Genomic DNA, 115,343 nt, shown 5'->3' with positions numbered 1-115,343 from the left:
TTACATCTAACTGGGCAACCTGATCATACGTGTATTCCACATCATCTACAATGATCAATGGCTTTTGGGCGGCACTGTTCAGGCTATTAACACCGCGGATATAAAAATCGGCGCCTGACTGGCCGGGTTGGCCGGAGCGCTGCTGTGAAATAAACCCGGGTACACGGCCGGCCAGTGTATTCTGAACGTTAGGCGTTGGTGTAGTGCGGATCTCTGCTGCAGAGATAGAGCTTGTAGCCCCGGTATTGGTAATTTTTTTGGTCGTTCCATAGCCTACTACCACTACCTCATCCAACCCTTTGGCATCGGTTTTCAGGTTTACGGTAATAACGGTTTTCCCGGTTACGTTAACCTCCTGGGTAATATAACCAATGCTGGATATCACCAGCGTGTGCGAGCTTCCTTTCAACTGCAGCTGAAATTCGCCACGCTCGTTGGTCACGGTGCCGTTCCCTTTCATTCCTTTCTCTATGATGCTGACTCCCGGCAGAGCGCCCTGCTCATCTTTAACGGTACCACGAATGCTGTTCTGCGCATATATAACATACGGCAGCATACTATATATCAGGATAAACTGTATTATTTTCTTCATAACATCTGTGATTTAATGGTTAACTGTTTCTGCCAATCATTATTCATATCCGGGATTTTGTGTCAGGTTAGGATTCTTGATGATCTCACTGTATGGTATAGCATACCGGTACATACGCGGGGCAATAAACTGAAACGGGATATTCAGGGTTTCTACACGATAATCCAGAAGAGGGCCTGTTTTAGTGATGCGTATACCATGCAAGGGTTTGTTGTATACGTTTTCAGCGATCTTCCAGCGCCGCAGATCCCAGAAGCGTTGCTCTTCAAAAGCCATCTCAATGCGCCGCTCATTGCGTATCAGGTTGCGCATATCGGCTTTAGACAGCAGCGTGCTGCCCAGGCCGTACATTTCATCGTCACCGGCATTGATACCGGCACGTTTACGAATGGCTTTGAGATACGTATAAATAGAATCGCTTACCGATACCGGGCCATCGACCTCATTTTTAGCTTCGGCAAAGCTTAACAGCACATCTGCATACCTGAAGATGATGAAATTGTGATTCTGGGCCGAATAAGCTGTGTTGTTAGCAAAATCGCCCAAAAACTTACGCATATAATACCCGGTTTTGGTTTGTATTGCCGAACCGCCCGGACGGTCACGTCCTCCGTCAAACGTTTCTACGGGACGGCTTAACCAGTTCATCCCGTTATAGAATACGGTCAGCGATAAACGCGGATCGCGGTTTGCGTAAGGGTTTGAGGCATCGTAACCGGTTGGATTTACCGGCGATTTAATGTCGGTTGTAATGGGAAGCCCTTTAATGGTAGGGAAAGCGTCTACCAGTTCCTGCGTAGGGCTGGTACGCCCCTGGCTGGTGGTGCTACCACTAATATAACCTACGGGTGCATTGTTGTTTTCCAGGTCTGTTGAGGTTGAGCGCTGGTAAGCCAGGATAACCTCGCTGTTTGAACGGGAGGTGAATACATTGGCAAATGACGGCTCTAAAGAGAACACATTAAGCCTGATCACATCCGCGGCAGCATTTTTAGCCCGGATCCAACGGTTTATATCATTTGAGGGATTGTTTAACGGACTGGCGGCAAGTAACAATACCTTAGCTTTTAAGGTCAGAGCTACGGCTTGTGTAATTCTGCCATAATCGCCTACTGTTGCCGGGTCGGGCCGTAAGCTGTCTTTAACAGCATCGCATTCAGAAGCGATATAGCTCACACACTCGTCGAATGTATTTCGCGGCAGCTTCAGGTCATCATCTAATGTCAGCACCTTATCGCCTATAATAGGCACACCACCGTAACGCTTTACCAGCTCATAATAAAATATAGCACGCAAGGCACGGGCTTCGGCTTTCCAGTACTGCCCTTCCAGGCGTAATGATTGTTTGAGATGTACTTTATAGAAGTTTTGCAAAAACATATTCGACATCCGGATGGCAGCGTAGTTTTTGCTCCATACGTTATCAGCGCCGGTTAATGCGTTATACCCGCCGTTGGTAAAAGTGGATATGGTTGATCCGTCTTCGCTGGCCACGGCATCATCGGTAGCGGCATCCAGCACATTGCCGCCAATACGGTTAAAGCCGGTGGGCAGGTTAGAATAAATATTATTCAGGAAATAGCTGGCATTGGTACCGGCCGAGTCTTTTGAATCCCACAAATAATCTTCTGTAATAAGCTCCAGCGGCCTGTCTTCCAGGCTTTTAACACAGCTTGCCAGTAAAAGCGCACCGAAGAGGCCATATAAAATTGAATAACGATAATTCATCATGTTAGGATTTTATAGTTAAACTATAGTTTGATATTGATACCTGCGTTAAAGGTTCGCCGGAGGGGATACACTGAATTATAATTTTCAGGGTCTTTATCATCATCCAGTGAATCAAAAGAATACAGGTTAAATCCGTTAACAAATACACGGATACCATTCAGCTTAAGCCTGCGGGTAACCGATAGTGGCAGTGTATACCCGATATCTACATTTTGCAGCCGCAGATAATCGCTGTGACGTATCCAGAAAGTTGAATTGTGCTGGTTGTTTGGATTACCACCTATACTGAGCCGCGGATATAAGGCATTTTCTGTATTGGTTGGTGTCCAGCGGTACAGATGCTGCCGGAATACGTTTCCGGTATTATCCTGGAATTCATATTCCTGGCTGGCCGCTATGGATTGTGCCGACATCAGCACATCGTAATTAGCTACTCCCTGCAAAGAAATGCTCAGATCAAAACCTTTCACCGTAAAGCCTGCGGTAAGGCCGTAGTAGATCATAGGTTTTTGTGTTCCTATGGCCGTTTCGTCAAACTGGTTGATCACGCCGTCATCGTTCAGATCGCGGTATTTCAGATCGCCGGGGCGGGAAGCCTTACCTTCAATTACAGGGCTGTTGTTTATTTCCTGCTGCGACTGGAAAAAACCGTCGGCGATATAGCCAAAGGCCTGTCCTACCGGCAGTCCGGTATGACGCTGATAAGCATATTGCCGGTACACCTCATCCTGGTACAACACTTTTGTTTTCAGCACAGAAGCATTACCGGAAACAAAATAATTGAAGTTACCTGCGTAACTGTTCCAGGTGATACTGTTTTCAACACCCGAATAACGGTTTTTGCCGATATTTTCTGTCGGATACGCCTGCCCGATAAGGGATGAGGAAGTTCCCCGGGTTTGCATCAGGTCAAAATAGGTATCGTTAAAGTATTCAGAGGTTACTTTCAGCCGGTTGTTTAATATGGCCAGATCCAGCCCAATGTTCAGCTTATCGGCTTTTTCCCAGGTTGCATTTGGGTTAGCCAAAGCCAGCTCCTCGTAACCTTTTGCAGCAGTTCCGGAACCATTGCTACCGAAATAATAAACTGTACCGGTAGCATCGTAATACTGATCATAGATGTAATAACCTACATTGGCATTCCCGGTACGGCCATACGTTATACGGGGCTTTAATGTATTCAGCCATTTAGCTTGCGCCAGGAAATCCTCCTTAGCCAGGTTCCACCCCAAACCTCCGGCATAAAACATCCCGAAACGATGGCCCGGCCGGTAACGGTTAAAGCCACCATAGCTGGCAGCGCCTTCGGCAAAATATTTTTCTTTGTAATTGTACGTTACGTTGGCGGCATAATTGGTATAGATAGCCGGTAGCGCAATATCTATTGTAGTAGACTGCCTGTCGGCCAGTACTACCGCGTTCAGGTTATTATCACCAAAATGTTTATTATATCCCAGAGATAATTTACCGTAAGTATAGGTTCTGCGGGTATTTAAGGCAAACGAGGTGCCTTGCGTTGAATTAGAACCTATTATCTGGTAATTTGCCGAACCGGCCGGATTATTATAGAATACCGCGGTCGATTTTGAACGATTAACCGTCTGGTCTACCGTATTGTTGTATGAGATATTACCTTTAATATATAAGCCCGGCAGGAAATTAAGCTTTTGAGTGATCTCCATATCGGTAGCAAGATCTCTTGTTGTTCCTAATGTATAACCGCTGCTATTTACCAAGCCGTATATATTTTTACTATAAGTTGGATTACCGCCTAACGAGCCATCGGGGTTAAAGATGGGATATGCATTAGCCGGCGTTGTTGCTATAGCGGTATATATGCCGGAAGCTCCTCCACCCGGCTGATTGGTATTCTGAATGCGTCCGAAAATATTTAATCCCACATTCAGGCTCTTATTGATATCCACGCTTACGTTAGAGCGCACAATGTAACGGTCTACGCTGCTGTTGGTGTTATAGGTATTGATACCTGCCGTTTTAAAGAAACCGCCTTCATTTTCATAATCCAGCGCTACATAGAAACGGGCCATTTGGTTACCGCTTTGGATGTTCAGGTTGTAGCGGTCAAGATTGGTAGTTTTATTCAGAAACTCTTTCTGCCAGTTGTTATTAGGATGTCCGTAAGGGTCAGAACCATCGCGGTATGCCGCAATATCCGCTGCCGTATAAGCGGCCGGCATACCGTCGTTTTCGCGGGCTTCATTGTATAATATGGCATAATCTGCCGCCGATAAAGGTTTCGGCATGTTTAACATGCTCTGCACGCCATGCTGTACCGTGGCTGATAGTTTAAACGGACTAACAACGGGACGCCTGGTGGTTACCAGTATCATATTATCAGATGAACGCTGCCCGTACATCACGGTAGAAAGCGCATCCTTCAGCACGGTTATAGATTCTATAGATTCGGGCTCTATGGATGAGAAATCGCGGGGAACGCCATCAACCAATATCAATGGGTTTTGTCCCCTGATCCTGAAATCCATTACCGATACCGGATCATCGCTATCCTGTACGCCACTGCGCTGCCGGGTATACAAACCGGATAACCTTCCGGGCAGAGCCTGTAAAAATGAGGGCGCCGGAGTTGTGGTTAATTGTGGCGTGGTAACGGTAGCTGTGGCCTGCAGCAATTCTGAGGCGGGCTGCTTTTTATCCAATAAGGTAATTACTTCCGGCTGCTGTAAATAGTTCGGGGTGAGCTGAACAGTTATGCTCTTGCCCGACTGAACCTGCACCTCGGATATGCCGAAACCGGCATGGCTAATGATCAGTTTGTCATTTGCTGAAGCCTGTATGGTGAAGGTGCCTGTATCATCTGTCTGGCTGTTTACAGCACTGCCTTTTACCCTGACACTGACCCCGGGCAAGGGGTTGCCATAATCATCTTTAATGATGCCCTTTACTGTAATGGCAGTTTGTGCAAAACCGATGTCGCTAAACGCCGACAGGAACAGGAAGATATAAAACAATCGTACTATTTTTCCCTTCAGGTAATAGTTATGCATAATAAAATTTTAAATAGTTTAACGGTTCATTCATTACCTATTATGCTTTATTATCAAAACATAATATTGCTGGAAGAAATTCACTATCCATAACACCAATAGCAGCGCAATGAATCGGATAACTGGTTTGTGAGCATCATGATATAGACTAAAATTTGGTTACTGTTGATTAGTTCTGTAAGCCGGAAAAATTTCACACTGTTAGTTTTTCCGAAATCACATGGACAATATTAGTTAAAGCTCCAGGCAAGCGCACCTGTCAAATCGTTCAGATGTACATGACTTACGATAAACGACAGGCAAAACATTAGTTTCTGCTATTTCAGGGCGCTTTTTTCATATCAAAACCTATTTGAAAGCAGATATGCGGGATTTTTTTGAAGAATGTCCTTCAACTCAAAGTTACCGCTCGTACCATTTTCTCTGTGAAGCATCTAAAAGGCATAATTGCAGCAAATGTCTGGTATCACGCCTTTTTGACAGCACTATATTAGCTATTGATTTACAGCCGGTTAAACAACACCTCCGGTTGCAGATCCTGATCGGTCAGATGTAACAAACGTTTGCATTGGAAACATCCGGGGCAAACACAGTATAAACCTAAAAAATAATGTAACATGAAAAAACTTCTACTTTCTGCATGCTTTGTTTCATGCAGCTATTTTGCGTTTTCGCAAAGCGCATTTACACCGGGAAATTTATTAGTTGTTCGTGTGGGTGATGGCACAAGTACGTTATCCGCAGCCGGCAGTCCGGTATTTCTTGATGAATATAAAAGGGATGGAACTTTAATTCAATCTATACCTATGCCTACTACTGCAGACGGCAGTAATGCTCGCTTTGTTATTAGCGGTACAGGCTCAACCGAAGGATTCGGATCACTATCTCCAGACAGAAAATATTTAGTAATTGCCGGTTATGACGTGGCAGTAGGAACCGGCTCCTTATCTACAGCTAACCCTCCAGGACCTTATCCACGTGTTACAGCTATTATCAGCAACGATGAAGTAACCGGACTTCCTCATATTAATACATCAACTTCAGTAACGGTAAGTTCGGGCAATGCCAGAGGGGCCGCCACTAATAATGGGACCGATATATGGTTTGGAGGAGGATCTGGCGGTATATATTATACAACCAATGGAAATACTACTTACTCAAACATTTCATCTGTTCCTGGTAATTTCAGGTATATGGCAGTTTTTAACGGCCAGCTTTATGTTGCCACCACAAGTTCAGGCTACAGAATGTGCCAAATCGGTACAGGTCTTCCTACCAGTTCCGCAACTATTACTAATTTGCCAGGCATTCCTACCAGCACTATTACTCCTAATGGTTTTGTTATGTTCGATACTAATAATGACGAGATTCCGGACTTACTATATTTTGCAGATGATGCGGTGGGTTCCTTAGTAAAATATTATTTTAATGGATCTACATGGACTGCAGCTGGGTCTGCTTCGCAAACCGGAGTAACTGATGGCTTGAAAGGTTTAACAGGCGCAATGATTGGAGGACATCCTACACTTTATGCCACCTCTTCAGCTTCCAATGCAACAAGTCCATCAAACATCATAGAATTTGTTGACCAAGCAGGTACAACCGAAACTATAAATGCAACTATTACACCATTGGTTCAACAAACAGGGAGCACTAAAATGTTCAGGAATATTTCATTTACTCCCGGAACAACAGACGAATCGTTGCCCGTAAAACTCACCTCATTTACCGGCAAACAACAAAACAAAACCGTTAAACTGAGCTGGGCTACAGCTTCCGAGCAAAATAACTCACACTTTGATGTATTACGTTCGGCCAGCCGGGAAGATTTTAAATCAATCGGACAGGTTACCGGTCACGGAACAACCAGCAGCCCGGTAAATTATTCTTTTATTGATGAGCATCCTTTATCCGGAACCAGCTATTACCAGCTTAACCAGGTTGATTTTGACGGCAGATCAGAAAAATCACCGGTTGTTGCTGTAAAAACCGATTTAAACCAGCCGGTATTTACCGCTTCCTTAACTGATAATGATCAACTGGATCTGCAAATATATGCTACCAACAAGACACTGGCTCATGTTATCGTATCGGATATTTCCGGCAGAAAGCTTGCCGATACCCGGCTTAACCTGGAACAGGGTTATACGAAATCCAGCATCAGCTTAAGCGGTATTCAGCCTGGTATTTATGTAGCCAGCGTTGCTATTGGCAAGCAGGTACAAAGCCTGAAGTTCACCAAGTAAGGACTTTAGATTCACAGAAAGAGTTAAACAGTACATCTTATATATGAAATTATTTATTAAGCGGCCGGCATTCCCGGCCGCAACAGTGCAGGCAGTTGCCTGCCAATATATTAAACGAACTGCCTTTATAATGGCCTTCCTGGCGTTGGGCGGTCAGGTTTTTGCGCAGAGCCAGACTTTTGTACCTGTTGCCGATGCCCAGGTATATCAGGGCAGCGGCGGTAGTAACAATTATGGCACTACCGGCACATTACAGATCAAAAAAACGCCGGGCAGCAATAATACCCGTATTACATATTTGAAATTTGATCTGTCTGCTTTCAGCCTGGCACAAGCGGGAAAAGCTGTATTGCGTATTTACCTGCAAGATAATAACAATATGGCCGTTCCTTCTATCATCGAAGCACTGGCCGTTGCCGATAACTCCTGGCAGGAAACTACCCTTAACTGGAATAATAGACCGGCATTACTGGCTACAAGTCTGGCCACTACCATACTCTCGGCAAAAAACACTTATTACGAGTGGGATGTTACTGATTATGTCCGCTCATTAAATCCATCACCGGCTAACCCGGTTACACTTTCCGTAGCGTTGAAAGATGCAGCCGAATCTGATGCACTGTTAACATTCAGTTCCAGAGAAGCCTTGTCAAACCAGCCTCAACTGGTTATTACCGAAGCCGGAAACAGCAATTCGCTAAGCGGTAATTTTTACATAGATGCTGCTAACGGTAACGATAACAACGATGGCACATCTCCTGCCACAGCCTGGAAAACAGTGAATGCGCCCAGCAGCAAACGTTTTATGCCGGGCAGCCACATCAGCTTTAAATCGGGACAGACATTTCCGGGAACGCTGATCATTACCGGCAGCGGAACGGATGCCAACCCCGTAATTTATGATACCTATGGCGGCGATGAAAAGGCTATTATCGATGGCGGTGGCGTAAAAACAGCAGTTTACGCCTATAACCGTTCGTATCTTGAACTACGAAATCTGGCTATAACCAACTATCGCAATTCAACCATCACTGTTACCGATCTGTTTCATGCACTGTTAGTTATTAATGAGGACGCTGGTACATTGAATCATATTTACCTGGATGGATTAAAAGTATACCATGTAAACAGTTCGGATGACGAAGATGCAGCCGGAACAAAGAATCACGGCGGTGTATTTTTTACCGTTTTGGGCAGCACCGTTCAAAGTAAGTGGAACAACCTGCTGATACAAAACTGTAATTTTGAGGACTTGAGCCGTACAGGTGTTAACTTTGAATCTGACTGGGAGCTGCGCAACTCAAACACCATTTTTGGCAATAACCTGGGCGATGGTCGTACCGATAACTGGATTCCCAGCACTGACATCATTATTCGCGACAATACGTTTAAAAACATTGCCGGAAATGGCCTGGTCGTTCGCGTAGCGGTTAACCCACTCATTGAAAGTAACCTGTTTGATTACTGCGGCACTACCATCTCGGGAAATGCGGCCTTTAATTTCAATACCGACGGCGCTGTTTTCCAGTTTAACGAAGCCATGCATACCGTTTACAATACCGGTGATACGGATGCACGTGGTATTGACAGCGATTTCAGGACAAAAAATACGTATATCCAATACAATTACCTGCACGATAACGGGTTTGGAGGCGTAGTGGCAACCGGCGGGAACCAGGAAAGTGGCAGTATTCCCGAACGCTTTAATATCAATACTGTTATCCGGTATAATCTCATTGAAAATAACGACCAGCAGGCTATTGCCTTTTCGGGAGCTATGAAAAGCGCCGAAGTGTATAATAATACAGTGTATGCTGATGAAACACATAATTCAGTTTCTATTGTACGGTTGGCGCAGTGGTCGGCTAAGCCTCAGAACATCAATTTCAAGAACAATATTTTTTACCTGAAAGGTACCGGTAACAACTATGATTTCGTATCGGGATCAAGCTATTCATTCAACAATAACCTGTTTTACGGCACGGCTACCTCAGAACCTGCTGATGCAAATAAGATCAAGGCTGATCCCTTATTCCTTTCGCCCGGTAATGGCGTGAACGGCTATAAGCTGAAGCCCGGCTCCCCTGCCCTGAATGCCGGTGTAGTAATCAGCAATAACGGCTTACGCGATTACTACAATAATCCCGTATCGACTACAGATCGACCTAACATCGGGGCATATAATGGCCCTGGTACAACATCGCTTCCCATTCAATTGGTTAGCTTTAACGGTCGGAAAACAACTTCAGGCAATTACCTGAGCTGGCAAACGCTGAGCGAGATCAATAATGATCATTTCGAGGTGGAACGTTCTCCGGACGGGCAAACCTTTATTCCATTGACTACCATTAAAGGAGCCGGCAACTCGAATCAGCTGATCAGCTATAATTACACCGATCTATATCCTTTACAAGGCACTAACTATTACCGGTTGAAACAGGTAGATACCGACGGAAGGTACACGTTGAGTGGTATTGTCAGCATTAATGCAGGCCTGAAAAATGCTGCAGAGGCTCTTACGGTCTATCCTAATCCGGCTAATGATATTGTTCATATCAGCTACGGTCGCAGCGAACCACTGGCTTTCCGTATTTATAATATTCAGGGTAAGCTCATATCAACAGGTACTGCTTCCGGCACAGACCGGCAGGTAGATATCAGCCATCTAAACCGCGGTATTTATACGTTAGAAGTGCAAAACCAACAGGATGAGCACGCGGTGAAAGCCAAATTTCTAAAATTATAGTTTGTATAATAAGCTTAGCTCCCATTTTCGCCCCTCCATCAGGTTCAGAGCAGCGAAATGGGGGCTTTTTTTTGCCGCTACTCCTGACCTAAGCGTTCTACACTAAATTCTGAGGGTGCCTTTCCAAATTGCTTCCGGAACTCTTTACTGAAATACTTCCTGTCATTAAAGCCAACGGCATAGGCAACTTCCGATATATTCAATTTATGCTGTGATAATAACTGTGCCGCCTGCTTTAACCGCACCGATTTGATAAAATCGGTAATTGGCAAGCCGGTAAGCGCTTTAATTTTACGATACAATACGGTTTGGCTCATCCCTATCTTCGATACCAGCGCCGCCACATTAAATTCCGGATCGGCCATGTGGGTTTCGATGATATTCATCAGCTTCTCCAGGAACTTCTCGTCCGGCGATTCAAGCACAATATTTTTAGGCTGCAAGGTAACCTGCTGGCTGAATTTATCCCGCATGATCTCACGGTAGCGAATAAGATTACGGATATTCAGCTCCAGCAATTTAATGCTGAACGGCTTGGTGATGTACACATCGGCACCGGTTTCCAGGCCGCTCACCTGGTGCGTATGAGCGGCTTTCGCAGTCAGCAGAATAATGGGGATATGACTGGTTCGCTCATCCGTTTTCAGCTTAGATGATAACGCAATACCGTCCATTTCGGGCATCATTACATCGCTGATGATCAGATCCGGGATCAGCTCAACAGCGGTTTGCCAGCCTTGCAACCCGTTTACACACTCGTGAATAATATAGTTCTCCGATAAAGATTCGCGAATAAATTGCCGTACTTCTTCGTTATCCTCTACCAGCAAAATATGATGCGTTGCTACAGCAGGGTCTGTTGCTGTTAGTTGCTGACTTGCCGGATACGCTTCATCGACGGTATTTGTTACCGGGAATCCATCATCAGAATAATCATCGCGGATATTTATTTCCTGTAAAGGTAAACAAACGGTAAAACAGGTTCTACCGGGCGAATGCGGCTGCGCTGGGATGCTTTCAAAGGTGATAGTACCTTCATGCAGCTGCACAATGGTGCGGGTTAGCGCCAAACCGATACCGGTACCGATAGTCATATTCTGATTACCGGCTTGGTAATAGCTCGTAAATATCTTATCCTGGTCGGCATAAGGGATCCCCCGGCCATTATCGCTTACTTTAAGCTCCACCTGGTTATTATTTACCCGTATCAAACAGGTGATATGCTCGTTATCCGGCGTAAATTTAAAGGCGTTTGACAACAGGTTAAATACCACCTTTTCCATTTGCAGCCTGTCTATGGCAACATCGATCCTATCGGTATCGCATACAAATTCATACCGGATGTTCCGGCTTTGTGCCATAGGCTCGAAGGAAACAAAAATATCCCTTGAAAAGGCGATCAGGTTGGTCGGACTTTTGCTCAATTTAAGGTTCCCGGTATCTGCTTTTCTGAAATCCAGCAATTCGTTGATCAGGCGCATCAGCCGGTCGGCATTGTTTTTAACCAGCTTAACCTGGGTGTACAGGCTCAGATGATTTACGGTATCGGATAGCAGCTTTTCCAGCGGGCCTAAGATCAGCGTAAGCGGCGTTCTGATCTCATGCGAAATATTGGTAAAAAAGTCCAGCTTCATCTGGTGCATTTCTTTCTGACGCACATTTTCCAAATGCTCATAATACAATTCGCGTTCAAGCCGGGCCTGCCCTCTCAAAAAGCGGATCACGAAATACAAAATTGTTCCAATGGTCATGGCATATAATACATACGCCCACCAGGTTTTCCAGGGAGCGGGCAATACTTCTATGGCTATACTGTTGTACCGACCATTATCAAGCCCGTTGGTGCTGTTTTTTATTTTAAACTGGTAACGGCCGGCAGGTAAATTGGTATACGTAACCTCGGGATTGGTGGTATAATTCCAGTCTTTATCAAACCCTTCGAGCTTATAGGCGTACTGGTTCTTGGCCGACCGGATGTAATTTAATGTGGCAAAGTTTAAGGTAAATACATTCTGGTTATGCGTAAACGTTAATTTTTGAGTGTATGAAATATCCTGCCTGAGCAAATTGCTGTTATCGCCGATAGTTACCGGCCTGTTAAACAGCTTAAGCCCTGTAAATACCAATGGCGACGACAGGTTATATTCTTTGATCTGAGCCGGTATAAATGACACCAACCCGTTATAATTGCCCAGATATAACCGGCCTGAACTGGTTTTCAGGGCCGCATTATAGTGAAATTCCATACCGGGCAGGCCGTCGCGAACGTTATAGGTTCTTACCGTTTTCTTTACCGGATCAAACCGCGATAAACCTTTATCGGTACCTATCCACAGCAAACCGGCGTCATCTTCAACAATTCCGAGAATGTTATCACTCGGTAATCCATTCTGAGGTGTAAACGTAGTAAAATCACGCTGCCGCGGATGATACAGGCTCAATCCACCGCGATAGGTTCCAATCCAGATACGTCCTTTTGAGTCTTCGGTAATACAATTAATATAATCGGCATACAATTGTGTTGCTGCTTTTGCATCTGCCATATATTGCACAAACCCGTTAGCACCGGCGGGCAATAAGTTCAGGCCTGAACTGGTTCCCAGCCAGATATTATGCTTTGAATCTTCAAAAATCACCCGCGTATAATCATCGCTGATGCGATCGGCTTTTTCAGGCGCATTAGCCGAAAAATGCCGGATAACCTGCATGGTGTTACGATCTACAAGATATAAGCCTTCTGTTCCTGTTCCTATCCAAAGCTGTCCCTGATGATCTTCCAGGATGCAATAAATATTCTGGCTGATCTTATCAGCGCCGGCCGATGACAGTACGACCCTGCTAAACGCATTTGCTGGTTTATTGTAGCGAAACAATCCGCCCTCGTGCAAACCTACCCAGACATCCCCCCTCCTGTCCATATACACCGTTTTTACCAAACCCGAGCCCAGTCCCAGGGCATCCTGGTTATAGCTGAAATGGGTAAACTTACCGGTTTTGATGTTGTAATAATTCAGGCCGTCGCCCTCTGTACCTATCCACAGATTATGCTGATCATCTTCTATGATACAGCTAATGACATTGCCACTGATGCTATTCTTGTAGGTGCTGTGCTGAAAGTACTCAAATGGCGTAGCATCCGGGTAAGCAATATCAACGCCGGCATACATGGTTCCGATCCAAAGCACCCCGTTTTTATCCTGGTAAATATCGTGGATAGAATTATTGCTCAGGCTGTTGGGATTTTCGGAATCGTTTTTATAACATACCACCGATTTATTCACCGGATCGAGGTAGTTTAAGCCGTTGATAGTGGCAACCCACAGATGCCCGGTATTTTTATCAACCACTATTTTCCGGATAACATCGCTCGAAAGGCTTTTGGTATTGCCGGGCTGATACTTAACATGAAGAAAATTGCCGGTTTTACGGTCAAAAATGTTCAGGCCGGCATTTTTAGTCCCTACCCAGAGGTTTCCCTGCCGGTCTTCGGCAATGGTAGTGATCTCGTTACCGCTTATGCTGCCCGGATCAGCAGCCGAATGTAAAAACGACCGGAATGAATAACCTTTCGGGGTTCTTTCCAGTATTTTTAATCCTTTGGATGTACCGATCCATAAAACGCCGCTTTTATCCTGGTATATGGTATTAATAAAATTTTCGGGAGCGGCTATTTTGCCTCCTCCTGCCGGATAATATTCTTCCAGCTTATTGTTTGCCGTTAAACGGTTTAAACCGTTTCCCGTACCTACCCAAATGTTTTTATCGCTATCCTCATAGATACAGGTAATTTTATCCTTGGGGTTGTGCGTATTCACCGAATCTTTAAGGATAGGCTCAAAGGAATCGCTTTCGGGGATATAGCGGTTCAACCCGTGATTGGTACCGATCCATAAACGCTTGCGGCTATCTTCCAGCAACGCAATAATGTAATAGCTTGAGCTGATGGAAGCTTTATCGCCAGGTTTATTGCGATAAACCCTGAACTCCCGGGTATCATACCGGTTCAAGCCGTCGCGGGTGCCAAACCAGATAAAGCCCCGGCTATCCTGCGTAATGGCAAGCACGGTACTTTGCGACAGTCCGTTTTCTACATTGAGATGCGAAAACGTTAAGAACTGCGCATAAAGCGCTGCCGGAGCTATCATAAAACATAGCATCAGTACAGTTATCCGGATGTATCTTAAAAAGAATATCATTATACGATGAGGCGGCTTTACGCGAAAAATTAAAAGTTAAATATAATCATTGTCAAACCAAAAGGGGAAAGCTGACGGTCAAAAAATCCGAGTCTTTGCAAGCGGTTTCGGGTCTCGTCCGATAAACAAAAACGAAGAATTCTTCTGTATTTGCCTTCCAACTTTATACTTTTGACTTTTAACTTTATACTTAAACAATGCCCTTTAATACCCCTCCCATCACAGCATCAACTCCGGCCACCGCTTTTGAGCGCCTGCTTACCATTATGAATACCCTGCGTGAACAATGTCCCTGGGATAAAAAACAAACGCTGGAAAGCCTGCGCCATTTAACCATTGAGGAAACTTACGAGTTATCTGACGCTATTTTGGATGGCGACATCCAGGAAATAAAAAAAGAACTGGGCGATATCATGCTTCACCTGGTGTTTTATGCCCGCATTGCTTCAGAAACCGGCAGCTTTACCATTACAGATGTGCTCAACGGCATTTGCGACAAGCTGATAAACCGGCATCCGCATATTTATGGCGATACGGAAGTTGCCGACGAACAAGACGTGAAACGCAACTGGGAGCAAATCAAGTTAAAAGAGGGCAACCGCTCGGTGCTGGCCGGCGTTCCGGCTTCGCTTCCGGCACTGGTTAAGGCGTCACGCATACAGGAAAAAGCCCGCGGCGTAGGTTTCGATTGGGAAGAAAAAGGACAGGTTTGGGAAAAGGTTGAGGAAGAAATGCGGGAGTTTAAGCAGGAATTTAATGTGAGCGACAATACCGTAATTGACACCGCTAAAGCCGAAGATGAATTTGGCGACCTGCTGTTCTCGCTGATCAATTACGCCCGTTTCATTAACATCAATCCCGAGGACGCCCTGGAAAAAACCAACCGTAAATTCATTAAGCGTTTTCAATACCTGGAACAAAAAGCCCTTGAGCTCGGCAAAAACCTCAAAGACATGACCCTGGCAGAAATGGATATTTTCTGGAATGAGGCGAAGAGGTTATAAGTTGTACGTGCTTATGGCTTATGGCTTATAGTTCATAGTTCATAGTTCATAGCTTATAGTCGGGAAGTTAGTAAAGTCAGAAAAGACCGGAAGCAATCTTTGATAATTGACAGTTGATAATTGACAGTTGATAATTGATAATTGACAGTTGACAATACCTGTATGGTTCATCAGATAACGATATAGCAATTCAGCAATTAAACAATTTCAACGATCCCCACCATTGCACTACGCAATATCCGCTATCCGATACCGCTTCAAAATCCGTATGTTTGTGGTCATGTTGCCGCTTATACAGCAAACGCTAAAACAAACCTTCAGCAGCCTGATCTGGAAACTGGAAATTGATGAGCAGCATCAGCATATCGCTATTGAAACCCGCGATACCGGAATACATACTGCACAGTTTTCATTGCTCAATTACAGCACGGGCAAGGTATTGTTTAAAGACCTTGCTTTAGAAAACAACTGGTGGTTAGGGCTTGATAAAGCTCATCACGGATTGGTTTTCCTGCATGGCTATATCAGCCAGGATAGTCCGCAGCACAGGGGTATTATCTGTTTAAACGCTCAGGGACAGATACAATGGCAGCAATTCAATATCGCTTTATACGATGTTTACGATAAAGGTCTGTTAGTTTATGATACGGCGATACAACCCCGAAAGCTCTATACCATTTCTGCCGACGCGGGTCAGCGGAACCAGGATACCGCACCTGCCGCTACACCAACAGGGCTGGTATTTCCGCAAATTCATCAGGGCGAATTGCCCGGCTATATCCCGGGAACGGTCAGCGGGCCTGTATTAACTGCCATGTATAATGAAAAAAGCATCTGGGCATATCATACCCGGCAGAACGGCCGTTTAAGCCAGGAATTGATCATATACGGCGATGGAAAAATTTTACTTCATGATAAATTAGGTTCTGATATACAGAAACCAAATCCGGAAGCGTTCTTTTTACAAAAAAATCATTTATTCTGTATCCGCAACAAAAATGAAATTGTGTCGTATTTAGTATAATTGCAAACCGTAAACAGAAATTCTGATTCATGCACATTAAAACTCTGATAACCGTTTTCTGCCTTTTTTATTCATTTAACAGCTTTGCCGCCAACTATATCGACTCTATCGGCGTAGAAAACAATAACGGGAAAAAAGTAATTATCCATAAAATAGAGCCCAAAGAAACGTATTATTCGTTGGGCAGAAAATACAACGTACCGCCAAAAACAATCATTGAATTTAATGATAATAAGCCCCTGCAGATCGGCACGATCATCAAAGTGCCTACCAGCAACGATTTCAGTCAGCCAGCCAGGGTTGTTGCACGGCCCGAAAGCCCGGTCAATACTCAGCCCGGCGGCGATATCCTGGATTATAAGGTAGGGCCTAAAGAGACCTTATTTTCTATTGCCCGGCGGTTTAACACCACGGTAGACGACATTAAAGCGCTAAACAATCTTAAATCTAACGAGCTACGCATAGGCCAGGTAATTAAAGTACGCCAGAATGCAAATCCCCAGCCCGAACCGAACCATGTAACCATTAAGCCCTCGCCTGCAATTGTACAGCCCCCGGCAGATACCAACAGCTTAGACAGCAATTTACGTGAGATACCGGCTAACCGGTATGGCCTGCATGAGCAAAGCGAACGCGGCGTTGCCGTATGGATTGATGAACCCGGATTAGATGCAGCCAAAATGTATGCCCTGCACCGCACCGCTCCCGTTGGCACGGTAGTAAAAATCACCAATCCAATGAACGGCAAAAGTACCTTTGCCAAGGTTGTTGGAAAATTTACTGAAAACGAAACCACAAAAGATGCTATTATTGTGGTTACTAAAGCTACAGCCGATGTACTGGGCGCTTTAGATAAACGTTTCCAGGTAAACATTAACTTTTAAAGTCTGCATGAATGCTAAGCCATACGTTGTTGGCATAACCGGAAGCAGCGGTTCAGGTAAAACCTTTTTTCTGAACAGCTTCCTGAACCATTTCCAGCAGCATGAGGTTTCATTATTATCGCAGGATGATTATTATATCCCGGTAGGCGATTTAACGCCCGAAGAAAACAAGCTGTACAACTTTGATGTTCCCTCAACCATAGATCATGAGTTGTTTACCACTCACATTGATGCTCTATTAACCGGTCAAACCGTTTATAAACAAGAATACACGTTTAACAATCCCAACATCAGGCCTAAAATACTGGAGATAAAACCGGCCCCCATCCTGGTTATTGAAGGCCTGTTTATCCTGCACTTTAAGGCTATAGCCGATGTTATTAACCTTAAATTATTTATTGATGCGGATGAGCATGTGGCATTGAAGCGCCGTTTAAAACGCGATAACGATGAACGGGGTTATTCTGAGGATGATGTGATGTACAAATGGCATAACCATGTTGTGCCCGCCTACCAGCAATACCTGCTGCCTTACAAAAACTCATGCCATCAGATCATTGCCAATAATCAGCATGCTGCCGAAGAACTGATCGCCATTGCCGGCAACATCTCTGCCGAATTGAGAAAACTGATCTTATGCAAATAATCGATATCACTCTCCTATCGCTTACTATTTTTAATTTAAACTTTAACCTAAAGAACTTATTTTAATTAATATATTTACGCCATAAATTAACCTCAATAACTTATACAACATGAAAACAACCATTAAAACTGTTGCTGTAATGCTCGTATTTGCAGCATTCACACAGTACTCTTACGCCCAGTCTGCTGCAAAAGCTGATTCAGTGAAATCCAAACAGAACCTGGTTAAAATGAATGTGCTGGCGCTGCCTCTGAAAACATTTTCTGTACAGTATGAGCGCCTGCTTACCCGCAAGATCTCTGTAGGCTTAGGGTTCAGCACCATGCCCAAGAGCGGTATCCCGTTTAAAGGTACTTTCAAGAGCCTGATAGATGATGAAGACACCAAAGAGCAGATCGAGAACCTGAAAACCAGCAATCTCACCATTACTCCCGAAGTACGGTTCTATTTAGGCAAGGGAAATTACCAGGGATTTTATATTGCACCTTACGCCCGGTACACCCATTTTACAGCTGCTGTGCCTTATAATTATGATGATGAAAATGGCGACAAACAAACTATTAACCTGGATGGTAAAATAAATGCCTTCTCCGGCGGTATTTTATTTGGCGCACAATGGAAACTTTCAAAAATAGTTTATTTAGATTGGTGGATACTTGGAGGCGCTTATGGTACTTCAAAAGGAGACCTGGTTGGTAATAAATCATTAACCCCACAAGAACAACAATATCTGAAAGAATCATTAGATGACATTGATCTCCCTTTGGTAAAAACCAGTTACGAGGTTAACGACAATGGTGCAAAGCTGCATATAGACGGCCCCTGGGCCAACCTGCGTGCCGGATTATCGGTGGGTATCCGGTTTTAAGCTTATGGGCATTCAGAGGCCTGCTCTAATGGCAAGCCTCTGAATTTATCCTGGTATCTGCCAATTATAAAATAAGAATCAATACCAGGATAATGATAATAATGGCTCCTACAGATAAATAAACACCGCCCGAACCTAACGCTCTGGCTTCTTTATCCATCGAGCGTAATTCTTTACGTAACGCTTTACGCTGAGTGGTTGTCAGTTCAGATCTATCCATAGCCTTTATCTCTTCCACACGTTGTTTAATCTGCTGAATACGGACTTCTTTTTGCTCGGTTGTCATATCGGCAACAGAAACAGGTTTTTCGCTGGCAAATGCAGTTAGAGAAGATAATCCCATAACGCATAAAATACATAGTAAGCCAATTTTCTTTTTCATAACAGTGTGCTTTATTTTAATTTATCAATTACAAAACAATAAATGTTTTTTCAGGCAATATTGTTTTAATTTTTGCATACCGGCTCAGAACAAATGCATCATAGTTAAATCACACCACTGATGAAGAACCTGATCTGTTCCAAAACTTCGGGATGAAAGCGGCGCCTTATGCCACTATGCAGACTATTCCTGATTCCCCGGGTACCGGGGACGGAATGACAGCAGGGAACATGAAGAGCCTGTTTAAATTTCATATAAAGATTTCACAGGCTTTAATTAATGGACGGTGGGGACACCGCCCCCGGCTTCCTGCTGGGGCTGGTGTCCCCACCAGTTCCCTCCGTATATCTTAAATTTTCATTTTTAAACAGGCGCTAAATGTGCCTGCCCCTGATATTAATAATTTGTTTTTTACGTTTATAAAGTGAAATCTTTATTTTCGCAAATCAATCTGAGCAAGCATGGAAGAATTTGAGCTAAGCACATCGTCCAAAAAGACCAAAACGGTATACATTTCAACCGTTATCAGCATCGCCCTGGTGTTATTAATGGTTGGATTACTGGGACTGATACTGGTTCATGCCCGTAATCTTTCTAACTATGTAAAGGAAAACATCGTGCTAAACATCATTGTGAACGATGGCGCCAAAGAGGTAGATGTGCTTGCCCTGCAAAAGCAGATCGATGCTAACCCTTACGTGCTTAAAACGCAATACGTTAGTAAAGAGCTGGCAGCCCGAAACCTTACCAAAGACCTCGGTGAAGACTTTGTGGAGTTCCTGGGCTATAACCCGCTGCTGTCGTCCATTGATGTTTATCTCAAAGCCGACTATGCCAACAATACCAGCATAGAAACACTAAGCCGGCAGCTCTCTAAAAACCCTATGGTTAAGGAAGTGATTTACCAGAAATCGCTGATTGACATGGTTAACCAGAACATAAAAATTATCGGACTGGTTATTCTGGCCTTTGCCGCCATCCTGCTTATTATTGCCATTGCCCTCATAAATAATACCATCCGTCTGGCTATCTACTCGCAACGCTTTTTAATAAAAAGTATGCAGCTGGTGGGCGCCACCAAAGCATTTATCCGTAAGCCCTTTATCGGTTACGGCATTTTACATGGCTTACTGGGCGGCCTGATCGCTATCATCCTGCTGCTGCTAACCCTGTATTTTGCCCAGCAACAAGTACCCGAATTGCTCATTCTGCGCAACTGGTATGAGTTTATCCTGGTGTTTATTGTAGTTATTGGCATTGGCATATTAATTTCGGGATTAAGTACTTACTTTGCAGTGAGCAAATACCTGCGTTTAAAAATTTACGATCTATACAGATAACATGGCACAAAAAAAATATACTTCGCCAAGCGAAACTAAAGAAGTCCAGTTTATTTTTGGCAAAGCCAATTACCGGCTGATGCTTACTTGCATCGGCGTTGTTTTGCTGGGTTTTATTCTTATGATCGGCGAAACCGACATTTACAGCTTCCGCAAAATTGTACTGGCCCCGCTGGTTGTTCTTATTGGTTTTGCCATTGGATTCTTTGCCATTCTCAAAAAAGATACTGAGAAAAAATAAGCATGAATCTTATTGAAGCTATTGTTCTGGCCATTATTGAGGGCCTGACAGAATTTTTACCGGTATCATCTACCGGGCACATGATCATTGCCTCATCGCTGATGGGCATACAAAGCAATGAATTTGTAAAGCTGTTTACCGTGGCTATCCAGTTAGGCGCTATTCTATCGGTTATTGTACTGTATTTTAAGCGGTTCTTTCAATCGATTGATTTTTATATCAAGCTGCTCATTGCCTTTATACCCGCCGTTATATTCGGCCTGCTTTTCAGTAAAAAAATCGACGCCCTGCTCGAAAGTCCGCTGGGCGTTGCCCTGGCCCTGGTTATCGGCGGTATTGTATTATTGTTCGTAGATAAATGGTTTAACAAACCCGTATCCGATTCTACCAGCCAGATCAGCCACCGGCAGGCTTTCATCATCGGATTATTCCAGTGCCTGTCCATGATTCCCGGCACGTCCCGTTCGGCCGCCACTATTGTAGGCGGTATGGCGCAAAAGCTATCGCGTAAAGCTGCAGCCGAATTCTCGTTTTTTTTAGCCGTACCCACCATGTTTGGCGCTACCGTAAAAAAACTCTACGACTTTTATAAAGACGGCTATACCATCAACAGCCAGGATATGCATCTGCTGATCATCGGTAACCTGGTAGCTTTTATTGTAGCCCTTATCGCCATACGCTCATTCATCACCTTTTTACAAAACCGCGGATTCAGGTTATTCGGCTGGTATCGCATTATAATCGGTGGTATAATCCTGGTATTTTTGCTGTCGGGATATAATTTGCAGGTGATTTAGAGGCAGAAGGCTAAAGGTAGAAGGTTTAAGGCATAAGGTGATAGCCAAAAGCAGAAAGCATAAGGCTAAACCAATGAAATAGCAACAACAAAAAGAGGAATTATGTAGTTGGATTATGGGAACTGTACTATTGTACTCACAATCTATGATCATTTAGAAATTCATCGCAATACGCAATGCTCATTACCCAATACCAGATTGAGAGAGGTGGGCTTAACTAAAAACTAACATTGAAACTACCGGAAAGAAGCTTCCATTTTGCCGAGGGCGAATTATTACTGGTGAACAAACCCTATCGCTGGACCAGCTTTGATGTGGTGGGTAAAATACGCAACTCGTTTAAGCCGCTTAAGCTGAAAGTTGGTCATGCCGGTACCTTAGATCCGCTGGCAACCGGGCTGCTGGTTATCTGTACCGGGAAATTTACCAAAAAAATTGACGAGTACCAGGCGCAGGAAAAAGAATATACCGGCACGATGATTCTGGGCGCCACTACCCCATCGTACGACATGGAGACCGAAATAGATGCCCGTTTTGACCTTTCTCCACTTAGCGAAGAAGCCATACGGCAAAATACAGCCAACTTCATCGGTGAATTAGAACAATACCCACCGGCACATTCGGCAGTAAAAATAGATGGCGAACGCCTGTACGAAAAAGCACGCCGTGGTGAGACTGTGGAGTTGAAAACCCGGCCGGTTACTGTAACTATATTCGAGCTTACCCGCATTGAGCTGCCGGAAGTCGATTTCCGCGTGGTATGCAGCAAAGGCACTTACATCCGCTCATTGGTGCACGATTTCGGCAAAGCCCTGCACAATGGCGCTTACCTTGCTAAATTACGTCGCACCCGCAGCGGCGATTTTCATATTGACGATGCCTTCGAGGTGATGGAGCTGGTTAATCATATCCGCCAGTTGAAAGAAAACGGACAATTACATTAATTTTGCAGCCGCAAAGCGATGAGGATCTATAACGATATCAGTGAGTTTGGCCCGGTTAAAAATGCAGTGGTCACCATCGGGACATTTGACGGCGTACACATCGGGCACCAGAAAATTATTTCACGGTTACAGGAAGTAGCCCGTCAGACCGGCGGCGAAAGCGTCATACTCACTTTTTTCCCACATCCCCGGATGATCATCGACCCGCAAAATGCCGATCTGAAAATGCTGACAACCATCGCTGAAAAATCAGAATTACTGGAGCAGGCCGGTATCGATCATCTCATTGTTACACCTTTTACCCGCGATTTCTCCAATATGCTGCCGGGAGAATATGTAAAAAATATCCTGATAGATAAAATTGGCGTCAAACACCTGGTTATCGGCTACGATCATCGTTTCGGCAAAGATCGCAAAGGCAGCATTACCGACTTGCTGGAATACGGAAAAACGTATGGTTTTGACGTAGAGCAGATCCCTGAACAGGATATTCACGACATTGCCGTAAGCTCTACCAAAATACGCAACGCCCTGCTCAACGCCGATGTAAAAACGGCCGCCGAATTTCTGGGATATCCTTATCATCTAACCGGAAAAGTGATCAAAGGCGACCAGATTGGCCGTAAGCTGGGCTTCCCTACAGCCAACCTGCATGTTCCCGAAACCTATAAGCTCATACCCGCCGATGGCATTTATGCCGTTACTGTAAAGATCAAGGCCCCTGGTGCTGCCGGCTTTGACAATGAGGATATTAAAGGCATGGGTTATATCGGTCACCGGCCAACCATTAACGGCATGACCCGCAACATCGAGGTAAACCTGTTTGAATTTAACCGCGATATTTATGGCCATGATATCCGTATTTATTTTCACCAGTTTATCCGCAGCGACATGCGTTTCAACAACCTGGATGAATTGCGGGAACAATTGAAACGCGATATGGATGTTTCGCTCAAGCTGCTGGCTCACGTATAATTCATAATTATTAAGAAATTTAGAAAACCTCACCCGGCAGGTTAGTTGGTCTGTCAGGGGCTCACCGGGAATAAAATTGCTAAAAAAGCAATAAGTTCAGCTCACAACACCAAACGCTATGCGTATATTTGTGTAAATACACGCATACATGAAAACAACCATCAATCTCAGGTTTGATAAAAATACCATTGAGGCCGCCAAAGCCTATGCTTCAAAAAAGCAGACAAGCGTGTCTGCAATTATAGAAGCCTATTTAAAAAAACTTATCGCACAAGATAGAAAAGAAGATTTTGCTTCAGACAATCTTATCGGCATTCTTAAACAATATAAAGACTTGTCGGATGAAGAACTAAAAGCAATATACCTGAAAGATAAGCACAATGCGTAAAATATACCTGGACACCAATGTTATTTTAGAGCATGCCATGCAGCGCAGCAATTATCGACAGGTTGTTGAGCTATTTCATCTTGCAGAATCCGGGGCTATTGAGTGTTACACATCTGCAGCTACGTTCTTCACCCTTGCCTTTTTCCTCAGGAAAGATAAAAACAGTAAACAGATCTTTAAGATATACCTCTCCTTTATCAAAACATTAACAACCCGCGATGAAGACTTGCATGCTGCTGTTAACTCCTCTTTTACCGATATTGAAGACGGATTTCAATATTATTCTGCCCTGGGAAAATGCGATGCCTTTATCACCTTCAATAAAAAGGATTTCATCAGGCATCAAAACAAGCGTCTGCCTTGTCTTACACCATCCGAGTTTTTAAACGATTTAATATAAACACACTACCAGGTGGAAGTGATAATCGGTAATGATTCACCCTACTTTTTGCTTTCTTTCTGCTAAAAACCTATTTTCACCATAAACACAAACCGGTGAAAAAACTTAATCTGGATAAACAGGAAGCTGAATTTTTAGCAAAAACCATTGACCATTGGCTGGAACAAGGGCAAATAACCAAAGAAACAGCCGAAACCCTGCAAAACAGTTACGAGGTCAAAGGCTTCGACTGGCGGCGTTTAGCACAATATTCCTTCTGGATAGCATTAGTTTGCGGTGTTATTGCCATTGCCTCATTAATTATCGACGATGCTGTTATCCGGTGGCTCAAAAAGCTGTATAATACTCCCGATATTGTCATCAGCATTATTTCCGGTCTGCTGGCGGCCTGGCTATTTTACCGCGGGCAGCACCTGAAAAAGCACCATCCGCAAAAAATATTCAGCAATGAGGCCGTTATATTCCTGGGCGTATTATTTACAGCCAGTTGTATTGCCTACCTCGGCAAAGCGCTGGATAACGGTTCCGGGCATTTCTCGATACTGTTTTTGCTATCAGTTTTTGTTTACGGCTTTCTGGCCATACAATTCAATTCCAAACTGATATGGGCGTTTGCGCTCATCTCGTTGGGTAGCTGGTTTGGCACAGAAACCGGTTATCAGACAGATTGGAGCCATTATTTCCTTGGCATGAATTACCCGCTGCGCTTTACCTGTTTTGGCGCACTGCTGGTAGTATCCAGTTTTCTTATCCGTAAAGTAAACCGTTTAGAGCCCTTTAAAACACTCACCTACGTTATGGGCATGCTCTACCTGCTTCTTTCACTATGGCTGCTGTCCATCTTCGGAAACTTTGGCAGCATTGAAGACTGGCTCAAGATCAAACAATCACATTTGTTTTACTGGGGCATCTTATCGGCGCTTATTGCCATAGCCTGTACGTTGTACGGACTGAAATATAAAGATACCATAGCCCGCGAATTTGGCATTACCTTTTTACTCATTAACCTGTACACTCGTTATTTTGAATATTTCTGGGATAACACCAACAAAACGCTCTTCTTTGCCATATTAGCTATATCATTCTGGCTTATAGGCCGCAAAGCTGAAAAGATCTGGAGCCTGGATTCGCTGAAAAAATTATAAGATCCAAGCGTCGAATACTTATTTTTGAGCTTTCGCTTATCAATGAATCAGCCGCCTGAAGGTACATCGCCCAAAACACTGATAGTCATCGCCGGCCCCACAGCGATCGGCAAAACCGAGCTTGCCATTAAAGTAGCGCAGCACTTCCGTACCGAGATCATATCGGCAGATTCCAGGCAGTTTTACCGCGAAATGTCCATCGGCACGGCCAAACCATCGCCCGAAGAATTAAAGCAGGTAAAGCATCATTTCATTAACTCACACAGCATTTACCATGCGTTTACCGCCGGCGATTTTGAACAGCAGGCACTTGAAACATTGGCAAACCTGTTCATCAGCAATAACACGGTAGTTTTGGCCGGAGGCTCCGGCTTGTTCATTGATGCTGTATGTTACGGCTTTGATGCGTTACCCAAAGCTCCCGAAGCTATCCGCAAAGAACTTAACAGCATTTACACCCAGCATGGCTTAACCCCCTTACAGGAAGAGCTAAAAACAAACGATCCGGAATACTACGCCCAGGTCGATCTGAACAATCCGCAACGCATTATCCGGGCGCTTGAAGTTTACCGCACCAGCGGACGGCCTTTCTCATCGTACAGAAACAAACAAACCTCAAAACGCCCTTTTAACACCATTAAGATCGCATTAAACACCGACCGGCATTTACTTTATGAACGCATCAACCAACGCGTAGACCTCATGATGCAGCACGGACTGCTGAACGAAGTAAAAAACCTGCTTCCCAATCAATCGCTCAATGCCCTGCAAACGGTAGGATACACCGAGTTGTTCCGCTTCCTGAATAACGAAATATCCTTAGATACCGCCATCAGCCAGATCAAGCAAAATACCCGCCGTTACGCCAAGCGCCAGCTTACCTGGTTCAAACGCGATCCGTCATACCACTGGTTTGCACCCGGCGAAACAGAACACATTATCACCTTCATTGAAAGTAGATTATAACTTTTTGAAAAGCACTTGCAGCATTGCATCGGGTAACCATAGCCCCGTCATCCGCTGTAGCCCTCATTGCAATCGGGGCTGCCGCTGCTGCCGGGTTTATTTTGGTTAAGGCAATGCTGCTATCACCTGTTGGGAACGTTGACAACTTTTAAAAAGTTGTCAACGTTAAAGCTATTGAAAGTTGTCAACATTATTAACGGAGGAAAAAAACAGCTATTCCCGAATGGTCGGGACAAGTGTATCGCCTGAATTACGCCTGCGCTGTCGGGCCACCGAAATTCATCGGAAAAGGAGGCTCCTCATGCGTATTGATATGCCCGTTAGCCGCTTCAAACTTGGCAATATTATCCTCCAAAGCCCCTAACAATCTTTTGGCATGTTCGGGGGTTAATACAATCCGCGATTTCACTTTTGCTTTTGGAACACCCGGCATTACACGAATAAAATCCAATACAAACTCCGTATTAGAATGTGTAATAATGGCCAGGTTAGAATAAATACCTTCAGCAGTTTGCTCGTCTAACTCTATATTTAACTGGTTATTGTTTTGCTCTTCCATAAAACAAAAATAGAAAATTATCATTGTTGTCCGGCAAAATCTGCATATATATAACCTATATTTAGAATTAGCTAACATATTAAACTACATGAACCGGCTCAACTTTTTAACTGGACTTTTACTCTTATTAACATTAAACACTTTTGGACAAACAAATCCATACTCTGAAAATGTTAAGCAAGCCGAACAATATTATCAAAATAAAGAGTACTTAAAAGCAGCTGAATCTTATTCAAAGGCCTTTGCTTCAAACAAAAACCTGGGGCGCATCGACCATCGCTATAGTGCTGCCCGTTGCTGGGCCATGGCGAACAAACCAGATTCTGCATATTATAACCTTGAAAGGATTGCAAAAAGTGGTTATTATATCAACTATTATGTAACTACCCAGGATACCGCGTTAAAAATACTACACGCTGATAAGAGATGGAAAAAACTCCTCAAGTTAATAAAAGCCAACAAGGAGAAAACAGCACCAAGCTTAAATGAAGTTTTAACCGCAACACTTGATACTGTATATTATAGAGACCAAGCCTATAGAAAACAGATTGACGAAATAGCACAGAAATATGGCTGGGAGTCAAAAGAAATGAAAGCCCACTGGCAATTGATTACTCACAATGACTCCATAAATTTGATAAAAGTGAAGGCTATTCTGGACAAATATGGCTGGCTTGGTAAAGATAGAGTGGGAACAGAAGGCAACAATACGTTGTTTCTTGTCATTCAGCACTCGAATCAGGCAACACAAGAGAAATATCTGCCTATGATGAGAGATGCCGTAAAAAACGGAAGAGCACATGCCTCAAGCTTAGCATTACTTGAAGATAGGGTTGCACTGAGGCAAGGTAAGAAGCAAATTTACGGAAGCCAAATTGGGCAAAACCCAAAAACCAGAGCTTATTATGTACGTCCTTTGGAAGACCCGGCAAATGTAGACAAGCGACGTGCCGAAGTTAACTTACCTCCTCTGAAAGAGTACGTTAAGCATTGGGGCATTAATTGGAGTATTCAACAATACCTACAGGATCTGGCAGAAAATGGAGAACGAAGTGTAGAATAACACACTATCTCACACCGTTATTGTTTATAACGATAATGATTGAGAACCGAATAATTGAAGCTCCTGTTACCGAACTTACGTTCACCTGATTTGCATCTAACCAAAATTGTACATATTTTTGTACAAAAATACATTATGCTGATTACATCCGCCTCAGATTTTAGGAAAGATATTAAATCCTATTTCGACAAAGTAGTCTCAAATTTTGAGACCCTGATTATTAACCGGGGCAAAGATTCAGGTGTAGTGATCATGTCGTTAGAAGAATACAATTCCCTTATGGCCACTAATCATGAGTTATCCTCCCGGAAAAATGAACTTAGATTAGATGCAGCCATTGAAAAACTCAAAAGCAAAGAATCCTTCACAAAGGAACTTTCAGAAAACTGATGAAGTATGTATTTGTAGATGAATCGTGGGAAGATTATCTGTACTGGCAGCAGGCTGATAAAAAGAAGCTTAAAAAAATCAATGATCTGCTAAAGGATATTGCCCGTAATCCATTTGATGATATTGGGAAACCGGAACCATTAAAACATAAATATTCAGGATTCTGGTCCAGAAGGATAGATGACGAGCATCGTTTAATCTACCGGGTTTTAGATGATGAAATACAAATTGCCAAATGCAGATACCATTATGACTGATAGCAGTAGTTATAATGAAATTAAATAAAAAGTGATATTTATCCAAGTCTTTACGGAGCAAACATACCTCTCATTGCACAAACTCAATAAACAGCGAAAGTTGGAAAAAACTCTCGTTTGTTGAACAACAACTCGCTTAACACGAGCGCAGCTGCTAATTGATTCTGCATATTTATATGGCTAAAACAATTCAGAAATGTTTCAACAATATTACCAGCGATATCAGAATATTATAGCGATTATATTTATATGCTACAGCATAATAATGCATATTAGTGCCAACCACATTACTTAATCTTAACAATAGATTTAGTTTAGCTTTTACATTTTAACAGGCGCTTAGCTTATATTGTATTCTGGCTTCCAGTACTGAATGGTATCTGTATAGGAAGATTGATTGATCATATCCACACAAAAGGCGGTTTTTGCACCTGTGATTACATTAGAGTCCGGTAATTTGTTTTCAATTACACTACGATGAAAATTCTTTAAAGCGTACCATGTGCCGTCTTTAGTGCGTTCATTGAGTATCGGAATTCCTCCATCTTTGTTCCATGTAATTTTCGTCGCTCCTGTAACTCCATCAACGGTTTGTAAAGCTTCCATGGTGTCTTTTTCAGGATAAAAAATGCCTTCATTAACAAGCAGGGATATCGTTCCTTTAGAGCCTTTTATCTTAAAGAGATAACCGTCCTTTTTATTGGCACAAGTGGCTCCGAAGGTTCCAATCATTTCGGCGTCTTTATAGCGTAGAACTGCCTGAAGATTATCAAAAGTTTCCCTGCCGTCTTTATAAAAGTCTATCCCCCCGGTTGCAAATATTTCCTGCGGATTGGTATTGAAAGCCCAGTTGATATAGTCTATTTGATGAGAAAGCAGCTCTGCGGCCAAGCCTCCGGAGTACTCTTTATACATTCGCCAATTCACTTTTCTTTCCAGGGATTTATCCGGAACTGCTCTTCTCCAGTTCCAGTTTCTATCCCAACGACAATCTACGTGCGTTACTTTTCCGATATAGCCACTTTCAATCATCTCCTTTACCTTGTAATATAAAGGAGAGTACCTGTATTGATGTCCTATTTGAAGTATTTGTTTAGCATGCTTTTTGGACAATTCTACCAGGTCTAAGGCCTGCCGGGCAGAGTAAGTCATTGTTTTTTCCAGATAAACATGCTTACCTGCAAGCAACGCATCCTTGGCTATATGATAATGTTCACTTAAAGGTGTCGCTATAACAATCACATCTATGTTCCTATCATCCAAAAGCTTTCTGTAATCATGTGCTTTATAAGTATAAGGTTTTAACTTTTTGGCATTGTCCAATCTAAACTGTAATATATCGCAAACCGCCACCACATCAAACATTTCCGGAAGGCTGTCCATTACCGATTTTATCCCGGTTCCCCTGTCGCCATACCCTATAATACCAACCTTTAATACTTTTTCTATGGATTGATATGGTACAGCAAAAGCCGTATTGTGTAATAAAAGACCACCTGCTAAAAGCCCGGACTGAGTCAAAAATTTCCGTCTACTCATATTATAAAAGATACTAAATATAAAAAAATGGGCCAGCAAATATAGGGTGCATTTCAAATTGTCGTGTTCCGTTGCTTTTTGGTCAGCTCCGGTGGATTACCCCGGTTGGTGTCTTCACCTGCCGGTGACAATTTCAAACGCACCCGCAAACACGCTATACTACCATTTAAAAACCTTTCCGCCAACCATTACTTCCTGGGTCTTGCTGTCAAATGTAGCTTTAGAGCCGGACCTGGAAGCTGCCGTAGTCATGATATTGGCTACAGAATGATTATACCCTGCCTCTACCGGTGCATTAGGCTGCTTTCTGCTTCTGACACATTCCATCCAATTTCTCACATGAGCAGAGGTTAACGCATCGGCGCCCGTATTGGCTGACGCGGCTACTCTTTCTACCTTTTCTGTCAGATTGACTTCCGGCAGCAGATTCGCTTTCATGCCCATTGCTGCTGCCGCTTTTTCGGTAAGGCCTCCTTTCGGAGAAACCTTATTGGTAATCAGGTTGAGTTCTCCACCATTGGAATAATAGATTTCCGATGGTTTTTCATCTCCGTTATGCATCCGGGAATTGAACGTTACCTGGAAACCTGTGCTCATATCGTTTTCCGGGCCATAATCAAAAACAGCGGTCATTGTGTCCCAATTACGCCGGCCATCCTTCCACTGGTAAACACCTCCGTTTGCTACCACACTTCTCGGGTGCTTCAAATCTGTAAACCAGTGTACTGTATCTATCTGGTGCGACATCCATTGCCCGGGCAAACCCGAAGAATATGGCCAGAACAATCTGTATTCCAGGTATTTTCTTGGATCCCACGCCTCGAAAGGCCTGTTCAGCAAAAAGCGTTTCCAATCCGTATCTTCTTCCCTGCATTTAGCTACCAGCTCCGGTCTTCTCCATCTTCCCGGCTGATTGACATTCCAGGTCAGCTCTACCATGGTGATATTCCCGAACCTGCCTTCTTTGATGAATCGTTCCGCAGCCTTGTAATTTAATCCGCTTCTTCTCTGCGAGCCAATTTGCACAATCCGGTCTGTAGCTCTAACAGCTTTTAAGGCTGCCCTGTTATCCTCCATAGTTTCTGCAAAAGGCTTTTCCACGTAGGCGTCACACCCCGCCTTAACAGCTTCTATGGTAAGTAGCGCATGCTGAAAATCAGCTGTACTGATGAATACGCCATTGAGATCTTTCATGGTGTACAGTTCGTCGTTGTTTCTAAATGCCTGAACTTTATTACCCAGTTTTTGCTCCAAAAAACCCTGACCTTGTTCCCTTCTCAGCTTCCATAGATCAGAAACGGCTACTATTTCGAAATTCAGTTCTTTATGATGATTGAGAAACGACGGGAACAACGAGTTTCTGAACCTGTCTGAAAAACCGACTACGCCGATTCTTACCCTATCGTTTGCCCCGATAATTTTGCTATAGCTTTTTGCACTCATACCCATTGTTCCTAAATAAACTCCGGCAGAGGCAATAGCAGATTGTTTGATGAATTTCCTTCTTGAATTATCCATGATATAAATTTAGCGGTTTACAATTCTCTTATTTTTATGCTTCTGAACGATACGTTGTCGCCATGATCCTGCAACAGGATTCTTCCTTTAGGAGCCATTCCATAATTCTCCCATCTTTTATGCTTGCTCATAGCTACTAAATCGTTGAATTCTTTAGATCCTCTTACATATTCCAGCACTTTAACGCCATTCAGCCAGTATTCTACTTTATTATCTGGAGAAACTTTGATGATTCCCTGGTTCCATTCTCCTATTTTCCGGATAAATCGGGGTTGTTTATGAGATGTTTTCAGATCGTACAATGAGGCCAACGTACGGTTTCCATCCCGGCCCAGTTTCGCATCAGGGTGTCTTTCATCATCCAGTATCTGATACTCCAGGCCAATTGCAGAGCCTTTATTGCCTTCTTTTTCTGTAACGAAGTATTTTACGCCACTGTTGGCTCCTTCGGTCAGCTTAAAGTCGAACTTTAACTCAAACGCACTAAATTCTTTTTCGGTAACGATATCTCCTCCATTGACAGATTCTCCCCCATTAGATTTCAATACGCTTAACACACCGTTTTCAATCTTCCAGCCTTTAACAGGGAATGCAGATTTGTAAGCACCTCTCCATCCTTTGGTAGAAACTCCGTCCCAAAGCATATAGAAACCTTCTTTCTTTTCCTGTGCAGACAGGTTATTAGGGATGAGGTTGACCACATAAATATCATCTAAAGGAGATGGCTTCAGGTTCGTTGTTTTGATACGGATATTTCTCCAGCGGATTTGTTTTCCGGCGACCTTGCCCTTTGATATTGCATGCACTTGGAAGGCGATGAAACCCTCTGCCGTCATATCATCTACCAGGTTCGCGGTGGGTATCCCGTTCACCCAGGTCCTGATGGTGTTACCGATACACTCAATCCGATATTTGTTCCATTGATTGTTCTTAAAGGCCGTTTTGCCTTTTGGGTTGACATCCATCGTATATAGCCATCCTCTTCTGGCCTCATCGTATATTTCCCCGCTCCATGCCCTTTCTGATGGGTCGATCTCTACCTGATAGCCATGTACGCGTCCGTTTTGATATCCGGGAGTGCTTAAGCTCCTGATCTGGATGCCTGAATTCATGGACGGGTCAACGAAAACTTCCGCTTCCAGGATAAAGTCTTTGTACGTTTTCTCTGTCGCAAGAAATGAGTTGGGCTCGTTGCTGACGGTAGTGCCCACTATTTCTCCGTTCTTGACCTCGTATTTGGCCTTGCCATTCAGCTGCTTAAATCCCTGTAAATCTTTTCCGTTAAAAAGGTTCTGCCACCCATCTTTGTTTGATTGTGCAACCACGGTTGCCGCACTCATCATTAAAATGCTAAAAATTGATCTGACTTTCATATATTTATTATTATTGATTTGTTTTTTCTAATCTTGTCAAAACTCCTTACAACAGGATTGACCATTCAGGTACTGTCTAAATTTATTACATGGGTATAGATTGCTTCGTCGTACCTCCTCGCAATGACGAAAATAGGAGCGTCACTGCAATCTGCCAGTTGGCGGAGAAGCAGTCTTACTATACTATATTTCAATATTTTCATTTTTTTAGACAACTTCTTAGGTAACTGGTAATTTTATTTTCAAAACTTGCTAACCACATATATGTAATAATGTCAACTCTTTCCCTATCCGAAAATCATCAGAATACCCCAGATAAACGTTTGAGTAACAAGGCCCATCAACAACGTTGCTACTGAATATACTTTTAAAGTTGCCGCTGTGCCTAAATTGGAGAAACGGTTTATCACCCAGAAATAGGCGTCGTTGGTATGGCTTACACACATACTTCCTGCGCCAAGACTTAATATAGCCAGAGACAATTCTAATGGTGTATTTAAGCCTAAATCTTTTAACAGCGGCGTAATCAAAGAAGCTGCCGTTATTACCGCTACGGTAGATGATCCCTGGGCTGTTTTCAGGAATGCTGTGATCAGGAAAGGAAAGAAAATACCCAAAGACGCCCCGGTTAACAGGTTTCCTAAATCGCTCCCTATACCAGAGCGTTGAAGTATCTCACCAAACATACCTCCTGCTCCTATAATCGCAAGAATTCCCCCGGCCTTTTCTACGCCATCTGTTATCCAATGTGACAGATGGGGTTTATCGGCTCTTTTCAACAGGAACAAAGAAACTATGATGCCAATTCCCAACGCGATGATGGGGTCTCCCAAAAACAAAATAATACGACCTGTAAAACCGGAGCTCCCTGTAAGTTCAGAAAATAGTTTTACAAAGGCTCCTGAGCCAATTAATAAAACAGGTAATATAACCGGTAAAAAAGATAGTCCGACAGGAGGTAATTTTCGTTCTGTTGCTGCTGCTTCGGTATCTTCTGCCGGAGTGTAATCGTCTGCTACTCTTTTACCTCTCCATAACGCATACAATAATCCTACAGTTGCTGCCGGAATAGCCAGCAATGCACCCATCAGGATAATTAAGCCGAAATTCCCACCTGCTGTTTCAATAGCAACTGTAATTCCGGGGTGTGGAGGAACCAGGCAATGCACTGCATATAAGGAAGTTCCCAAAGATGTTGCCATGATTATCATTTTCCAATGAGTTCTTTTGACTATGGAATGGTTAAGCCCATTCAATACAATAAAGCCACTGTCACAAAATATGGGAAAGCCTATGATATATCCTGTTATGGCAATACCTAAAGGCGCATTTTTTTCGGATACTTTTTTCAGGATGTATGTTGCCATACTAACCGTTGCGCCTGTTTTCTCCAGCAGCATACCTAAAGTGGTTCCGAATATAATGAGTACGCCTACTTTTTCCATCGTGTGCCCAAAGCCGGCTTTCATTTGCCCGGCAACATCTTCGGGAGAGATACCACTTAGCAGTCCAACTCCTAACGCGGCTATGGATAAAGCAAAAAACGGGTTCAGATAAATATCAAAACCACCTGGTTAATCACAGTCCTCAACATTCTGAAACCATAGATAATTGGTTACTCCACAAAGAGCTTAGTCAATTAGTAGCTTCAAGTATAAATCAGTTGCCAGAACGCTGCAAGATGGTTTTTATGCTTAAAAGAGAAGAAAATCTTAGCAATAAAGAAATCTCGGAAAGGCTGAATATTTCTGCCAATACCGTAGAACAACATATGCGAAAAGCATTAAGCAGGTTAAAAACGTCACTTGCCCATTACCTTTCGTTGATAGTTGCATGTATGTTTTTAAATTGTAATTGCGGATTTGATGAAGGTTCACCCGCTTGCACAAATTATTTATCTCGAATAAGGCTTTAAATGAAATAAAGCTAATAAGCCTCTCACCTATTGGATTTCTGATTTCACTCATCAATATAATTTAACGTGAGTTTGGGTCTTAAATTAACGTGAATTCGATTAATAATCCTGCTCAAAACAGGTTTAACAGAGATTATTCATTGTTTTTTTTATGTTTTTAGTGGTATTCATGAGCTCACTTCGTTCGGTTGCTTTCCCGAGGCCTCGGGATCCTCGTCCCGAGACTTCGCATAGGCGTCAAGTTAATTTTAGGTTTTGCTATCAATTTGTTGATTATTAGATAGTTATTGACAAAAAAAATGGCAAGTGAAGTGGGAGCACAGACAGAGCTAAAAAGCCCGGAACCCCGTCACCCTGAACCTGATTCATCCCGAGACATCGGGAGTAAAGCGGCGCTTATGCTGCTATTTAGGAGATTCCGGATCCCCCGAGTACTCGGGGCGGAATGACGGCAGGGGCTTTTAGCTCTTATCTTGACGCCTATACGAGACTTCGGGAACGAAAACAGGTGCATCATTGTCCTGTTTGCGCTCGTTTGCAAAACGAGCGCATAAATCTCCGGCGTTTGTAACGCCGATAATAGCTGCCTTTGATTGTCTTAAGCAACAGTGCGGCGTTGCAAACGCCGTTTTATGGCATCCCGATTGCAAATCGGGACGAGCCTGCGCCTTAACCCGAACTCACGTTAATTTAGCTGCACTGTCTCGCGTAAGCTAAAAACTCCTTAGATTCCTTCTTTCACCACTGCCCTACTCTTCTTTAGCACGTGTAATGTACACGCTATTGACGAGGCCTGTTGTTGCCAGCGCCTTATCTGGAAATCGCTGTTAGTGCCGTCAACAAACAACTCGTCAAAACTAACCTGTTTTTTCAGTTCCGGCAGGTTAACCCGTGCTTTTGCCCGCAACAATACCGCGTTTACCTGTAAATGCTTGTTAAAGCGGATTTTATTGAAGGTGCTATCCCACAGCAGAAGTTTATAATCTCTAAACTGCACCACGTGCAAAGCACTGTAAAAGTCCGGTTTGCGCAGGTTATCACCAGGCCTGATCAGCTTCATTTGCTTAATGCCACAGGAATCCAGCGCCGGTTGCATAGAGAACCGGAAGGTTTTGTCAGCGCTATCCAGATCAGTTAACAGATACGCATTTTTGCCGGACATAAACGCGATACCGGTATTTTTTCGCAGGCTGTAAAAAATGATCCGGTTATTGTGGCGATGATAAAATCCTGTAAAGGATGTATGGAGAACCAATAATGCAACCAGCACAACACTGGTGTAGGCCATCCGCTTTTTGTGATACAGCAGCATCGCCGTCAGCGTTCCCATCAACACATACAACAGCACATACGTCCAGGTGCTTATCCAGATGGCGCTGACACTGGCAAAAGGCAGATCGCGGATATATACCAGGCCGTTATTTACAAAAACAATGCATTGCTCAAAAAACCATCCCAGGTATTTGAGCACTATCTCGGGGCCGGGAATCAGTAAAAAGGCGATGCCTGCGTACATGATCACCGCAACCGGCAGCACAATAAAGAGGTTGCTGATGAGAAAATAAACCGGGAACTGGTGAAAATAATACATGCTTAACGGAAAGGTTGCCGCCTGCGCAGCCAGCGACAGGCTGATATATCCCCAGATTTTATCGCCAAGCCAGTTTTTAATGTACCATGAACCGTAAATTTTTGGATATAAGTACACCAATCCCGATACAGCCAGGTATGATAACTGGAAACCCACATCCGCCAGGAAATACAGGTTATACACCAGCAGCCAGGCGGCAGATAATGCCAGCATATTGTAGGTATTGGTTCGCCGGTTAAGGGCCTTCCCTAATACAAAACAGCTTAACATCAGAGCGGCCCGGCACACGGCCGGCGAAAATCCGGTAAGCAGCGAATAAAGCCAGATCAGGCTGATGATAATCAGGGCCCGTAATATCCTGAGCAGCCGGTTCCGGTTCATAAAACCAAATACAAATTGCAATACAATAAATACAATCCCCACATGCATACCCGATACCGAAAGCACATGAGTGGTTCCTGTTTTGGCGTAAGCGCTTAAAATTTCCTTGCTTAAATCGGCCCGGTAGCCTAAAATCAGGGTAGATGCCACGGCAAGCGCATCGTTATTATGAATATAGCGGGCATATTTTGCTACCAGCTGCTTACGTAAATTGAGAGCATATTCAATTACCGGGTTAGCTGCGTGATGCTGTAACAGCTTCACCTGGTTTGTGTTAATAAAGGCCTGGTCATAAAGCTGGTGATTAGCCAGGTATTGCTTAAAATTAAATTCGGCGGGATTATATGGCGGTTCTACTTCGTTGTAGATAGCGGGAATAAGTAATTTATCACCATAATTATACGATACGTTTTGCGTAGTATCGAGCTTAAGCGCCAGCAATAATTTCCCGGTTGTTGGGTAAAAACGCTTTTTGGCGAAACCCTGCTTTACGTCACACTCAAACCGCAGGATATCATTATTTTGCTGCGGCTCTGATACAATGGTAACTATAAATGCTTCAAAAGTGGCCCGACGAAAATGGTGCTTGTTCAGCAACAAACTGTTATTAACCGTAATGCAGTAAGCCGCAATGATTGTGATGATATAAAACAGCAATCCGGCAAACCAGCGCTTCTTGTAAATGGCCAACTGCCTGTAAAGCAGCACAACAAACAGAAATACCGTTATCAATCCACAAAGAGCATACAAAATCAGGGTGAACACCACTTCGGAAGGTAGGTATACGAACGCAAGCACAATTCCGCATACCAGTGCTGCAAGTATACGGACAAAAGGTATTTCGCCAAGTATAACCGGAGCATTCATTAAAAATGTTTTTTAAACCTTATATGAGATTTAGAATAACGCTTCTAAAACTGATACCGTAACTGCAGCTTAATATCAGACCGGGTATTACCGTTAATCACATCCAGTCCCGAACCAATATCATCCCGGTTAGTATATTGCGTTACGGCATATTTAACCCAGAAATCCAGTCCGCGGCGAACACGGTAACGTCCGTTGATATAAAAACGCACTCCCCTGTCCTGCAACCCCGGAACCGAAAAGCCATACAGCACATCGTTCTCGTAAGTATATATCCGCGAATTATATCCCTGGGTATCAAACACCGCGAAACGCAGGTTACCTGAAAATTTAGAGAACATTGGATTGTAGCTCAAATCCTGGTAAGCTACGTAACCCCATTCGGCGGCATGGTCTTCCTTATGATAGCGCATCAGCTCTACACGATTGCCTAACTGGAATGCCTTGCTGATGCTATACCGCAAATCAAACCGGTAATTTTGCCGCTGCACCTGCTGCAAAAAGTTTATCGCATTGGCAATATCATCGTTTTCCTGTTTATTTTCCAGCTTGTAACGCAGATAAGCTTTCACCTGCTTATTGGGCATATAGGTAAATTGGGTCAACACTTCATAACCCGATGACGGCGCATCAACCTTATATTTAAGCCAGGGGAACCTGAAAAAATCCACATAACCGGTAAACTCATATTTGGAACCGGGCGAAATGATAAATCCCGAATAAAATCCGCGTTCATTGTAAGCTACCGACGATTCGGCAAGCGCCTGGTTAAAAAACGACTGGTAATTTTTCTGGTAGTCGCGATACATCAATACCAGCGATACCTGGGGCGACAAGCTGGCCAAAACGCCCTGCAACCAGGCAGAACCATAATCGACGCTTTTAGCGACCTCACCATAAAAATACAGGTTGCGCCAGCTGTAATTATAATACAATCCGGCATTTGACAGGGATTTTCCCGTAAAGTCATATTGATTGTACAGGTATTTCCCGGGGGCAAAATCACGATTATAATCGGTATGATATACAACCGAGCCCACGTTCAGACGACCAATAGTGTACCCGGCATTGATACCGTACACTAACTGCGAAGTGTTATTCCGGTTATCTGCCTCGGTTGGTGTACGGTGTAAACCCATCTGGTTTAACGAACCCGTTTGCCCGTCAGGGTTAATGGTATCGCGATTCACGGTAGACGCGTCTAATTTTCGGTACGACACAAACGGCGTCACGCTCAAAGCTTTCAGGTTCAGCGTAACGGCCGCACCACGTAAAAATAGCATTTCGTTGGTTGATGTGTAAGGCTTTAAGCCGATATCCTGCTTAGGGACCGTAGCAACGGATGCGCCCTTTCCGAAACTCAAGCCCGACCACATGGTTAATCCCTGCCCGAATTGCAGCGAATAATCGCCCAAAACAGCTTTACCAATAACACCATCGCCACGATAAGCCACATTGCCCGAATAAAAATCAAAGCCCGAGGATTGCACCCCGGCAAAAAACTGTTCACCGGCATCCTTTTCCATATTCAGCGATGCAGAAAAATGCTCTCCGTAATGGTACCTGTATCGCACCAGGTAACGCTCCGGCGAACCGAGATAACGCGACTTATTGGTATCGGTTATGGTATATCCTTTTTGCTTTTGCAGCACCTGGCCATATAAAAATGTCAGCTCATTACTCGACTTATGTAGCGCATCGGCAACAGACAGCCCGTTTAGCGATGTTTTGTTCACCGTAACAAAGGGCAGCAACATACGCACCGTTTCCAAATCAAGCCCGTCAACACTTTGCAGCTCCAGCGCACTTAGGTAAGGGCCGGTTTTTCGCCTGCGGTCTATAATAGCGCTGATTTGCAATGGCGACAAAAATACCAGTTCCCTGAACTGCTGCTCGCTGGCCTTATTCAGATTAATAGGGTTACGAAAGTAAAAATTCAGGCGTTCGGTAAGCTCCGAATAGTCAAAATCTTCACCCGCATTTTCGGCCACAGATTCAATAATAGGTTCTATAACGGCATTGGCATCGTCCACCTGGGCCATCAGCCTGGTAGTACCGACGCAAAAAAACAGGATACACAATAAACAATAACGGTTAAAACTCATAGCTGAGAGATACCTGTGGTGAATAGCCCAGATCCGGATGTGATGACGCCGCCGCATCAATCCTGAACTTATTATAATTTACGCCAAATCCTGCATATTGACGGAACGGGTTAACCGAAACTCCCCCACGCAACGATAGCCAATTCACAACACCGTATTCCAGGCCGGCCTTGACATCGGTATTAGCATTCAGCGTTTTGGTAACTTCACCGGCCATTACCAGGTTTTCATTGAAATGGTACGAAGCGCCAAAATCAATATGCACTGGTATGATAGTGCCTACGTCTACAAACTTTGCCTGTCCCGGGTTACCAACATGCGCTCCCAGCAGCACCTTTTCGCCCACCCAGTACTGCAATCCCGCATCAACCGAAAAAGCGCTGGTACTGCCATATTGCGGTATTTTAACCTGGTGATAGTTGAAGCTCAACGCCGCGTTCAGCTTATTGCCAAACGTACGGGCGTAAGTCAGGCCGGCCCGCTGTTCGCTGTAAGCAGAAAAGCCATAATTCTGGAAGCTCAGCCCGAAAGCATTGTCCTTGTACGGCAGTACAAACACAGCCGATTGTGTGCTCAGGTCGGTATTGGTGTACTGGCCCTGATAAGCGGCAGATAACGCCGCGTGTTTCAGTCCTGCGACACCCGCAGCATTGGCCTGTAAGCTCCACACATCCTGTAAAGCCACCGCAGCACCGCCCATACCCGTTAAACGCGGCCCTGTATTAACCTGCGCCTTAACCAACTGAAAAAGAAAAAAGAAGGATAGTAAAAGTTTAAATCTCATTCATTATCAATTACTTAAAAACTAAATTTCCCGTTAACCATAACAAATCGCATCTTCAACCGTCTATACAGATATAAAAGTATAAATATTATCAGCATGAGAAAAATTGTTTTAAGTTTAATTTATACCTGCTTCGCCTGTGGCACCTTTGCGCAAACCGCTCTTAACGAGGGCCTTATTACCTACCAGGTTGAATGGCAGCTGCCCACGCAGATGCAGCAAATGGCCGGCATGTTTCCAACCGAAATGCAGGTATATTTTAAAGGCGATTCTGCCAGCACCGTTGCAAAATCACAAATGTCGTCGTCTGTTACCCTAATGAATGCCAAAACCGGCTATCAGCATTTATTATTGGATATACCCATGATGAGTAAAAAATATTCAGTAAATATTACTCCCGCAGACCGTGAACAGATGCAGGATAAATGGCCTGAGATGAATGTTAAGCCAACCACCGAAACCCAGACTATTGCCGGATACAAAGCGCAGAAATACCAGGTAACTGAGAAAAAATCCGGGCAAACGTTCGATGCCTGGTTCACCAAGGACATCAGTACGCCGCAAAATTCACTCACACAGTTTTTTGATGCTTCGCTCGGCGTACCGTTAAAATTCAACTCCTTTCAGAATGGGTTGGGCATTCAGGCCACAGTAAAGGAAATCAAAAGCCAGAAAGTACCGGCAGGTACATTCTCTGTACCGGGCGGCTACGAAGACATGAGCCTGGAACAATTACGTGGCCTTATGGGACGCCATTAATTTATTTTTTGAAAAGCAGGGCCTGCAAATTATTGGTTCCGGTAGCCCGGCTGTACGCTCATACGCCTGCAAGCATTACGCACAAGGCCGGTATCCGCTCCCATCCCGGTTTAGATAGGTCGGGCCAATGCTATAACTATAACGCAGACAGCGTTCAGAACGCTGTCTGCGTTTGTAAATACGCCCATGCAGCACTGACGACGATGTCTTGTTTAGCTATGCGGAGTAGCACTGCTATTTATGGTTTCTTTTATCCGTGAATAAACCTCGCTCGACGGGATTTATAATCACATGTGTTCGAAACCTTATACAGAAAGCATTATTCATCTAACAAAAGCCAATGAAAAGCCGTCTGTTTCGAGCATTTTTGCAGATAAGCTCGCCTTACTTTTAGTGATTTTTAAGGTTTCGAACACTCCTAATTTATAATCCCGTCGCTAATAACCAGGAATTTGCAATTCCTCGTTACCCCCATTCCCCCACTCGCTTAAGTTTAAGCCTGAACCTTTACCCAAAAGATTTTTAGAAAAATTTGCGAAACCAAATAGTTGCACATATATTTGCAACCAATTGGTTTCTTTTTAACATGAGAAGAGATATTTTTCAGGCTATAGCCGACCCGACAAGGCGGGCAATCATTACACTTATTGCCATGCAGGCGATGACACCCAACGCCATTGCCGAACACTTTGACACAACGCGGCAGGCGGTTTCAAAGCATCTTCGCATTTTAACAGAATGCGAATTAATTGCCCCAAAACAACAAGGCAGGGAAATTTACTACCAGCTTCAAGTCCGGAAAATGAAAGAGATTGACCAATGGCTGGAGCAATTCCGGAAAATCTGGGAAGACCGCTTTGATAACCTGGACAAATATTTAGCGAAAATTCAAAACAATAAATAAAATAACATGAGCGAAACAGAAAACAGGGAAATGCGAATCACCAAAACCGTTAAAGCTCCGGTAGCTTTGGTTTGGGATGTCTGGACCCGGCCTGAATATATTATACATTGGTGGGGACCAAAAGGCTTTACCTCTACCATTCATACCCTGGATTTTAAAGAAGGAGGAGAATGGAAATTAACCCTACACGGGCCGGATGGCACAGACTATCCCAACCGCAGTATTTTCAAGGAAATTATCCCGTTTAAGAAAATCGTGTTTGAGCACTTCAACCCGCATTTCATTACCGCGGTTCTTTTTGAAGCTGTGGGCGAAGAAACCCAGATAGACTGGACCATGTTATTTGATACCGCGGAAATGCGTGAAATTATAATTAAAACGCACAAAGCGGACGAAGGTCAAAAACAAAACATTGAAAGGCTTGAGGAATATTTATTGCAAAAAAAGCAACATGGGCCAATTGTTATAGAAAGAACGTTCGATGCGCCTTTACAAACCGTTTGGGAAGCGCTCACCAATGCAGAGGCTTTGCGTGAATGGTCTTTTGATATCAAAAATTTTGAAGCAAAAGTCGGCTTCGAATTTGAGTTTTGGGGCAAGGGAAAAGAAGGCGAAGATTACCTTCATAAATGTGTGGTCACCGAAGTACAGGAACCTGTCAAATTAGCATATAGCTGGCGATACGAAGGTTTTGAAGGAATTTCATACGTAACGTACAAGCTACAAGCCGATGGCGATAAAACGCATATCAAGCTCATGCATGCCGGTTTGGAAACATTCCCTGCGGTAAGCGCTTTTGCCAAAGAAAGTTTTATGGAAGGCTGGACAGCGCTTATCGGTACCTTGTTGCGGGATTATGTTGAAAAGAATTGAGCTAAATTATTGATCACTAAGAAATTAAATGAAAATGAATCCGAATCTTAAATTTGATTTTTCTGTAAACCAGGAAAACAACACCATTAACGCAACGCGTGAATTTGCAGCTAATCTTACATTGGTCTGGGATGCCTGGACAAAGCCCGAAATCCTTGACCAATGGTGGGCGCCAAAACCCTATCGCACCGAAACCAAATCGATGGATTTCCGCGTAGGCGGCACGTGGCTATACGCCATGATTAGTCCTGAAAATGAAAAACATTGGTGTAAAGCCGATTATAAAAAGATTGAACCCCAAAAACAGTTATCCTGGCTGGATGCATTTTGCGATGAAAACGGGAACGAAAACACGGGAAAACCACGCTCTTTCTGGACAAACATCTTTACCGAAGATAACGGCATTACAACTGTAAACGTCACGTTACAGCACGACAGTTTCGAGGACATTGAACTGATAATAAAAATGGGCTTTAAGGAAGGTTTCACCATGGCTTTGGGAAACCTGGACGAGTTACTGTTATCATTGAAATAAATAAGGCGGCTAACAACCCGCAAAATCATTAAAGTTGTTTAAACTTCGCTCGGCGGGATTTGTAATCCCGCCGCTAATAACCAGGGATTTGCAATCCCTGATTAACCATTAAGCTTTTCCATAATCTTACGGCTCCGGCTTTGAATGGCCGGACCGCCATCGCGTTGTAAGAATAGCAGTTGCTGATGTAATTCTTCGGTAATCCAGTCGGCAGTATGCCTTAAATTGTATAACACCTCCATACAATTGGCTTTAACTGCAATGGCTGTATCAACAGCTATCAGCCAGTTAAACGTGGTTTCTACAATAGGCAGCATATCATACCCGGTAAGCCGGATACCTTTCTTTTCAGCCCGGTTGCCCGTCAGGAAAATTAGGATATTGGTAAAATGTCGCTGGCAGCTTGGGTTTTGCTGCTTCGGATACCGGCTCAGAAAATCAGCAAGATAAGGTACAAAACGTTCCGGGTAATGCGTTGTAACATGTTCCAGTATCCAGGCTGCCCTGAACGCAATTTCAGTGCGGTGATAAAAGCACATATCCAGCAATTCCGGCAAACTCAGGCTATCATTACCCGCTATAGCAGCCAGTTTGACCATTTTGCTTTTTGTTAAGGTATGTTCAAGTTGTTGCAGAAGCACGATGGACGAGTTAAAAGTTGAAAGTCAAAAGTAGAAAGTTAGAAGTAGAAAGCAGAAATACAGTACATATAAGTTGAGTCCACCTGCTATGGCAATGGCTTTTGCGTGAGGGATGGAAGCGGCTACCCCACAGCGACGAAGGAGCGAGGAGTAATAGCGGACAGCCCGGCCCGCTTGCATTTTGTGGGATGGGAAAAGAGGGAGACGCAAAAATGCAAAGGGACACGCCCATCGCTAAATTCAAAAGTTAAAAGTTAAAAGTTGAGCGAAGCGAAATCCCGATTATTCGGGATCAAAATAAGCTACCACAACTCATGTCTCTATAAAAGCGTATCTTTGCGGGATATGATTACGGTATCGAATCTCTCATTACGCTACGGCAAACGGACACTTTTTGAAGAAGTTAACCTGAAATTTACGCAGGGCAACTGTTATGGTATTATTGGCGCTAACGGTGCCGGGAAATCTACGTTCCTGAAAATCCTTTCGGGAGAGGTTGACCCGACAACCGGCTCGGTAAGCTTTACGCCGGGCGAGCGCATGGCTGTTTTAAAGCAGAATCACTACGAATTTGACGAATCTCCGGTTATTGAAGCCGTTTTGATCGGGCATAAGGAGTTGTATGATGTGATGAAAGAAAAAGATGCGCTGTATGCCAAAGCCGACTTTACTGAAAAGGATGGTGAGCGGGCCGGCGAACTGGAAACCATTTTTGCCGAAATGGACGGCTGGAATGCCGAAAGCGATGCGGCGACCCTATTGAGTAACCTGGGCATTAAAGAGGATGCGCATTACAAGCTGCTGAAAGAGCTGGATGGAAATGAAAAGGTGCGGGTTTTACTGGCTCAGGCATTATTTGGCAAACCTGACATCCTGCTGCTGGATGAGCCAACCAATGACCTGGATATTCATACCATCGCCTGGCTGGAAGATTTTCTGGCAGGATACGAGGGAATTATCCTGGTGGTATCGCACGACAGGCACTTTTTAGACACGGTCTGTACGCATGTGGTGGATATTGACTTTGGCAAGATGACTATTTACACCGGTAACTATACGTTCTGGTACGAGTCGAGCCAGCTTGCACTGCGGCAACGTGCTGACCAGAATAAAAAGCTGGAAGATAAGGTGAAAGAGCTACAGGAATTTATCAGGCGGTTTAGCGCCAATGCCTCCAAATCGCGACAGGCAACCAGTCGTAAAAAGGCTTTGGATAAAATCAACCTGGAGGAGATTAAACCTTCTAACCGCAAATACCCGGCTATTTTATTTAACAACCAGGGTCGTGAGGCCGGCGACCAGATATTGCAGATAGAAAACCTGCGTAAAGAGGTTAACGGTGAGCTGTTGTTCTCTGATATCAGCCTGATGGTGAACAAAGGTGATAAGATTGCCGTACTTTCTGAAAACAGCTTAGCCACATCGGCATTTTACGATATTTTAACCGGCAGAGATAAGGATTATTCAGGCGAGTTTAAATGGGGCGTCACTATCAATATCGCTGATATTCCAAATGATACTTCATCTTATTTTGAAGGTAAAAACGATAACCTGATTGACTGGCTGCGTGAGTATTCGGCTGCTGAAAAGGATGAACAATTTATCCGTGGCTTCCTGGGCCGCATGCTGTTCTCTGGTGAAGAGGTATTGAAAAAATGCTCGGTTTTATCCGGAGGTGAAAAAATGCGCTGCATGTTTTCGCGGATGATGCTGCAACAGGCCAATGTGCTTTTGTTTGATGAACCTACCAACCACCTCGACCTGGAATCTATTACGGCATTGAATAACGGCATGAACGATTTCCGCGGAACTATTCTGTTTACCTCACGTGACCACGAGCTTACCCAAACGGTTGCCAATCGTATTATTGAGCTTACACCGGGTGGCATTATAGATAAGCTAATGAGCTACGATGAATACATCGATAGCGAAGTGGTGCAAAAACAACGCGAAGAACTTTACGCATTATCATAATGAAAACTATTGTATTGTATTTGCTGTTATTTACAGCATCCTTACCGGTATTCGCCCAGAAAACATATACCAATCCATTGCCTGTAAAATTCGGCGATCCTTATATTTTACATGATAAAAACAGCGGAATTTATTACATGTATGGAACCGGCGGTGGCGCTGTCGACGGATTTTCTGCCTACTCGTCTACCGATATGGTGACCTGGGAATACAAAGGACAGGTATATAATGGCAAAAACGGCTGGGGCGTTCATTCGTTCTGGGCCCCTGAAGTGTACCAGGTTAAAAACAAATACTATTTATTTTTCAGCGCACAATGGAAGGTAAATCCCACACAGGAAGAAGAGAACTTTAAAATTGGCGTGGCTGTAGCCGATAGTCCTACAGGGCCGTTTAAGGATATTTCGGATAAACCGCTTTTTGATCCCGGTTATCCCGTAATTGACGCCAATGTTTTTTTCGATACCAATGGCAAAATGTACCTGTACTATTCCCGCTGCTGCTACAAGCACCCGGTTAAAAGTGAAGTTGCCGATTGGGCCAAGAAAAAAGGCTGGTATGATGAGATTGAGGAAAGCTGGGTTTATGGCGTTGAGCTTAAAGCTGATTTCAGCGGCATTATTGGCGAGCCGGTATTGCTATTGCGTCCGCCGGTTAGCATGAATGATAAACAAGCTGAATGGGAAAGCCGCTCAGTTACTTCGCACGAAGTAAACCGCCGCTGGACAGAAGGATCAGTGACGTTTAAGCACGATAACACCTATTATATCATGTATTCCGCCAACCATTTTGGCGGCGAAAATTATGCTGTGGGCTACGCCACATCGAAAAACCCGTTAGGGCCTTTTACCAAAGCCGCCAACAACCCGGTTTTACAGAAAAATACAAACAATGGCGGCACAGTTAGCGGAACCGGCCATAACAGCATTACCTTCTCGCCCGATGGCAAAGAAATGTTCTGCGTATATCATGGTCGCACTACACAAACCGGTAACAAGCGTGTGGTTTTCATAGATCGCATGTATATTGATAAAAATGGTGTGCTTACCGTTAACGGCCCAACCACTACACCGCAACCGTTACCATCAGGCGTAAAACCATAACTCTTTGTAAATAAAAAACACTTACAATCTGGCGTTGTAAGTGTTTGATTTTTTGTGACCCCGGAGAGGCTCGAACTCTCGACCCACTGATTAAGAGTCAGTTGCTCTACCAACTGAGCTACGGAGTCATTTTTTAGCTGCACAAAGAAACAAAATTCTTTGAAATTGCAGCTTGTTTAATTTAAAAACCTTTATAATCGATTACGATTTTATTCTTTTATCAAACGTAAAAGGTTCTGTGTTGATGAGTTTTATTGAAGCAAAATCCTGATGATTAGGATTGATAAGATAATTTGCTTCCTCTTCAATAATGGATGAAGGAACCTTTAACACAGCCGTTTTGCCCGCTCTGATCCATTTTTCACCGAGTTGCTGCGTTAAAGACATGTGATAAAATTCTCTCCAATCTTTGGGCAGATCAGTTAAACTAATGGTTTCCTGCTTCAGCTTATCATTAATTTCAATAGTCATGACGCTAAACAATTGGTTTAATCCGAGCTGAGTACGATGCACCACATTCTCCAGACAGGCCAATGACCGGGATGAGGCTGCGTAAATCATCTCTATATCGTTGGGATTCCAACGGGCTGCCCTTCCCGAGGCTTTTAGGCTACCCGAAAATTTTTCCAGTACAATACGGTATACAAACATACTTACTTATGCCAGATCACCGTGCTCAATGCGGATCAATTCTTCTTCTATCAATGTTAAACCTGTAACGGTATCCATTAAATGATAAGGAATTTGATTGCCCAAACCGTAAGCTGGTACATTTAACCAATGATAGAACGTTTGTGCAGCCCCAAACACTTCTATACCTTTTGCGAATAAGGCGAAAGATTTTAGGAGCTTCTCACTTAAAGCGGCATCAAGCTTTAAATCCTGAACTACATAATTTTGAATGGTTTTTACTGTAGTTTTAAACGTTTCCTGGAATTCTTCGGGCGAAAACCCGGATAAATGAAGAAAATCAAGAGCTGCTTTTGCCTTGAGGCCCTCTTTTGAGCGGGTTAACATTTCTATTGGATTAGATGACAGCCCCTGGTAGGCTTCTAAATTAATGTGGGCAATTTTGAGCTTTGCCCTGGCAGACGATGGAAATGCGTTATAAGCCACAGCGCTTTCTGCTACCATGGGGAGCTTTGGATTTGCATCTGCATCGATGTATTTGCGGCCTGTTTTACGAGTATGACTTATTTTCTTTCCCATACCCAAATATAGAAATTTTTCTTTAAATTCAGCGAAAAATTTCTATATTTTTTATTTCAACCGCCTGAATCATGCATCAACAAGCTTCTCTAATATTGTAGACATTAATCTGTTGGATTGCTCGAAATTGTCAGAAGCATCGGCGATAGTCGCAGGAGACTGAATGTACATTCCGCTTTTCGATAATTCGCCAGCGCAATGAGTTAGCATAGCCTGCATGGTTTGTGGAGTAACTTCCAGGTGAAACTGGATTCCGGCAATATTTTCGCCAATAGTGAACAACTGGTTTTTGCATACCACTGATGAGATATGATTCACTGCTCCGTCCGGCAGGTCAAAAGTATCACCATGCCAATGGAAAACCTTATCCGGTAACAGGATATCTTTACCTAACCAAGCAGAGAATGTTGAGCTGGTGTTAACCGGCCACCACCCTATCTCTTTTTCAGGATTTGGGTATACCGGTGCCCCTAAAGCCGCCGCTATGAGTTGAGCGCCCAAACATATCCCTAAAACTTTTTTATTGCTATTTATGGCATCACGTATAAACTGTTTTTCAGGTTTCAGCCAGGAGTACAGGTTTTCTTCATACACTCCCATAGGGCCGCCCATTATAATTAAAACGTCAACATCATCCAGCGATGGAAAAGAAAAACGCTCTTCCCATAATGGGGTTACTGAAACCTTATGCCAATGGGCATTCAGCCATCCGGTAATGTAACCTAAACCTTCAAATGGAACATGCTGAAGTACATGTACATGCATAACTTTTTATTTAAGAAGACTTTCTAAAGCCAGACGATAGCCATCCAGACCAAAACCTGTTAACACGCCTTTACAGTTTTTTCCTGTAAGAGATATATGCCGGTATTCTTCACGGGCATAAATATTTGAAATATGCACTTCAACTACCGGAGTTTTAATAGCGGCAATGGCATCTGCAATAGCCACCGAGGTATGTGTATAGCCACCGGCATTAATAATAATACCATCAAAGCTGAATCCTGTTTCATGCAGCTTATTAATAATTTCGCCCTCTACATTGCTTTGAAAGTAGGCAAAATTAACCTGCGGATATTGTTCCTGTAACTGTGCATAATAGCTTTCAAAATCGCCGTCGCCATATATGGATTTTTCGCGGATGCCGAGAAGATTTAAGTTAGGCCCGTTAATTATTTGTATTTTCATTTCAGTAATTTATTGCAACCAAACTTACTAATGTTAAGCCAAAAGGAAAAAAGCAAAATCAGCAAATTTCAATAGTGTATATTCGCATTATGAGTTTTAGCAAGTTTAAAAGTGAATTCAGGGTGCGTCCTGACGATATTGACATGTTTCAGCACGTACATAACAGCAAATATTTTGATTACGTATTAGCTGCCCGTTATGAACAGATGGAGCGCTTTTACGGTATGCCCATGGAAGAGTTTATGAAACAGGGCTATGGCTGGGTTGTAAAAACCGCGTATGTTGATTACAAACGACCGCTAACTATGGGCGACGAGTTTATTGTGGAAACAGGTGTTGAAACCCTGAATGAAAAAGGATGCCGGGTAAAATTCAGCATAACTATCAAGAAAACGGGTAAAACTGCCTGCGATGGCTGGTTTGATTATGCTTTAATCAGCCTTGAAACCGGAAGAAGCATGCTTGTTACTGCTGAAATGATTGCAAAATATTCTATTTAATCATCGCTAAAATAAAAAACGCACAGACCGTAATCTGTGCGTCCGAAAGAAAATTTGATAATTATTAATGCCCGCCGTGGCCATCAATACCGTGAGCATGTCCATGAGAAAGCTCATCGGCAGTGGCTTCACGCACATTTAATATCTCTCCTTTAAAGTGCAAATCCTGACCAGCCATCGGATGATTGAGGTCAACCACTACTACGTTGCTATCAACTGATACAACACGGGCTCTGAACTGGTTTCCCTGGTTATCCTGTAAAGGTAAAATAGAATCAACAGCAGGAAGCTCTGTTCCTTTGAACATATCTACGGGAAGCTCTGCAATAGCATTTTCGTCCTTCTCGCCATAAGCATCGGCGGCAGCAAGTTCAAAATCATAGGTATCGCCCGATGTTAAACCGCTTAAATTTTCTTCAAACCGGGGCAGCATCATACCTACACCGTATAAAAACACCAACGGATTTTCTTTGGTAGCCTGTTCAACAAACACTTTTTCGCCATCTTTTGTGGTGTACAAATCGTACGTAAGCGCCACTACGCTTTGAGGTTTAATTGTCATTATATAGTTGGATTATAAGGATAATGCACTTATCCTTCGTTCAAAATTTGTTTTATCGCATCCTCTGTATTAGTAACGGGCAATTTACAGGTTCTGTTTTTACAGATATATATTTTAGATTCAGAACCGGATTTATCACTTAACAAAGGTAATGTTCCTGCGTTACCTCCCAATAAAATTTTGTTAGGAATAAAGTTTTTTTCTATTTCCTTGTGAAATTGCGACCATTGTTCTCCTGTGATAGCTATTTCATACACTCCAAAAACTTCATACAACAATAAAGTTGCCCAGTTAGAGTAAGATGAGCCATAACTTTTTATCTGGGGTTTCACGTTAGCCAGCATTTGACGGGCCATAGACAAATAGGACTCATCGTCATAAAAATGACCCAGCTTATATAAATTGATGGCCATTACCGAATTAGACGAGGGAATTACATTGTCGAGGATTTCATATTTACGTGCAACAAGAGCCTCATCGGTTGAAGCCGTATAAAAGAACATGCCGCTTCCAGCATCAAAGAAAAGTTCTTTAGCTCTAATGGTATATTTTTGGGCCTGTTCCAGCCAGCATTCGTCAAATGTGGCTTCGTACAGACCTATTAGTGCATCAATTACAAAGGCATAATCATCCAGAAAAGCTATAGGCGAACCGGATTGCAGGAGCTTAAATGTACGCTGTAAAGTGTAATTATCATACGTAAGTTTTTGAGTGATAAAACGGGCATTTGTCAAAGCCATATCCAGAAAATCCGGCTCGCCAAATACACGGTAAGCATCTGTAAAAGCTTTAAGCATCATTCCGTTCCACGATGCCAGTATTTTATTATCCAATCCGGGGTGTACCCGCCTATCGCGATAAGCGAAAACCTGCTTTTTAGACTGGCCTATTTTTTCCTGTAATTCGGGCAGGGATATTCCCAACTTCTCCGATAATTCCTCATCGGTAAAGCTGCGATAAAGCACATTAGTATGTTCTTCAGGCCAGTTTCCTTTCTCGGTTATGTGGTAATAAATACAGAACAGTTCGGAATCGTCTTTTAAAATAGCTGCTATCTCAGCCTTAGTAAATGTATAAAACTTACCTTCAACACCTTCGCTATCAGCATCAAGAGCCGAATAAAAACCACCTTCGGGCGATAGCATTTCACGTTTTACCCAATCCAGGGTTTGATATACTATCTGCTTATACTCATCCTCTTTATAAAGCTGCCAGCCTTCGGTGTATAAGCTGACCAATTGGGCATTATCGTACAGCATTTTTTCGAAATGCGGCACATGCCAGCGATCATCTACCGAATAGCGGGCGAAGCCACCTCCAATATGATCGTAGATGCCTCCATAAGCCATTTTGTTGAGTGTAATGCGTGTAACAGTGGCTGCTGATTCATCTTTGAGCAGATGAGCATAACGCAGCATAAATTGCCAGTTATTAGGCAATGGGAATTTAGGAGCCCGGTTATAACCTCCTTCAATCGGGTCAAAATGCCGTTTCCAAGGCTCATAAATCGCTGTTAAATCATTTATCGAATATTTTTCCTGCTGCTGAATAAATGAGATAACTTCACTCTTATTGATGCCTTCTGTTAATCTTTCGGCATATTCTCTGGCCTCGTCCGGACGTTCACGCCAAAATGCCGCCAGACTTAGCAGGAGATTTTGCCAGTCTTCTGTCCGGAAATATGTTCCGCCATAAACCGGCCGCTGGTCTGGCAAACAAAAACAGTTTAACGGCCAACCGCCACTACCCGTCATTAGCTGAACGGCATTCATGTAGATCTGATCAATATCCGGCCGCTCTTCCCTATCCACCTTGATACAAATAAAATGCTCATTCATGATGCGGGCAACCTGCTCATTTTCGAAGCTCTCTCGCTCCATCACATGGCACCAATGGCAAGCCGAATATCCTATGCTTACCAGGATCAACTTATTTGCGTCCTTTGCTTTTGTCAAGGCTTCATTACCCCAGGGATACCAATTTACCGGGTTATGTGCGTGTTGCAACAGATAGGGCGAAGTTTCGTTAATGAGCTTATTGGGCATGCTTATTTTTAGATTAGATATGAGATTTGAGACGTGAGATTTGAGATTGTTGAATTGCCAAATTGTTTGTTGTTTGCTATTCGTCCTTCGTTGTTCGCCTTACGCCTTAAACCTTCTACCTCTTTCCGCTTCCGGTCTTTTCTAACCCCGAATAATCGGGATTTCGCTGCGCTCAACTTTTCCAACTTCCGGACTATAAGCTATGAACCATGAAATATGCAGGCACTTAAAACGTAAAACCTACAACGTATAACCTCACCGGCTTAATTCGGCATAATATTTATAAAATAACGGAATGGTTTCGATACCTTTAAAGTAATTGGCAATGTCAAACTTTTCATTTGGCGAATGTAGGTTATCACTATCTAAACCAAAGCCCATCAATACGGTTTTAATACCCAAAACTTCTTCAAAAAGGGACACAATCGGAATGCTGCCTCCTCCCCTTGTTGGTATGGGTTTCTTTCCAAACGATTCTTCGATAGCTTTTTCCGCGGCCCGGTAAGCAACACTGTCTGTTGGTGTTACAACCGGTTCGCCACCATGGTGTATTGTAACTTTTACCTGCACATACGGCGGAGCAATTTTTTCGATATGTGATTTAAATAGTTGCTCAATTTTTTTTGATTTCTGGTTCGGCACTAAACGCATGGATATTTTTGCGCTGGCTTTTGACGGTAATACGGTTTTTGCACCTTCGCCGATATAGCCGCCCCAAATACCATTTACTTCCAACGTTGGCCGGATACCGGTACGCTCGATGGTTGTATATCCTTTTTCGCCCCACACTTCTTTAATGCCCAAATCTTCTTTATATTCTTTTTCATCAAACGGAGCCTGATTCAACGCCTTCCGTTCTTCGCTGCTTAACTCCACCACGTCGTCATAAAAGCCGGGAATAGCAACACGATTATTTTCGTCGTGCAGCGACGCGATTATTTTTGCCAGTATAGTAGCCGGGTTGGCAACAGCTCCACCATAAACGCCGGAATGTAAATCCCGGTTCGGGCCCGTCACTTCTACTTCGAGATAGGCCAATCCCCGTAAACCGGTTTCAAGCGAAGGATGCTCCAAACTAATCATAGCCGTATCAGATATCAGCACGACATTGGCCTTAAGCCGTTCTTTATTTTCCCTGACAAAAGTTTCCAGGTTGGATGAACCTACTTCCTCTTCGCCCTCGATAATGAATTTGATATTACTATTCAATGTATTGGTTCTCATCATCAGCTCAAATGCTTTTACATGCATATAGAACTGACCTTTGTCATCGCATGCGCCACGGGCAAATATTTTGCCATCGCGAACTGTGGGCTCAAACGGAGGGGTCTCCCATAATTCGAGTGGGTCAGCGGGCTGCACATCGTAATGCCCGTAAACTAATACCGTGGGTTTATTTTTATCGATAATTTTTTCGCCGTAAACAATAGGATGCCCTGCTGTTTTACATACTTCAACATTTTCTGCTCCGGCCTCCGTAAGACGCTGTGCCACTAAACCGGCTGTTTTTAACACATCATCTTTATACTTTGAATCGGCACTTACAGAGGGACAGCGTAAAAGGGAGAACAATTCTTCTAAAAAGCGGTCGCGATTATCATTAACATATTTCTTTATCTGTTCCATATCGGGTATGTTTCTTACAAAGATAGCGTTTTATGACAACTGGCAACGGATATGCTACTGTTGCAAAGATTCAGTGAGAAATTACAGTTAAATCATTTTATAAAGGAATTATTCAATAAATTTCAATAATTCCTTTAGTTCTTTATCTGATATATTTTCCTGTTCACTCTTATCAAAAATGGTTAATAAGAAGACAGTATCAAGTGTTATTTTAAAGCAGGTAATTATCCTGGCGCCCCCCGACTTTCCCTTCCCTTTGCTGGAAATAGCCATACGAATCTTATAACATCCATTTCCCAACGAGGTTCCCTGAGTTGGTTCTTGTTTAAGTGATTGCAGAAGCTCTGAAAAATCAGATTTTATTGAAGGGTACTTTTTGACGAGCCGCTTCAGCTCTTTTTCAAATTTCGGTATAAACTTAACCCTATAGCTCATTTAATAATTCATCAGCGTCCCGGGCTTCCAGTTTACCAGCTAACACCATGTTCAATTCATCAACAGCTTCTTTTACATCTTCAAGGACTTTGGCTTTATATGGTGTAAGAGGCTTAGTTTTCACGTAAGGCAAGTCATTTAACAATGCTATCAACATCTCAACTTTACTCTCTTTAACCTCTAATACAAACTTCATATCCTAAAATTTAAAAACACTATTAATGATCATTTCTATGTATATACAAAAATAAATCTTTATTCAGGCATTACCAAAAGTTTCAGCTTGATGGTCTTATTGCCAAAAAATCATGACTTACATTATCTTGTCAACCAGAATTTCAAAATCTGATACCGGATAACCGGAAATTTATTATGATTTCACATGAAGGAAACCCATCACACCTTTTATCAGGCCATTACTACCGTTGTTGCTTGTTCCTGACGATATTCGGTTGGCGATATACCCACATACTTTTTAAATGCCCGATGAAAAGCTGCTTTAGAATTAAAGCCACATATATAGGCAATCTCCTCAATTTTGATGGGATGGTATGCAGGGTCAAGCAGCTTTGCTTTTAATTCTTCAACCCGGTGCGAGTTTACGTAATCGAAAAAGTTTTTTCCAAACCGCTCGTTAATTATTCGCGAAATGCAATGCGCAGGAATACCGCTTTTCTCCGATAGCGTTTTCAGGTTCAGCTCCGGGTCAGTATACCATTTTTCATTTTCAAAACCTTGCTGCAATTGGGAAAGATATTCTATCGCTTTGTTCTCCGGTAAAACCCAACCGGTCTGTTTCCTACTTTTATCAGTTATGTAATCATTAAGCGGCTGGTAAAACCGGAGATATGCTTTATAATCATCTTCAGAAAAAATAACTGAATAATTATAGCTTTTATAAATTACATAGAAATAAAAAACATTGCCTAATAATGGCAGCCAAATCATTTCTACCATGTAAATTGGTACAATTGTATAAAGAATAAATAAGACACCTAATTCGACCAGCATCAAAGTGACAAATTCTTTAATATATTTAATTTTAAGGTTTGAGGTACTGGCAAACACATCCTTTACGGCAAAGGAATATTTATAAACGGCCAGACTGGCACTAAGAAAATAGGGCAATGCAAATAAGGCAGGTGTAAGGGAAGCCACTAATGTTCGCCAATCGGAATTGGATGAATGAAGATAGTTTTGTGCAAACGCTACCTGATCTGTATCATTAAGCATTAAAAAATCAATCCAAAAAATTACCGGAAATAAAGACGGCAGCAGGTGTAATAATTTACTTTTATTAAACACAAACGGCTTGCCCAACATTTCCATACAATAAAAAAAGAATACCGGGCCTACCAGGTTACCGAACATCTGGTATATAAAAATGGTATGAGGAAATTTCAGTAAGCCTCCTGTATAAATAATATAATTACTTAAAACAGGTATAGCTGACAACAGAACAAGTAACGCCAACAACTTATTGGCTGTAGAATTATTTCTTTTAAACCAAAACAGTGGAAAGAGCAAACATTTATTAGCAACTGTAAAAACAATTAAAAAGAGCACCCAGTCCATAAATTTATCAGGCTACTTCTGCCGTTGTTGTTTGTTCCTGGCGATATTCGGTTGGCGACATGCCTACGTATTTTTTAAATGCCCGGTGAAAAGCCGCTTTAGAATTAAATCCGCACATATAAGCAATTTCCTCAATTTTGATAGGGCTGCAGGCCGGATCAAGCAGCTTTGCTTTTAATTCTTCAACCCGGTACGAGTTTACGTAATCGAAAAAGTTTTTTCCGAAACGCTCGTTAATTATTCGCGAAATGCAATGCGCAGGAATACCGCTTTTCTCCGATAGCGTTTTCAGGTTCAGCTCCGCGTCTGTATACCATTTCTGAATTTCAAAGCCGTGCGTAAGCTGCCCTGCATATTCTTCGGCTTTTTGTTTGGAAAGTACGAAGCCCGCATATTTTTCGGTATGGCTTGCCGACACATACTCATTTAACGGGGCGATTAACTGCTGCCAGGTTTCATAATCTTTTTCAGAAAAAACTACTCCGTAGTTATAGCTTTTATAAACCACATAAAAATATAACACATTGCCTAATATAGGTACCCATATTACTTCAATAAGCTTAAGCGGCATAAAAGCATGCAATAATATCAGCACCAGAATCTCACCCATTGTTAACGTTACAAACTCTTTGATGTAGGATATTTTAAGCGTTTCTACACTTGTAAACACATGTTTTACTGATGCCGCATACCGGTACACCTTTATTGTGGCAACAAGCATATAAGGTAATGAGATTAAAACCGGACCCATAGACGCTATCTGCATTTTCCAGGTTAGATGCGACGGATTTAAAAAATTATTGATAAACTCTGTCTGCTCGGCGGGGCTGGAGAAGATATAATCTACCCAAAAGATTACCGGGAAAACCGAAGGAAGCAAATGAAGTAATTTAAACTTATCAAACTTAAACGGCTGCCCGATCATCACCATGCAGTAGAAATAAAAAACAGGGCCAAACTGGTTAATAAATATCTGGTAAATGAAAATTATATGCGGATAATCGTGCAATTTTCCGGTATGGATAAAATAATTAGATAACACGGGAACTGCCGGGAGCAGGATCAGCAACGCCAGCAAACGATTGGCAACAGAATTATTCCGCTTAAACCAGAATAACGGAAAAAGCAGGCACTTGTTGGCGATAGTAAATACATGGAGAATAACTATCCAGTCCATAATTGTAAGAGCGATAAGATTGAGAGCGTATAAAGTTGATCATTTCTTTTCAAAAAAAAGAAAACAAACAACCGCTAACGGTAAAAAAATTTATACGATTGTTCAAAACGATCCATGCCGCCAAATGTGCTGGCAATGGCGAAATCGGCCCTATACCTTTTTTCCCGCATGAGCGAAATAATTTTATTCATAGCATCGGGGTTAGATTTAATGATATAATGAATGATACTATAAGAAGTACTATACAAATAGTCGAAATTTTTTTTATCACTCCAAAGCGCCTGATCATTTGTAAAAAAACGCTGTAAATCAATCTTACCTGCCCTAACTTGCTCTTTAATATAACGGATACGACCACTTTGCGGTACTATATAGATTTGATTCCCATCTATCGTTAAAGTTTCAAAAAATTCAGCAATTCCTTCATTCATCCAGTGGGGAACCGTCAACAAATTATTATGCAGTAGGCAATGACTAGCTTCATGAATAACAGTTTGCATAAAATTATTACCTGCAAATACATATGATTGTTTAGTGAAAGGCTGATAGAACCCTAAATCTGATGGGACATAATTACCAATAGTTTTACGTACCTGATTAAAATCTTTGTATTTGAAGTAGATATTAATGGTAATTGGCAGGCTGTCGTTCTTCCAGGTGTTGAACATACCGTTGTACACCTTAATTTCGTAATCAATAAGCCTGTTTAAAGTTTGCCGCTCCTTGGCCGAAAGCTTAAAGCCAACCTCAACAAAATTTATTTGCTGGGCTGATAACTTAGTGATAAACATAACACAGACAATTGCCAGAACAACACCTGATCTGAGCAACACATTTGTATGTAATTTCATAGTACCTGAGATAAGATTATGGTTAGCGGCAACAAGTTAGTAAATGTTAGCCAGATTGCCGAAAGCTATTTTACTGATAAGCAAGAAAGTTGGATCTAAAATTTACCCGGTCTATAACGAAGGCCGGAGCGTGAGGTAGAACGGTACTTCAACCTGCTGCCGCGAGTTGTCTATAATTAGCCGGGCTGCTGTCTGACCCATTAGTTTAAAATCTGTTGATATTGTTGTAATACCATTCAGAATAATGGACTTTAGCGGAGTTTCATTGTATGAAATAACACCAACCTGCTTACCAATTTCTAATCCCGAGGCAATAATTCGTTCCAGGATGGCTACCAGGTCATCTTCCTGCAAACTGATAAATACTTCGCCGCTATTAACCTGTTCATCTTTAATATCATGTACTAAAGTTCCTGTAAAAGCATATTCCTGGCAAAAATGAAAGAAGCCCCGCATAATAGCTTTCGGAAAGTATCCGTGTAACGGAAAAATCAGCTTTAGCGTGTGGTATTTTGCCAATTGCTGTTTTGCCTGCTCAAGAGCATGAAAAATATCTTTTTCAAAATTCTCGTATACAGCTGCATAATTGCCCGGTATTCCGGGGATAATCTTATCAATCAGCACCAGCTTTTCGGCAGGAATAGCGCTAATTAGCTGATGGGCAAGCTCCTCGCCATCGTAAAAATGCGGTATAATAACATAATGAGAGTAGTTTCTTTCAATTTTATTAATGATCTTATTAAAAAAGTTGAAGTCGTTATTATAAATGTAAAAATCTATCGGTATATAATCGCCAATGGTGCTTACAAATGAATCGTAAATAACCTTTTTGTGATTACTTAACTTATTAAAAAGCAGGCATATTTTCAGTGTCTGCCTGAAATCAACATTCGAAATAAAATAGCCCTTACGCGAAACTGAATGAATTATACCCAGGTTTTTCAGATACTGATAGCCTTTATTTATCGAATCCCGCGACAATTCACAACTGCAATTCAGCTCATTGATGGAGGGTAGCGTATCGTTCTTCTTGATCCAGCCGGCTTCTATCCCGTTCAAAATGGAGTTGGCAAACTGGATATACTTAGGCATAATAGATCCCTCATCGATAATGATCTGGTTAAAAAAACTCCTTGATTCCATAACGGTACATATAAATCAGTTAAGCCAGTCAGATTGATAAATCGCACTCTGATATTTATAATTGGTATTATCCGGTTTATAACGGATGGTTGTATAAGTAAAGCTATAAAAGGGTTTCGCCAAATGCGATGAGCGGAATGATACAAATGATGCCCATTCTGATATATTTCAAAAACAAAAGAAAAAGCAGATCAATAAGGCAATATTTTACCAAACCCATTATGCAGGTTATTGCATAACCTTTTTAAATAAAATATAACAAAAAAGCTTTTTTTTAACGTTTCTGTTTAAAAGTCAAATAATTAGTATATTTAACCCATTGATAAAAAAATCAATCTGCAAGATCAATATGCTTAAGGGAAAGATATGAAAGGCTTTTCGCCGGGCCGATCAAAATATCTCAGTCATAGTAAGAAACTAAGCTTATTGAACAAAGGAGTTTGTAAAAGGGAATATTACATCGAACTATAATAAACCAGGAAAACCAGCATGAAGAATATCACAGACAGGCATCAGCTTATTTTAAAAAAACTACAGCAGGAAGGACGGGTCAATATCCAGGAATTAAGCGAATCTATGAAGGTTTCGGGTGTTACCATCCGCAAGGATCTTAAAGTGCTTGAAGATAAAAACCTGCTGTTCCGTACCCGTGGAGGTGGTTCTATCAATAATCCGTATGCTATAGAGCGGACTATTAATGAAAAGGAACTGATCAATGCCGAGGAAAAACAAAAAATTGCCCGTGCTGCTGTATCTGTTATCGGAGAAAACGATTCTATCATTATCGGCTCGGGTACAACCGTGTTTGAGCTGGCCCGCTGCCTGCACCCTACCAAACATTTAACGGTAATTACACCGGCAGTTAAGGTAACCCTGGAGCTGTCTAACCGCCCGAATGTTGAAGTATTACAGTTAGGCGGACTGATCCGTGCCAATTCATCGTCTGTTGCCGGTTCGTATGCCGAACAAATTCTGGGAGAGATATCATGCGGAATGCTGTTTTTAGGTGTCGACGGTATCGATTTTGATTTTGGATTTTCAATTACCAACCTGGCAGAAGCTACACTGAATCATAAAATGATTGAATCTGCGCAAACCGTAGTGATACTGGCCGACAGTTCAAAATTTGGTCGCCGTGGCTTAGGCAGGGTTTGTGGGTTCGAACAGGTACAATACGTTATTACCGATAATAAAGTATCTCCTTCGGCCGTTGCCCAGCTTGAGGAAAAGGGTATTAAGGTTATTGTGGCGAGATAAAAGTTGACAATTGACAATTGTCAACTTTTGTCTCAATACTCAATACGCTCTACTCAGTACACTATACATAAGCCCGCTGGTTTTTACCTTCCATCCAGTTCATAAAGGCACGGTTTACCACCTTATTTCCGCCGGGGGTGGGATAATTCCCCGAGAAATACCAATCTCCTGAGTGGCCCGGACATGCCTTGTGCAGGTTATTCAATGTCTGGTAAATCACTTTCACTTCGGCAGTAATATCTTTAGGCGTAATGATCTGGGTTATCCGGTCAGAAATTTCCTCATCTGTAAAAGGCTCATAAATAGCCTGCACATAATTGGCTATCAACTCTTTGTCGAGATCCTGGGTACGCTTGCAATTATCATAAGCTTCAAAAATAACGTTTTCCATTTCGCGTTCTTTCAGCAGCGAAATAGCGGCTTCAAAGGCCACAAACTCACCCATTCTCGACATATCAATACCATAGCAATCGGGGTAGCGGATCTGTGGTGCAGACGATACGATCACGATTTTTTTAGGCCCCAGCCTGTCCAGTATGCGCAAAATACTTTGCTTTAAAGTAGTTCCCCGCACAATAGAATCATCCAGTACCACCAGCGTATCCATACCGCGACGTATTAAGCCATACGTTGTATCGTACACATGCGATACCATATCCTGCCTGTCGGCATCCTGCGTAATAAACGTGCGTAGCTTCACATCTTTAATAGCGATCTTCTCCACACGCGGGGCCAGGCTCAGCACACGCTCCAATTCCTCATCCGATATTTTATCGGCACGCTTTAAAAGCGTTTCTTTCTGGTAATTTTTAATATACTTATGAAGCCCTTCTACCATACCGTAAAAGGCAACTTCGGCCGTATTCGGAATATATGAAAATACGGTATTCTGTAAGTCGTAATTAACCTCTTCCAGTATCTGGCGGCATACCAGTCGTCCCAATTGCTTACGTTCCCTGTAAATAGCAGCGTCACTGCCCCGTGAAAAATAAATACGCTCAAAAGAGCATGATTTCTGTGCTAACGGCTCACAAAACTGCTCCTCGCTAATGGTTCCGTTCTTTTTAACAATCAGGGCATGGCCGGGCTTAATTTCGCTAACCAGCTCAAACGGTATGTTAAAGGCCGTTTGTATAGCCGGCCGCTCTGAGGTCACTACAACAATCTCATCGTCGTAATAATAATATGCCGGCCGGATGCCCGCCGGATCACGCATCACAAACGCATCGCCATGACCCAAAATACCGGCAATAGTATAACCGCCATCCCATGTTTTGGCCGAACGGCGCAGGATATTCGCTACGTCCATGTGCTCGGCTATTTTGTGGGTTATCTCCACGTTGGAATATCCTTCAGCTTTAAAACGGTCAAATTGCTCCTGGTTCTCGGTATCCAGGAAATGACCGATCTTTTCAAGCACAGTAACTGTATCGGCCTTCTCTTTAGGATGCTGACCCAACTCGTATAACTGTTCCAGCAATTCATCCACATTGGTCATGTTAAAATTACCGGCAATAACCAGGTTCCGGGTCATCCAGTTATTCTGACGTAAAAACGGATGGCAATTTTCTATGCTGTTCTTACCGTGTGTACCATAACGCAAATGCCCCAAAAGAACTTCGCCGGTAAAGCTGATATTCTCTTTCAGCCAATCGGCATCATTTAACAATTCGGGCGTGCGGGCTTGTACATCGGCAAACTTGCGCTGCACATATTCAAAAATTTCGGCTACGGCCCCCGATCCCATGGCACGATAGCGGCTAATGTACCGGTTTCCCGGCTTAACATCCAGTTTAATGGTTGCAATACCGGCGCCATCCTGGCCACGGTTATGCTGTTTTTCCATCAGCAGGTACAATTTATTCAGTCCATAAAGGGCCGTACCATACTTTTTCTGATAAAATGAAAGGGGCTTTAACAGTCGGATGAATGCAATACCGCACTCATGTTTTATTGAATCGCTCATAGCTCGAAATGAGTAAGCAAAAATACTAATTATTTACATAACCCTAACAACAAAGTAACAGGGGAAGGTAAAAAAATCAGCCTCTTAATTGGTATTGAGATATGAGACACGAGATATGAGATTTTAGATTATCTTAATTGCTGAATTGTTAAATTGTTACTGGGCCTCACTCCAACTCCATCGGCTAGCCTCACTGCCAGGTATCTTTTAGATTGTTATATTGCTTTATTGTTGAATTGTCATATAGTTGTTCGTGATTCGTCCTTCGTTTCTCGTTGTTCACCTTACGCCTTCTGCCTTCTACCTTTTTCCGCTCCCGGTCTTTTCTGACCCCGAATAATCGGGATTTCGCTGCGCTCAACTTTTCCGACTTTCGGACTATAAGCCATGAACCATAAGCCATTAGCTACCTTTTACCTTATGCCTTCTCACCCGCTACCCGGCTTCCAGCTTACCAATCTGGGATTTTCTTCAACAACTTCCGGATAATACTGTTAAAAAAATAACATTCGTTAAAAGATAACATTCCGCTCATGAGTAAAACTATTATTGTTTCAAACCGATTACCCGTTAAAATTTATAGAGAAGATACCCAATTTAGCTTAACTCCAAGCGAAGGCGGCCTCGCTACCGGACTCGGGTCTGTGTACAGAACAGGAGCCAATATCTGGATAGGATGGCCGGGAATGGAAATAGAAGAAGCTGCACAGACACAGATCCGGCAGCAGCTTTCCGGACTGAATTTAAAACCTGTTTTTCTTACCCAGGAAGAGATCAATCAGTACTACGAAGGCTTTTCCAACGAAATTCTATGGCCTGTTTTTCATTATGCGTCAACCTATGCCCGGTATGAGCAATCGTACTGGGATTATTATATACAGGTTAATCGTAAATTCTGCCAGGCAGTGCTCGAAGCAGCCGAACCGGGCGATATGATCTGGATACACGATTACCAGCTGTTATTGCTGGCCGGCATGCTTCGCGAACAATTACCCGATATTTCAATCGGATTTTTTCAGCATATCCCCTTTCCGGAATTTGAGATTTTCAGGCTCATTCCCTGGCGCAACGAGTTGCTGGAAGGCATTCTTGGCGCCGATCTCATTGGTTTTCACACGTACGATGATGTGCAGCACTTTGTCGGTTCCGTTTCGCGGTTGCTGCCTGTACATGCATCGGCAAACACCATAACCTATAACGACCGGCAAATTATTGCAGAACCCTTCCCGATGGGTATCGACAATGAAAAATTCATGCAACTCACCCGAAATGCTAAAGTTCGCCGGCAGCTACGGGCGCTGAAAAGCAGCTTTAGGGAATGCAAAATAATTTTGTCCATAGACCGTCTCGATTACAGCAAGGGCATCCTGCAACGCCTGCACGCCTTTGATCTGTTCCTGGAATTAAACCCGCAATATCTTGAAAAGGTAATATTGTACATGGTTGTAGTTCCGTCAAGGGACACTGTACCTCAATACCAGGAACTGCACGATGAAATTGACAAACTGGTTGGTAATATTAATGCCCGCCGCCGAACGTTGCACTGGCACCCGGTACAATACTTTTACCAGTCATTCCCGGTAGAAATGCTTTCGGCATTGTATCAGCAGGCCGATGTTTGCCTGGTTACACCTATGCGTGACGGTATGAACCTGGTAAGTAAAGAATACATTGCCAGCCGCATTAAAAACATCGGCGTACTTATACTAAGCGAGATGGCCGGCGCTTCTAAAGAATTGATCGATGCCATTATTGTAAACCCCAATAACATTGGTGAAATTACCCGGGCCATTGAAACTGCGCTGAACATGCCCACTGCCGAACAGAAAAAGCGAATGGTTTTAATGCGGCAGATCATCGCCAAATTCAATATCCATCATTGGGTAAAGCTATTTACCGAACGCCTGGCAGAAGTTAAACAACTGCAGCAATCTATGCTGGCCCGGCTGGTAAACTTTAATACACACAGCGATATTGTACGGGCTTATCAATCGGCATCAGAACGCCTGATTTTCCTGGATTACGATGGTACGCTGGTGGGTTTTCAGAATAATATAGAACAGGCTTCGCCTGATAAGGAATTAATTAACCTGCTGCAATTGTTGTGTAATGATCTCCGGAACCAGGTAGTTATCATTAGCGGACGCCGTTATCAAACCCTTGAAAGCTGGTTTGGACAATTACGTGTGGATATGATTGCTGAACACGGCGCCTGGCAAAAACGGTTCGGGCGTAAATGGAGCCGGCTGCCAACCTTAAATAACCAATGGAAACAGGATCTGTTCCCTGTGCTGGAAACCTACACCGACCGTACGCCAGGATCATTCATTGAGGAAAAAAGTTATTCGCTGGTGTGGCATTACCGGAAGGTAGAAACCGGCCTGGGCGATCTGCGGGCTGGTGAGCTGATCAATAATCTGCGTTATTTAACAGAAGATAAGGGCTTGCAGGTTATGCCGGGCAATAAAGTGGTTGAAATTAAAAACATGGATGTTAACAAGGGGAAAGCCGCTTTAAACTGGCTGTACAACAAAAACTACGATTTTATTCTGGCCTTAGGCGATGACCATACCGACGAGGATATTTTCAAGGCCCTGCCCAACGATGCTTATACCATCAAAATAGGCAGCAATATTTCCGCAGCCCGCTTCTATATGCGGGACTTCCGTGAAGCACGAAATCTATTAAGTCAGTTAATTATGGGGTAAAGGTGGAAGGCAGGAGGGTTTGAGGTAAAAGGTTTAAGGCGTAAGGCTCAATACTCAATACGCTCTACTCAATACCAGGTTAAGAAGATTAGGAGGCCAAACTTCAGTTTCTTACTGCCTGAACTAATAACACGGCGCCGATACCGATCAACCCGACGTAAACATAATGGAAAAACTTTTCGCCTTTTAACCGGTGATTAATGACCCGGCCTAAAAAGATGGCCGGGATCATTACCGGCAGACTCAATAAATAATAATGCGTTATTTCGGAGGTCCAAAGCCCTTTTAACCAATACCCGAGCATACCAATAAAACTGGCGGGTAAAAAATATCCTTGTAGCGTGGCCCGGAAATGTTGTGCCGACCAGCGACGCATAGAGCCGTATAGAGCCAGAGGCGGGCCGTTTAAACCGTATGCTCCGCCAAAAATTCCGGCCAGCAAGCCACATCCGAAAAGCCATATCCCATTATCTGAGGTTAGCTCCTTAATCCTTCTCCCGGTTAATGAATATACGGAAAAAGCAATAATGATTGTCCCTAAACCGGCTTTTACAATACTATCATTACCAGAGGTTAGCAGCAAAAGCCCAAGAGGTATTCCTAAAAGAGTAAAAAGCACCAGCCAGCCGGCGCTCTGAACATGAATTTTCTTCCAGTCCTGTACTACAACAATGCCCGCTACCGTTACTGACAAAAGAACCGAGAACGGGACTGCTATTTCGAGCGGAAGGCGTAGCGCAAGTAAAGGGACTGCTACAAGCGATTCACCGAACCCGATTGTTGAACGGATTAATGTTGCTATAAAAACAACAGCTAATATATAGATCGTAATAAAATCTGCAATCATTTTAACCTGTATGCACAGGTTAGCTCATCATACCTGCTTACTAACATTAGCCTTAAAGATACCAAAACAGCCCGTTATATCCAGAGCGATTTATAAAAAAATCGGGCGATCCAGCTTCATAGCAATGCGATAGGCGGCGTTCATTAAACCCACATGACTGTATGCCTGCGGGAAATTTCCCCACTGGCTGCCCGTGCTTTCGTCCACATCTTCGCTGAAAAGCAATAAATGATTGGAATATTTTATAATACTCTCAAACTCCCGCATAGCATCGTCCAAACGTCCAACGCATGCCAATGCTTCCACATACCAGAAAGCACAAATGAGAAATGTAGTTTTGGGTCTGCCAAAATCATCGGGATGGAGATAACGGTAAAACAATCCATTTTCACCTTTCAACCCCTTCTCCACAGCCGCCAGGTGATCTTTTGCTCTTTGCGATGCCGGGTCGAGGTAATTCATCATGATCAATTGCAGCGTACTGGCATCCAGGTGCGGACTGTCTGCCGCATTGGTATACACTTTTCGCTCAGGATCATAGCAGTTTTCAATATGTGCAGCAGCCTTATCTATTAATATTCTGGCCCGTTCCTGTAAATCAGGATTTTTTATGGTTTGAGCCAGTTTCAGCGCTGCATTGGCCCCGGCCCACTGAAACAGGTTAGAATAACAATGCACGTTGGCAAAATTCCTGAACTCCCAGATACCGGCATCTTTCTCGTCGATAGTACGTTCTATTTTATGCAGCAAAAAATCCACCCAACGGTCTGAGTCCTTGCGTTCTACAAAAACAAAACGATGGTCGTTATACAACGGCAGCAGCGAGATCATTACCTGTCCGTATATATCATTTTGTATGTGCTCATAAGCCTGGTTGCCAATACGTACCGGCTGATTGCCCATGTATCCATGAAGGTGCGACAGTATCTGTTCAACCAGGTCATGTTTGCCGGTTATGCTATATAACGGCTGATACCTGAAATTCTCGGAAAATGAAATATCGGTTACATAGTTAAAATAATGCTCCATTTCCTCGAAATGGCCGATGTGATTAAGTGCGCTTATCACGTAATAGGTGTCGCGTAGCCAGCAGTAACGGTAATCCCAGTTACGGCCGCTCCCCGGCGATTCGGGCAGACTGGTGGTGCTGGCGGCAATAATGGCCCCGGTATCTTCGTACTGGTGTATTTTCAGCACCAAAGCCGAGCGGATAACATACGGCTGATGATAGCCGGCAATGGACGAATGCTTGATCCACAAACGCCAGTAAGCAATGGTTTCCCGTAAAAAATGTTCGGCTGTGCTGATCAAAGGGGCTTCGAGCGGCTGGCCGTAGGTTAATACCAGGTATTTCGGTTCGTTGAGCGCAAAGAAATGCTCATCGAGAATATAATTTATCGGAATATTTGTGGTAAGACGCATATTTTCATCACAACCGGTATACTCAATATGGTTGCTACCACGGTTAACAGACTGTTTTTTAATGCCATAATCGCAAACCGGTTTGCACGTTACCTTTACCCGTGGATTTCCTTCAAGCGGTTCTATCTTGCGTATCAGCATTAACGGTTTAAAATACCGGTCGTATTGCCTGAAACGCGGTGCAAAATCCGTGATCCGGTATTTACCTTCGTTACAACTGATCTCTGTGCAAAGCACATTGGTATTTTCCAGGTAATACTGATGTGAATCCCGCTCATGCTGTGGCCGGATAGAAAATTCTCCGCCTTTTTCATTGTCCAGCAAGCTGCCGAAAACAAAAGAGCTGTCAAAACGAGGCCAGCAAAGCCATACAATATTGGTATTTTTATGTACATGGGCCAGATAAGCGCAATTGCCTATCAGCCCGGTTTGATAAATGTGTTTATCCATTGTAAGTTGAAACAACAAACTGCCCTGAATGTTGGCCTGGATGAAATATTAACCCGATATCCGAGCAGGCGAACTATAAGAACACGTTTAAATTTCATAGATGTGATAATTGTAAATGGACGGTGAAGACACCGTCCATGGCCTCAGCCGAGGCTGACTAAAAAGTTCTCGTCATCCCGAAACGTAGTCGAGGAATCTCCGTCAGAAGTGCTTAGGAAGAAGATTTTGCTTCGCAGCTACTTCGTAGTCTCCTCTCCCGATCCCGTACGTACGGGAGGGATCGAAATGACGCTGCTTTTTGACTTTTTAGACACCCTCAATAAAAAACATGATTTTATAAATTTCTAATTGAACTTTTCAATCATCAATTTTATATTCCATGCTTATTGTCACATTACAATATGGTTTTATGCCAGTTTCTTTATCCCAATACCCGGCCATTGAGTTAGCGTAACCTTGCCATTAATAACCTGCATACCTTTATATATATCATTACTGATAAGTAATGCACCGTCCAGGTCTGCCCAGTCAACCATAGGTGTTAACTGTGCGGCGGCCGATATGGCGCAGGAAGTTTCTGTCATGCAGCCCATCATTACCTTCATTCCCAGGGCACGTGCTAATGTGAGCATTTTATGCGCTTCACGCATACCGGTACATTTCATCAGCTTGATATTAATACCGCTATAAACTTTATGCGCTTTCATCACATCGTCAAGCCGTTGTACCGCTTCATCGCCCATCGTGGGTATCGGGCTGTGTTCGGTGAGCCAGGCGTTATCATCAACTTGTTCTTTAGGCATACCCTGCTCAATAAAAACCACACCTTTTTCGTGCAGCCAGTGCGCCATGTCAACGGCATACTGCCGGTCTGTCCAGCCCTGGTTTACATCCACACAAATAGGCTTATCAGTAACCTGGCGTATAGTTTCAATCATCATTTTGTCGCTATCGCGACCTATTTTCACCTTCAATATTTTGTAAGGTTCGGCTTCTTTTACTTTTTGCCGTACTACATCGGGTTTATCAATGCCAATGGTGTACGAGGTATTGGGTGTTTTTAAAGGGTCATATCCCCAGATCTTATACCAGGGCTGACCGATGATCTTACCAACCAGGTCGTGCAGGGCTATATCTACCGAAGCCTTTGCCGCCCGGTTCCCCGGCATAATGCCATCAACATAGGTCAGAATATTTTCCATTTCGAAGGGGTCGTCAAATACAGACAGATCTACCTTCGACAAAAATTTCAGTACCGTTTCATGCGATTCTCCGAGGTACGGAGGCATAGATGCTTCGCCATATCCGGTCATCCCGTTATATTCAAGTTCTGTTAATACAACCGGCGTTGTTGAACGCGAATTGCTTGATATTGTAAAAACATGCCTGAGCTGAAGCGTGTAGGGCCGGTATCGCAAGATCAGTTTTCCTTTAACAGGATGAGCTCTGCCATAATCTGCCAGTACAGTGTATGGATTGATAATGGCCGTTGTACCGGCAACAGCAGCGGTAGATTTAATAAAACTTCGTCTGTTTATCATTTCGTTACAGATAGATTAGTATAAAACGGATGTCCGAAAACCCGGCTGATACCGGGCGCCCCGATTGAGCTTAATATGCGCCGGGCGCTAACCAGCGTTCGCGACCTATAATCGCCATAGTTAGGCGCTGTTGGGATCATACTGTTTATCCGTACTCTGCCGGCGGCTTGTATAAACTGGCCATCTCCCATATAAATGGCAGTATGTGTAATGCGTTTTGTCTTTTTGGCATCCTGCGAGAAGAACAGCAGATCACCGGGCCGGAGATTTTTCAGGCATTTGTCCAGGGTTACAGTATCTGCCTCATAAATATCGACCCTTTGCCCAACCAAGGCCTGCTGTGAGGCATCCCGCGGCAAAATGATACCGTTTAAAAAATAACTGATCTTTGTGAAGCCGCTGCAATCAACGCCTTTAATAGAAGTACCGCCCCACAGGTACGGAATGCCGTTTAATGATTTCGCGATAGCCAGTATTTGTTCAGCGGTTGGATCGGGCCGTGAAACCCATGCTTTAAAATCCATTATTTCGCTTTCGCGGATATAAGCAATCCGTTTGTCGGGAAATTGCACTTTAACATAGCCCTTAGCACGTGCAAGCAACTGCAATATATCTCCCGCAACCAGGTCAGAAACCGGCAGCGAGTCTGCCGATGGCTGGCGATAGGCATGCCCATACCAATGGGTATAAACTACTTTCGGCGCATCCTGCCAAAGCTGCATCGCCTGCTTATCCATGAGCGTGACACCGGAATTATCTACCCATGATATATAGCGGTCTGGTGTGCGCACCAGGTAATAACCCTGCTGCTTTTTCAGTACTTCGACCGGCGTTCCCAGTAGCGCCTGGGTAACAAGCTCAGCAGCGTTATCCGGATTTTTGCGGTTGTTGCTTACCGAAAGATTAACAAGACCATAAATAGTATTTCCCAGCTCATCGGCCGGCAGGTTCTTCTCCCTGATCTGTATATGAAAATTTTTTTGCTGCAATGCTGTAACCAGGGCATTATATGCCTCATGCACAGTGGTTTCAACGGTAATGGTAACAGGATTTGATGATGTAACTTCCCAATTAAAAATATCGGTGCGTTTGTCGGGAACATATTTCCTGGCGATGGCATCCGCAATAGCATTTAATTGCTGCGGAACGCTGTCTGTAAGTGGCCTGGCAAAACCCGGCAGGATGGTCAGGAAAGACAAGACAGTGCTTAATACGATCTTCGCCAGGGCTTGAGAATAGAAATCCTTAAATGATCTTATCCGGGAAGGAGCAACCACTTTATCCCATACATGGGAAATAAAAACCCTGTTAACTGATATCATATAAGCTCCTGAATCAAAAATCCTTCATTATTGCAAGGTAAAAATATTTCCTTTATTAAGAAAGATAACGGCGATCTCAAGCCAATGTTTGTGCTCAGATTAACGCCGTTTCAGGAGGATAAATTCAGCAGATCCAGGTTAGAAATCCCCTTTGGGTTGCTCCGCAACTCTCATCATATAGCTCGACACAGACTAAATGAGAGTGCGGAGCAATTTTTTAATTCGCCCTCAACATGAAGGCTTATTGAACTTTCAATCGAAACTTACCTTCTGTAAAATGCTTAGTAGTGTGGTCGGCATTATTATAACCGTCAAATGAGAAAGTGCCTTCTACCACCCCATTCTTATCGGAAGAAACAACAATGGTTCCTGTGCCAATATTATTTGCAGTTGAGCCGGATCCCGTTTCGGCAGTCCAGAAAGAAACCGTTCCGCCGCCCACCATAGAGCCCGTGGTATAGCGTGCATAGTTAGTTCCGCCGCCGACTCCTACTTTATAGCTTCCGGCTCCGTTATAACCGCTTAGTATGTTCATCAGGAATGTGCCGGTTGCCGGGTTGGCAACATCTTTAGCAATACTGAAAGATAACGTTCCCTCGTGATATTTAAAAAGGCCAAACCCCTCTGCTTTGCTCATATCTCCCGAAAAGCTGTTGCCATCTACTTTTACCGTGAAGTAAAAATCGCCGCCACTGCCGTCGTTATCATTATCTTTATCTTTCTTGCATGAACTTAGCCCGGCGAAAACCGTCAGGATCAACACTATAAATTTTAAGGGCTTAATATTCATAATTCATTTTTTTATTGGAATCAAAACTACCGTTCATCAAGGCGCAGCACTATCAGCAAAAACCACGATTTTGTACTACGTGGAAATACGGATATGCATTTGAAATGTGAGATACGAGATGTAAGATCATGACAGCCTGCTACATTACTAATTATACACTATCGAACCATAACCTTCTATCCCGAACAGTCGGGATTTCGCTTCGCTCAACCTTCCACCTTAAACCCAAAACCCTCCCTGTAAGAAATATTATGACACATTAAGTATAAAAATGTGGCTAAATTTGTTCCGATTATGGCTAAAGTATCTATCAACCTGGCAACAGGCTCCATACAGAAAGAAGAAATTATTGTGGGTATTGACCTGGGCACTACCAACTCGCTGGTGGCATTTATTACGCCCGAACAGGAACCTTTGATCATTAACGATTCGGGCAAGGGTTTGCTGGTTCCATCGGTTATCCATTTCTCACCTTCGGGCGAGATCAGTGTAGGTAATGAGGCAAAAGAGTTCCTGATCACCGACCCGGAAAACACTATTTTTTCCGTAAAACGCCTGCTGGGACGTTCGTATAAAGATATTGAAAGTCATAAAGATTTCTTTTCGTACAAGGTAATTGATGATGACACCGAAAGCCTGGTAAAAGTTAAGGTTGGCGATACATTTTATACGCCTATCGAACTGTCATCGCTCATCTTAAAAGAATTAAAAGAGCGGGCCGAACATGCCCTGAAAACACCGGTAAACCGGGCGGTGATCACCGTTCCGGCCTATTTTAACGATAGCCAGCGGCAGGCCACCCGCGATGCTGGGAAACTTGCCGGTATTGATGTGCTCCGCATTGTCAATGAGCCAACAGCCGCAAGCCTGGCCTACGGTATCGGCCTTTCGGCAAACGAAAGCAAAACCATCGCTGTTTACGATCTTGGCGGCGGCACGTTCGATGTGTCTATCCTCCAGATACAAAATGGCATTTTCGAGGTTCTGGCTACCAATGGCAATACTTACCTTGGCGGCGATGATTTTGACCGGGCCATATTAAACTACTGGATCGAGCAAAATAAATTAGACGCTGCCGCTGTATCCGCTAATAAAGAGCTGGCCCAGGCATTACGCCTCAAGGCCGAAGAAGCCAAAATAGCCCTCACCACACAAAACCTGTTCAACGATACCGTAAACGGGATCCCGTGTGCCATAACCCGGCAGGTATTTGAGAGCCTGATCGCTGATAAAGTGCAGGAAACCATTACGTGCTGCAAGAATGCCCTGGCCGATGCCGGTTTAACTACGGCCGACATCCAGGAAGTAATTATGGTTGGCGGATCTACCCGTACGCCTTTTGTCAAACAATCGGTTTCTGAATTCTTTAAACGGCCGGTTCATGATCAGATCAATCCCGACCAGGTAGTAGCGCTGGGTGCTGCCATACAGGCCGATATCCTGGCCGGTAACCGTAAAGATATTTTACTACTGGATGTCACGCCCCTATCGCTGGGAATTGAAACCATGGGCGGACTAATGGATGTGATCATTCCACGCAACGCCAAAGTGCCTACCAAAGCGGGACGGCAATATACAACCTCCGTAGACGGACAGGTGAACCTAAAGGTAGCCGTGTACCAGGGCGAACGCGACCTGGTTAAAGAAAACCGTAAGCTGGCCGAATTTGAGCTCAAAGGCATTCCAGCCATGCCGGCTGGCTTGCCTAAAGTGGATATTAACTTCCTCCTCAATGCGGATGGCATCCTTACTGTTGAAGCCCTTGAATTACGTTCGGGTGTCAAACAACAGGTTGAAGTAAAGCCGACGTACGGTTTAACTGATAACCAGGTAGAGCAAATGCTGATGGACTCCATTACGCATGCTAAAGATGACGTGAGCCAACGCATGATTATCGAGGCGCAAACCGAAGCCAGCCAGATGGTTTATACCGTACAGCGTTTCCTCGAAAAAAATGCTTCCTATCTTTCAGAACAAGAAATAAGTCATACCCGCAAGCTCACCGATGAGCTTAAAAGTCTGTTACAATCTACCGATAAAGATGCCATTCTGAAAAAAACCGATGAGCTGAATGATTTTACCCGCCCGTTTGCTGAACGGTTGATGGATGAGGCCATTGGCAAAGCCATGAAGGGCAAAAGTATTTGAGGTGCAGATAGGAGCAAGAATATAGCGGTAGGGAACAAGAACCCACTACCTTAAATCTTACCTTACTAAAGCGTAAACGTCTGACTTTCTATCGCCAGTTGGGTATTGGTAAATATCGAGCGGCTTTCTTCCAGCAAGGGCATCAAATCGCGGTAGCGGGCAGAGAAATGCCCGATCAATAATTGCTGAACACCGGCCTTGAGCGCTATTTCACCGGCTTGCAAGGCTGTGGTATGATAAGTTTCTTCGGCCCGTTGCAACATATCGTGCATAAAGGTTGCCTCGTGGTACAACGTTTCTACGCCCTTTATCTGGTCGAGATAAGTCCAGCTGCAGATGGTATCTGAGCAATAGGCATAGCTACGCGGTTTATCCGGGTCTGACGTTAAATCTGCGGCCAGGTGCACATTACCCTGCGCATCGGTATAATCTATTCCTCTTTTTAATAGCGGGATGTAATCTATTGGAATACCCAGCTCCTCAACCTTTTGCCGGTTAATTTTGCGGAGCCGTTCCTTTTGGGTGAATTTATATCCGGTACACGGTATGCGATGCTGTAAAATAATGGTCTCTACGGTGATGTCCTTATTCTCAAAGATCAGGGCCGGATTCTCAGGATCCACGGCAAAAAAGTTTATAGGGTAGCGTAAATCGGTTTGCGAATATTTGAACTGAATCTCGAGAATTTCGAGCAGGGGCGCCGGCCCGAATATAGACATCGGCTTGGTTCTTCCGTTGAGGTGAAGCGACGAAAGCAACCCGATAAGCCCCAGATAGTGGTCGCCGTGGAGGTGGCTGATAAAAATATGCTCGATGCGTTGCGCCTTAAAGCCGTAGCGAATTAGCTGTAATTGCGTTCCTTCGCCGCAATCAATCAAATAATAGCGATCATTTACATTCAGCAACTGGGCGCTTGGGTTGCGGTTAAAAATGGGTGTAGCAGAACTGCTTCCTAAAATGGTAACCTCAAACCGCATAGCTACCCTCCTGTTACTTGGTTTCGCGGCGAAGCTCTTTTTCTATCTCTTCCATAAAAATAAGATCGATTGCTTCGTTGACGGTTGGTACAATAGTGAAAATATTCTCTAATTGTGAGATGGTAATTAAACGCTCAATATTGCCATTGGCGCCCACAATTATAAACGAACCATCGGCATTTTTACAAAGCCTGTGCCCTACCAACAAGCTGCTCAATCCGGAAGAATCTGAATATTTTACGGCAGAAAGATCCAGGATAATGTTTCGCTGCCCCTCGGTATTGATCAGGATCAGCTCTGACTTGAGCTGGGGCGACATGATGCTGTTGAGTTTTGCTTCGTTAAGCTTTAACACTACATATTTCTCATGTTTATCTACCGAAAATTTCATAGTTATAGTTTATATCTGTGTGACAGATTACAATATTATACAATTACGCGGTTAATTCAAACGTTTCAGGCTATCTAAAATGTTTGTTTCTACCCGCTGCAGCACGTTCTCGCCAATGGCTTTATGGAATTTTTCGCCGGTAATGTGTTCGTACAGCTCTATATAACGTTCTGATATTGAATTAACTATATCGGGTGTCATTTCAGGTATCACCTGATCTTCCTTACCCTGAAAACCGTTTTCTATTAACCATTTACGCACAAATTCTTTTGATAACTGGCGTTGCGGCTGACCCTCTGCCTGTAATTCTTCGTAACCGTCCTGGTAGAAATAACGTGATGAATCGGGCGTGTGAATTTCGTCAATTAAGGTTATGCGACCACCGGCTTTGCCAAACTCGTATTTGGTATCTACCAGTATCAGGCCACGCTGAGCTGCCATTTCTGTACCGCGTTGAAAAAGCTGCCGCGTGTATTGCTCAAGCTGTACGTAATCTTCTTCCGAAACGATGTTGCGTTTCAGAATTTCCTCACGGGATATATCCTCATCGTGTCCTACAGCAGCTTTTGTAGTGGGTGTGATAATGGGTTCGGGAAGCTTATCGTTCTCTTTCAGACCTTCAGGAAGCGGCACTCCGCACAACAAACGCTTACCGGCGTTATATTCACGCCAGGCATGCCCGGCAAGATAACCGCGAATAACCATCTCAACCTTGAACGGCTCACATATTTTCCCGATGGTTACACTTGGATCAGGAACGTCCAGCACCCAGTTTGGTACAATATCCTGCGTAGCATTCAGGAATTTAGCGGCGATCTGATTCAACACCTGCCCTTTAAACGGGATGGGTTCGGGCAGAACCACATCAAATGCCGAAATGCGATCGGTAACCACCATGACCAGTGTTTTATCGTTAATAGTGTAAACATCCCTCACTTTCCCCTTATAGAAATGGGTTTGTCCGGGTAAATTAAAATGTGTTTCTTTTATTGCTGACATATTCGTTGTTCAAAGCCTCACCCCAGCCCCTCAACTGGTATTGGGTAATGAGTATTGTGTATTGCGATGAATTTCTAACTTGTTGCGGTTGTGAGTTATGTGTTACGGCCTCCATAACACACACTCAGAACTCTCTTTTGTTGTTCTATTTAATTACTTTCAGCCTTATGCTTCCGGCTTTTTGCTTTCAGCTACCTTCTGCCTTCAAACCTTCTACCTATAAGCCCTATTCCTGTATATCGCCATAAGCGGACAGGATACGTTTAACCAGCCTGTGCCGTACCACATCCTCGCCGCTCAGGTAAATGATATCAATACCAGATATATTGTCCAATATCCGTAAGGCGGTTTGCAAGCCCGACTGCTGCTTTTTAGGCAGGTCTACCTGCGTAACATCGCCGGTAACAATGAACTTTGCCGACGGCCCCATCCGTGTCAGGAACATTTTAAGCTGCATATCGGTAGCATTCTGGGCTTCGTCGAGTATCACAAAGCAGTTATCCAGTGTTCGTCCACGCATAAACGCCAGTGGCGCAATTTCAATAGTACGGTTTTCCAAATAAACTTTCAGCTTTTCGGCCGGTATCATGTCGTCGAGCGCATCGTACAACGGGCGAAGGTACGGATCGATTTTCTCCTTCATATCGCCGGGTAGAAAACCCAGGTTCTCGCCTGCTTCAACTGCCGGACGGGTTAAAATGATACGCTTGATCTCCTTATTTTTCAGCGCCCGAACGGCAAGGGCTACCGCGGTGTAGGTTTTCCCGGTTCCGGCAGGGCCAATGGCAAACAGGATGTCGTTTTTGTTCATACTGTCAACCATACGGCGCTGGTTGGCAGTACGGGCTTTCACTACTATCCCGTTAGGGCCAAACACAATGGCCTCGCCGCTGCTGGTTTTCTCAGCTGTTGCGCTGGTTTCACCATTGATAACATCGGTTACTTTGGCGCCCAGCAGATGTTCCAGGTCGTTATTGCTCAGGCTCTGGAATTTTTCAATGTGATTAATAATACCCGAGATCTTCCGGTTAAAATTGTTAAGCTCTGTTTCATCGCCCAGGGCCTTTAGCTCATTGCCACGGGCTACGATTTTTATTTTAGGAAATTGTTTTTTTATAACTTCAAAGTATTCATTACCCGGCCCCCACAGTACCAACGGGTTTATATTATCGAGGGTGAATTTCAGTTCGTTCAAGATGATGTATTTTTAGTTTCCTGTATTTTTTGCGATTAAAATTTGAATATTTGCAACAGCAAAAACCTATCGCAAGATTAGTAATAAATATTCACATTTTAATGGCAATAATAACCCTTACAACTGACCTTGGTGATAAAGATTTTTACCAGGCCGCCCTCAAAGGGAGCATCCTCAGCCTGTTGCCAGCTGTATCTTTGATAGACATTACGCATAACATTTCTGCTTTCAATATTTCTGAAGCTGCTTTTGTTTTAAAAAACGCTTTCCCCTATTTCCCCAAAAACAGTGTTCACCTCATCGGTATCGATTCTGTATATAATCAAAATACACGTTACCTGGCCATACGCTACCGCGATCATTTTTTTGTTGGGTCTGATAACGGCATATTCTCGCTGCTTTTTGAAGAAGATCCCCAGGAAATTGTAGAGCTGCACATTATGCAGGATCTGAAGTTTTTGCATTTCCCCTTAACGGATATTTTTGCTAAGGCAGCTACGCATCTCGCCAAAGGTGGCAAAATAAGCGAGATCGGTCTGCCGGTTAGTCATGTGGAAGAAAAAATGAGCCTTCAACCGGTTATCGAGCGTGATATTATCCGCGGAAGCGTAATTTACATTGATTCATTCCAGAACGTGATTACCAACATTACCAAAGATCTGTTTACCCGGGTACAGCGCAACCGGAATTTCGCCCTGTTCTTCCGCCGCAATGAATCGATTACACAACTTAGCTGGCACTATAATGAGGTTCCCGAGGGCGAAAAGCTCTGTTTGTTCGGCATTAGCAATTATCTTGAAATAGCCATTAATAAAGGTAACGCCAGCGGTTTGCTGGGTCTGAATTTAGGCGATATTGTGCGGATAGAATTTTATTCGGAAAAGAACGTTTAGCTTATAAGGATGAAGGTGGGAAGGTAGAAGGCGTAAGGTGGCTGAAAGCGGAAAGCATAAGGCTAAAGCTAATGGCACTGCCAGGCTCTAACAAACCAAACAACCAAAAAGCTGAAAAACTATATCATGAATCGTCCATGATTAAATAATTATTAAACACACAAGGGCAATGATTATTTAATCATGGTAAGAACCATCTGACAAATGAAAAACAATGAAAATAAACAGATGAAACTCATACTTTTATCCATCTTCTTCCTCTTTTCGGGAATGTTCTGTTACGGTCAGGCCGATACGTCTGCCTACCAGTTGCAGCGTACCAAGGTAAACCGCCTGCTTGATGAACGAAGCATGAAATTCGGGCAGTACGACCAGAGCCTTACCATGCACACAGGTATATTTGGGTTGAAGACCAAGAAGGATATGCAGCGATCTATTGATATTTTAACGGAGATTGTGCAAACTGATAACCATATTTTCCGTGAGCTGAAAATCCTGCTTGATTATAAGGATCTGGAAAAGACACAAGCTGCCACCAAAGCCAGTGATGTGGAGGGCCGGATAAACGCCTATATGCAAACCATTGCCAAGCTACAGCAGCAAAACGATCGCCTGAATGCTCAGATCAATACCCTGGAAAAACAAAAAGACATCCGTTCTGTCATCAGCATGGTGTTAGGTCTTGCCCTCGTTGCTCTTTTGTATTGGATATCCCGGAAGAAACCGGCATTTTTTACCGGTAAAACCCGTTAGTTTACCGTCATTATTCTGTAACATACCCAATAAAGCTTCCGGCAGCCGGCCTGTACACGTACATTTGCCACTTTACATTCACTATGGCCAGAGGACGATTTAACAGCAGCAATAAACCATCGGAAGAATTACCCAAAGCAAAGCTTAACAGGGAGAATCTCCGGAAAATACGCGGATTACTCAAATACCTGAGTCCGTACAAAGCGAAATTTATTACCGGCATGCTCTTCCTGTTTCTATCCAGCCTGGTTGGATTGGCTATGCCAGCGCTCCTGGGCGCAATGATCGACGCTGCCGAGGGAAAACATAAGTTTAACTTCATTCCGTCAAACCTTACCATTATCGGCACAACAGCATTCATAATCTTGTTTGTGCAGGCATTCATATCCTTTGGTCGTATCCGCCTGTTTGTTGAGGTAGCGGAGAAATCGTTGGCCGATATCCGGCGAAATACGTATTTCAAACTGATCTCGCTGCCTATGAACTTCTTTTCTAACCGGCGTGTCGGTGAGCTGAACAGTCGCCTTTCGGCGGATCTATCACAAATACAGGATACCTTAACCACCACACTTGCGGAAGCAACCCGGCAACTGGTACTGCTAACCGGCGGAATTGTGCTGTTATTCGTACTATCGGTAAAACTCACACTGCTCTTGCTGACTTTGCTACCAGTAATGATTGTTATTGCGTTACTTTTTGGCAAATTCATTCGCAAACTTTCGCGACAAGCGCAGGATAAGCTGGCTGAATCGAACACCGTAGTTGAAGAAACACTCCAGGGAATAAGCAACGTAAAAGCGTTTGTTAACGAGGCCTACGAAGCCAGCCGCTACGATAAAAACCTGCGGGAAGTGGTCACTATCGCTTTGCGGGGAGCTACCTACCGGGGCGTTTTTGTATCGTTTATTATATTTTGTCTTTTTGGGGCTATTGTAGGCGTTATCTGGTACGGTTCATCGCTGGTTATGCATCACGAGCTTAGCGCCGGTGTGCTCACCACCTATATTTTATACGCCGTATTTGTGGGCGGCGCTATGGGCAGCTTCCCCGATTTGTACGCCAATATCCAGAAAGCAGTGGGCGCCAGCGAGCGGGTACTGGAAATACTGGATGAAGTGGGCGAGCCTGTTTCTATGGTACGGGAAGAGAACGCCATCCGGAATAAACTGCAGGGTAACCTCAGCTTCAGCGATGTTATGTTCGCCTATCCATCCCGAAAAGAAATAACGGTTTTGAACGGCGTTTCATTTACGGCAAACGCTGGTGAAAAAGTTGCCATCGTAGGGCCCAGCGGAGCCGGAAAATCAACTATTGCCTCGCTGATCCTTCGTTTTTACGAACCGCAGCAGGGAAGCCTGATTTTTGACGGTAAACCTTCTGCTGAATTTCCTCTGACCGACATCCGCAACCAGATTGCCATTGTGCCGCAGGATGTGCTGCTTTTCGGCGGAACCATCCGTGAGAATATCGCTTATGGCAAATTAAGTGCATCTGAGGAGGAAATTATCCAGGCGGCAAAACGGGCCAATGCGCATAACTTCATTGCCGGTTTCCCCGAGGGATACGACACTGTCGTAGGTGAGCGTGGTGTAAAACTTTCGGGCGGACAACGCCAGCGCATCGCTATTGCCCGGGCCCTGTTGAAAGACCCCGCCATTTTGATACTGGATGAAGCCACCTCTTCGCTTGATTCTGAATCGGAACGCCTTGTACAGGAAGCGCTGGAGGAGCTGATGAAAAACCGCACTTCCATCATTATTGCGCACCGGCTTTCAACCATTCGCGAGGCTAACCGGATTGTGGTATTGGAGAAAGGCCGGGTAGTAGAAAGTGGCTCGCACCAGGAGCTCTTACAAAACGAGGAAGGCTTATACCGTTACCTGAGCCAGTTGCAGTTTGATGTGTCGTGAAAGTAGTATTGCGTACAGCGTATTGCACACTAAGACCATAACGCTGCACTTGATCCAAAGAGCTCCGGAAAGCAACAGAATATTGCAGTATAACGCTCACCATTAGTAATAATCTTTGGCTTTATAACATAAAGATTTCAGAGGCAAAAGAAACTTTTCATTTGCCAGAAAACAACCACTTCGTTTGATACCATCAAACAATATTATATTTTTGTATCAAACAAAACAGCAATGATAGCGCAAAGCCTGATAGCGGAAGTAATAGATTCTCAAAACGAAGCCTGGCTAAAAAAAGACAGCAGCGTAAAACGTGAAAAACTTACTGCAATAAAGCTCCACGAGAGTTTCGCGAGCATTGTAACTGGCATACGGCGTTGTGGCAAAAGCACGTTGCTGCGTCAGCTATTACCTTCGGTTTCGGGAAAATCATTGTTTTAAACTTTGAAGACCCTCGTTTGGCAGGCTTTGAAAAAGATGATTTCCGGAGATTAGACAGCGAGTTGAAAGCCCGAAAAGTGAAAAGGAAAATAGCAGGTTTGGTTGAAGCGATGATTTTTTTCGGTTTGGAAAAAGGGAATATCATAACGCTGCACCAGGAAGATGTATATCATGTTGAAGGCAAAGAAATAACCCTTCTTCCTGCACGGAAATTGTTATTATAAGTCATTTTCGGGTTTCACCCAAAATTCTGGCAGGGTTTTTATACTATATCCGGTAAAACAACTAATATTATGAGTAACAAATCTAAAATAGCAACAGTAATGCTGGCGGGGCTGGCTGCTGGAGCAGCGGTGTATTACTTACTGGCAACAGATAACGGAAAAGAAACCTGCGATAAACTAAGCAGCTCGTTAAAAAACCTGGGCGGTTTAATATCCGACCTGAAAGATAAGGCTGCTGACAGCATTGACCAGATTTCCGGACAGGCAGATAAGCTGGCCGGCAGTGTTAAATTGCGTGTACAAAGCGCTGTTTAACGGCTAATTGATTTCGTTACAAACAGCATATAAAGGTTACTCTCAACTAAAGAGTGACCTTTTTATCTATTTTTCGCTTTTTTAAGCGGGGCAAGCAGGTAATCCAGGCCGTTCAGCTTAATTTCATACATGGTTGCTAACTGCATACCCAATTTCCCTGGCGGAAACCCTTTGGTGTAAAGCCAGTTTAAATAATATTCAGGCAGGTTACAAAGCAACGTACCTTTATATTTTCCAAAAGGCATGGATGTGGTTACCAGTTCATTCAGAATTTCGCTGTTCATTATAAATTTTTTACTTCCTGCAACGCTAATTGCGCATCAAATATATACAAACGCGGCACACCGGTAAGTATGTTTATCTCAGCAATTGCTTCTTCACTGATATGCTCAAGATACATCATTAATGCCCGCAGGCTATTGCCATGCGCCACAATAAGTACGTTATTCCCTTGTTCTAAATAGGGCACAATATGTGAGTGATAATAGGCTAAAACCCGCACCTGCGTATCTTTCAGGCTCTCTCCGCCGGGCGGAGCAACGGAAAAGCTTCTTCGCCACAAGGCAACTTGTACAGCACCGAACTTCTCGGCTGTTTCGGCTTTATTCAATCCCTGTAAATCGCCATACATACGTTCATTCAGTGCGGCATCCTTAAAAACCGGTAAGTCTGTTTGTCCTGTAACATGCAGGATAATATCCAGCGTTTCAATGGCACGCTTCAGTTCGGATGCAAAACAAACATCAAACGGTATATCTTTTAGCTTCTCGCCCGAAAGCCTGGCCTCTTCCCTGCCCTGGTCAGTTAAATCAACGTCAACCCAGCCGGTAAAACGGTTCTCCAGGTTCCATGCAGATTGTCCGTGCCGTACAATAACTAATTTCATAGTTTATTTTTATATTGGATAGCTATATACAGCGTTTAAATAAATCATTCACTGATTGGCTATTTTGACTTAACACTATACCAGCAACAATGATTGATCAAATTTAATAAATCATCCATCTCATACTATTGTAACATCTTTGTACACTTAAGTAATCGCAGTAAACGTTTTAAGATGTTGTATCGTCTATACCATATAACAAGGCGAAAGCCATTAATACAGGAAAGACTATGAAACGATGGATCAAACTCTGGATGTTAGCTGCTCTAACCCTCACCGGTTTAAGCGCAGTAACTCCGCAAAAAACGCAGGCGAGGCCTGTAAATATATCCTTTCAGCTATTTTACGATCAGTTAGCTCCGTATGGCCGGTGGATCAATACCCCCGAATATGGCTATGTGTGGGCGCCAGATGTAGAGCCGGATTTTGCACCTTATGCTACCCGCGGGCACTGGGTAGTTACCGCTTATGGTAACACCTGGGTTTCTGATTATGACTGGGGATGGGCGCCATTTCATTACGGGCGTTGGTTTTATGATGATTTTAACGGCTGGGTATGGGTTCCCGACAGCGAATGGGGCCCGGCATGGGTTGACTGGCGCACCGGGGGCGGATATTATGGATGGGCCCCCTTAGGTCCGGGAATGACCATTGGTGTCTCGGTAAATATCCCCTTAAATTTCTGGGTATTTGTGCCGCAACAATACATTTGCAGTCCGCGTATTTACGACTACTATGCTCCGCGTCCGCGAAACGTGAATATTTTCAGTCGTACAACCATTATCAATAACGTATATGTGTATAACAACAGGCGTTACTACAGTGGCCCCCGGGTGAGCGAACTTGAACGGGTAACCCGCAACCGGGTAAACGTTTACCGGATCAACGATGAGCATCGTCCCGACCGCTCAAGAATTTCGGGAAATAACGTGAACTTATACCGGCCGGTAGTAGTAAAAGGTCGCAATGATGCACCTTCTAAAGTGTACGACAGATCTAACAGGCAGCCTGTTAACGTTGATAATAACAGACCCCGTCCAAGCCGTTCTGAAGGAAATGCTAACACGCCCAATAACCGTAATAATCAGGGTGTAAGTTCAGAACATCAGCGGAACAGGAATAACGATGTCCAACGGGCAGATCGTTCTGCCGAATGGCGGCAAAGAAGGCAGCAGGAAGATCGTGGTGAAAGTCGTTCTGCAGAGCAGATGCAACAACGCAGGCAATTGTATGAACAGCAACGACAACAGCGTGAGCAACAGCGGCAACAACAGGATCAGGCTACCCAACAACGCCAGCAGGCTGAACGCACACGTCAGCAGGAACAACAACGAACTGAACGGATGCAGCAATATCAGCAACAGCGGGCACAACGCGAACAACAGGCTGCAGAGCAACAACGTCAGCAAGCCGAGCGTACACGCCAGTATGAGCAGCAACGGGCTGAACGACAACAACAGCAACAACGCCAGCAAGCTGAACAGGCAAGGCAACAGCAACGGACGCAACGTGAGCAACAAAACGTTGAACGTTCACGGTCAAGCCAGCCTTCCCACAACGAGGGTTCTAATCAGCGTAACGGTGGCAGACCGTCAAGAAGGTAACCGGATTGAGTCATTTTAAAAAACAAGGCATCTGATAGCATCGGATGCCTTGTTTTTTGAACAGTAAATCATACCGATCGTTATCTTTAAATCTTAACCTGTTTTCAGGCACTCATAGTTCAGGAAAAAATAATAAATTTGAAATATGAAAGTCGCACTACAATATGTAAACGATATACATGGTAAGGTACAAGCTGTACAGCTACCTTTAAACGAATGGAGAAAATTACTTGACAAGCTGAAAAAGTATGAGCAGGCTTTAAAGCTACGTTCTGACCTTAAAGAAGCATATGAGCAAGTTGCTACTCTTAAACAAACAAAAGGACATAAGCAAACACTTGATGAGTTTTTGAATGAGCTTTAGCGTCATCCCAAGTGACAAGTTTAAGAGAGAAGCAAAACGACTTATCAAAAAATTCCCCTCTCTTAAACAAGAATTGGTCGTTTTGAATACTACTCTTACGGTTAAGCCAGAAACCGGAACTCCCTTAGGTAACAATACATACAAAATCAGGCTTGCAATTAAGAGTAAAGGAAAAGGGAAAAGCGGCGGTGGGCGAGTTATCACCTACACAATAAGCGATAACAAAGAAGTATACCTGCTAACTATCTATGATAAGTCTGAGTTTGATAGCATAGATGACAAAATGATAAAAGCCATTATAGAAAGTTTGTCCTAAAACAAATGTGCGAAAGGTGTATATAAGCTGTTATATAAATCAATCAACAATAAAAATTATAAATATATGCGGCCTGGGCTTCGTAAACTTGATTGGGATGCTGATATACTCATTATGACCGTTATTGACCCGTTTTATAATCGTATTGAACTTTTCGTACGCATCGGTAACAACCGAAATAACTGAAAAAATGGATAAAGAAACCGGAAGCGCTACAGCTATAGGAGCCGCCATGTTACGGGCCGCACACCAGCTTATTGATGGCCACAATAAATTACTGGATGATCCTGTTATTCTACGGTTAATAAACCCGGAAGCCCCTGAATACATCCGTCAGCATAGCGAATATTTTTATCATCCTAAGATGATGGCATTACGAACCCACATCGTTTTACGAAGCCGCTATGCCGAAGATTGTTTAAAACAGGCGGTTGACCGGGGTATCCGGCAGTATTTGATATTGGGCGCCGGTTTAGACACATTCGCTTACAGGCAACCTGGTTGGGCTGATGAACTTATGATTACTGAAGCGGATCATCCGGCCAGCCAGGCAGAAAAACTACTTAAGCTACGGCAAGCCCACGTATCTTTACCAGAAAATCTCAATTTTATTACTATCGATTTGGAATCGGACGAATGGACAACCGCATTAGACAGTTGTATAGACTTCACCAAACCGCTCTTTATTGCCTGCCTGGGTGTAATGGTTTATCTTAGCCGCAAGGCGGTGGATCGTATTTTCCGGTTTGTGGCTGCGTTGCCACAACAAAGCGAGATTGTTTTTACGATGTCGCAACACCGGGATCAGGCTCCGGAAAGTATAACCGCAGCACGGGCAGCCGCATTAGGCGAACCCTGGATTACACATATCAATCACGATGAACTTAGCCGTCAACTGTACCGGGAAGGTTTTAGCAGCGTTACATTTCTGAGTCCCAATGACGCTTATAAAATGTATTTTATGGATAACCACGTACAAATCCCGGTGCCGCAAAGAAGCAGTATCGGCCGGGCCGTGGTTTAACCAAACGTGGGTTAATCCTTTTTAAAAGCCTCTTCAGCGCTAATTACCCCGGTTTTTCCATGCGGGGCAGGAACTCCATTCTCATCCACATGCACAAAAACCATTTTATCAATGGTGAGAATGCTTTGCTTGGTTACCTTGTTACGAACTTCGCAACATAGGGTGATGGATGTCCGGCCAAAAGCGGTTGCCGCGATACCCATTTCTATCACATCGCCCTGGCGTGCCGAACTTACAAAGTTAATTTCTGATATAAACTTGGTGACAATGCGGCTACGGCCCAACTGGCACATGGTATAAATAGCAGCTTCTTCATCGATCCACCGTAACAAGCTACCGCCAAATAAGGTACCGTTAGGGTTCAGGTCTTCCGGTTTGATCCATTTACGTGAGTAAAAATTCATTGAACTATCTCCTTTTTACAAAAGAAACAAACTGCCGGCAAAATAACAGGACAGGTACCGGCATTTTACGCCGTGTTGACTTTGCGCTTGCAATTCCTGCACGATAAATTGTACATTCGGGCCGTTAAATTTTACACCAGGCTACAGATTACCATGCTAATTATCAGCTAAAACGGATAACCACTCCCATGATAATGATAATTCTATTCATCATCCTGTTAATATGGATAATAATACTTCTTTATACCCGACTTCCTAAATTCGGAAAGGCTCCAAACGGCGAACGCTTAAAACGAATAACCCTATCTCGTAATTACGCTGACGGCAAATTTCAGAACACGCATTATACGCCGACATTAACTAAGGGATATTCCATGATGGGCTTACTCTATAAACAATTCTTTAAAGCCCTGCCACGAAGAAAACCAACCGGTTTAATCCCTTCCGTTAAAACAGATTTAAAGGCGCTTTCCACAAAAAGCGATGTGTTAGTGTGGTTCGGACATTCGTCTTACTTTCTGCAATTAGAAGGCATACGTTTTTTAGTCGACCCGGTTTTTAGCGGTAACGCCTCTCCTATTCCAGGAACAAATTTAGCTTTTAAGGGCAGCGATATTTACACGCCAAACGATATGCCTGAGATTGATTACCTGCTTATTACGCATGATCATTACGACCATTTGGATTACGAAACCATTATAGCGCTAAAAAGCAAGGTAAAACACATTGTATGCGGACTTGGCGTAGGCGGACATTTTGAACGCTGGGGATTTGATACTGAAAAAATCATTGAGCAGGACTGGGACGAAACTCTTGCGCTTGCTAATAATCTCACCTTACACACTACTCCGGCAAGGCATTTTTCCGGCAGGGGATTTAACCGAAATAATACCTTATGGCTATCGTATATTCTGCAAACGCCTAAGCTTAACCTTTACCTGGGCGGCGACAGTGGTTACGATACACATTTTGCTGAAATCGGCGAAAAATTCGGGCCGTTTGATTTGGCCGTACTGGATAACGGACAGTACAATGTTGCCTGGCAGGCTATTCACATGTTACCCAACGAAGTTTTGCAGGCTGCCCGCGATTTAAAAGCGAAACGCTTGTTCCCGGCACATTCATCTAAATTCGCCCTGGCCCAACATGCCTGGGATGAGCCACTGAAAACAATCACCGAGCTTAACAAAACATATCATCTTCCCCTAATAACACCCAAAATTGGTGAAATGGTTGACCTCAACAACACTAACCAGACATTTACGACCTGGTGGGAAGAAGTAGAATAACGGATAAAGCTCAGCTACGGGCATTTAACTTAAGCCTGTAAACAATTAAATTTCGGCTACTTTTATAAAAAAGAAGAACCAATGTGGACTTGCCCGTTTTGTCATCAGGATTTTGCCCAACAGAACCAGACTCATTCCTGCAATGAGAATACTATAGAAGCCTTTCTAACCGGAAAAAGCGACTATACCGTTGCGTTATATCATCATTTTACGGCGGCCTGTAAACAGCTTGGCGAAGTCAGCATACGCCCCACAAAAAGTATGATTGCCATTGCTGCCCGTATTCGCTTCGCGTATATTAACCAGCTTGGTAAAAATTTCATCAACGTGGTTATACCGTTTACAGAACCGCATCCCGATAATTTATGCTTTCATAAAATCGCACAGGTTCCCGGAGATGATAAGCAGTTCAACCATCATTTGCGCCTATATTCCCCCGACGACTTGAATGAAGAAGTTCTACGGTTTTTAAAAATGGCTTATATCCGGGCCCTGTGAGAAGCTGTTTAAATTTTATTTTACAGGGTTAAACAATGGACGGTGAAGACACCGTACATGGCTCCCTGCCGCTGCTGGTGTCACCACCAGCAGCCTCTGTATAACTTCACTTTTTCATTTTTAAACAGCTTCTAAGATTTAAACGATATGGTCGGATTACGCTATTTTTTAATCCGGCTGTAGCGTTACGACTAAAATAGTCGTACTATAATTAAAAACCGATTAACCAGTTATGAAGAAAATTTACTTTCCGGCATTTCTTGTTGTTTTGCTTTCCGGATGTGATTCCATAAGATATTATATGCCGGTAATGCTCAAAGCCGATTTAACCTACATGCCCAAGCCAATGTCTTTCGACAGCATTAAAACATCAAATTACGTTACCGCCACCTACGGTGGTAAATCAATGGCAAACCTTGATGAAGAAAGTACCTTTGGACAGTTCAGTTTTTCCCGAAGTCATTATTTAAAAAACATCAATGTTTCTTATGGAGGCGGGGGATATTTTGGAACGGTAGAAAATAATTCCATAGATACTACTGTAGTTAATGTTCTCGACAGAAAAAATTTCTCGGGTTTTAATTTAAATACGTCTGCAAACCTGGTAACCAGTTCAGGCAGAACAGATTTCAGGGTTATCGGGTTGGAACTTGCCTACAACAAAGAGTTTGGTGATTACTACCACTACCGCAAATCGGTTATTGGTATTCCCGATGCTTACAGTATCACACGCAGTGATCTTTTTTCCGCGGGACTGAGCAGTGAAGTTATCTGGCACACTAAAAATTCCATACATACGCAATTCGGGTTCAAACTAACTATAGGCAAAACTTTTGGCAACTTAAAATACAAAGGAGTTGGTTCTCATAACAACAACGATGATATTATCTGGGGTAACGGCAGGGGATCGTCGGCATTCGCTTTTTTCTTTCAGCTAAAGCAATTTCATTTTATTTTTGATCAATCTACGGCAAGCCGGTTTAGCGTAGGATACAGGTTTTAAATTGCACTATTATCTTCAATATTAGCGACCGGACTTTTCAAGAAATCAATTGAAAAGCTATCAGCATATAAGTAAAGCCAGAGGCTTAAAAGTACCCGAACGAAGCCGGAGCTTCGCTCTATCGGGCGCATCGCGTGCCGCGTGTGCCTTTAAGCTGTAAAAGCCTGTACCTGTTAATAGTTTATAATGGCATAAGTTAGTCCTTGCATAATCCAAGCTTAAACTTAAGCCAGCGTAAGAGAGCTTCGCTTTATCGGACTTTCTCTAAATATTCAACGTCGTATTCAATTTTGCAAAAATATCATCCGCTACGATTCTACTCTGTTTTATAGTAAGGTTATTGGTAATGTCAACAAAACCTAGTTTACATTTTTTGCCTAAATTATCATAGTGGAATGTTCCGAAATGGCTGTCACTTTGATTGATTTTAGGATAAAGCAATAATGTCTTTTCGGCTTTCCAATGCAGATTATAAACAAACATTTGCTTTATGTCATCGTCTGATGGATTGGTAGAATCTACTATTTTCCATTTGGTGTCAATTACAAATGTTTCGTCTTTCATTTTCAAAACGATGTCAGGACGAATCTTTTTATTTTCCCAAAATTTATCTGAGTTCTGAAATAAAACCTCTATCTCATTGGTTTTATGTTTTTGAAGAATTCTGAAAATATATTCTTCCCACAAAACATTCATATCAAACAAAAGCGTGAGTAAGTTTTCGTTTCCGTAATTCAAACTTGGCGAATAATTCAGAATGATGATTTTTGCAATATCTATAGCCTTTTGATAATCATGACTTTTTCGGTCAATGATAATCTTATCAAAATGTTTTTTCTGAATATTTATGTTTTTAAAATCTTGAAATTCAAACAGTAATCGGTTTAATTTATCTTTTAAAGAATCGCTCACAAAGGTTTTCAAAACTAACAGACCTTTAAATAAAATCTGATGTAACAAATGGTTTTTGTCGTAAACCTGATGTTCACAGTAAAAACGTTCTTTGTGAACCAAATTTTGCTGAATGTTTTGAGCAAAAAGCAATTTGCCTTTTAAAGCGTTTTGGTTGGATTGATTTTTTCGGTATTTTTTTATCAATCCTTTTTTTACCAATCGCTCAACTTCGTTTAAATACAACTCAAAATAAACGTCTAAAATGGAATGGTAGCGTTTTTTTAGTTGCGTTTCTGAAATAGATTCAACTTGAATGTGTTTGCAGACTTTCAGCATATTCAGCAACACATTTTGCCAAAGATTTTTGTCTGCATTTTCGTTATTGTCTGCTTTTGGAAGAATTTCAATCGTTAAACCACCAATTTGAATCACACCAACATAACTACCAAATCGGATTCCTTTATGAATAATTGTAAAGTATTTGTTTTGGTGCAATTCATTGAATTTTACCATTGCATCAAAATGATGTTTTCGGAAAATTCCCGAATCATCATATCGTAATTTTTGATACTCGAATACTTGTATGAATTTTTTGTTATTCATTCGTTAATCTTCGTAAACAGAAATAAAAGTTTGTTCATTCCAATTGTCAAACGAAGTAAAACGAAATACTTTTTTATCTTCTAAAAAGTCATTTTCATACGTGAAGTTTTTCGGGAATTTTGCTGTGTTTTCTTCTTGAAAAATGAAATTACCACCTAAAACCAAACCGATTTTCCCGAAATCTCCATAAAAATATTCTTCCAAAAGCGGAATAATTTTGTCTTTAAAAACCAACTTCAAATCGTCTAAATTTTGAATCCCGATAAAGTATGAATGACCAATTTGATGGTCTTTGTCAATCAATACTTCAATGCGTTGGTTTATTGTTTCCAACAATTTTTTCAAATCGACATCTCGATATTCCGAATCCAACAAAATTTCGGGATTGGGTTGCATTTCCGTAAACGAAAAACGCCTTCTCAAAGCGGTGTCCAATGCTTCTACACTTCGGTCGGCTGTGTTCATTGTTCCAATGACATAAACATTATTGGGAACAGAAAATTTATCATTGGAATAGGGAAGTGTTACTTCGGTTTGTTCCTTATTTCCTTTTCGTTTGTCTTCTTCCAAAAGTGTTATGAGTTCTCCGAAAATTGCGGAAACATTTCCACGGTTGATTTCGTCAATGATGAGGACGTAATTTTTAGTGTTTTCAGTTGTTTCAGGATTGAAGTTAAATTCGGACTTCAAATGATTGATAACACCTTTAAAATATCCCTCCCAACCAATAAAAACCTCTTTTCCGTTTAGTTGTTGTAATAATTTTTCTTTGGTTAAAACGCCTTGTTTTTCTCTCTTGCTTCCTGTCATCAAACTTAAATTTCCGTTTTTATTAAGAGTAATTGAAAAAGTTTTGTCTGTCGGAGTTTTAAGCTCAATTATTTCATTTTCAGCTAATTTTTGTTGAAGTTTCTCATAAGCATTTTCAAAACTTACGGTGTTTTTAGGGTTGGCATTTTGGCACAAACTTTTAAAAATTCCGTCTTTTACTTCGTAAGTTACATTACCGTCCGATGTTTCAGGTTTTATTCCCTCGATAAAATCCTCGTAGCTCAAACTTTGATGAAACGTAGTAAATACAATTTGTTTAGCATTAACCAAATTTTCATATTCCGCATTTATTTCTTCACGAGTTCTTGCTTTTTTTCCGTTGATGATTTCAACAGCTATTCTTTTTGTGTTGTACGTTTTTCCTGTTCCCGGAGCACCAAACAAAATTTGATTGAGAGGCGTTTTTTTATCGAATTTTGTAATTTCCATTGGCTTTTCGGTTGTTGTTTGATTATCCAATTGGTTCAAAATTTCATTTCTAAAATCTACATCAAAAGCCATTTGTTCTAATTCTTTTTTGTTGTACTTGGAATATCCTGAAATTTGAGTGCGATTGAGTACTTGCTCAACTGCATCAAAAACCTTAATTTGATGATTGTTTATTTCTGAAATAGTATTTGTGCCATTCCAATATGCTTTTGGATTTCCGTCAAAATTAGAATACCTTTCTGTAAATCCTTCGGTAGAAATCGCTCCAAATGTTAATTCAGTACTTTTAGAATTATTAACTCGAAGAATATATCTTTGACCTATCGTGAACACGATAAATTTTTTGTTTCGAAAATTGAAAACCAATCTTTGGTCATTTTGTTGTAAGCCGAACTTTTCTATGATTTTATCTAAAAACTCATAGTATTCCTCCAAATCTTTTCGGTCAAAATCTTTCAATAGATTGACTAAATCAGTTTCTTTAAAATCTCTAAAAACGACATACAAAATATTCTGAATCATCAGATATTTATCTTCCCAATCTGGTTTTTGATAAAATTTGCGATATGTATTGATGAAATTTTCATCATCCAATAAACTTTCTTCAATAATTTGATTGGCTAATTCTTGCAAATGCAAAAATCGTTCTCCAGATTTTTTCGCTTTTATATTGAGTTGGTCACAGAAATTCTTGTAATAATCTGCTTTGTACAACATATATTTTTCAGGAAAACGAAAAGCCAAATAAACCGAAATTGTTCGCTCATCTTGTTGAGCGTTAATATTGGTTCGGTTTAATGTTTGTCTGACTTTGGGTAATAATTTCTCTGATTCGACTTGAAAGGTTTTTATCCTTTGTGCAATTTCTACTGATTCGTCATATAAATTACGAAACATTTCTCTTGTTTCTTCGGGAAAATTTTGAGCTGATTTTTCGATAAATCCCCAAGAATTCTGATATAGTAGATTTGAAACTTTGCTAAAAGAAGTCCGAAACATTTGATAAAAATCGTCTGCTTCTAAATTCCAATTTTTCTGAAAGGTGCTTATCGCCAGATATTTGTAAACCTCATCAGGTTCTCCGTTTTTGGCTAAAATGTCAATGTATTTCTCAATCAACTGAGAAGTCGTATTTTTTAGGTTTTCAATCATTTCTGTTTCAGTTCGATTATTATAGCTACTATATACTATAACCGTTTCGTTAGCATCGCTCAAAACGCTTGACCGCCAATACCCAAATATAAGCACTTAGTCGTATATAAACATTTCTATCCGTTTATACAGCTAAATAACCCCACTGCCCCACCCAGGCTAAACCGGATTGAGCGGATACCGGCCTTGCGGCTAATGCTCGTGCAGTATAAGCGTAAAGCCGGGCTACCCGAACCCAAATGGCACAAGCATTGCTTTTCTAAAAATCAATCAACCTGTATTGTCATTCAACTGAACCAGTTCTGCGATTTCCCACTTTTGAATTTTGACTTTTATTACTGCTTCCTGCAACAAAAATCTTACATCAGCCAATTGTCATAAACGGAATATGTTTAATAAACAATTAAACCTTTTTATCTTACTTTGCCACCCGAATGGGCGTTCGATTAGATGATACTACCTGCAAACGAAGCGCTATTGTAAACAGCGCTATTGAACTGATTAAAGACCATGGTTTCCATGGTACGCCCATCAGTCAGATAGCCCGTAATGCCGGCGTAGCGCCCGCCACCATTTATCATTATTTTCCCTGTAAGGATGAGCTGATCTCAGATATTTATGTACAGGTAAAAAACGACATGGCACTGGGTTTAATGACTGATGATGACCCCGGAAAACCGTTCAAGGCCCGTTTTCTAGCCTTGTGGATACGGAATTGCCGGTATTACATTCATCACGAAAGTGTGCTTAACTTTTTAGAACAATATGTCAATTCGCCTTACCTGAAGCTGTACCCGGAAAAAGAAAGCGCCATCTGGCAGGAAAAAGTAATCGGGTTTTACCGCTGGGGAATTGATAACGGACATTTAAAACCGATAGAATTTGAATTGCTGGCTCCCATTATACGGGGCAGCATTGTAGCTACCGCGAAACTGCATCACGCAAAAAGGCGGGAATTTACTTACGAAGAACTTGAAAACATGGCTTTAATTATCTGGGATGGTATTAAAGCCCATTAACTTGTACCTTAAATATATGAAGCTCAATAAATCTGTATGTTACCTGCTGTTGTTTCTGCTGTGCAGACAACACGGTTTTGCCCAGGAAGCAAAAACCGATTCACTACTGCAAAACCCTACGCTGGAGGACTGTGTAAATTACGCCCTGAAAAATCGTCCGGCGGTAAACCAATCCATTATTGACGAGGAAATCGGCGAGCGGGATATTAAAGCGGCCCTGGCGGGATGGCTGCCCCAAATACGCGGCGAGGCCAACGCGTCGCATTATCTGAAACCTCCGGTGACCATATTCAATGGCCAAAAGCTGCAACAAATAGGCAACACGTCCAACTTCCTGCTTCAGGCAGACCAGAACATCTTTACCAACGATTTATTACTGGCTGCCAAAGGAGCCAAATATACCCGCACCGGTAATAGGCAAGCTACCGAACTGACCAAAATCAGCACGGTAGTAACGGTAAGCAAAGCATTTTACGCCATTCTGACCAGCAATGAGCAGCAGGGAATCCTGAACGAAGAAATCGCCCGGCTGGATAAGCAGCTTAAAGATTCGTATGCGCAATACCAGGCAGGTTTGGTAGATAAAACCGATTATAAGCGGGCAACCATCTCGCTAAGTAATGCGAAGGCCGACTTAAAGCGCACCAACGAAACCCTGAAATACCAGTACGCTTACCTGAAACAATTAATGGGTTACCCGGTAAATGCCGACCTGAAGCTGAATTACAGCAACCAGCGCATGGAGCAGCAAATCCTGCTGGACACTACCCAACAGGTAAACTACGCCAACCGGGTAGAGTATAAGCAATTGCAAACCGAGAAACAGATACAAAGCCTGAACATCAACTATTATAAGTACGGCTTTTTACCCAGCCTCTCCGCGTTTATAAACTATAACTGGGTGTATCAGAATAACAGCTTCGGCAATCTGTACAACCAGGTTTACCCGAACTCGCAGGTAGGCTTAAAGCTGGCAATGCCCATATTTACCGGAACCCGCCGCTACCAGAACATGCGTAAAGCACAGTTACAGGATTTGCGCTTAGACCTGGACATTACCGAAACTAAAAAAGCCATTAACACGCAATATGAACAGGCAATGGCTGCCTATAAAAGCAACCTGAACGAATGGAAAACCCAACGTGAGAACGTTGAGCTTTCTAAAGACGTATACAACACCATTAAGCTGCAATACAACGAAGGTATAAAAAGCTACCTGGAAGTTACCACGGCAGAAACCGACCTTCGCAGCGCAGAAATCAACTACTTAAACGCACTATACAGTTTATTATCAAGCAAGCTGGATGTACAGCAGGCATTAGGAAACATAACCGTCAACCCATAATATCGACAACAATGAACAAGCATTTATTTTGGACCGCATCATTCATTACCGCATCAGTGGTATTAGCCTCATGTGGCAATTCGGCAAAACAGGCCCAACAGAATCCGGCAGATATGGCGGTTCCGGTGGTTACAACTCAGGTAAGCAAAGAACACATTACCGGTATTGACACTTATCCCGCAACCATAGTACCTATCAATGAAGTAGAATTGCGTGGTGAAGTTGGCGGATATATCACAGCAATATTTATTAAAGACGGACAGCAGGTAAACAAAGGTCAGAAGCTGTACGAAATAGACCGCAGCAAATACCAGGCGGCATATAACCAGGCATCAGCCAACGTAGCTATCGCGAAAGCTAATCTGGATAAAGCCCAGAAAGATGCAGACCGCTATAACAAGCTGGCGCAACAGGACGCTATTGCCAAACAACGGGTAGATTATGCGCTCACCGACTTGAACAATGCCAAATCGCAGCTGGCAGCGGCACAAGCCCAGGCCGATAATGCCCGTGTAGACCTGAATAAATCCATTATTGTAGCGCCGTTTGCCGGAACTATCGGTATCTCGCAGGTAAAGCTCGGCGCCCTGATTACTCCCGGCTCTACCCTGCTAAATACCATTTCAAGCGATAATCCCATTGCCGCGGATATAGCCATCGGGCAGGATGAAATTCCACGGTTTAACCGGTTAAGAACGGCCAAAACCGATTCGTTGTTTACACTGGCATTTTCAGACCAAAGCATTTATCGCTATAGCGGAAGCATTTACACCATAGACCGAGCCGTTGACCCGCAAACCGGAACCATCAAGATACGGCTTAGCTTTCCGAACCCGCAGCATGCCTTGCGTGCCGGCATGACCGCTAACGTACGCGTATTAAATAATGATACCGGCGAGCAGGTAGTTATTCCGTACAAGGCGGTTACGGAGCAAATGGGCGAATATTATGTATTTGTGGTAAACAACAACGTGGTTAGCCAGCGGAACGTTAAGCTGGGCAGCCGTTCGGCTGATAAGATTGTAGTACGTGAGGGGTTGAAAGAAGGCGAAACCATTGTTGTTGACGGCATCCAAAACCTGCGTGACGGCAGCAAGATAACAGAAGGCGACGCCAACAAGCAAAGTCAAAAATAAAAAGTTAAAAGTCAAAACCCACCATTTGGCGGGCTCATTGATGCCTTAGTTAAAACGAAAATACATCAATAATTAAAAGCTTAATATCAGCAGCATTCCTGTTTTTGTTAAGTCATAACTGATTCAACATGATATCTGAAGTATTTATAAGAAGACCGGTAACCTCCATTGTAATATCTATTGTAATTGTTTTAGTAGGTATTCTGGCCATACGGTCGCTGCCCATAAGCCAGTACCCGGATATAACCCCGCCAACCGTTCAGGTTTCGGGCGTTTACACCGGCGCTGATGCACAAACCGTAGAACAAACGGTAATAACACCGGTAGAGACACAGATTAACGGTACACCCGGCATGGCCTACCTGCAATCTAACGCAACCAGTGATGGCCGTATGTCAACCAACGTGGTGTTTGACATTGGAACCAACATTGATATTGCCACACTGGACGTACAAAACCGTGTAAGCGTAGCCGAGCCTACCCTGCCGGATGAAGTAAAACGCCTCGGGCTTACCGTAAAAAAGCGGAATCCGACCATCATGATGGTTTTGGCCATGTATTCGCCTAACAGAACGCATGACATTAAGTTCATTGATAATTATACCAATATTTACGTACGTGATGCCTTATTGCGTGTAAAAGGTGTTGGTGATGTGACCGCCATCGGTCAGGATTTTAGTATGCGGGTATGGCTGAAGCCGGATAAGCTTACTCAACTGGGGCTGACTCCCAACGATGTAATGAACGCCCTGAAAGAACAGAATATGCAGGTTGCAGCCGGTTCTGTGGGTTCTACCCCGCAATATTCGTCACAGGCATTTGAATACTCTATTTATGTAAACGGGCGCCTGACTACCGAAGACCAGTTCAACGACATCATTATCCGGACTAAGCCCGAAGATGGCTCGGTTGTTTACCTGAAGGATGTTGCCCGCGTAGAGCTGGGACAGTTCAGCTACGGGCGTTCATCGACCATAAACGGTAATCCAACCACCATTTTGCTGGTAAACCAGTCGCCGGGAAGTAATGCCATTGAAACTGCCGACGGCGTGTACAAAACCATGAGCGACCTCAGGAAAAGTTTCCCTAAGGATATCGATTATAAGGTAGCCTTCGAAACCGTATCGGTGGTTCAGGTATCCATCAAAGAGGTAATCCATACCCTGGTAGAAGCGCTTATCCTGGTAACTATCGTGGTATTTTTATTCCTGCAAAGCTGGCGTGCAACACTTATCCCCATACTGGCTATTCCGGTGTCCATTATCGGAACATTCATCCTGTTCATCCCATTAGGATTTACCATTAATACATTAACCTTATTTGGATTTGTATTGGCCATCGGTATTGTGGTAGACGATGCCATTGTGGTGGTCGAAGCCGTACAGCATTATATCGACCACGAAAAGCTGTCGGCAAAAGAAGCCACCCGCCGGGCTATGAAAGATATTACCGCCCCGGTTATTGCCATTGCGCTTATTCTTGCAGCGGTGTTTATCCCGGTAGGCTTTATCCCCGGTATCGTAGGCCGCTTGTACCAGCAGTTCGCCATCACCATTGCTATATCAGTAATTCTTTCGGCGTTTGTAGCCCTGTCGCTAACACCGGCCTTATGCTCGCTGCTGCTAAAACCCATGAACCTGAACAAGGATTCGCACGGGTTGAATAAATTCTTCTTCAAGTTCAACGTTTGGTTTCACCGCACCACAAACCGGTACACGGAAGGTGTACGAAAAACCATCAAAGCGGCGCCGTTAATGTTCATCATCCTGATTTGTATTTATGTGGGAACATTCGGATTGTTTAAAGCCAAACCAACGGGCTTTATCCCTACCGAAGATGAAGGACGGTTATTTATTTCGGTGGAGCTTCCGCAGGGCGCATCAAGTCAGCGGACAAAAGCCATCTTAGACCAGATGTCGGATATTATCAGTAAAAAAGTACCGGCCATTAACAATGCCACAGCCATTTCCGGTCTTAACGCGTTAAACTTTTCGTTCAAACCCAGCAGCGGTACGTTCTTTATCCAGCTTAAATCCTGGGAAGACCGTAAAGACGCCTCGCAGCAGCTTTATGCCATTATTGCCCAGTTGCAGAAAGAGTTTTCGGGCATTAAGGGTGCTAATATCGTGGTGGTACCACCGCCGGCCATACCCGGTCTGGGTAATACCGGCGGATTCAGCTTTATGCTGGAACAACGTCAGGCGGGCGATATCAAGGAGTTTGAACAGGTTTGCATGAAATTTATGATGGCCGCCAATCAGCGCCCCGAAATAGGCAAAGCCTATACGTTCTTTACGGCCAAAACTCCGGGTTACCAGATTACAGTTGACCGCGAAAAAGCCAAGAAACTGGGCGTATCGCTCACTTCGGTGTTCAGCACCATATCAACTTATATGGGTAGCTCATACATTAACGATTTTACACGCTACGGGCGTAATTTCAGGGTGGTTGCCCAGGCCGACACCATGTACCGGCAGGATATTAAGGATATCGGCAATTACTATGTCACTAACCAGCAGGGCGTACAAATTCCGTTGAGTACACTAATCAGCTACAAGGTAGTAGAAAGCGCTCCGTTGATTTCGCATTATAACCTGTTCAGGTCGGCGGAATTTAACGGCAATGCGGCGCCAGGCTACAGCAGCGGACAAGCCATTGAAGCCTTAAAAGAAGTTGCCGCACAGGTGCTTCCTGCCGGATACGGATATGACTTTTCGGGCCTAAGCCGTGAGGAAATCAATTCGGGAAACAGCACGGTAGTTATTTTCAGTTTGTCCATTGTTTTCGTGTTCCTGTTGCTGGCAGCATTGTACGAAAGCTGGTCGGTTCCGTTCTCTATTTTAATGGCGGTACCATTAGGCGCCTTCGGGGCGATACTGGCCCTTACCCTGCTGCCCAGTCTCACCAACAACGTGTATGCGCAAATCGGTTTAATCACGCTCATTGGGTTATCGGCTAAAAACGCTATCCTGATTGTGGAGTTCGCCAAAGAGCGTGTAGACTGGGGAATGGAGCTGATAGCGGCAACCATAGAAGCTGTAAAGCTACGTTTACGCCCCATTATAATGACCTCCTTCGCATTTATATTAGGCGTACTTCCGCTGGCATTCGCGACAGGTGCAGGCGCTGTAGCCCGTACAACCATCGGCTGGACCGTTATTGGCGGTATGCTGGCGGCTACCTTGCTGGCCATATTCATTGTGCCGATATTGTTCGTACTCATCACCCGACTGGCTTACGGTAAAGCCAAGCTGGCTGAATTGCAGGCAAACTATCATCCCGAAGAGCATGCGGATACGCTCCATGCGGATGATGATGGCGATGAAGGTAATTATTAAGTGAGGATGAGATATCCTACAGAAAAACACCTGCTTAAAAAAATATAAAACTTAGCAGGCGTTTTCCTGTTTTCTGGAAAAAATAAATAACATTTACCGAGTTATCCTTATCTTCACCTTGTTTTTAAGTACGCTCGTTAATGCAGAAGCATCACGATAATAGTAATTGATGAACGCTGGAAAAAGTCCCGTTGATAACGAAGAAGCAGACAAACCCGTACTTACCAGGCGGTTAGACAATATGTTCTTTACATTGTATGATGTATCGAACTTTGTGGTACGTTTTTTCAAAGAAGCATTTTCACCTCCCATTGAATTTAAGGAAACGGTCAGGCAGTGTTACCAGGTTGGCTACCGGTCATTAGGTCTGATTACCCTTACAGGATTCATTACCGGTATGGTGTTTACCAAACAGTCGCGGCCTTCATTGGAAGATTTCGGCGCTACTTCCTGGTTACCCAGCCTGATTTCGATAGCTATTGTACGTGCGCTGGCTCCACTGGTAACAGCGCTGATAGCTGCCGGAAAAGTAGGTTCGAACATTGGCGCTGAGTTAGGCTCCATGCGGGTTACCGAACAGATTGACGCCATGGAAGTATCGGCTACCAACCCGTTTAAATTCCTGGTAGTTACCCGTGTGCTGGCAACCACGTTCACCATACCTATTTTAGCCATGTACACCGGCTTTGTGGGCTTGATGGGCTCTTATTTAAATGTTCACCAGAACGAAGAAACCAGCCTGGCAACATTTTTTGAAGGCGCATTTGAAAGCATCAGCTTTTTAGACCTGTTTTCATCCCTCATCAAAGCTATCTTATTCGGCTTCACCATCGGCATGGTAGGCTGTTACCAGGGATACAACTCATCCAAAGGAACAGAAGGCGTTGGCCGGGCAGCCAATGCCGCGGTAGTTATCGCCATGTTCCTGATTTTTATTGAAGAAACCATTGTTGTTCAAATTGTCGCGGCACTCAGGTAATGCAAAAACCGAAAGTACATATTGATAAAGACAAGGTGGTGATACACATTCGCAATCTCGTTAAATCCTTTGGCGACCTGCATGTATTGAGAGGCATTGACCTTGACCTGTATAATCGGGAAAACCTGGTTGTATTAGGCCGGTCGGGAACCGGAAAATCTGTGCTCATCAAAATCATATCGGGTTTATTAAAGCCCGACAGTGGCCTGGTTAACGTATTGGGCGAGGAAGTGCCCCTGCTAAATACCCGCGATTTGGATAAATTACGGTTAAAAATCGGGTTTTCATTTCAGAACAGTGCCCTATACGATAGTATGACCATTCGCAAAAACCTGGAATTTCCATTGGTAAGAAACCTGCGGAACCTGACCCGGAAGGAAATAAACCGCTCGGTAGAGCAGGTTCTGGATGCGGTTGGCCTGCTGCATACCATTAACCAGATGCCGGCAGAGCTCTCGGGCGGACAGCGCAAACGTGTAGGCATTGCCCGCACCCTGATCCTGCGTCCCGAAATTATGCTGTACGATGAACCTACAGCCGGCCTCGACCCTATCACCTGTATTGACATCAACAACCTGATCAACGAAGTTCAGCAGCGCTATAATACATCGTCTATCATCATCACCCACGATCTTGCTTGTGCCAAACAAACCGGCGACAGGATCGTCATGTTACTTGACGGACAATTTAAACGCCAGGGATCATTTGAGGAGGTTTTTGATACGGATGATGAACGGGTAAAAACATTTTATGATTATAACTTTTTAAACCAATGAGCAAGCAGGAAAATAAGCGTTCAGTTATAGTTGGCATTTTTATAGCCATTGGCATTGTTATTTTTATTGTTGCCGTGCTTACGCTCGGTTCAAAACAAAAAACCTTTGTAAGCAGCATCACGCTTAAAGCTGTTTTTGACGATGTTTCGGGATTAAAGCCTGGTAACAACATTTGGTTTTCGGGCGTAAAGGTTGGAACTGTAAAAGCCATTAACCTGAGAGGTAATTCGGTAGTAGAAGTTATCATGAAAGTGGAAGAGCAGTCGCAGAAATACATTCATAAAGATGCGTTTGTAAAAATTGGCTCTGAAGGAATGATAGGCAATAAAATTGTGGTGATTTACGGCGGCACATCAAACGCTCCTTCCGTAGATGACGGCAGTACGTTGCAGGTTGCTAAAACCACCAGTACCGATGACATCATGAATACGTTCCAGGAAAACAACAAGAACCTGGTAGAAATAACCAATAATTTCAAAGTATTATCGGCTAAATTAGCGAAAGGCGAAGGCACTATCGGTTCCCTGTTAACCGATAAACAGATGGCTGATAATTTTAAGGCTGTAATGGCCAACCTGCAAAAAGCATCGGCCAATACTAACGAGATTACACAATCGCTATCCGTTTTTACAAACAAACTGAACAATAAATCCGGCCTGGCGAACCAGTTGTTAACCGATACGGTTGTGTTTGCCCGGTTGAAAACTTCTGTAGCGGAGCTTCAAAAAACTACCGAATCTGCTTCACAGATTACGCAAAACCTCGATAAAGCTACCGCGAAATTCAACAGTAATGATAATGCCGTTGGCACGCTGCTTAATGACAAGCAGGTATCGGACGAATTAAAAAACACTATCAAAAACCTGGAGTCGAGCACAAAAAAGCTCGATGAAAATATGGAGGCCTTAAAACATAATTTTCTATTCAGGGGTTATTTCAGAAAACAGGAAAAGGCAGCGAAATAAGTAAGAAACAAGAATATAGAGACAAGAAACAAGACGAATAGTATTAGTCCCAACTTCTCCCTTTGGGAGACCGGGGTGGGCTTCATAATTCACAATACCAATGATAAAACGTACTCTCGGAAACTCGGATATTACCGTAGCGCCGCTGGCATTTGGCGGCAATGTTTTTGGATGGACGGTAGATGAACAGCAATCATTTACCTTATTGGATGCATTTGTTGAACAGGGCTTCAACTTCATTGATACTGCTAACTCTTATTCCCGCTGGGTTCCCGGAAATAAAGGCGGCGAATCTGAAACCATTATTGGCAACTGGGTAAAATCACGCAACAATCGTGATAAGGTAATTATTGCTACCAAAGTTGGCTCGGCCATGAACAGTACCAGCGACATCAAAGACATTTCCCGAGCTGCCATTTTAAGGGAAGTTGAAGGTTCGCTAAAACGTCTTCAAACCGACTATATCGACTTATACCAAACGCATTGGGATGATAACATTACCCCGGTTGAAGAAACACTCGAAGCCTATGCCCAATTGATACAGCAAGGCAAAGTCCGGATTATCGGGGCATCTAATTTATCGCCTAAGAGACTCCAGGATTCACTTGATGCAAGCGAGCGATCCGAGTTACCCCGTTACCAGACATTCCAGCCGGGCTATAACCTATATAGCCGTAAAGAGTTTGAAACCGGTACGCAGCGTATCTGTGTGGAGAATAATATCAGCGTAATTACCTATTATTCGCTGGCAAGCGGTTTCTTAACCGGGAAATACCGTTCAGAAGCTGATTTAAATAAAAGTCAGCGTGGCGGAGGTATTAAACAATATCTAAATGAACGTGGCTTCCGGATATTAAAAGCATTGGACGAAGTTGCTGCTCAAACCAATAGCAAGCCGGCACAAGTTTCTTTAGCATGGTTGTTAGCGCAACCCGGCATCTGCGCTCCCATTGCCAGCGCAACTACATTGGAACAACTCAACGATCTAACCGCGTCTGTGGACTTACAACTAAGCTCGCAACAGCTTAATTTGCTTAACCAGGCAAGCGTTTATTGAGGTTAAGATTAAGATTGAGGGGAGTGTGAGATACCATGAAATTATCCCACGCTAAGAGCACTAAACTAAATCATGCCGCATGTGCAAAACTTGCCCCTGTGAGAGCTTTGCTTAAACTTTTGCGAACTTCTCGTGAAACAACCATCGAAAAGAAACCTGATACTACGAATAATGTCCTTTAACTGACTGAATGTACACGATATCTTCTTCGACCCGGTAAATAAGCCTGTGTTTTTGATTGATGCGCCTTGACCACAAACCTGAAAGATTATGCCTTAATGGCTCTGGTTTTCCTGTTCCTGTAAAAGGGTGTTTTGTTAGCTCATCAACAAGTATAGCAATCTTTTTTAAAGCAACCTTCTCTCCCGCTTTTTTCAAAGCCTGAATGTGTTCCAGCGCTAAGGGCCAAGCGAGATTTTAAAATTCATTCTCCGAAAAGTTCTTTCTTTAAGGCGTCATCCAAAATGACACAAGGTCCGGTTTTAGCTTTTGCCACGCCTTCTTCAACAATTTGGATATTCTTAGGGTCTGAGAACCAGGCATCTCCACTTGGCGAAGGATTGATTGAACTTTCGCCTTCTTTTCTGAAACTGACATTTAAAGCCCTTAGGACAGCTTTAATGGCAATCAGTTGCTTTTTATTTTGAGGTTCAACAATCAATGTCTCCGTAATTACAAAATTATACAATATTCCTTACAATAACCATACATAAGCTTCGGCTTATATTTATACAGGTCAGGGAAATTCTAAAGTATATTATCCATTGATTTCCTTTGGCGAACTTCGCAAGAACAATCAGTCTTAAAAATCCCAAATCCGGGTACGGATACGTTTAACGTAATTGCGGATATCTAAGAAAAAGGCGGCCAGCAGGTAAACAATGATCGGGAAACCGGCAGCCAGAAAAGAAGTATAAATAAAAAACAAACGTATTTTGGATATGGAAATATTTAACCGCTCGCCCAAGTACGTACAAACGCCAAACGATTGCTTTTCAAAATAAGTTAATATACGCCGAAACATCAGTTTGTATGGATTAACTTAACACCAACCCCGCAAGTTAAGCATTTTTTTTGATCGCAATACTGTTTTTTTAATTGCAATAAGGCCTGCGACCGGTCGGCCCTGCCCTGCTTAACTCCTATAGCATAAAAACGATTAACTATATGATTTATTTCAGAAGGCAGATCTTCAAGCAAGGCAATTGCCCGGTTCACAAAACGCTCCTTACCGATATACCGTCCATAGCTGAATAAAAACAAGGCTACCGTATTTAACAGAATATTATCAATAGAATCTGCTCCTAATTGTATATGATGTGTTTTGCTCTCCTTATCAAAACGATAATGCGTTTCCCAATAGGCGTTAACCGGCAAATCAGTAAATAAGCTACGGATGGTTTTAACGTCAGTAATCTCAATAATCTTTGAAAACAGGTGATTAGATTTTAGCACCAACGCCGCAAACTGTGCCAGGCGGATAGTCGGAAAATTCTGCGGGCGTAAGCGCATAAACTTCCATAAGTAGCCATCTATGGGCGAAAGCTGGTGTTTTGCAGCCAGAAAACGGTATTCTGTTTTCAATAAATTACCATATCCGTCTGCAAAATCATTTTCCAGTAAGCCCGCCTGACCAAAAACCAGAGCTTCTATCTGCAGATCACTGTTTTTATACCGGGCAAGTATTTGTTGTGGTAACGACCGTGCCAGAAGCTCAAAAGGCAACGCATTGGTTTTAAAGCCAAAGTTACGGGCCAGTGTGATATAAAAAGCATCGTCCCAACTGCCCTTATATTCATTTACAAGATTTAGAACCTGTTCAGAGCGATGCTCAAACCGCTCGATCAGCACCCGCGAAAGCCAGGTGCTGATGTAAAAATCGTCTACCTGCCGAATGCTGTGCTCACAAGGTATCCAGTTCATATTCTGCATTAACCCGGAATAACGGCTAATTACATCCGGTGAGATACGATGCTGTAAAACCAGTGTTGCAATAGCTGTCCCGTCACTGCGTACCGCCGGCATGTCATCAACAAACACTACATGCAGAATTACGTTGTCGTAAGCTTTATCCTGCTGATGGGAATGTTTAAACCAATCGGATGATCGAAGATGCATTTCAACATTTCCGGCCCATAAGGTATCGTTAATACGAATTTTCGCCTGCTCAAAGTCCGGCCCCGAATTGGTATTATGTATACCCGGCGATATGATCTCCATCCTATCGCCCTGCGTTGTTTCCAGGCCGGCAGTATCAAACAACCTGAATTTCCAGACAAAATGGAGCAAATCTTCAGAGAAATCCATTTCATAAAATTAGAAAAACGGCTTATAGTCCGCAAGTGGGAAGTCAGAAAAGTGCAGAAGCCACAGATAGAAGCAAGAACATAGAGGCAAGAAACAAGATAAGGAGCACAATCCTGCTCCCTCCCTTTGGGAGGGTCGGGGTGGGCCTTAAATCCCCAGCTTATCTAATTCCAAGGCCATTTGCTGCTGTATTTTCAACGCTTCTTCGCGGGCTTTCTCGGCAAAATCTTCGCCATTAGAAGCATAAAGTATGGAACGGGAAGCATTAACCAGTAAGCCGCAATCGGCATTCATACCATAACGGCATACATCTTCCAGGCTGCCACCTTGTGCGCCAACGCCGGGAACCAGTAAAAAATGATCAGGTGCATGCTTGCGGATGGTCAGAAAATTTTCGCCGCGGGTAGCACCTACTACAAACATCAGATTATCCCCGCTGCCCCACGTAACCGCCTTTTTGAGCACTTCTTCGAATAAGGCTTCTTCAGAATTATTAACAGGAAGAAACTGGAAATCCTTACTTCCGTCATTGGATGTTAGCGCCAGCAGAATTACCCATTTATCCTGAAACTGGAGAAAAGGCGTTACCGAATCAGCGCCCATATATGGTGCAATGGTAATGGCATCAAAGCTCATTCCCGATGCTTCCTTATCAAAAAAGGCTTTGGCGTACATGGTCGAAGTGTTACCAATATCGCCACGCTTGGCATCAATTATACTTAAGCAGTGGGAAGGTATATGCTGCCAGGTTTTAACTAAACTTTGCCAGCCTTGTATTCCCCGCGATTCATAAAATGCAGCGTTCGGTTTATAAGCCACACAGATATCCTGCGTGGCCGCGATGATCTGTTTATTAAATTCAAAAACAGGATCACTTTTTTCAAGCAAAAACGACGGAATTTTGTTGATATCGGTATCTAAGCCTACACATAAAAATGAACGTTTTAGCTTTATCTGCTCAATTAGCTGGTTGCGGGTCATGTACGGAAGAAAAATTTGACGCGAAAATAACCAAAATTGGGCCCGACCCGAAAAAATATTTTTCCAAACTTTTTGTTATTTGAAATTAATGCATTAACATTGCGCAGTTATCTCGAAAAATTTATCCTGCGTATCAGGAAATCATTAAACTTCTTGAAACAATAAAGTTTATACTGACAGTGTTGATGTTGTACCCGATGGATAAATTCTGTTAACGCAACAAAGTATCCAAAAAAATTTATAATAAAATCTTAATGTTAAATACCACCGATTTGAGCGACAAGCTCGTATCTGAGCTTCGTGAAATTGCAAAAACCTATGGGTTAGCCAATGTAGAAGGCTTACGGAAACAAGAACTTATTAACCAGATCAGAGAACAGGAGCAGTTGATACAAGCTGCTAAAGAAAGCGCTGCACAGGCTGCCGATCATTCAAATGAAAGCCCTATAGCTGAACCTGATCAGGAAGTAAAACCGCGTGCCAAACGTACCCGTACCGTAACAAAACAGGCAGTTCCTGTTACCAAGATGCGCAAAAGCGATCAACCGGCAGCAGACCAAACCTTATTTGACCAGGCGGATACTGCTTCGGCAGCAACTGCACCTTCAAAAATTTCGGAGCCTGCACAGGAAGAAGAAAAAGCAATTAACAATCAGCCTAAAAAAGCTGACAAACAAAATAAAGATAACCAGGCGCCACAAGCTAAAGCTCAGGATAAGATCAACGAGCACTTAGCTACTAACCTGGATTTTGATAATGTAATTGTAAACGAAGGTGTGCTGGAAATCATGCCCGACGGTTACGGCTTTTTGCGGTCTTCAGATTACAACTACCTCACCTCGCCTGACGATATCTATGTTTCGCAATCACAAATAAAATTATTCGGCTTAAAAACCGGCGATACCGTTCGTGGAAGTATTCGTCCGCCTAAAGAAGGCGAAAAATATTTCCCGCTGGTACGTGTAGAGGCTATCAATGGCCGCATTCCTGCCGAGGTTCGCGACCGTGTTCCGTTTGATTACCTTACGCCCCTGTTCCCGTCAGAACGGCTTAACCTGTTTACCGATGCCGGAAATTACTCAACCCGCATCATGGATTTGTTTACGCCAATTGGTAAAGGTCAGCGGGGGTTGATTGTGGCCCAACCAAAAACCGGTAAAACCATCCTGTTAAAGGATGTTGCCAATGCCATCGCAAAAAATCATCCGGAGGTTTACCTGATCATCTTACTGATTGATGAACGCCCCGAAGAAGTAACCGATATGGCCCGTAGCGTACGTGCCGAAGTGGTATCGTCTACCTTCGACGAGCCGGCAGACCGCCATGTTAAAATAGCTAATATCGTACTCGAAAAGGCCAAACGTATGGTTGAATGTGGTCATGATGTGGTTATCCTGCTTGACTCTATTACCCGCCTGGCACGGGCATACAACACTGTTGCACCGGCATCGGGTAAAATACTTTCGGGTGGTGTTGATGCCAACGCGTTACACAAACCTAAACGTTTCTTTGGTGCTGCCCGTAACATTGAAGATGGCGGCTCACTTACCATATTGGCCACAGCGCTGATCGATACTGGTTCAAAAATGGATGAAGTAATTTTTGAAGAGTTTAAAGGAACCGGAAATATGGAATTGCAGTTGGATCGCAAGCTTTCCAACAAACGTATTTTCCCGGCTATCGACCTTACAGCATCCAGCACACGCCGCGACGATTTGCTGCATGACCGCGAAACCCTGCAACGTGTATGGATATTGCGGAATCACCTGGCTGATATGAACTCACAGGAAGCTATGGAGTTCTTACAAACACAGATCAGAGGAACTAAAACCAACGAAGAGTTTTTAGTATCTATGAACGGATAACTAAAGGTTGAAGGCATGAGGTTTAAGGTATAAGGTTTTACCTTACACCTTAAACCCTCCACTTAAGTCTTGCGCAGCTATGAAAAAGCATATTCCAAACACGGTAACTTGCTTAAACCTGTTTAGCGGATGCGTAGGTATTGTATTTGCCTTTAACGGCGATTTAAAGAGCGCCGGATATGCCATCTTTATTGCCGCCATCTTTGATTTCCTGGACGGGATGCTCGCCCGTTTACTGAAAGCTTATTCAGAAATTGGCAAGCAACTGGATTCGCTGGCGGATGTGATCAGTTTTGGATTGTTGCCGGCAATAATTATTTACCAGTTGTTTTTAGAAGCACCGCAACTGGCAGACGTAAGTCCGTATCTTAATTATTCGGCTTTTCTGATTGCTATATTTTCAGCACTGCGATTGGCCAAATTCAATATCGATGAACGCCAAACCGAAAATTTTATTGGTTTGCCCACACCGGCAAACGCCATGCTGATTGCTTCGCTCCCGTTTATTGTAGCGGGCGATAATACCTTTTTAGCCGACTTTATCCACAATCCTTATTTCCTGCTCATCTTCAGCCTGGGAATGAGCCTGTTGCTGGTAGCTGAAATTCCGTTGTTCTCGCTCAAATTTAAATCACTGGGAATCAAAGAGAATCTTTTCCGGTACATTTTGGTTGCGGCAAGCCTGGCATTGATCATTATCGCTCAATTCGCCGCTATTCCCGTCATTATTTTTGGATATATTATCCTGTCGGTTATACAAGCAAGGGTGTGAGATTTTACTCTGCTTCAAGCTGCGCCTTATACTCCTTTAACTGTGCAAACAGCAATGTACAGATTTCATGAAGGGCATTAACTTTTGACGGCAAGCCATCCAGGTTCTCCAGATTGCGGGCATTCCGCTCCACGGTTTGCATATCTTCCCTGGCCTGATCTGCACCCATAAATGCCAGCGTAGGTTTTATTTTATGGGCTACATCTCCTACCGTTTTCCAATCGGCATTCTGAACAGCCTCAAGCAATTCCTCAAAATAACCGGGTGTTTGCATTAAAAACACATCAATCATTTCAATAATAAATTCTTTGCTGCCACCGGTAATCTCGTTGAGATAGGACATATTCCACAGTTGCGTATTTTCTGACATAATAAATAGTTTAGGTTTTAAATTTACAGGTTAAAATTAAAAATTCTGCCGATTAATCATCCACACCATTCTGTTTAAACAGCAGCAGGCTATCCAATAACTTTTCGCACTTCAAGGTTATCTGTTAATGCTTCGAGCAACTCTTTGAGCGGTTGTTTCAGCTTCGGGTGCATAAAGTCAGGCGCCAACTCTACCAAAGGTACCAGCGTAAAACGTCGCTGGTGCAAGTACGGGTGCGGGATAATAAGATCGCTCTCATCAACTATCCGGTTATCATAAAATAAAATATCAATATCAATAATACGTGCCCCCCACTTTTCATGGCGGATACGGCCCATCGTTTTCTCTATCTTCAGCACTTGGCTTAGTAAATCTTCCGGCGATAATTTAGTTTCAATCTCCAGCACCTGGTTCAGGTAATCGGGCTGCTGCTCATTACCCCACGAGGCTGTTTCGTACACGGCCGACTGACGCACTACCTGACCGATATGTCTGCTAATCAACGTTATAGCTTGCTTCAGATAGCTGAACCTGTCGCCCAGATTACTACCCAGCAGCAAAAAAACTCTGTTCATCCAACAAAAGTAAATTTTCCGGCGTTAGATTGTAACATATAAGCGGTCAACCACTCTATTTTTGTATACTTGTGGTGCTAAGTAAAAAGTTAAAAGTCAAAATTAAAAAGTCAAAAAATTGCAAAGAACCATTGAATGTTTTATAAACATTCAAATAATTCCAGCAGTTATAATAGAAATCTGATATGAAACAGTTCTTCAAATTTGTACTTGCCTCAGTCGTAGGATTTATCCTCTCTGCCTTTATACTGTTCGTTATTGCGCTTATTGCCATAAGCGTAGTCATTAGTTCCGCAGAAAAAAATACCGACGTGGCCAACAACTCTGTTTTGCATATCGACCTGGCTTATCCTATAAAGGAACGTACCGTTAAAAATCCGCTCACCTATATGGGGATAAACGAAGATAAGAGCCTGGGATTGAATGACATCCTGTCCAGCATTAAAAAAGCAGCTTCCGATTCCCGGATAAAAGGTATTTATCTCGATTTATCCAGCGTTCAGGCAGGAATGGCTACTGTAGAGGAAATCCGTAATGCTTTGCTTGAGTTTAAAAAGTCAAAAAAATTCATTGTCGCTTACAGCGAAGTCTATACCCAGGGCGCCTATTACCTGGCTTCTGTTGCCGATAAAGTTTATCTTAACCCCGAAGGGCTGCTTGAATTTAAGGGATTTGGCGCTGAGCTTACCTTCTTTAAAGGCACGCTTGATAAGTTAGAAATTGAACCACAGGTAATTCGTGTAGGGACATTTAAGAGTGCGGTTGAGCCCTTTATTTTAGATAAGATGAGCGACGCGAACCGCTTGCAGGTTACTTCGTTTGTTGGTTCCATGTACGACCATTTCCTTACCCAGATAGCTTCAAGCCGCGGCATTGTGAAAGATTCGCTTTTCGCGATAGCCAACGACCTGAAAGTACAGAATGCATCTGAAGCAGTGCAATATAAATTAGCCGATGCCTTAGCCTATAAAGATGAGGTTCTGGCAGACCTGAGAAAGCGACTGGATATTGATAAGGATGCCGACATTAAATCGGTTTCTCTTACCGATTATAATGACGCGAAAGATTCCGGTTCAGGCGGCGATAATGACAAGCGTATTGCCGTAGTCTACGCTTCCGGCGAGATTACCGGCGGCGAAGGTAACGATGAAACAATGGGTTCAGAACGTATTTCAAGGGCAATTCGTAAGGCACGTACCGACAAAAAGGTAAAAGCTGTGGTTTTGCGGGTGAATTCGCCGGGAGGCAGCGCACTGGCTTCGGATGTGATTTGGCGTGAAGTAGTGCTAACCAAAAAGGTAAAACCGGTTATCGTATCTATGGGCGATTTGGCGGCTTCCGGCGGCTACTATATCTCCTGTGCAGCCGATTCCATTTTTGCCGAACCGAATACCATAACCGGCTCCATTGGCGTATTCGGTATCATTCCGAATATGCAGAAATTCTTTAACCATAAGCTGGGGATTACCTTTGATGGTGTAAAAACCGGCAAATTTTCAGATTTAGGCAATATCACCCGTCCGCTTACCGATGCCGAAAAAGTTATTATACAGAACGAAGTTAACCGCATTTATAATGGCTTTACCAAACACGTAGCCGAAGGACGTAAAAAAGAGCAGGCTTATATTAACAGTATTGGCCAGGGACGTGTCTGGACCGGCGCCCAGGCGGTAAAAAACGGCCTGGTTGACCGCTTAGGCAATATTGATGACGCTGTAAAATCGGCCGCTAAAATGGCTAAAATATCAGATTATAAAATTGTAAGCTATCCGGCCATTAAAAGTCCGCTGCAATCACTGCTAGATAATTCCGGCGATAAGCTCAAAGATTATTTTACCAAGTTACAGCTCGGCGACCAGTATAAATATTATGGACAAGTGCAGGAAGCTTTACGTTCTACCGGTATACAGGCTCGCTTGCCGTATTATATTACTATTAATTAGAGAAATTATTCCCGGTTTTTATTGATGCGTTCCAGCTCGGCAATGTCAAGCTGGTCTTTTAACCGGTTAGTTGCTTTTTTATTAGCTATCAGGTGATTGTAATGCAAAAAATGCAGCTCAATATCGCCAACAAGGGTTATGGTTGCCATTTCGTCGTATTCATCGAACCTGGCTTTATCCAGCCCCGGAATATCGGTCATTAAATCTACATACAGGCCATCATCCATCAGTACCTCACAGTAACCGGCAATAATAGGCACTTCCATCAACATATCGTACTGACCGTAGCCCATATCGCTTAACGCGTTAATTAAGTTTTTCCTGTTTTCCGGTGTATCCTTCAGGTAAATATCCAAATCACCTGTTGTGCGATTATAGCCATATTGGTTTACCGCAAAGCCACCCACAATTAAATACCTTACCTAATGCCGGAAGGTGCTAACCAGTTGCAGCATTTCGGAATTTTCACTATCAAAAGACACGATGGTGGAGTTGAAAGTTTAAAGTCGAAAGTTTAAAATTAAGGTTTACGAATAATGATGCCCCTGCCCTGCGGATATTTAAGCGGCTTACCACCGTTCAATTGTACGGCAACGTGATTAAGATGAAGCAGGGCTTTCAGTTTACCCTCGCCGGAACGACTGAGATACTGACCCTCACGCTCATTGACAATATGTTCAAGCGGGATGGATGTATCGTATATTTTTAACCTGCCCATTATTCAAATATACACAAAATAGTACAAAGAATAACTGCTATCCCACTTTTACCGAGGTCATGGTTAAGGAGCCTCCCACTGCTTTATCGTTAAAAAACGAAACCGGTTCCCGCTCTCCTTTTACTCCTAAGGTATATAACAACGGCAAATAATGCTCCGGTGTAGGTATGGCAAGCGATGCCTCTCTGCCCAGGGACTCATAATTAACCAGCTTCTGATGCTCATTATTCGCAATAAGGTTTTTGAATACAGTATTCATTTCCAGCGCCCAGTCATAGCCACCGCCATGAATCATTTTCCAGTCCATGATACGTAAATTATGCACCATGTTCCCGCTGCCTAAAATCAGCACGCCTTTTTTACGTAAAGCATAAATTTCCTTTGCCAGTTCGTAATGAAACTTCGGTGGTTTAGTATAATCTATACTGAGCTGTAATACCGGGATATTCGCTTCCGGGTACATGTGCTTTACTACTGTCCAGGCGCCGTGGTCAAGTCCCCAATCGTGGTCTAAGCCGACAGGAGTGCTATGAATTAACCCTGCTGTTTTTTTTGCAAGCTCAGCATCGCCGGGAGCCGGATAGGTTACATTAAACAATGCCAGCGGAAACCCATAAAAATCATGGATAGTTGGCGGAAAATCCATAGCAGTTATGTGCGTTCCACGGGTAAACCAGTGTGCCGAAATAACCAGCACAGCCTGAGGAACCAGTATTTGTTTTGCCATAGCCGACCAGGTTCGGCTGAATTCATTATCTTCTATCCCATTCATGGGCGAACCATGGCCGATAAATAACACCGGCATCAATTGCTCCTGAACGGGCAAATCGCGGGTTAGTTTTTTGAAATCATTCCATTGAGACATTTACTTTTCTCCTTTAAATAGCATCACGCAGCAGATTTTACTACTTTTGATTCCTGAATGGAAAACAAAACTATTGCCAGAACCTTCCGCTTGTTTAGCCAACTAATGGAACTATACGACGAAAACCCGTTCAAAGTACGTTCTATGGCTAACGCGGCCTTCAAAATCGACAAATTACCTTTTGCCATCGCCCAAAAATCTCCCGACGAAATGGCAGTGATTGACGGTATCGGCAAAAGCACGGCCGGGAAAATACAGGAGCTACTCAGTGATGGAACAATTGCCGAGTTACAATTCCTGCTCGACCAAACCCCCGAAGGTGTGCTGGAGATTATGTCTGTAAAAGGCTTAGGCCCCAAAAAGGTAAAAATTATCTGGAAAGAGCTGGGCATTGAATCGCTGGGCGAACTGCTGTACGCCTGTAACGAGAACCGGCTTATTGAAGCTAAAGGCTTTGGACTGAAAACCCAGCTCGAGATAAAAAACGCCATCGAATTTAAAATTGC

The 115,343-nt window shown here is 43.2% G+C and carries 108 protein-coding genes and 1 tRNA gene (2 of these 109 only partly in view); 56 read left to right on the top strand and 53 right to left on the bottom strand.

Going from position 1 to position 115,343, the window contains the following annotated elements; genetic code table 11:
• The 3 genes in view from FW774_RS14975 to FW774_RS14965 are tightly spaced (at most 39 nt apart) and all read right to left on the bottom strand, a layout consistent with a single transcriptional unit that may run on beyond the window.
• Positions 1 to 592 carry the start of a SusC/RagA family TonB-linked outer membrane protein gene (locus tag FW774_RS14975; protein WP_149349009.1) on the bottom strand. The gene continues 2,477 nt to the left of window position 1, outside the view, so 592 of the gene's 3,069 nt are visible here — the first part of the coding sequence; its start codon is at positions 590 to 592; its stop codon lies off the left edge, out of view.
• Between the two features lie 39 nt (positions 593 to 631).
• A complete protein-coding gene (locus FW774_RS14970; RefSeq protein WP_149349008.1) occupies positions 632 to 2,323 on the bottom strand; it encodes a RagB/SusD family nutrient uptake outer membrane protein in 1,692 nt (563 codons plus the stop codon).
• Positions 2,324 to 2,343: 20 nt separating this feature from the next.
• On the bottom strand, positions 2,344 to 5,349 hold the full coding sequence (locus tag FW774_RS14965) for a SusC/RagA family TonB-linked outer membrane protein (RefSeq protein WP_149349007.1): 3,006 nt from the start codon (positions 5,347 to 5,349) through the stop codon (positions 2,344 to 2,346).
• Between the two features lie 617 nt (positions 5,350 to 5,966).
• Here FW774_RS14965 and FW774_RS14960 point away from each other — a divergent pair.
• Both FW774_RS14960 and FW774_RS14955 read left to right on the top strand, forming a co-directional pair.
• Positions 5,967 to 7,595 carry a T9SS type A sorting domain-containing protein gene (locus FW774_RS14960; protein WP_149349006.1) on the top strand — a complete coding sequence of 543 codons (1,629 nt, stop codon included), beginning with the start codon at positions 5,967 to 5,969 and terminating at the stop codon, positions 7,593 to 7,595.
• Between the two features lie 43 nt (positions 7,596 to 7,638).
• Positions 7,639 to 10,341, top strand: a complete 2,703-nt coding sequence (locus FW774_RS14955) for a DNRLRE domain-containing protein (protein ID WP_149349005.1) — start codon at positions 7,639 to 7,641, stop codon at positions 10,339 to 10,341.
• 77 nt (positions 10,342 to 10,418) lie between these two features.
• On the opposite strand, the gene FW774_RS14950 is transcribed toward FW774_RS14955, so the two are convergent.
• Positions 10,419 to 14,537 carry a hybrid sensor histidine kinase/response regulator transcription factor gene (locus FW774_RS14950; protein ID WP_149349004.1) on the bottom strand — a complete coding sequence of 1,373 codons (4,119 nt, stop codon included), beginning with the start codon at positions 14,535 to 14,537 and terminating at the stop codon, positions 10,419 to 10,421.
• Positions 14,538 to 14,734: 197 nt separating this feature from the next.
• Here FW774_RS14950 and mazG point away from each other — a divergent pair, with 197 nt between their 5' ends.
• The 5 genes from mazG to FW774_RS14925 all read left to right on the top strand — a co-directional run bounded on the left by mazG (position 14,735) and on the right by FW774_RS14925 (position 18,963).
• On the top strand, positions 14,735 to 15,541 hold the full coding sequence (gene mazG / locus FW774_RS14945; RefSeq protein WP_149349003.1) for a nucleoside triphosphate pyrophosphohydrolase: 807 nt from the start codon (positions 14,735 to 14,737) through the stop codon (positions 15,539 to 15,541).
• A 268-nt stretch (positions 15,542 to 15,809) separates the two neighbouring features.
• Positions 15,810 to 16,565, top strand: coding sequence for a DUF4905 domain-containing protein (locus tag FW774_RS14940; protein ID WP_149349002.1), 756 nt, complete (start codon positions 15,810 to 15,812; stop codon positions 16,563 to 16,565).
• A 29-nt stretch (positions 16,566 to 16,594) separates the two neighbouring features.
• On the top strand, positions 16,595 to 17,449 hold the full coding sequence (locus FW774_RS14935) for a LysM peptidoglycan-binding domain-containing protein (protein WP_149349001.1): 855 nt from the start codon (positions 16,595 to 16,597) through the stop codon (positions 17,447 to 17,449).
• A gap of 7 nt (positions 17,450 to 17,456) precedes the next feature.
• A complete protein-coding gene (locus tag FW774_RS14930; protein ID WP_149349000.1) occupies positions 17,457 to 18,095 on the top strand; it encodes a uridine kinase in 639 nt (212 codons plus the stop codon).
• A gap of 109 nt (positions 18,096 to 18,204) precedes the next feature.
• Complete coding sequence (locus tag FW774_RS14925; RefSeq protein WP_242457845.1) at positions 18,205 to 18,963, top strand: DUF3575 domain-containing protein; 759 nt, start codon at positions 18,205 to 18,207, stop codon at positions 18,961 to 18,963.
• A gap of 64 nt (positions 18,964 to 19,027) precedes the next feature.
• Here the strand turns inward: FW774_RS14925 and FW774_RS14920 are convergent, their stop codons facing one another.
• The gene (locus tag FW774_RS14920) at positions 19,028 to 19,345 is read right to left on the bottom strand and encodes a hypothetical protein (protein WP_149348999.1); all 318 of its coding nucleotides are present in this window, start codon (positions 19,343 to 19,345) and stop codon (positions 19,028 to 19,030) included.
• Between the two features lie 461 nt (positions 19,346 to 19,806).
• Here FW774_RS14920 and FW774_RS14915 point away from each other — a divergent pair, with 461 nt between their 5' ends.
• From FW774_RS14915 to miaA, 9 genes are all read left to right on the top strand, one after another.
• Positions 19,807 to 20,685, top strand: a complete 879-nt coding sequence (locus FW774_RS14915; RefSeq protein WP_149348998.1) for a cell division protein FtsX — start codon at positions 19,807 to 19,809, stop codon at positions 20,683 to 20,685.
• 1 nt (position 20,686) lies between these two features.
• Positions 20,687 to 20,926, top strand: coding sequence for a DUF3098 domain-containing protein (locus FW774_RS14910; RefSeq protein WP_149348997.1), 240 nt, complete (start codon positions 20,687 to 20,689; stop codon positions 20,924 to 20,926).
• Positions 20,927 to 20,928: 2 nt separating this feature from the next.
• The gene (locus tag FW774_RS14905) at positions 20,929 to 21,723 is read left to right on the top strand and encodes an undecaprenyl-diphosphate phosphatase (protein ID WP_149348996.1); all 795 of its coding nucleotides are present in this window, start codon (positions 20,929 to 20,931) and stop codon (positions 21,721 to 21,723) included.
• Between the two features lie 230 nt (positions 21,724 to 21,953).
• A complete protein-coding gene (gene truB / locus FW774_RS14900) occupies positions 21,954 to 22,667 on the top strand; it encodes a tRNA pseudouridine(55) synthase TruB (protein WP_149348995.1) in 714 nt (237 codons plus the stop codon).
• Between the two features lie 18 nt (positions 22,668 to 22,685).
• Positions 22,686 to 23,642: a bifunctional riboflavin kinase/FAD synthetase gene (locus FW774_RS14895; RefSeq protein ID WP_149348994.1), complete on the top strand. Its 957-nt coding sequence runs from the start codon at positions 22,686 to 22,688 to the stop codon at positions 23,640 to 23,642.
• A 148-nt stretch (positions 23,643 to 23,790) separates the two neighbouring features.
• A complete protein-coding gene (locus FW774_RS14890) occupies positions 23,791 to 24,030 on the top strand; it encodes a DUF6364 family protein (protein WP_149348993.1) in 240 nt (79 codons plus the stop codon).
• Entirely contained in the window at positions 24,023 to 24,430 is a 408-nt protein-coding gene (locus FW774_RS14885) for a type II toxin-antitoxin system VapC family toxin (protein ID WP_149348992.1), read from the top strand. Before FW774_RS14890 ends, FW774_RS14885 begins: the two co-directional genes overlap by 8 nt.
• 95 nt (positions 24,431 to 24,525) lie before the next feature.
• Positions 24,526 to 25,575 carry a DUF2157 domain-containing protein gene (locus tag FW774_RS14880; RefSeq protein WP_149348991.1) on the top strand — a complete coding sequence of 350 codons (1,050 nt, stop codon included), beginning with the start codon at positions 24,526 to 24,528 and terminating at the stop codon, positions 25,573 to 25,575.
• Between the two features lie 42 nt (positions 25,576 to 25,617).
• Positions 25,618 to 26,541: a tRNA (adenosine(37)-N6)-dimethylallyltransferase MiaA gene (miaA, locus tag FW774_RS14875; protein ID WP_149348990.1), complete on the top strand. Its 924-nt coding sequence runs from the start codon at positions 25,618 to 25,620 to the stop codon at positions 26,539 to 26,541.
• A 250-nt stretch (positions 26,542 to 26,791) separates the two neighbouring features.
• On the opposite strand, the gene FW774_RS14870 is transcribed toward miaA, so the two are convergent.
• Positions 26,792 to 27,100 carry a DUF3467 domain-containing protein gene (locus tag FW774_RS14870; RefSeq protein ID WP_149348989.1) on the bottom strand — a complete coding sequence of 103 codons (309 nt, stop codon included), beginning with the start codon at positions 27,098 to 27,100 and terminating at the stop codon, positions 26,792 to 26,794.
• A gap of 88 nt (positions 27,101 to 27,188) precedes the next feature.
• Between FW774_RS14870 and FW774_RS14865 the strand changes: the two genes are divergently transcribed.
• The 3 genes from FW774_RS14865 (at position 27,189) to FW774_RS14855 (ending at position 28,810) form a co-directional block, all read left to right on the top strand.
• Positions 27,189 to 28,163, top strand: coding sequence for a DUF6624 domain-containing protein (locus tag FW774_RS14865; RefSeq protein ID WP_149348988.1), 975 nt, complete (start codon positions 27,189 to 27,191; stop codon positions 28,161 to 28,163).
• A 135-nt stretch (positions 28,164 to 28,298) separates the two neighbouring features.
• Positions 28,299 to 28,553 carry a type II toxin-antitoxin system Phd/YefM family antitoxin gene (locus tag FW774_RS14860; RefSeq protein WP_149348987.1) on the top strand — a complete coding sequence of 85 codons (255 nt, stop codon included), beginning with the start codon at positions 28,299 to 28,301 and terminating at the stop codon, positions 28,551 to 28,553.
• A complete protein-coding gene (locus tag FW774_RS14855; protein ID WP_149348986.1) occupies positions 28,553 to 28,810 on the top strand; it encodes a Txe/YoeB family addiction module toxin in 258 nt (85 codons plus the stop codon). The genes FW774_RS14860 and FW774_RS14855 overlap by 1 nt, the downstream gene beginning before the upstream one ends.
• Before the next feature lie 339 nt (positions 28,811 to 29,149).
• Here the strand turns inward: FW774_RS14855 and FW774_RS14850 are convergent, their stop codons facing one another.
• The 4 genes from FW774_RS14850 to FW774_RS14835 form a co-directional block, all read right to left on the bottom strand.
• A complete protein-coding gene (locus FW774_RS14850; RefSeq protein ID WP_242457844.1) occupies positions 29,150 to 30,388 on the bottom strand; it encodes a Gfo/Idh/MocA family protein in 1,239 nt (412 codons plus the stop codon).
• A 120-nt stretch (positions 30,389 to 30,508) separates the two neighbouring features.
• Positions 30,509 to 31,867, bottom strand: a complete 1,359-nt coding sequence (locus FW774_RS14845; RefSeq protein WP_149348985.1) for a Gfo/Idh/MocA family protein — start codon at positions 31,865 to 31,867, stop codon at positions 30,509 to 30,511.
• Positions 31,868 to 31,884: 17 nt separating this feature from the next.
• Positions 31,885 to 33,240, bottom strand: coding sequence for a DUF1080 domain-containing protein (locus tag FW774_RS14840; protein ID WP_149348984.1), 1,356 nt, complete (start codon positions 33,238 to 33,240; stop codon positions 31,885 to 31,887).
• 287 nt (positions 33,241 to 33,527) lie between these two features.
• The gene (locus tag FW774_RS14835; RefSeq protein ID WP_262714444.1) at positions 33,528 to 34,793 is read right to left on the bottom strand and encodes a GntP family permease; all 1,266 of its coding nucleotides are present in this window, start codon (positions 34,791 to 34,793) and stop codon (positions 33,528 to 33,530) included.
• On the opposite strand from FW774_RS14835, the gene FW774_RS20920 reads away from it, so the two are divergent.
• Positions 34,772 to 35,155 (top strand): sigma-70 family RNA polymerase sigma factor, encoded by a 384-nt coding sequence (locus FW774_RS20920; protein ID WP_149349057.1) that lies wholly within the window; start codon positions 34,772 to 34,774, stop codon positions 35,153 to 35,155. The two genes, FW774_RS14835 and FW774_RS20920, sit on opposite strands and share 22 nt — an antisense overlap.
• Before the next feature lie 724 nt (positions 35,156 to 35,879).
• Here the strand turns inward: FW774_RS20920 and FW774_RS14825 are convergent.
• Genes FW774_RS14825 through FW774_RS14815 form a run of 3 tightly spaced genes read right to left on the bottom strand, consistent with a single transcriptional unit; the run spans position 35,880 to position 40,883 of the window.
• Complete coding sequence (locus tag FW774_RS14825; protein ID WP_149348982.1) at positions 35,880 to 37,994, bottom strand: ComEC/Rec2 family competence protein; 2,115 nt, start codon at positions 37,992 to 37,994, stop codon at positions 35,880 to 35,882.
• 44 nt (positions 37,995 to 38,038) lie between these two features.
• Positions 38,039 to 40,099, bottom strand: a complete 2,061-nt coding sequence (locus tag FW774_RS14820; protein WP_149348981.1) for a ComEA family DNA-binding protein — start codon at positions 40,097 to 40,099, stop codon at positions 38,039 to 38,041.
• Positions 40,089 to 40,883, bottom strand: coding sequence for a hypothetical protein (locus FW774_RS14815; RefSeq protein ID WP_149348980.1), 795 nt, complete (start codon positions 40,881 to 40,883; stop codon positions 40,089 to 40,091). Before FW774_RS14815 ends, FW774_RS14820 begins: the two co-directional genes overlap by 11 nt.
• Before the next feature lie 96 nt (positions 40,884 to 40,979).
• On the opposite strand from FW774_RS14815, the gene FW774_RS14810 reads away from it, so the two are divergent.
• The 4 genes from FW774_RS14810 (at position 40,980) to FW774_RS14795 (ending at position 43,954) form a co-directional block, all read left to right on the top strand.
• Positions 40,980 to 41,642: a DUF4412 domain-containing protein gene (locus tag FW774_RS14810; protein ID WP_149348979.1), complete on the top strand. Its 663-nt coding sequence runs from the start codon at positions 40,980 to 40,982 to the stop codon at positions 41,640 to 41,642.
• 586 nt (positions 41,643 to 42,228) lie between these two features.
• Positions 42,229 to 42,546: an ArsR/SmtB family transcription factor gene (locus FW774_RS14805; RefSeq protein ID WP_149348978.1), complete on the top strand. Its 318-nt coding sequence runs from the start codon at positions 42,229 to 42,231 to the stop codon at positions 42,544 to 42,546.
• 6 nt (positions 42,547 to 42,552) lie between these two features.
• Positions 42,553 to 43,419: an SRPBCC family protein gene (locus tag FW774_RS14800; protein ID WP_149348977.1), complete on the top strand. Its 867-nt coding sequence runs from the start codon at positions 42,553 to 42,555 to the stop codon at positions 43,417 to 43,419.
• A 34-nt stretch (positions 43,420 to 43,453) separates the two neighbouring features.
• Positions 43,454 to 43,954 carry an SRPBCC domain-containing protein gene (locus FW774_RS14795; RefSeq protein WP_149348976.1) on the top strand — a complete coding sequence of 167 codons (501 nt, stop codon included), beginning with the start codon at positions 43,454 to 43,456 and terminating at the stop codon, positions 43,952 to 43,954.
• A 101-nt stretch (positions 43,955 to 44,055) separates the two neighbouring features.
• Here the strand turns inward: FW774_RS14795 and FW774_RS14790 are convergent, their stop codons facing one another.
• Entirely contained in the window at positions 44,056 to 44,553 is a 498-nt protein-coding gene (locus FW774_RS14790; protein WP_149348975.1) for a hypothetical protein, read from the bottom strand.
• Between the two features lie 387 nt (positions 44,554 to 44,940).
• Between FW774_RS14790 and FW774_RS14785 the strand changes: the two genes are divergently transcribed.
• Both FW774_RS14785 and FW774_RS14780 read left to right on the top strand, forming a co-directional pair.
• Positions 44,941 to 46,569 carry an ABC-F family ATP-binding cassette domain-containing protein gene (locus FW774_RS14785; RefSeq protein WP_149348974.1) on the top strand — a complete coding sequence of 543 codons (1,629 nt, stop codon included), beginning with the start codon at positions 44,941 to 44,943 and terminating at the stop codon, positions 46,567 to 46,569.
• A complete protein-coding gene (locus FW774_RS14780) occupies positions 46,569 to 47,672 on the top strand; it encodes a glycoside hydrolase family 43 protein (protein WP_149348973.1) in 1,104 nt (367 codons plus the stop codon). The genes FW774_RS14785 and FW774_RS14780 overlap by 1 nt, the downstream gene beginning before the upstream one ends.
• Before the next feature lie 55 nt (positions 47,673 to 47,727).
• Here FW774_RS14780 and FW774_RS14775 read toward each other — a convergent pair.
• From FW774_RS14775 to aroQ, 5 genes are all read right to left on the bottom strand, one after another.
• Positions 47,728 to 47,800 (bottom strand) — tRNA-Lys (locus tag FW774_RS14775).
• 73 nt (positions 47,801 to 47,873) lie between these two features.
• Positions 47,874 to 48,323 carry an RES family NAD+ phosphorylase gene (locus FW774_RS14770; RefSeq protein ID WP_149348972.1) on the bottom strand — a complete coding sequence of 150 codons (450 nt, stop codon included), beginning with the start codon at positions 48,321 to 48,323 and terminating at the stop codon, positions 47,874 to 47,876.
• A gap of 6 nt (positions 48,324 to 48,329) precedes the next feature.
• Positions 48,330 to 48,881: an antitoxin Xre/MbcA/ParS toxin-binding domain-containing protein gene (locus FW774_RS14765; protein ID WP_242457843.1), complete on the bottom strand. Its 552-nt coding sequence runs from the start codon at positions 48,879 to 48,881 to the stop codon at positions 48,330 to 48,332.
• A 69-nt stretch (positions 48,882 to 48,950) separates the two neighbouring features.
• Positions 48,951 to 49,646, bottom strand: a complete 696-nt coding sequence (locus FW774_RS14760; RefSeq protein WP_149348971.1) for a type 1 glutamine amidotransferase — start codon at positions 49,644 to 49,646, stop codon at positions 48,951 to 48,953.
• 6 nt (positions 49,647 to 49,652) lie between these two features.
• Positions 49,653 to 50,069 (bottom strand): type II 3-dehydroquinate dehydratase, encoded by a 417-nt coding sequence (gene aroQ, locus FW774_RS14755; protein ID WP_149348970.1) that lies wholly within the window; start codon positions 50,067 to 50,069, stop codon positions 49,653 to 49,655.
• Between the two features lie 89 nt (positions 50,070 to 50,158).
• On the opposite strand from aroQ, the gene FW774_RS14750 reads away from it, so the two are divergent.
• Positions 50,159 to 50,569, top strand: a complete 411-nt coding sequence (locus tag FW774_RS14750) for an acyl-CoA thioesterase (protein ID WP_149348969.1) — start codon at positions 50,159 to 50,161, stop codon at positions 50,567 to 50,569.
• A gap of 64 nt (positions 50,570 to 50,633) precedes the next feature.
• On the opposite strand, the gene FW774_RS14745 is transcribed toward FW774_RS14750, so the two are convergent.
• The 9 genes from FW774_RS14745 to FW774_RS14705 all read right to left on the bottom strand — a co-directional run bounded on the left by FW774_RS14745 (position 50,634) and on the right by FW774_RS14705 (position 59,983).
• A complete protein-coding gene (locus FW774_RS14745; RefSeq protein ID WP_149348968.1) occupies positions 50,634 to 51,131 on the bottom strand; it encodes a peptidylprolyl isomerase in 498 nt (165 codons plus the stop codon).
• Positions 51,132 to 51,160: 29 nt separating this feature from the next.
• Positions 51,161 to 53,176 (bottom strand): thioredoxin domain-containing protein, encoded by a 2,016-nt coding sequence (locus tag FW774_RS14740; protein WP_149348967.1) that lies wholly within the window; start codon positions 53,174 to 53,176, stop codon positions 51,161 to 51,163.
• A gap of 255 nt (positions 53,177 to 53,431) precedes the next feature.
• Positions 53,432 to 54,802 carry a dipeptidase gene (locus tag FW774_RS14735; protein ID WP_149348966.1) on the bottom strand — a complete coding sequence of 457 codons (1,371 nt, stop codon included), beginning with the start codon at positions 54,800 to 54,802 and terminating at the stop codon, positions 53,432 to 53,434.
• 108 nt (positions 54,803 to 54,910) lie between these two features.
• On the bottom strand, positions 54,911 to 55,237 hold the full coding sequence (locus tag FW774_RS14730) for a type II toxin-antitoxin system RelE/ParE family toxin (protein WP_149348965.1): 327 nt from the start codon (positions 55,235 to 55,237) through the stop codon (positions 54,911 to 54,913).
• Positions 55,227 to 55,433 carry a hypothetical protein gene (locus FW774_RS14725; protein ID WP_149348964.1) on the bottom strand — a complete coding sequence of 69 codons (207 nt, stop codon included), beginning with the start codon at positions 55,431 to 55,433 and terminating at the stop codon, positions 55,227 to 55,229. The genes FW774_RS14730 and FW774_RS14725 overlap by 11 nt, the downstream gene beginning before the upstream one ends.
• 212 nt (positions 55,434 to 55,645) lie before the next feature.
• On the bottom strand, positions 55,646 to 56,692 hold the full coding sequence (locus tag FW774_RS14720) for a helix-turn-helix domain-containing protein (RefSeq protein ID WP_187774911.1): 1,047 nt from the start codon (positions 56,690 to 56,692) through the stop codon (positions 55,646 to 55,648).
• Between the two features lie 127 nt (positions 56,693 to 56,819).
• Entirely contained in the window at positions 56,820 to 57,989 is a 1,170-nt protein-coding gene (locus tag FW774_RS14715; RefSeq protein ID WP_149348962.1) for a helix-turn-helix domain-containing protein, read from the bottom strand.
• A gap of 74 nt (positions 57,990 to 58,063) precedes the next feature.
• Positions 58,064 to 58,840 (bottom strand): DUF1570 domain-containing protein, encoded by a 777-nt coding sequence (locus tag FW774_RS14710; RefSeq protein ID WP_149348961.1) that lies wholly within the window; start codon positions 58,838 to 58,840, stop codon positions 58,064 to 58,066.
• A 111-nt stretch (positions 58,841 to 58,951) separates the two neighbouring features.
• Entirely contained in the window at positions 58,952 to 59,983 is a 1,032-nt protein-coding gene (locus tag FW774_RS14705) for a substrate-binding domain-containing protein (protein WP_149348960.1), read from the bottom strand.
• Positions 59,984 to 60,472: 489 nt separating this feature from the next.
• On the opposite strand from FW774_RS14705, the gene FW774_RS14700 reads away from it, so the two are divergent.
• Positions 60,473 to 61,240, top strand: a complete 768-nt coding sequence (locus FW774_RS14700) for a DeoR/GlpR family DNA-binding transcription regulator (RefSeq protein ID WP_149348959.1) — start codon at positions 60,473 to 60,475, stop codon at positions 61,238 to 61,240.
• A gap of 61 nt (positions 61,241 to 61,301) precedes the next feature.
• On the opposite strand, the gene FW774_RS14695 is transcribed toward FW774_RS14700, so the two are convergent.
• Positions 61,302 to 63,206 (bottom strand): class II glutamine amidotransferase, encoded by a 1,905-nt coding sequence (locus FW774_RS14695; RefSeq protein WP_149348958.1) that lies wholly within the window; start codon positions 63,204 to 63,206, stop codon positions 61,302 to 61,304.
• A gap of 533 nt (positions 63,207 to 63,739) precedes the next feature.
• Here FW774_RS14695 and FW774_RS14690 point away from each other — a divergent pair.
• Complete coding sequence (locus FW774_RS14690) at positions 63,740 to 65,914, top strand: bifunctional alpha,alpha-trehalose-phosphate synthase (UDP-forming)/trehalose-phosphatase (protein WP_149348957.1); 2,175 nt, start codon at positions 63,740 to 63,742, stop codon at positions 65,912 to 65,914.
• A gap of 103 nt (positions 65,915 to 66,017) precedes the next feature.
• Here the strand turns inward: FW774_RS14690 and FW774_RS14685 are convergent, their stop codons facing one another.
• The 5 genes from FW774_RS14685 to FW774_RS14665 all read right to left on the bottom strand — a co-directional run bounded on the left by FW774_RS14685 (position 66,018) and on the right by FW774_RS14665 (position 72,286).
• A complete protein-coding gene (locus FW774_RS14685; RefSeq protein WP_149348956.1) occupies positions 66,018 to 66,761 on the bottom strand; it encodes a sulfite exporter TauE/SafE family protein in 744 nt (247 codons plus the stop codon).
• Positions 66,762 to 66,851: 90 nt separating this feature from the next.
• Complete coding sequence (locus FW774_RS14680; protein WP_149348955.1) at positions 66,852 to 68,633, bottom strand: glycoside hydrolase family 15 protein; 1,782 nt, start codon at positions 68,631 to 68,633, stop codon at positions 66,852 to 66,854.
• 407 nt (positions 68,634 to 69,040) lie between these two features.
• Complete coding sequence (locus FW774_RS14675) at positions 69,041 to 70,174, bottom strand: enolase C-terminal domain-like protein (RefSeq protein ID WP_149348954.1); 1,134 nt, start codon at positions 70,172 to 70,174, stop codon at positions 69,041 to 69,043.
• Complete coding sequence (locus FW774_RS14670) at positions 70,171 to 71,496, bottom strand: C40 family peptidase (RefSeq protein WP_149348953.1); 1,326 nt, start codon at positions 71,494 to 71,496, stop codon at positions 70,171 to 70,173. Before FW774_RS14670 ends, FW774_RS14675 begins: the two co-directional genes overlap by 4 nt.
• Positions 71,497 to 71,737: 241 nt before the next feature.
• Complete coding sequence (locus FW774_RS14665) at positions 71,738 to 72,286, bottom strand: hypothetical protein (protein ID WP_149348952.1); 549 nt, start codon at positions 72,284 to 72,286, stop codon at positions 71,738 to 71,740.
• A 294-nt stretch (positions 72,287 to 72,580) separates the two neighbouring features.
• On the opposite strand from FW774_RS14665, the gene hscA reads away from it, so the two are divergent.
• The gene (hscA, locus tag FW774_RS14660) at positions 72,581 to 74,434 is read left to right on the top strand and encodes a Fe-S protein assembly chaperone HscA (RefSeq protein WP_149348951.1); all 1,854 of its coding nucleotides are present in this window, start codon (positions 72,581 to 72,583) and stop codon (positions 74,432 to 74,434) included.
• Positions 74,435 to 74,499: 65 nt separating this feature from the next.
• On the opposite strand, the gene FW774_RS14655 is transcribed toward hscA, so the two are convergent.
• The 4 genes from FW774_RS14655 to FW774_RS14640 form a co-directional block, all read right to left on the bottom strand.
• A complete protein-coding gene (locus FW774_RS14655; RefSeq protein WP_149348950.1) occupies positions 74,500 to 75,411 on the bottom strand; it encodes a ribonuclease Z in 912 nt (303 codons plus the stop codon).
• 13 nt (positions 75,412 to 75,424) lie between these two features.
• Positions 75,425 to 75,802, bottom strand: a complete 378-nt coding sequence (locus tag FW774_RS14650) for an STAS domain-containing protein (protein ID WP_149348949.1) — start codon at positions 75,800 to 75,802, stop codon at positions 75,425 to 75,427.
• A gap of 51 nt (positions 75,803 to 75,853) precedes the next feature.
• Positions 75,854 to 76,801: a phosphoribosylaminoimidazolesuccinocarboxamide synthase gene (locus FW774_RS14645; protein ID WP_149348948.1), complete on the bottom strand. Its 948-nt coding sequence runs from the start codon at positions 76,799 to 76,801 to the stop codon at positions 75,854 to 75,856.
• A gap of 226 nt (positions 76,802 to 77,027) precedes the next feature.
• A complete protein-coding gene (locus FW774_RS14640) occupies positions 77,028 to 77,996 on the bottom strand; it encodes a PhoH family protein (protein ID WP_149348947.1) in 969 nt (322 codons plus the stop codon).
• 101 nt (positions 77,997 to 78,097) lie between these two features.
• Between FW774_RS14640 and FW774_RS14635 the strand changes: the two genes are divergently transcribed.
• From FW774_RS14635 to FW774_RS14610, 6 genes are all read left to right on the top strand, one after another.
• On the top strand, positions 78,098 to 78,889 hold the full coding sequence (locus tag FW774_RS14635) for an S-adenosyl-l-methionine hydroxide adenosyltransferase family protein (RefSeq protein WP_149348946.1): 792 nt from the start codon (positions 78,098 to 78,100) through the stop codon (positions 78,887 to 78,889).
• Between the two features lie 228 nt (positions 78,890 to 79,117).
• On the top strand, positions 79,118 to 79,642 hold the full coding sequence (locus tag FW774_RS14630; RefSeq protein WP_149348945.1) for a hypothetical protein: 525 nt from the start codon (positions 79,118 to 79,120) through the stop codon (positions 79,640 to 79,642).
• An 83-nt stretch (positions 79,643 to 79,725) separates the two neighbouring features.
• Entirely contained in the window at positions 79,726 to 81,552 is a 1,827-nt protein-coding gene (locus tag FW774_RS14625; RefSeq protein WP_149348944.1) for an ABC transporter ATP-binding protein, read from the top strand.
• A gap of 231 nt (positions 81,553 to 81,783) precedes the next feature.
• Positions 81,784 to 81,990 carry a hypothetical protein gene (locus FW774_RS14620; RefSeq protein WP_149348943.1) on the top strand — a complete coding sequence of 69 codons (207 nt, stop codon included), beginning with the start codon at positions 81,784 to 81,786 and terminating at the stop codon, positions 81,988 to 81,990.
• A gap of 17 nt (positions 81,991 to 82,007) precedes the next feature.
• Positions 82,008 to 82,214: a hypothetical protein gene (locus tag FW774_RS14615; protein WP_149348942.1), complete on the top strand. Its 207-nt coding sequence runs from the start codon at positions 82,008 to 82,010 to the stop codon at positions 82,212 to 82,214.
• Between the two features lie 69 nt (positions 82,215 to 82,283).
• Positions 82,284 to 82,529, top strand: coding sequence for a YtxH domain-containing protein (locus tag FW774_RS14610; protein WP_149348941.1), 246 nt, complete (start codon positions 82,284 to 82,286; stop codon positions 82,527 to 82,529).
• 62 nt (positions 82,530 to 82,591) lie between these two features.
• On the opposite strand, the gene FW774_RS14605 is transcribed toward FW774_RS14610, so the two are convergent.
• Together FW774_RS14605 and FW774_RS14600 are read right to left on the bottom strand one after the other, a co-directional pair.
• Positions 82,592 to 82,813 carry a DUF3820 family protein gene (locus tag FW774_RS14605; protein ID WP_187774910.1) on the bottom strand — a complete coding sequence of 74 codons (222 nt, stop codon included), beginning with the start codon at positions 82,811 to 82,813 and terminating at the stop codon, positions 82,592 to 82,594.
• Positions 82,813 to 83,415, bottom strand: a complete 603-nt coding sequence (locus FW774_RS14600) for a 2,3-bisphosphoglycerate-dependent phosphoglycerate mutase (RefSeq protein WP_149348939.1) — start codon at positions 83,413 to 83,415, stop codon at positions 82,813 to 82,815. Before FW774_RS14600 ends, FW774_RS14605 begins: the two co-directional genes overlap by 1 nt.
• Positions 83,416 to 83,645: 230 nt before the next feature.
• Here FW774_RS14600 and FW774_RS14595 point away from each other — a divergent pair, with 230 nt between their 5' ends.
• The 5 genes from FW774_RS14595 to FW774_RS14580 all read left to right on the top strand — a co-directional run bounded on the left by FW774_RS14595 (position 83,646) and on the right by FW774_RS14580 (position 86,723).
• Positions 83,646 to 85,019 (top strand): DUF6600 domain-containing protein, encoded by a 1,374-nt coding sequence (locus FW774_RS14595; protein WP_149348938.1) that lies wholly within the window; start codon positions 83,646 to 83,648, stop codon positions 85,017 to 85,019.
• Between the two features lie 145 nt (positions 85,020 to 85,164).
• Positions 85,165 to 85,383: a hypothetical protein gene (locus tag FW774_RS14590; protein WP_149348937.1), complete on the top strand. Its 219-nt coding sequence runs from the start codon at positions 85,165 to 85,167 to the stop codon at positions 85,381 to 85,383.
• On the top strand, positions 85,373 to 85,699 hold the full coding sequence (locus FW774_RS14585; protein ID WP_149348936.1) for a hypothetical protein: 327 nt from the start codon (positions 85,373 to 85,375) through the stop codon (positions 85,697 to 85,699). Before FW774_RS14590 ends, FW774_RS14585 begins: the two co-directional genes overlap by 11 nt.
• A 27-nt stretch (positions 85,700 to 85,726) precedes the next feature.
• Complete coding sequence (locus FW774_RS20915; RefSeq protein WP_410522744.1) at positions 85,727 to 85,885, top strand: glyoxalase superfamily protein; 159 nt, start codon at positions 85,727 to 85,729, stop codon at positions 85,883 to 85,885.
• A gap of 4 nt (positions 85,886 to 85,889) precedes the next feature.
• Positions 85,890 to 86,723, top strand: a complete 834-nt coding sequence (locus FW774_RS14580; RefSeq protein WP_149348935.1) for a class I SAM-dependent methyltransferase — start codon at positions 85,890 to 85,892, stop codon at positions 86,721 to 86,723.
• Positions 86,724 to 86,734: 11 nt separating this feature from the next.
• Here the strand turns inward: FW774_RS14580 and FW774_RS14575 are convergent, their stop codons facing one another.
• The gene (locus tag FW774_RS14575) at positions 86,735 to 87,127 is read right to left on the bottom strand and encodes an acyl-CoA thioesterase (protein ID WP_149348934.1); all 393 of its coding nucleotides are present in this window, start codon (positions 87,125 to 87,127) and stop codon (positions 86,735 to 86,737) included.
• 188 nt (positions 87,128 to 87,315) lie between these two features.
• Between FW774_RS14575 and FW774_RS14570 the strand changes: the two genes are divergently transcribed.
• The 3 genes from FW774_RS14570 to FW774_RS14560 all read left to right on the top strand — a co-directional run bounded on the left by FW774_RS14570 (position 87,316) and on the right by FW774_RS14560 (position 89,917).
• Complete coding sequence (locus FW774_RS14570) at positions 87,316 to 88,416, top strand: MBL fold metallo-hydrolase (RefSeq protein WP_317132763.1); 1,101 nt, start codon at positions 87,316 to 87,318, stop codon at positions 88,414 to 88,416.
• An 81-nt stretch (positions 88,417 to 88,497) separates the two neighbouring features.
• Positions 88,498 to 88,914, top strand: a complete 417-nt coding sequence (locus tag FW774_RS14565; protein ID WP_242457842.1) for a DUF5655 domain-containing protein — start codon at positions 88,498 to 88,500, stop codon at positions 88,912 to 88,914.
• Between the two features lie 232 nt (positions 88,915 to 89,146).
• A complete protein-coding gene (locus FW774_RS14560; protein ID WP_149348932.1) occupies positions 89,147 to 89,917 on the top strand; it encodes a hypothetical protein in 771 nt (256 codons plus the stop codon).
• 264 nt (positions 89,918 to 90,181) lie between these two features.
• Here the strand turns inward: FW774_RS14560 and FW774_RS14555 are convergent, their stop codons facing one another.
• Positions 90,182 to 91,414, bottom strand: a complete 1,233-nt coding sequence (locus FW774_RS14555) for an McrC family protein (RefSeq protein WP_149348931.1) — start codon at positions 91,412 to 91,414, stop codon at positions 90,182 to 90,184.
• Positions 91,415 to 91,417: 3 nt separating this feature from the next.
• The gene (locus FW774_RS14550; RefSeq protein WP_149348930.1) at positions 91,418 to 93,826 is read right to left on the bottom strand and encodes an McrB family protein; all 2,409 of its coding nucleotides are present in this window, start codon (positions 93,824 to 93,826) and stop codon (positions 91,418 to 91,420) included.
• Positions 93,827 to 94,260: 434 nt separating this feature from the next.
• Between FW774_RS14550 and FW774_RS14545 the strand changes: the two genes are divergently transcribed.
• The 8 genes from FW774_RS14545 to FW774_RS14510 all read left to right on the top strand — a co-directional run bounded on the left by FW774_RS14545 (position 94,261) and on the right by FW774_RS14510 (position 104,441).
• Positions 94,261 to 94,845 carry a TetR/AcrR family transcriptional regulator gene (locus FW774_RS14545; protein WP_149348929.1) on the top strand — a complete coding sequence of 195 codons (585 nt, stop codon included), beginning with the start codon at positions 94,261 to 94,263 and terminating at the stop codon, positions 94,843 to 94,845.
• A 16-nt stretch (positions 94,846 to 94,861) separates the two neighbouring features.
• On the top strand, positions 94,862 to 96,190 hold the full coding sequence (locus tag FW774_RS14540; RefSeq protein ID WP_149348928.1) for a TolC family protein: 1,329 nt from the start codon (positions 94,862 to 94,864) through the stop codon (positions 96,188 to 96,190).
• A gap of 11 nt (positions 96,191 to 96,201) precedes the next feature.
• Entirely contained in the window at positions 96,202 to 97,326 is a 1,125-nt protein-coding gene (locus FW774_RS14535; RefSeq protein WP_149348927.1) for an efflux RND transporter periplasmic adaptor subunit, read from the top strand.
• A gap of 128 nt (positions 97,327 to 97,454) precedes the next feature.
• Complete coding sequence (locus tag FW774_RS14530; protein WP_149348926.1) at positions 97,455 to 100,664, top strand: efflux RND transporter permease subunit; 3,210 nt, start codon at positions 97,455 to 97,457, stop codon at positions 100,662 to 100,664.
• A gap of 169 nt (positions 100,665 to 100,833) precedes the next feature.
• Entirely contained in the window at positions 100,834 to 101,643 is an 810-nt protein-coding gene (locus FW774_RS14525) for an MlaE family ABC transporter permease (RefSeq protein ID WP_149348925.1), read from the top strand.
• On the top strand, positions 101,643 to 102,419 hold the full coding sequence (locus FW774_RS14520) for an ABC transporter ATP-binding protein (protein WP_149348924.1): 777 nt from the start codon (positions 101,643 to 101,645) through the stop codon (positions 102,417 to 102,419). Before FW774_RS14525 ends, FW774_RS14520 begins: the two co-directional genes overlap by 1 nt.
• Positions 102,416 to 103,384, top strand: a complete 969-nt coding sequence (locus FW774_RS14515) for an MlaD family protein (RefSeq protein WP_149348923.1) — start codon at positions 102,416 to 102,418, stop codon at positions 103,382 to 103,384. The genes FW774_RS14520 and FW774_RS14515 overlap by 4 nt, the downstream gene beginning before the upstream one ends.
• A gap of 100 nt (positions 103,385 to 103,484) precedes the next feature.
• On the top strand, positions 103,485 to 104,441 hold the full coding sequence (locus FW774_RS14510) for an aldo/keto reductase (RefSeq protein WP_149348922.1): 957 nt from the start codon (positions 103,485 to 103,487) through the stop codon (positions 104,439 to 104,441).
• Positions 104,442 to 104,603: 162 nt separating this feature from the next.
• Here FW774_RS14510 and FW774_RS14505 read toward each other — a convergent pair whose 3' ends face one another.
• From FW774_RS14505 to pyrF, 5 genes are all read right to left on the bottom strand, one after another.
• Positions 104,604 to 104,837, bottom strand: a complete 234-nt coding sequence (locus tag FW774_RS14505; RefSeq protein WP_149348921.1) for a Txe/YoeB family addiction module toxin — start codon at positions 104,835 to 104,837, stop codon at positions 104,604 to 104,606.
• 28 nt (positions 104,838 to 104,865) lie between these two features.
• Positions 104,866 to 105,102, bottom strand: coding sequence for a DUF2683 family protein (locus tag FW774_RS14500; RefSeq protein ID WP_149348920.1), 237 nt, complete (start codon positions 105,100 to 105,102; stop codon positions 104,866 to 104,868).
• Positions 105,103 to 105,243: 141 nt separating this feature from the next.
• The gene (locus FW774_RS14495; RefSeq protein ID WP_149348919.1) at positions 105,244 to 105,465 is read right to left on the bottom strand and encodes a PspC domain-containing protein; all 222 of its coding nucleotides are present in this window, start codon (positions 105,463 to 105,465) and stop codon (positions 105,244 to 105,246) included.
• Positions 105,465 to 106,748, bottom strand: a complete 1,284-nt coding sequence (locus FW774_RS14490; protein ID WP_149348918.1) for a DUF2851 family protein — start codon at positions 106,746 to 106,748, stop codon at positions 105,465 to 105,467. Before FW774_RS14490 ends, FW774_RS14495 begins: the two co-directional genes overlap by 1 nt.
• 147 nt (positions 106,749 to 106,895) lie before the next feature.
• Positions 106,896 to 107,729 carry an orotidine-5'-phosphate decarboxylase gene (gene pyrF / locus FW774_RS14485; protein WP_149348917.1) on the bottom strand — a complete coding sequence of 278 codons (834 nt, stop codon included), beginning with the start codon at positions 107,727 to 107,729 and terminating at the stop codon, positions 106,896 to 106,898.
• Between the two features lie 254 nt (positions 107,730 to 107,983).
• Between pyrF and rho the strand changes: the two genes are divergently transcribed.
• Both rho and pssA read left to right on the top strand, forming a co-directional pair.
• Positions 107,984 to 109,594 (top strand): transcription termination factor Rho, encoded by a 1,611-nt coding sequence (rho, locus tag FW774_RS14480; protein ID WP_149348916.1) that lies wholly within the window; start codon positions 107,984 to 107,986, stop codon positions 109,592 to 109,594.
• 79 nt (positions 109,595 to 109,673) lie between these two features.
• Positions 109,674 to 110,366, top strand: coding sequence for a CDP-diacylglycerol--serine O-phosphatidyltransferase (gene pssA / locus FW774_RS14475; protein WP_149348915.1), 693 nt, complete (start codon positions 109,674 to 109,676; stop codon positions 110,364 to 110,366).
• Between the two features lie 4 nt (positions 110,367 to 110,370).
• On the opposite strand, the gene FW774_RS14470 is transcribed toward pssA, so the two are convergent.
• Together FW774_RS14470 and folK are read right to left on the bottom strand one after the other, a co-directional pair.
• On the bottom strand, positions 110,371 to 110,736 hold the full coding sequence (locus tag FW774_RS14470) for an Hpt domain-containing protein (RefSeq protein WP_149348914.1): 366 nt from the start codon (positions 110,734 to 110,736) through the stop codon (positions 110,371 to 110,373).
• A gap of 89 nt (positions 110,737 to 110,825) precedes the next feature.
• Positions 110,826 to 111,311, bottom strand: coding sequence for a 2-amino-4-hydroxy-6-hydroxymethyldihydropteridine diphosphokinase (folK, locus tag FW774_RS14465; RefSeq protein ID WP_149348913.1), 486 nt, complete (start codon positions 111,309 to 111,311; stop codon positions 110,826 to 110,828).
• 185 nt (positions 111,312 to 111,496) lie between these two features.
• Between folK and sppA the strand changes: the two genes are divergently transcribed.
• On the top strand, positions 111,497 to 113,254 hold the full coding sequence (gene sppA, locus FW774_RS14460) for a signal peptide peptidase SppA (protein WP_149348912.1): 1,758 nt from the start codon (positions 111,497 to 111,499) through the stop codon (positions 113,252 to 113,254).
• A gap of 5 nt (positions 113,255 to 113,259) precedes the next feature.
• Here the strand turns inward: sppA and FW774_RS14455 are convergent, their stop codons facing one another.
• The 3 genes from FW774_RS14455 to ygiD all read right to left on the bottom strand — a co-directional run bounded on the left by FW774_RS14455 (position 113,260) and on the right by ygiD (position 114,837).
• Positions 113,260 to 113,661, bottom strand: coding sequence for a hypothetical protein (locus FW774_RS14455; protein ID WP_149348911.1), 402 nt, complete (start codon positions 113,659 to 113,661; stop codon positions 113,260 to 113,262).
• Positions 113,662 to 113,774: 113 nt separating this feature from the next.
• Entirely contained in the window at positions 113,775 to 113,972 is a 198-nt protein-coding gene (locus tag FW774_RS14450; RefSeq protein ID WP_149348910.1) for a hypothetical protein, read from the bottom strand.
• 37 nt (positions 113,973 to 114,009) lie between these two features.
• Entirely contained in the window at positions 114,010 to 114,837 is an 828-nt protein-coding gene (ygiD, locus tag FW774_RS14445) for a 4,5-DOPA dioxygenase extradiol (RefSeq protein ID WP_149348909.1), read from the bottom strand.
• A gap of 57 nt (positions 114,838 to 114,894) precedes the next feature.
• Between ygiD and FW774_RS14440 the strand changes: the two genes are divergently transcribed.
• A protein-coding gene (locus FW774_RS14440; RefSeq protein WP_149348908.1) for a DNA polymerase/3'-5' exonuclease PolX crosses the window boundary here: on the top strand, positions 114,895 to 115,343 show its 5' portion. 1,204 nt of this gene lie beyond the right edge of the window; only the first 449 of its 1,653 coding nucleotides appear in the window; its start codon is at positions 114,895 to 114,897; the stop codon falls past the right edge of the window.

Origin of the sequence: Pedobacter sp. BS3, from assembly GCF_008274585.1 — a bacterium.
Lineage (GTDB): Bacteria > Bacteroidota > Bacteroidia > Sphingobacteriales > Sphingobacteriaceae > Hufsiella_A.
The sequence above is the reverse complement of the archived record's forward strand: the minus strand, read 5'-3'. Positions and strand labels throughout refer to the sequence as shown.

What these genes read in the sequence shown, in the direction of transcription:
- FW774_RS14785 (WP_149348974.1), top strand. Translation starts at nt 44,941, where the DNA reads ATGATTACGGTATCGAATCTCTCATTACGCTACGGCAAACGGACACTT.
- FW774_RS14910 (WP_149348997.1), top strand. Translation starts at nt 20,687, where the DNA reads ATGGCACAAAAAAAATATACTTCGCCAAGCGAAACTAAAGAAGTCCAG.
- FW774_RS14625 (WP_149348944.1), top strand. Translation starts at nt 79,726, where the DNA reads ATGGCCAGAGGACGATTTAACAGCAGCAATAAACCATCGGAAGAATTA.
- FW774_RS14555 (WP_149348931.1), bottom strand. Translation starts at nt 91,414, where the DNA reads ATGAATAACAAAAAATTCATACAAGTATTCGAGTATCAAAAATTACGA.
- FW774_RS14450 (WP_149348910.1), bottom strand. Translation starts at nt 113,972, where the DNA reads ATGGGCAGGTTAAAAATATACGATACATCCATCCCGCTTGAACATATT.
- pssA (WP_149348915.1), top strand. Translation starts at nt 109,674, where the DNA reads ATGAAAAAGCATATTCCAAACACGGTAACTTGCTTAAACCTGTTTAGC.
- FW774_RS14890 (WP_149348993.1), top strand. Translation starts at nt 23,791, where the DNA reads ATGAAAACAACCATCAATCTCAGGTTTGATAAAAATACCATTGAGGCC.
- FW774_RS14595 (WP_149348938.1), top strand. Translation starts at nt 83,646, where the DNA reads ATGAAACGATGGATCAAACTCTGGATGTTAGCTGCTCTAACCCTCACC.
- FW774_RS14495 (WP_149348919.1), bottom strand. Translation starts at nt 105,465, where the DNA reads ATGTTTCGGCGTATATTAACTTATTTTGAAAAGCAATCGTTTGGCGTT.
- FW774_RS14565 (WP_242457842.1), top strand. Translation starts at nt 88,498, where the DNA reads ATGTGGACTTGCCCGTTTTGTCATCAGGATTTTGCCCAACAGAACCAG.
- FW774_RS14905 (WP_149348996.1), top strand. Translation starts at nt 20,929, where the DNA reads ATGAATCTTATTGAAGCTATTGTTCTGGCCATTATTGAGGGCCTGACA.
- FW774_RS14745 (WP_149348968.1), bottom strand. Translation starts at nt 51,131, where the DNA reads ATGACAATTAAACCTCAAAGCGTAGTGGCGCTTACGTACGATTTGTAC.
- FW774_RS14795 (WP_149348976.1), top strand. Translation starts at nt 43,454, where the DNA reads ATGAATCCGAATCTTAAATTTGATTTTTCTGTAAACCAGGAAAACAAC.
- FW774_RS14840 (WP_149348984.1), bottom strand. Translation starts at nt 33,240, where the DNA reads ATGAAAGTCAGATCAATTTTTAGCATTTTAATGATGAGTGCGGCAACC.
- FW774_RS14590 (WP_149348937.1), top strand. Translation starts at nt 85,165, where the DNA reads ATGAAAGTCGCACTACAATATGTAAACGATATACATGGTAAGGTACAA.
- FW774_RS14490 (WP_149348918.1), bottom strand. Translation starts at nt 106,748, where the DNA reads ATGGATTTCTCTGAAGATTTGCTCCATTTTGTCTGGAAATTCAGGTTG.
- FW774_RS14715 (WP_149348962.1), bottom strand. Translation starts at nt 57,989, where the DNA reads ATGGACTGGATAGTTATTCTCCATGTATTTACTATCGCCAACAAGTGC.
- FW774_RS14940 (WP_149349002.1), top strand. Translation starts at nt 15,810, where the DNA reads ATGTTTGTGGTCATGTTGCCGCTTATACAGCAAACGCTAAAACAAACC.
- ygiD (WP_149348909.1), bottom strand. Translation starts at nt 114,837, where the DNA reads ATGTCTCAATGGAATGATTTCAAAAAACTAACCCGCGATTTGCCCGTT.
- FW774_RS14870 (WP_149348989.1), bottom strand. Translation starts at nt 27,100, where the DNA reads ATGGAAGAGCAAAACAATAACCAGTTAAATATAGAGTTAGACGAGCAA.
- FW774_RS14515 (WP_149348923.1), top strand. Translation starts at nt 102,416, where the DNA reads ATGAGCAAGCAGGAAAATAAGCGTTCAGTTATAGTTGGCATTTTTATA.
- FW774_RS14580 (WP_149348935.1), top strand. Translation starts at nt 85,890, where the DNA reads ATGGATAAAGAAACCGGAAGCGCTACAGCTATAGGAGCCGCCATGTTA.
- FW774_RS14645 (WP_149348948.1), bottom strand. Translation starts at nt 76,801, where the DNA reads ATGTCAGCAATAAAAGAAACACATTTTAATTTACCCGGACAAACCCAT.
- FW774_RS14805 (WP_149348978.1), top strand. Translation starts at nt 42,229, where the DNA reads ATGAGAAGAGATATTTTTCAGGCTATAGCCGACCCGACAAGGCGGGCA.
- FW774_RS14800 (WP_149348977.1), top strand. Translation starts at nt 42,553, where the DNA reads ATGAGCGAAACAGAAAACAGGGAAATGCGAATCACCAAAACCGTTAAA.
- FW774_RS14895 (WP_149348994.1), top strand. Translation starts at nt 22,686, where the DNA reads ATGAGGATCTATAACGATATCAGTGAGTTTGGCCCGGTTAAAAATGCA.
- FW774_RS14525 (WP_149348925.1), top strand. Translation starts at nt 100,834, where the DNA reads ATGAACGCTGGAAAAAGTCCCGTTGATAACGAAGAAGCAGACAAACCC.
- FW774_RS14860 (WP_149348987.1), top strand. Translation starts at nt 28,299, where the DNA reads ATGCTGATTACATCCGCCTCAGATTTTAGGAAAGATATTAAATCCTAT.
- FW774_RS14855 (WP_149348986.1), top strand. Translation starts at nt 28,553, where the DNA reads ATGAAGTATGTATTTGTAGATGAATCGTGGGAAGATTATCTGTACTGG.
- FW774_RS14650 (WP_149348949.1), bottom strand. Translation starts at nt 75,802, where the DNA reads ATGAAATTTTCGGTAGATAAACATGAGAAATATGTAGTGTTAAAGCTT.
- FW774_RS14510 (WP_149348922.1), top strand. Translation starts at nt 103,485, where the DNA reads ATGATAAAACGTACTCTCGGAAACTCGGATATTACCGTAGCGCCGCTG.
- FW774_RS14710 (WP_149348961.1), bottom strand. Translation starts at nt 58,840, where the DNA reads ATGAAATTACATACAAATGTGTTGCTCAGATCAGGTGTTGTTCTGGCA.
- FW774_RS14570 (WP_317132763.1), top strand. Translation starts at nt 87,316, where the DNA reads ATGATAATGATAATTCTATTCATCATCCTGTTAATATGGATAATAATA.
- FW774_RS14915 (WP_149348998.1), top strand. Translation starts at nt 19,807, where the DNA reads ATGGAAGAATTTGAGCTAAGCACATCGTCCAAAAAGACCAAAACGGTA.
- rho (WP_149348916.1), top strand. Translation starts at nt 107,984, where the DNA reads ATGTTAAATACCACCGATTTGAGCGACAAGCTCGTATCTGAGCTTCGT.
- FW774_RS14670 (WP_149348953.1), bottom strand. Translation starts at nt 71,496, where the DNA reads ATGATATCAGTTAACAGGGTTTTTATTTCCCATGTATGGGATAAAGTG.
- FW774_RS14750 (WP_149348969.1), top strand. Translation starts at nt 50,159, where the DNA reads ATGAGTTTTAGCAAGTTTAAAAGTGAATTCAGGGTGCGTCCTGACGAT.
- FW774_RS14970 (WP_149349008.1), bottom strand. Translation starts at nt 2,323, where the DNA reads ATGATGAATTATCGTTATTCAATTTTATATGGCCTCTTCGGTGCGCTT.
- FW774_RS14690 (WP_149348957.1), top strand. Translation starts at nt 63,740, where the DNA reads ATGAGTAAAACTATTATTGTTTCAAACCGATTACCCGTTAAAATTTAT.
- FW774_RS14550 (WP_149348930.1), bottom strand. Translation starts at nt 93,826, where the DNA reads ATGATTGAAAACCTAAAAAATACGACTTCTCAGTTGATTGAGAAATAC.
- FW774_RS14685 (WP_149348956.1), bottom strand. Translation starts at nt 66,761, where the DNA reads ATGATTGCAGATTTTATTACGATCTATATATTAGCTGTTGTTTTTATA.
- FW774_RS14470 (WP_149348914.1), bottom strand. Translation starts at nt 110,736, where the DNA reads ATGTCAGAAAATACGCAACTGTGGAATATGTCCTATCTCAACGAGATT.
- FW774_RS14935 (WP_149349001.1), top strand. Translation starts at nt 16,595, where the DNA reads ATGCACATTAAAACTCTGATAACCGTTTTCTGCCTTTTTTATTCATTT.
- FW774_RS14705 (WP_149348960.1), bottom strand. Translation starts at nt 59,983, where the DNA reads ATGGAATCAAGGAGTTTTTTTAACCAGATCATTATCGATGAGGGATCT.
- FW774_RS14520 (WP_149348924.1), top strand. Translation starts at nt 101,643, where the DNA reads ATGCAAAAACCGAAAGTACATATTGATAAAGACAAGGTGGTGATACAC.
- FW774_RS14885 (WP_149348992.1), top strand. Translation starts at nt 24,023, where the DNA reads ATGCGTAAAATATACCTGGACACCAATGTTATTTTAGAGCATGCCATG.
- sppA (WP_149348912.1), top strand. Translation starts at nt 111,497, where the DNA reads ATGAAACAGTTCTTCAAATTTGTACTTGCCTCAGTCGTAGGATTTATC.
- FW774_RS14815 (WP_149348980.1), bottom strand. Translation starts at nt 40,883, where the DNA reads ATGAGATTTAAACTTTTACTATCCTTCTTTTTTCTTTTTCAGTTGGTT.
- FW774_RS14825 (WP_149348982.1), bottom strand. Translation starts at nt 37,994, where the DNA reads ATGAATGCTCCGGTTATACTTGGCGAAATACCTTTTGTCCGTATACTT.
- FW774_RS14740 (WP_149348967.1), bottom strand. Translation starts at nt 53,176, where the DNA reads ATGCCCAATAAGCTCATTAACGAAACTTCGCCCTATCTGTTGCAACAC.
- aroQ (WP_149348970.1), bottom strand. Translation starts at nt 50,069, where the DNA reads ATGAAAATACAAATAATTAACGGGCCTAACTTAAATCTTCTCGGCATC.
- FW774_RS14545 (WP_149348929.1), top strand. Translation starts at nt 94,261, where the DNA reads ATGGGCGTTCGATTAGATGATACTACCTGCAAACGAAGCGCTATTGTA.
- FW774_RS14600 (WP_149348939.1), bottom strand. Translation starts at nt 83,415, where the DNA reads ATGAAATTAGTTATTGTACGGCACGGACAATCTGCATGGAACCTGGAG.
- FW774_RS14865 (WP_149348988.1), top strand. Translation starts at nt 27,189, where the DNA reads ATGAACCGGCTCAACTTTTTAACTGGACTTTTACTCTTATTAACATTA.
- FW774_RS14960 (WP_149349006.1), top strand. Translation starts at nt 5,967, where the DNA reads ATGAAAAAACTTCTACTTTCTGCATGCTTTGTTTCATGCAGCTATTTT.
- miaA (WP_149348990.1), top strand. Translation starts at nt 25,618, where the DNA reads ATGAATCAGCCGCCTGAAGGTACATCGCCCAAAACACTGATAGTCATC.
- FW774_RS14735 (WP_149348966.1), bottom strand. Translation starts at nt 54,802, where the DNA reads ATGGAACAGATAAAGAAATATGTTAATGATAATCGCGACCGCTTTTTA.
- FW774_RS14950 (WP_149349004.1), bottom strand. Translation starts at nt 14,537, where the DNA reads ATGATATTCTTTTTAAGATACATCCGGATAACTGTACTGATGCTATGT.
- FW774_RS14630 (WP_149348945.1), top strand. Translation starts at nt 79,118, where the DNA reads ATGAAACTCATACTTTTATCCATCTTCTTCCTCTTTTCGGGAATGTTC.
- FW774_RS14760 (WP_149348971.1), bottom strand. Translation starts at nt 49,646, where the DNA reads ATGCATGTACATGTACTTCAGCATGTTCCATTTGAAGGTTTAGGTTAC.
- FW774_RS14780 (WP_149348973.1), top strand. Translation starts at nt 46,569, where the DNA reads ATGAAAACTATTGTATTGTATTTGCTGTTATTTACAGCATCCTTACCG.
- pyrF (WP_149348917.1), bottom strand. Translation starts at nt 107,729, where the DNA reads ATGACCCGCAACCAGCTAATTGAGCAGATAAAGCTAAAACGTTCATTT.
- FW774_RS14665 (WP_149348952.1), bottom strand. Translation starts at nt 72,286, where the DNA reads ATGAATATTAAGCCCTTAAAATTTATAGTGTTGATCCTGACGGTTTTC.
- FW774_RS14700 (WP_149348959.1), top strand. Translation starts at nt 60,473, where the DNA reads ATGAAGAATATCACAGACAGGCATCAGCTTATTTTAAAAAAACTACAG.
- FW774_RS14770 (WP_149348972.1), bottom strand. Translation starts at nt 48,323, where the DNA reads ATGTTTGTATACCGTATTGTACTGGAAAAATTTTCGGGTAGCCTAAAA.
- FW774_RS14605 (WP_187774910.1), bottom strand. Translation starts at nt 82,813, where the DNA reads ATGAACAGCGAAATTCTGAATGAACTGGTAACCACATCCATGCCTTTT.
- FW774_RS14965 (WP_149349007.1), bottom strand. Translation starts at nt 5,349, where the DNA reads ATGCATAACTATTACCTGAAGGGAAAAATAGTACGATTGTTTTATATC.
- FW774_RS14925 (WP_242457845.1), top strand. Translation starts at nt 18,205, where the DNA reads ATGAAAACAACCATTAAAACTGTTGCTGTAATGCTCGTATTTGCAGCA.
- FW774_RS14955 (WP_149349005.1), top strand. Translation starts at nt 7,639, where the DNA reads ATGAAATTATTTATTAAGCGGCCGGCATTCCCGGCCGCAACAGTGCAG.
- FW774_RS14930 (WP_149349000.1), top strand. Translation starts at nt 17,457, where the DNA reads ATGAATGCTAAGCCATACGTTGTTGGCATAACCGGAAGCAGCGGTTCA.
- FW774_RS14675 (WP_149348954.1), bottom strand. Translation starts at nt 70,174, where the DNA reads ATGATAAACAGACGAAGTTTTATTAAATCTACCGCTGCTGTTGCCGGT.
- FW774_RS14765 (WP_242457843.1), bottom strand. Translation starts at nt 48,881, where the DNA reads ATGGGAAAGAAAATAAGTCATACTCGTAAAACAGGCCGCAAATACATC.
- FW774_RS14680 (WP_149348955.1), bottom strand. Translation starts at nt 68,633, where the DNA reads ATGGATAAACACATTTATCAAACCGGGCTGATAGGCAATTGCGCTTAT.
- FW774_RS14695 (WP_149348958.1), bottom strand. Translation starts at nt 63,206, where the DNA reads ATGAGCGATTCAATAAAACATGAGTGCGGTATTGCATTCATCCGACTG.
- FW774_RS14725 (WP_149348964.1), bottom strand. Translation starts at nt 55,433, where the DNA reads ATGAAGTTTGTATTAGAGGTTAAAGAGAGTAAAGTTGAGATGTTGATA.
- mazG (WP_149349003.1), top strand. Translation starts at nt 14,735, where the DNA reads ATGCCCTTTAATACCCCTCCCATCACAGCATCAACTCCGGCCACCGCT.
- FW774_RS14845 (WP_149348985.1), bottom strand. Translation starts at nt 31,867, where the DNA reads ATGGATAATTCAAGAAGGAAATTCATCAAACAATCTGCTATTGCCTCT.
- FW774_RS14535 (WP_149348927.1), top strand. Translation starts at nt 96,202, where the DNA reads ATGAACAAGCATTTATTTTGGACCGCATCATTCATTACCGCATCAGTG.
- FW774_RS14655 (WP_149348950.1), bottom strand. Translation starts at nt 75,411, where the DNA reads ATGCGGTTTGAGGTTACCATTTTAGGAAGCAGTTCTGCTACACCCATT.
- FW774_RS14920 (WP_149348999.1), bottom strand. Translation starts at nt 19,345, where the DNA reads ATGAAAAAGAAAATTGGCTTACTATGTATTTTATGCGTTATGGGATTA.
- FW774_RS14610 (WP_149348941.1), top strand. Translation starts at nt 82,284, where the DNA reads ATGAGTAACAAATCTAAAATAGCAACAGTAATGCTGGCGGGGCTGGCT.
- FW774_RS14810 (WP_149348979.1), top strand. Translation starts at nt 40,980, where the DNA reads ATGAGAAAAATTGTTTTAAGTTTAATTTATACCTGCTTCGCCTGTGGC.
- FW774_RS14730 (WP_149348965.1), bottom strand. Translation starts at nt 55,237, where the DNA reads ATGAGCTATAGGGTTAAGTTTATACCGAAATTTGAAAAAGAGCTGAAG.
- hscA (WP_149348951.1), top strand. Translation starts at nt 72,581, where the DNA reads ATGGCTAAAGTATCTATCAACCTGGCAACAGGCTCCATACAGAAAGAA.
- FW774_RS14540 (WP_149348928.1), top strand. Translation starts at nt 94,862, where the DNA reads ATGAAGCTCAATAAATCTGTATGTTACCTGCTGTTGTTTCTGCTGTGC.
- FW774_RS14790 (WP_149348975.1), bottom strand. Translation starts at nt 44,553, where the DNA reads ATGGTCAAACTGGCTGCTATAGCGGGTAATGATAGCCTGAGTTTGCCG.
- folK (WP_149348913.1), bottom strand. Translation starts at nt 111,311, where the DNA reads ATGAACAGAGTTTTTTTGCTGCTGGGTAGTAATCTGGGCGACAGGTTC.
- FW774_RS14575 (WP_149348934.1), bottom strand. Translation starts at nt 87,127, where the DNA reads ATGAATTTTTACTCACGTAAATGGATCAAACCGGAAGACCTGAACCCT.
- FW774_RS14820 (WP_149348981.1), bottom strand. Translation starts at nt 40,099, where the DNA reads ATGAGTTTTAACCGTTATTGTTTATTGTGTATCCTGTTTTTTTGCGTC.
- FW774_RS14635 (WP_149348946.1), top strand. Translation starts at nt 78,098, where the DNA reads ATGGCAATAATAACCCTTACAACTGACCTTGGTGATAAAGATTTTTAC.
- FW774_RS14620 (WP_149348943.1), top strand. Translation starts at nt 81,784, where the DNA reads ATGATAGCGCAAAGCCTGATAGCGGAAGTAATAGATTCTCAAAACGAA.
- FW774_RS14560 (WP_149348932.1), top strand. Translation starts at nt 89,147, where the DNA reads ATGAAGAAAATTTACTTTCCGGCATTTCTTGTTGTTTTGCTTTCCGGA.
- FW774_RS14530 (WP_149348926.1), top strand. Translation starts at nt 97,455, where the DNA reads ATGATATCTGAAGTATTTATAAGAAGACCGGTAACCTCCATTGTAATA.
- FW774_RS14585 (WP_149348936.1), top strand. Translation starts at nt 85,373, where the DNA reads ATGAGCTTTAGCGTCATCCCAAGTGACAAGTTTAAGAGAGAAGCAAAA.